105 protein-coding genes and 1 other annotated feature (1 of these 106 running past the window's edge) are annotated in these 115343 nt (G+C 58.5%); of the genes, 49 read left to right on the top strand and 56 right to left on the bottom strand.

Translation table 11 applies throughout. The features are described 5' to 3' along the window. Together ACB034_RS06770 and rplY are read left to right on the top strand one after the other, a co-directional pair. Positions 1–665: the 3' portion of a hypothetical protein gene (locus ACB034_RS06770; protein ID WP_371172429.1), read on the top strand. The gene continues 184 nt to the left of window position 1, outside the view; the window shows 665 of its 849 coding nt (coding positions 185–849); its start codon lies beyond the left edge, outside the window; its stop codon occupies positions 663–665. 117 nt (positions 666–782) lie between these two features. Continuing rightward, entirely contained in the window at positions 783–1070 is a 288-nt protein-coding gene (gene rplY, locus ACB034_RS06765) for a 50S ribosomal protein L25 (protein WP_024945378.1), read from the top strand. Between the two features lie 106 nt (positions 1071–1176). Here rplY and ACB034_RS06760 read toward each other — a convergent pair whose 3' ends face one another. After that, positions 1177–1572 (bottom strand): MerR family DNA-binding transcriptional regulator, encoded by a 396-nt coding sequence (locus tag ACB034_RS06760; RefSeq protein WP_371172428.1) that lies wholly within the window; start codon positions 1570–1572, stop codon positions 1177–1179. Positions 1573–1692: 120 nt separating this feature from the next. On the opposite strand from ACB034_RS06760, the gene ACB034_RS06755 reads away from it, so the two are divergent. After that, positions 1693–2856: an acetyl-CoA C-acyltransferase gene (locus ACB034_RS06755; protein ID WP_371172427.1), complete on the top strand. Its 1164-nt coding sequence runs from the start codon at positions 1693–1695 to the stop codon at positions 2854–2856. Here ACB034_RS06755 and ACB034_RS06750 read toward each other — a convergent pair. The 11 genes from ACB034_RS06750 to ACB034_RS06700 all read right to left on the bottom strand — a co-directional run bounded on the left by ACB034_RS06750 (position 2853) and on the right by ACB034_RS06700 (position 15086). Beyond that, a complete protein-coding gene (locus ACB034_RS06750; protein WP_061477598.1) occupies positions 2853–4076 on the bottom strand; it encodes an EAL and HDOD domain-containing protein in 1224 nt (407 codons plus the stop codon). The genes ACB034_RS06755 and ACB034_RS06750 overlap by 4 nt on opposite strands. 117 nt (positions 4077–4193) lie before the next feature. Continuing rightward, positions 4194–5480, bottom strand: coding sequence for an outer membrane protein transport protein (locus tag ACB034_RS06745; RefSeq protein ID WP_371172426.1), 1287 nt, complete (start codon positions 5478–5480; stop codon positions 4194–4196). Between the two features lie 253 nt (positions 5481–5733). Further along, positions 5734–6999, bottom strand: a complete 1266-nt coding sequence (locus ACB034_RS06740) for an outer membrane protein transport protein (RefSeq protein WP_371172425.1) — start codon at positions 6997–6999, stop codon at positions 5734–5736. A 392-nt stretch (positions 7000–7391) separates the two neighbouring features. Beyond that, entirely contained in the window at positions 7392–8168 is a 777-nt protein-coding gene (locus tag ACB034_RS06735) for a DUF3379 domain-containing protein (RefSeq protein ID WP_216992286.1), read from the bottom strand. Beyond that, positions 8161–8760 (bottom strand): sigma-70 family RNA polymerase sigma factor, encoded by a 600-nt coding sequence (locus tag ACB034_RS06730; RefSeq protein WP_061477594.1) that lies wholly within the window; start codon positions 8758–8760, stop codon positions 8161–8163. The genes ACB034_RS06735 and ACB034_RS06730 overlap by 8 nt, the downstream gene beginning before the upstream one ends. 13 nt (positions 8761–8773) lie before the next feature. After that, positions 8774–10300 (bottom strand): hypothetical protein, encoded by a 1527-nt coding sequence (locus ACB034_RS06725; RefSeq protein WP_371172424.1) that lies wholly within the window; start codon positions 10298–10300, stop codon positions 8774–8776. Next, a complete protein-coding gene (locus ACB034_RS06720; protein WP_371172423.1) occupies positions 10297–11745 on the bottom strand; it encodes a VWA domain-containing protein in 1449 nt (482 codons plus the stop codon). Before ACB034_RS06720 ends, ACB034_RS06725 begins: the two co-directional genes overlap by 4 nt. Then, positions 11736–12728 carry a VWA domain-containing protein gene (locus tag ACB034_RS06715; protein WP_371172422.1) on the bottom strand — a complete coding sequence of 331 codons (993 nt, stop codon included), beginning with the start codon at positions 12726–12728 and terminating at the stop codon, positions 11736–11738. The genes ACB034_RS06720 and ACB034_RS06715 overlap by 10 nt, the downstream gene beginning before the upstream one ends. After that, on the bottom strand, positions 12725–13264 hold the full coding sequence (locus tag ACB034_RS06710) for a DUF4381 domain-containing protein (protein WP_342012264.1): 540 nt from the start codon (positions 13262–13264) through the stop codon (positions 12725–12727). The genes ACB034_RS06715 and ACB034_RS06710 overlap by 4 nt, the downstream gene beginning before the upstream one ends. Then, positions 13249–14145: a DUF58 domain-containing protein gene (locus tag ACB034_RS06705; protein ID WP_342009821.1), complete on the bottom strand. Its 897-nt coding sequence runs from the start codon at positions 14143–14145 to the stop codon at positions 13249–13251. Before ACB034_RS06705 ends, ACB034_RS06710 begins: the two co-directional genes overlap by 16 nt. After that, on the bottom strand, positions 14136–15086 hold the full coding sequence (locus ACB034_RS06700; RefSeq protein ID WP_371172421.1) for an AAA family ATPase: 951 nt from the start codon (positions 15084–15086) through the stop codon (positions 14136–14138). The genes ACB034_RS06705 and ACB034_RS06700 overlap by 10 nt, the downstream gene beginning before the upstream one ends. 182 nt (positions 15087–15268) lie before the next feature. On the opposite strand from ACB034_RS06700, the gene fadI reads away from it, so the two are divergent. Together fadI and fadJ are read left to right on the top strand one after the other, a co-directional pair. Continuing rightward, positions 15269–16579, top strand: coding sequence for an acetyl-CoA C-acyltransferase FadI (gene fadI, locus ACB034_RS06695; RefSeq protein WP_371172420.1), 1311 nt, complete (start codon positions 15269–15271; stop codon positions 16577–16579). Then, a complete protein-coding gene (fadJ, locus tag ACB034_RS06690; RefSeq protein ID WP_371172587.1) occupies positions 16579–18702 on the top strand; it encodes a fatty acid oxidation complex subunit alpha FadJ in 2124 nt (707 codons plus the stop codon). Before fadI ends, fadJ begins: the two co-directional genes overlap by 1 nt. 154 nt (positions 18703–18856) lie before the next feature. Here fadJ and ACB034_RS06685 read toward each other — a convergent pair whose 3' ends face one another. From ACB034_RS06685 to ACB034_RS06670, 4 genes are all read right to left on the bottom strand, one after another. Continuing rightward, a complete protein-coding gene (locus tag ACB034_RS06685; RefSeq protein WP_201977539.1) occupies positions 18857–20377 on the bottom strand; it encodes a SpoVR family protein in 1521 nt (506 codons plus the stop codon). A 9-nt stretch (positions 20378–20386) separates the two neighbouring features. Further along, entirely contained in the window at positions 20387–21658 is a 1272-nt protein-coding gene (locus tag ACB034_RS06680; RefSeq protein ID WP_371144093.1) for a YeaH/YhbH family protein, read from the bottom strand. Between the two features lie 24 nt (positions 21659–21682). Beyond that, complete coding sequence (locus tag ACB034_RS06675) at positions 21683–23605, bottom strand: PrkA family serine protein kinase (protein WP_026457556.1); 1923 nt, start codon at positions 23603–23605, stop codon at positions 21683–21685. A gap of 582 nt (positions 23606–24187) precedes the next feature. Next, positions 24188–26101: an ATP-dependent DNA helicase RecQ gene (locus ACB034_RS06670; RefSeq protein ID WP_371172419.1), complete on the bottom strand. Its 1914-nt coding sequence runs from the start codon at positions 26099–26101 to the stop codon at positions 24188–24190. A gap of 342 nt (positions 26102–26443) precedes the next feature. On the opposite strand from ACB034_RS06670, the gene sstT reads away from it, so the two are divergent. Then, positions 26444–27694 (top strand): serine/threonine transporter SstT, encoded by a 1251-nt coding sequence (gene sstT, locus ACB034_RS06665; protein WP_042026295.1) that lies wholly within the window; start codon positions 26444–26446, stop codon positions 27692–27694. A 595-nt stretch (positions 27695–28289) separates the two neighbouring features. On the opposite strand, the gene ACB034_RS06660 is transcribed toward sstT, so the two are convergent. The 3 genes from ACB034_RS06660 to pabB form a co-directional block, all read right to left on the bottom strand. Beyond that, positions 28290–29591, bottom strand: coding sequence for a serine/threonine transporter (locus tag ACB034_RS06660; protein WP_026458036.1), 1302 nt, complete (start codon positions 29589–29591; stop codon positions 28290–28292). Positions 29592–29808: 217 nt separating this feature from the next. Next, a complete protein-coding gene (locus ACB034_RS06655; RefSeq protein ID WP_371172418.1) occupies positions 29809–30375 on the bottom strand; it encodes a CoA pyrophosphatase in 567 nt (188 codons plus the stop codon). 72 nt (positions 30376–30447) lie between these two features. Next, the gene (gene pabB / locus ACB034_RS06650) at positions 30448–31731 is read right to left on the bottom strand and encodes an aminodeoxychorismate synthase component I (protein ID WP_371172586.1); all 1284 of its coding nucleotides are present in this window, start codon (positions 31729–31731) and stop codon (positions 30448–30450) included. 294 nt (positions 31732–32025) lie between these two features. Here pabB and ACB034_RS06645 point away from each other — a divergent pair, with 294 nt between their 5' ends. Together ACB034_RS06645 and ACB034_RS06640 are read left to right on the top strand one after the other, a co-directional pair. Beyond that, the gene (locus ACB034_RS06645; RefSeq protein WP_042026294.1) at positions 32026–33552 is read left to right on the top strand and encodes a fumarate hydratase; all 1527 of its coding nucleotides are present in this window, start codon (positions 32026–32028) and stop codon (positions 33550–33552) included. Positions 33553–33766: 214 nt separating this feature from the next. Continuing rightward, positions 33767–35260 carry a P-loop NTPase fold protein gene (locus tag ACB034_RS06640; protein ID WP_371172417.1) on the top strand — a complete coding sequence of 498 codons (1494 nt, stop codon included), beginning with the start codon at positions 33767–33769 and terminating at the stop codon, positions 35258–35260. Between the two features lie 39 nt (positions 35261–35299). On the opposite strand, the gene hisIE is transcribed toward ACB034_RS06640, so the two are convergent. Genes hisIE through hisG form a run of 8 tightly spaced genes read right to left on the bottom strand, consistent with a single transcriptional unit; the run spans position 35300 to position 42553 of the window. Then, positions 35300–35935 (bottom strand): bifunctional phosphoribosyl-AMP cyclohydrolase/phosphoribosyl-ATP diphosphatase HisIE, encoded by a 636-nt coding sequence (gene hisIE / locus ACB034_RS06635; protein WP_371172416.1) that lies wholly within the window; start codon positions 35933–35935, stop codon positions 35300–35302. Beyond that, on the bottom strand, positions 35928–36701 hold the full coding sequence (gene hisF, locus ACB034_RS06630) for an imidazole glycerol phosphate synthase subunit HisF (protein ID WP_338612333.1): 774 nt from the start codon (positions 36699–36701) through the stop codon (positions 35928–35930). The genes hisIE and hisF overlap by 8 nt, the downstream gene beginning before the upstream one ends. Continuing rightward, a complete protein-coding gene (gene hisA / locus ACB034_RS06625; protein WP_371172415.1) occupies positions 36701–37471 on the bottom strand; it encodes a 1-(5-phosphoribosyl)-5-[(5-phosphoribosylamino)methylideneamino]imidazole-4-carboxamide isomerase in 771 nt (256 codons plus the stop codon). Before hisA ends, hisF begins: the two co-directional genes overlap by 1 nt. Before the next feature lie 5 nt (positions 37472–37476). Then, the gene (gene hisH, locus ACB034_RS06620; protein WP_371172414.1) at positions 37477–38106 is read right to left on the bottom strand and encodes an imidazole glycerol phosphate synthase subunit HisH; all 630 of its coding nucleotides are present in this window, start codon (positions 38104–38106) and stop codon (positions 37477–37479) included. Beyond that, positions 38106–39236 (bottom strand): bifunctional histidinol-phosphatase/imidazoleglycerol-phosphate dehydratase HisB, encoded by a 1131-nt coding sequence (gene hisB, locus ACB034_RS06615; protein ID WP_371172413.1) that lies wholly within the window; start codon positions 39234–39236, stop codon positions 38106–38108. Before hisB ends, hisH begins: the two co-directional genes overlap by 1 nt. A 15-nt stretch (positions 39237–39251) precedes the next feature. Beyond that, the gene (gene hisC / locus ACB034_RS06610) at positions 39252–40322 is read right to left on the bottom strand and encodes a histidinol-phosphate transaminase (RefSeq protein WP_371172412.1); all 1071 of its coding nucleotides are present in this window, start codon (positions 40320–40322) and stop codon (positions 39252–39254) included. Beyond that, entirely contained in the window at positions 40319–41644 is a 1326-nt protein-coding gene (gene hisD, locus ACB034_RS06605; RefSeq protein ID WP_371172411.1) for a histidinol dehydrogenase, read from the bottom strand. Before hisD ends, hisC begins: the two co-directional genes overlap by 4 nt. Before the next feature lie 12 nt (positions 41645–41656). Further along, positions 41657–42553, bottom strand: a complete 897-nt coding sequence (hisG, locus tag ACB034_RS06600; protein ID WP_124240648.1) for an ATP phosphoribosyltransferase — start codon at positions 42551–42553, stop codon at positions 41657–41659. A gap of 29 nt (positions 42554–42582) precedes the next feature. Further along, positions 42583–42707, bottom strand: a sequence feature (His leader region). 187 nt (positions 42708–42894) lie between these two features. Between hisG and ACB034_RS06595 the strand changes: the two genes are divergently transcribed. The 7 genes from ACB034_RS06595 to rnd all read left to right on the top strand — a co-directional run bounded on the left by ACB034_RS06595 (position 42895) and on the right by rnd (position 50586). Further along, a complete protein-coding gene (locus ACB034_RS06595) occupies positions 42895–43137 on the top strand; it encodes a hypothetical protein (RefSeq protein ID WP_371172410.1) in 243 nt (80 codons plus the stop codon). A 67-nt stretch (positions 43138–43204) separates the two neighbouring features. Further along, positions 43205–45115: an ATP-dependent DNA helicase gene (locus tag ACB034_RS06590; protein ID WP_371172409.1), complete on the top strand. Its 1911-nt coding sequence runs from the start codon at positions 43205–43207 to the stop codon at positions 45113–45115. A gap of 191 nt (positions 45116–45306) precedes the next feature. After that, a complete protein-coding gene (gene tsaB, locus ACB034_RS06585; protein WP_371144104.1) occupies positions 45307–46008 on the top strand; it encodes a tRNA (adenosine(37)-N6)-threonylcarbamoyltransferase complex dimerization subunit type 1 TsaB in 702 nt (233 codons plus the stop codon). 119 nt (positions 46009–46127) lie between these two features. Continuing rightward, positions 46128–46640: a Slp family lipoprotein gene (locus tag ACB034_RS06580; protein WP_223377616.1), complete on the top strand. Its 513-nt coding sequence runs from the start codon at positions 46128–46130 to the stop codon at positions 46638–46640. Between the two features lie 8 nt (positions 46641–46648). Next, entirely contained in the window at positions 46649–47500 is an 852-nt protein-coding gene (locus ACB034_RS06575) for an alpha/beta fold hydrolase (RefSeq protein WP_371172408.1), read from the top strand. 198 nt (positions 47501–47698) lie between these two features. Beyond that, positions 47699–49375, top strand: a complete 1677-nt coding sequence (gene fadD / locus ACB034_RS06570; protein WP_124240666.1) for a long-chain-fatty-acid--CoA ligase FadD — start codon at positions 47699–47701, stop codon at positions 49373–49375. A 98-nt stretch (positions 49376–49473) separates the two neighbouring features. Next, positions 49474–50586 (top strand): ribonuclease D, encoded by a 1113-nt coding sequence (gene rnd / locus ACB034_RS06565; protein WP_371172407.1) that lies wholly within the window; start codon positions 49474–49476, stop codon positions 50584–50586. A gap of 245 nt (positions 50587–50831) precedes the next feature. On the opposite strand, the gene ACB034_RS06560 is transcribed toward rnd, so the two are convergent. From ACB034_RS06560 to selD, 3 genes are read right to left on the bottom strand one after another with little or no spacing between them, the layout of a single operon-like run. After that, the gene (locus ACB034_RS06560) at positions 50832–51476 is read right to left on the bottom strand and encodes an MBL fold metallo-hydrolase (RefSeq protein ID WP_371172406.1); all 645 of its coding nucleotides are present in this window, start codon (positions 51474–51476) and stop codon (positions 50832–50834) included. A 38-nt stretch (positions 51477–51514) separates the two neighbouring features. Then, positions 51515–52627: a tRNA 2-selenouridine(34) synthase MnmH gene (gene mnmH, locus ACB034_RS06555; RefSeq protein ID WP_371172405.1), complete on the bottom strand. Its 1113-nt coding sequence runs from the start codon at positions 52625–52627 to the stop codon at positions 51515–51517. Next, complete coding sequence (gene selD, locus ACB034_RS06550) at positions 52624–53661, bottom strand: selenide, water dikinase SelD (RefSeq protein ID WP_371172404.1); 1038 nt, start codon at positions 53659–53661, stop codon at positions 52624–52626. The genes mnmH and selD overlap by 4 nt, the downstream gene beginning before the upstream one ends. Before the next feature lie 318 nt (positions 53662–53979). Here selD and ACB034_RS06545 point away from each other — a divergent pair, with 318 nt between their 5' ends. After that, positions 53980–54393: a GNAT family N-acetyltransferase gene (locus ACB034_RS06545; RefSeq protein WP_371172403.1), complete on the top strand. Its 414-nt coding sequence runs from the start codon at positions 53980–53982 to the stop codon at positions 54391–54393. Positions 54394–54420: 27 nt separating this feature from the next. Here ACB034_RS06545 and ACB034_RS06540 read toward each other — a convergent pair whose 3' ends face one another. The 3 genes from ACB034_RS06540 to ACB034_RS06530 all read right to left on the bottom strand — a co-directional run bounded on the left by ACB034_RS06540 (position 54421) and on the right by ACB034_RS06530 (position 58661). Next, a complete protein-coding gene (locus ACB034_RS06540) occupies positions 54421–55605 on the bottom strand; it encodes an acyltransferase family protein (RefSeq protein ID WP_371172402.1) in 1185 nt (394 codons plus the stop codon). A gap of 317 nt (positions 55606–55922) precedes the next feature. Beyond that, positions 55923–57116, bottom strand: coding sequence for a class I SAM-dependent methyltransferase (locus ACB034_RS06535; protein WP_201977583.1), 1194 nt, complete (start codon positions 57114–57116; stop codon positions 55923–55925). 114 nt (positions 57117–57230) lie between these two features. Continuing rightward, positions 57231–58661, bottom strand: a complete 1431-nt coding sequence (locus tag ACB034_RS06530) for a methyl-accepting chemotaxis protein (RefSeq protein WP_371172401.1) — start codon at positions 58659–58661, stop codon at positions 57231–57233. Between the two features lie 83 nt (positions 58662–58744). Between ACB034_RS06530 and yccX the strand changes: the two genes are divergently transcribed. Next, positions 58745–59017 carry an acylphosphatase gene (gene yccX / locus ACB034_RS06525; protein ID WP_026457925.1) on the top strand — a complete coding sequence of 91 codons (273 nt, stop codon included), beginning with the start codon at positions 58745–58747 and terminating at the stop codon, positions 59015–59017. Positions 59018–59066: 49 nt separating this feature from the next. On the opposite strand, the gene ACB034_RS06520 is transcribed toward yccX, so the two are convergent. Next, entirely contained in the window at positions 59067–59702 is a 636-nt protein-coding gene (locus tag ACB034_RS06520) for a glutathione S-transferase family protein (protein ID WP_342016498.1), read from the bottom strand. A 191-nt stretch (positions 59703–59893) separates the two neighbouring features. After that, on the bottom strand, positions 59894–61927 hold the full coding sequence (gene metG, locus ACB034_RS06515; RefSeq protein ID WP_371172400.1) for a methionine--tRNA ligase: 2034 nt from the start codon (positions 61925–61927) through the stop codon (positions 59894–59896). Between the two features lie 186 nt (positions 61928–62113). On the opposite strand from metG, the gene apbC reads away from it, so the two are divergent. From apbC to ACB034_RS06495, 4 genes are all read left to right on the top strand, one after another. Beyond that, positions 62114–63196 carry an iron-sulfur cluster carrier protein ApbC gene (apbC, locus tag ACB034_RS06510; protein ID WP_042026256.1) on the top strand — a complete coding sequence of 361 codons (1083 nt, stop codon included), beginning with the start codon at positions 62114–62116 and terminating at the stop codon, positions 63194–63196. A gap of 110 nt (positions 63197–63306) precedes the next feature. Next, entirely contained in the window at positions 63307–63951 is a 645-nt protein-coding gene (gene udk / locus ACB034_RS06505) for a uridine kinase (RefSeq protein ID WP_026457952.1), read from the top strand. A 63-nt stretch (positions 63952–64014) separates the two neighbouring features. Further along, positions 64015–64596 carry a dCTP deaminase gene (dcd, locus tag ACB034_RS06500; protein ID WP_041207718.1) on the top strand — a complete coding sequence of 194 codons (582 nt, stop codon included), beginning with the start codon at positions 64015–64017 and terminating at the stop codon, positions 64594–64596. A gap of 387 nt (positions 64597–64983) precedes the next feature. Next, a complete protein-coding gene (locus ACB034_RS06495) occupies positions 64984–66453 on the top strand; it encodes an inorganic phosphate transporter (RefSeq protein WP_371172399.1) in 1470 nt (489 codons plus the stop codon). 867 nt (positions 66454–67320) lie between these two features. Here the strand turns inward: ACB034_RS06495 and rne are convergent. Continuing rightward, complete coding sequence (gene rne / locus ACB034_RS06490) at positions 67321–70362, bottom strand: ribonuclease E (protein ID WP_371172398.1); 3042 nt, start codon at positions 70360–70362, stop codon at positions 67321–67323. 412 nt (positions 70363–70774) lie between these two features. On the opposite strand from rne, the gene rluC reads away from it, so the two are divergent. Next, positions 70775–71719, top strand: coding sequence for a 23S rRNA pseudouridine(955/2504/2580) synthase RluC (gene rluC / locus ACB034_RS06485; RefSeq protein ID WP_371172397.1), 945 nt, complete (start codon positions 70775–70777; stop codon positions 71717–71719). A gap of 99 nt (positions 71720–71818) precedes the next feature. Here rluC and ACB034_RS06480 read toward each other — a convergent pair whose 3' ends face one another. Next, the gene (locus ACB034_RS06480) at positions 71819–72400 is read right to left on the bottom strand and encodes a nucleoside triphosphate pyrophosphatase (protein WP_371172396.1); all 582 of its coding nucleotides are present in this window, start codon (positions 72398–72400) and stop codon (positions 71819–71821) included. Between the two features lie 118 nt (positions 72401–72518). On the opposite strand from ACB034_RS06480, the gene yceD reads away from it, so the two are divergent. The 15 genes from yceD (at position 72519) to ACB034_RS06405 (ending at position 84674) form a co-directional block, all read left to right on the top strand. Continuing rightward, on the top strand, positions 72519–73040 hold the full coding sequence (yceD, locus tag ACB034_RS06475; protein ID WP_042070015.1) for a 23S rRNA accumulation protein YceD: 522 nt from the start codon (positions 72519–72521) through the stop codon (positions 73038–73040). A 19-nt stretch (positions 73041–73059) separates the two neighbouring features. Beyond that, the gene (gene rpmF / locus ACB034_RS06470; protein WP_026458762.1) at positions 73060–73227 is read left to right on the top strand and encodes a 50S ribosomal protein L32; all 168 of its coding nucleotides are present in this window, start codon (positions 73060–73062) and stop codon (positions 73225–73227) included. Between the two features lie 9 nt (positions 73228–73236). Continuing rightward, positions 73237–74256 carry a phosphate acyltransferase PlsX gene (gene plsX / locus ACB034_RS06465; RefSeq protein WP_371172395.1) on the top strand — a complete coding sequence of 340 codons (1020 nt, stop codon included), beginning with the start codon at positions 73237–73239 and terminating at the stop codon, positions 74254–74256. A gap of 7 nt (positions 74257–74263) precedes the next feature. Then, positions 74264–75223, top strand: a complete 960-nt coding sequence (locus ACB034_RS06460; RefSeq protein ID WP_124239327.1) for a beta-ketoacyl-ACP synthase III — start codon at positions 74264–74266, stop codon at positions 75221–75223. 71 nt (positions 75224–75294) lie between these two features. Then, positions 75295–76230, top strand: coding sequence for an ACP S-malonyltransferase (fabD, locus tag ACB034_RS06455; RefSeq protein WP_371172585.1), 936 nt, complete (start codon positions 75295–75297; stop codon positions 76228–76230). 13 nt (positions 76231–76243) lie between these two features. After that, positions 76244–76978 carry a 3-oxoacyl-ACP reductase FabG gene (fabG, locus tag ACB034_RS06450; protein WP_026457725.1) on the top strand — a complete coding sequence of 245 codons (735 nt, stop codon included), beginning with the start codon at positions 76244–76246 and terminating at the stop codon, positions 76976–76978. A gap of 157 nt (positions 76979–77135) precedes the next feature. After that, the gene (gene acpP, locus ACB034_RS06445; RefSeq protein WP_005300909.1) at positions 77136–77372 is read left to right on the top strand and encodes an acyl carrier protein; all 237 of its coding nucleotides are present in this window, start codon (positions 77136–77138) and stop codon (positions 77370–77372) included. Between the two features lie 82 nt (positions 77373–77454). Next, positions 77455–78696 carry a beta-ketoacyl-ACP synthase II gene (fabF, locus tag ACB034_RS06440; RefSeq protein ID WP_371172394.1) on the top strand — a complete coding sequence of 414 codons (1242 nt, stop codon included), beginning with the start codon at positions 77455–77457 and terminating at the stop codon, positions 78694–78696. Between the two features lie 66 nt (positions 78697–78762). Beyond that, positions 78763–79569: an aminodeoxychorismate lyase gene (gene pabC / locus ACB034_RS06435; protein WP_371172393.1), complete on the top strand. Its 807-nt coding sequence runs from the start codon at positions 78763–78765 to the stop codon at positions 79567–79569. After that, positions 79559–80560 carry an endolytic transglycosylase MltG gene (gene mltG, locus ACB034_RS06430; protein ID WP_026458414.1) on the top strand — a complete coding sequence of 334 codons (1002 nt, stop codon included), beginning with the start codon at positions 79559–79561 and terminating at the stop codon, positions 80558–80560. The genes pabC and mltG overlap by 11 nt, the downstream gene beginning before the upstream one ends. Continuing rightward, complete coding sequence (gene tmk / locus ACB034_RS06425; protein ID WP_371172392.1) at positions 80560–81186, top strand: dTMP kinase; 627 nt, start codon at positions 80560–80562, stop codon at positions 81184–81186. Before mltG ends, tmk begins: the two co-directional genes overlap by 1 nt. After that, on the top strand, positions 81171–82118 hold the full coding sequence (holB, locus tag ACB034_RS06420; protein WP_371172391.1) for a DNA polymerase III subunit delta': 948 nt from the start codon (positions 81171–81173) through the stop codon (positions 82116–82118). The genes tmk and holB overlap by 16 nt, the downstream gene beginning before the upstream one ends. 21 nt (positions 82119–82139) lie before the next feature. Then, positions 82140–82919 (top strand): TatD family hydrolase, encoded by a 780-nt coding sequence (locus ACB034_RS06415; protein ID WP_371172390.1) that lies wholly within the window; start codon positions 82140–82142, stop codon positions 82917–82919. Positions 82920–83204: 285 nt separating this feature from the next. Continuing rightward, positions 83205–84233, top strand: coding sequence for a site-specific integrase (locus ACB034_RS06410; RefSeq protein WP_156130438.1), 1029 nt, complete (start codon positions 83205–83207; stop codon positions 84231–84233). A gap of 180 nt (positions 84234–84413) precedes the next feature. After that, entirely contained in the window at positions 84414–84674 is a 261-nt protein-coding gene (locus tag ACB034_RS06405) for a RepB family protein (protein WP_216992323.1), read from the top strand. 221 nt (positions 84675–84895) lie between these two features. Here the strand turns inward: ACB034_RS06405 and rsmF are convergent, their stop codons facing one another. The 4 genes from rsmF to ACB034_RS06385 all read right to left on the bottom strand — a co-directional run bounded on the left by rsmF (position 84896) and on the right by ACB034_RS06385 (position 90289). Then, positions 84896–86326 (bottom strand): 16S rRNA (cytosine(1407)-C(5))-methyltransferase RsmF, encoded by a 1431-nt coding sequence (gene rsmF, locus ACB034_RS06400; RefSeq protein WP_371172389.1) that lies wholly within the window; start codon positions 86324–86326, stop codon positions 84896–84898. 142 nt (positions 86327–86468) lie between these two features. Beyond that, a complete protein-coding gene (locus ACB034_RS06395; RefSeq protein WP_371172388.1) occupies positions 86469–89021 on the bottom strand; it encodes an MlaD family protein in 2553 nt (850 codons plus the stop codon). 55 nt (positions 89022–89076) lie between these two features. Continuing rightward, the gene (locus ACB034_RS06390) at positions 89077–89679 is read right to left on the bottom strand and encodes a paraquat-inducible protein A (protein WP_371172387.1); all 603 of its coding nucleotides are present in this window, start codon (positions 89677–89679) and stop codon (positions 89077–89079) included. Next, positions 89663–90289 carry a paraquat-inducible protein A gene (locus ACB034_RS06385; protein WP_342012297.1) on the bottom strand — a complete coding sequence of 209 codons (627 nt, stop codon included), beginning with the start codon at positions 90287–90289 and terminating at the stop codon, positions 89663–89665. The genes ACB034_RS06390 and ACB034_RS06385 overlap by 17 nt, the downstream gene beginning before the upstream one ends. 147 nt (positions 90290–90436) lie before the next feature. Between ACB034_RS06385 and prpB the strand changes: the two genes are divergently transcribed. The 3 genes from prpB to ACB034_RS06370 are packed head-to-tail and all read left to right on the top strand — an operon-like array spanning position 90437 to position 93920. Then, entirely contained in the window at positions 90437–91324 is an 888-nt protein-coding gene (prpB, locus tag ACB034_RS06380) for a methylisocitrate lyase (protein ID WP_371172386.1), read from the top strand. A gap of 12 nt (positions 91325–91336) precedes the next feature. After that, positions 91337–92464 (top strand): 2-methylcitrate synthase, encoded by a 1128-nt coding sequence (prpC, locus tag ACB034_RS06375; protein WP_371172385.1) that lies wholly within the window; start codon positions 91337–91339, stop codon positions 92462–92464. Positions 92465–92474: 10 nt separating this feature from the next. After that, positions 92475–93920: a bifunctional 2-methylcitrate dehydratase/aconitate hydratase gene (locus ACB034_RS06370; protein WP_371172383.1), complete on the top strand. Its 1446-nt coding sequence runs from the start codon at positions 92475–92477 to the stop codon at positions 93918–93920. Between the two features lie 123 nt (positions 93921–94043). Here the strand turns inward: ACB034_RS06370 and ACB034_RS06365 are convergent, their stop codons facing one another. Next, positions 94044–94760: a hypothetical protein gene (locus ACB034_RS06365; RefSeq protein WP_371172382.1), complete on the bottom strand. Its 717-nt coding sequence runs from the start codon at positions 94758–94760 to the stop codon at positions 94044–94046. Between the two features lie 184 nt (positions 94761–94944). Between ACB034_RS06365 and ACB034_RS06360 the strand changes: the two genes are divergently transcribed. Next, positions 94945–95322, top strand: coding sequence for a polyhydroxyalkanoic acid system family protein (locus ACB034_RS06360; RefSeq protein ID WP_185378040.1), 378 nt, complete (start codon positions 94945–94947; stop codon positions 95320–95322). Positions 95323–95580: 258 nt separating this feature from the next. Then, positions 95581–97008 (top strand): wax ester/triacylglycerol synthase family O-acyltransferase, encoded by a 1428-nt coding sequence (locus ACB034_RS06355; RefSeq protein ID WP_371172381.1) that lies wholly within the window; start codon positions 95581–95583, stop codon positions 97006–97008. An 82-nt stretch (positions 97009–97090) separates the two neighbouring features. On the opposite strand, the gene ACB034_RS06350 is transcribed toward ACB034_RS06355, so the two are convergent. The 4 genes from ACB034_RS06350 to ACB034_RS06335 form a co-directional block, all read right to left on the bottom strand. Beyond that, the gene (locus ACB034_RS06350; RefSeq protein WP_371172380.1) at positions 97091–97891 is read right to left on the bottom strand and encodes a hypothetical protein; all 801 of its coding nucleotides are present in this window, start codon (positions 97889–97891) and stop codon (positions 97091–97093) included. Positions 97892–97916: 25 nt separating this feature from the next. Beyond that, positions 97917–98558, bottom strand: a complete 642-nt coding sequence (locus ACB034_RS06345) for a TetR/AcrR family transcriptional regulator (RefSeq protein WP_371172379.1) — start codon at positions 98556–98558, stop codon at positions 97917–97919. 1 nt (position 98559) lies between these two features. Continuing rightward, complete coding sequence (locus tag ACB034_RS06340; RefSeq protein ID WP_371172378.1) at positions 98560–99747, bottom strand: patatin-like phospholipase family protein; 1188 nt, start codon at positions 99745–99747, stop codon at positions 98560–98562. A gap of 103 nt (positions 99748–99850) precedes the next feature. After that, positions 99851–100423 carry a phasin family protein gene (locus ACB034_RS06335; RefSeq protein ID WP_371172377.1) on the bottom strand — a complete coding sequence of 191 codons (573 nt, stop codon included), beginning with the start codon at positions 100421–100423 and terminating at the stop codon, positions 99851–99853. 248 nt (positions 100424–100671) lie between these two features. Between ACB034_RS06335 and ACB034_RS06330 the strand changes: the two genes are divergently transcribed. Further along, the gene (locus tag ACB034_RS06330) at positions 100672–102645 is read left to right on the top strand and encodes an SDR family oxidoreductase (RefSeq protein ID WP_371172376.1); all 1974 of its coding nucleotides are present in this window, start codon (positions 100672–100674) and stop codon (positions 102643–102645) included. Positions 102646–102700: 55 nt separating this feature from the next. Here ACB034_RS06330 and ACB034_RS06325 read toward each other — a convergent pair whose 3' ends face one another. Beyond that, the gene (locus tag ACB034_RS06325) at positions 102701–103576 is read right to left on the bottom strand and encodes an esterase/lipase family protein (RefSeq protein ID WP_371172375.1); all 876 of its coding nucleotides are present in this window, start codon (positions 103574–103576) and stop codon (positions 102701–102703) included. A gap of 159 nt (positions 103577–103735) precedes the next feature. Between ACB034_RS06325 and ACB034_RS06320 the strand changes: the two genes are divergently transcribed. Both ACB034_RS06320 and ACB034_RS06315 read left to right on the top strand, forming a co-directional pair. Continuing rightward, the gene (locus tag ACB034_RS06320) at positions 103736–104041 is read left to right on the top strand and encodes a YebG family protein (protein WP_224209623.1); all 306 of its coding nucleotides are present in this window, start codon (positions 103736–103738) and stop codon (positions 104039–104041) included. A 361-nt stretch (positions 104042–104402) separates the two neighbouring features. Beyond that, complete coding sequence (locus tag ACB034_RS06315) at positions 104403–105650, top strand: site-specific integrase (RefSeq protein ID WP_197064484.1); 1248 nt, start codon at positions 104403–104405, stop codon at positions 105648–105650. Positions 105651–106522: 872 nt separating this feature from the next. On the opposite strand, the gene ACB034_RS06310 is transcribed toward ACB034_RS06315, so the two are convergent. Next, complete coding sequence (locus tag ACB034_RS06310) at positions 106523–106732, bottom strand: hypothetical protein (RefSeq protein ID WP_156140834.1); 210 nt, start codon at positions 106730–106732, stop codon at positions 106523–106525. A 171-nt stretch (positions 106733–106903) separates the two neighbouring features. Here ACB034_RS06310 and ACB034_RS06305 point away from each other — a divergent pair, with 171 nt between their 5' ends. The 3 genes from ACB034_RS06305 (at position 106904) to ACB034_RS06295 (ending at position 108561) form a co-directional block, all read left to right on the top strand. Beyond that, positions 106904–107254, top strand: coding sequence for a DUF3653 domain-containing protein (locus ACB034_RS06305; RefSeq protein WP_371172374.1), 351 nt, complete (start codon positions 106904–106906; stop codon positions 107252–107254). Positions 107255–107420: 166 nt separating this feature from the next. Beyond that, entirely contained in the window at positions 107421–107822 is a 402-nt protein-coding gene (locus tag ACB034_RS06300) for a hypothetical protein (RefSeq protein ID WP_371172373.1), read from the top strand. A 91-nt stretch (positions 107823–107913) separates the two neighbouring features. Then, the gene (locus ACB034_RS06295) at positions 107914–108561 is read left to right on the top strand and encodes a hypothetical protein (RefSeq protein ID WP_371172372.1); all 648 of its coding nucleotides are present in this window, start codon (positions 107914–107916) and stop codon (positions 108559–108561) included. A 236-nt stretch (positions 108562–108797) separates the two neighbouring features. On the opposite strand, the gene ACB034_RS06290 is transcribed toward ACB034_RS06295, so the two are convergent. The 8 genes from ACB034_RS06290 to ACB034_RS06255 form a co-directional block, all read right to left on the bottom strand. Then, complete coding sequence (locus ACB034_RS06290; protein WP_371172371.1) at positions 108798–109025, bottom strand: hypothetical protein; 228 nt, start codon at positions 109023–109025, stop codon at positions 108798–108800. Between the two features lie 15 nt (positions 109026–109040). Then, entirely contained in the window at positions 109041–110243 is a 1203-nt protein-coding gene (locus tag ACB034_RS06285; RefSeq protein WP_371172370.1) for a zonular occludens toxin family protein, read from the bottom strand. Continuing rightward, on the bottom strand, positions 110244–110558 hold the full coding sequence (locus ACB034_RS06280; protein ID WP_342009862.1) for a DUF2523 family protein: 315 nt from the start codon (positions 110556–110558) through the stop codon (positions 110244–110246). A gap of 3 nt (positions 110559–110561) precedes the next feature. Further along, on the bottom strand, positions 110562–111803 hold the full coding sequence (locus ACB034_RS06275) for a hypothetical protein (RefSeq protein WP_371172369.1): 1242 nt from the start codon (positions 111801–111803) through the stop codon (positions 110562–110564). 112 nt (positions 111804–111915) lie between these two features. Beyond that, positions 111916–112140, bottom strand: a complete 225-nt coding sequence (locus ACB034_RS06270; protein WP_371172368.1) for a Flexible pilin — start codon at positions 112138–112140, stop codon at positions 111916–111918. A 300-nt stretch (positions 112141–112440) separates the two neighbouring features. After that, complete coding sequence (locus tag ACB034_RS06265) at positions 112441–112761, bottom strand: hypothetical protein (RefSeq protein WP_342009865.1); 321 nt, start codon at positions 112759–112761, stop codon at positions 112441–112443. A gap of 26 nt (positions 112762–112787) precedes the next feature. Further along, the gene (locus tag ACB034_RS06260; protein ID WP_371172367.1) at positions 112788–114347 is read right to left on the bottom strand and encodes a replication initiation factor domain-containing protein; all 1560 of its coding nucleotides are present in this window, start codon (positions 114345–114347) and stop codon (positions 112788–112790) included. A gap of 174 nt (positions 114348–114521) precedes the next feature. Continuing rightward, positions 114522–114773, bottom strand: coding sequence for a hypothetical protein (locus tag ACB034_RS06255; protein ID WP_371172366.1), 252 nt, complete (start codon positions 114771–114773; stop codon positions 114522–114524). Positions 114774–114897: 124 nt separating this feature from the next. On the opposite strand from ACB034_RS06255, the gene ACB034_RS06250 reads away from it, so the two are divergent. Beyond that, positions 114898–115251, top strand: a complete 354-nt coding sequence (locus ACB034_RS06250; RefSeq protein WP_371172365.1) for a helix-turn-helix domain-containing protein — start codon at positions 114898–114900, stop codon at positions 115249–115251. Positions 115252–115343: the final 92 nt, after the last annotated feature.

Below are 115343 nucleotides of genomic sequence, written 5' to 3'. Positions count from 1 at the left end.
GGCAGATCCTCTTTCCTGCCAGGCTGGTGCCGCCGTTCGATCTGTTCGAAGGGGAGGCTGAACTCTCCAAAGCCTATCTGGCGAGGCTCAGGCGCATCGACGAAATGGCCTACGGGGTTGCCCCCAATCAGGGCGTGACCACGGCGCCTGCCGCCACTCTGGTGGCTGCGTCACCGCGTGAGGATGATGCCCTGATTCCCTTTATCGCCGAGTTCCGCATGCCGGAGCTGGCGCGCAATGAACGAGCGCTGCGCGGGTGGGACGAGGGGGCTGAGCCTCTGCTGGCACAACTGGGGATGAACGTCCGGACGATGGCAGGAGCCGGCATGGTGTTGGCCGAAGGGATGTCACCGCCTTCCTATCAATATGATGAGCTGACGGAACTCGAACCGGCGGCTGGGGAGGGGCGGGCTCTGTGCCACAGGGTGGCTGCTGGTGAGACCCTGTGGCGTATCGCCAATCAGCTCGCCAATCGCATCGGGGCGGACACTTACAGCTACCTGTTGGCGCTGGCGGCGGACAATCGCTCCCGACTGAGCAACGGCATTCGGGTCAAGACCGGGGATGCGCTCTATTGCCCCCGCGCCGAGACGTTGGCGCAGTTTGATGCCCTGAGCCCGGGCCAGCGTCAACAGCAGTTTGCCAGGCTGGAAGAGGGCAATTAAATAAAGAAGTGCGCGCCTTGTATCCGATATTGGCCCGTGGTAGTATTCGCGCTCGTTTTGCGAGGTGCTGACCGGTCGCAGTCAACACCATACATTCATCTAAAAGAGATACTTACTATGTCTTTCGTATTCCAAGCTGAAGTCCGTTCTGACCTGGGGAAAGGTGCGAGCCGCCGCCTGCGTCATGCTGACCAAGTTCCTGCCATCGTTTACGGCGCAGGTAAAGAAGCTCAGTCCATCACTGTTGACCACAAGAAATTCATCCTGGCTCAAGAAAAGCCGGAATTCTATGAGTCCGTACTGACTCTGGTGATCAACGGCGAAGAAGTTAACGTAAAAGTGAAAGCTATCCAGCGTCACCCGGTACGTTACAAGCTGGTTCACCTGGACTTCGTTCGCGTTTAATCGCTAACTGTCCGGTTGAAGAAAAAGCCACTTTCAGGAGTGGCTTTTTGCTTTCCGAGGTTCCCCGGTTGGCACTTGCCAGTGCGTGTTCAGGAGAACGCTCTTGTTATTTCATCTGGTTCAGCGCCTGTTTGCAGCGTTGCTCAGCGGCCTCCAGCTCCAGCAGCACGACCCGAATGTCTTCCATCTGCTGCTGCAAGGTTTCCCTTCTCTCCGCCACCAGTTCGAGCATGGTCTGTAACTGGGTCCGGCTGCTCTTGTCGGCATCATAGAGATCAAACAGTTCGCGGATCTCAGCCAGGCTGAACCCCAGCCGTTTACCGCGTAGAGTGAGTTTGAGGCGCACCCTGTCCTGTTTGCTGTAGATACGGGTCTGCCCCTCTCTGGCGGGGTTAAGCAAGCCCTGATCTTCATAGAAGCGGATACTGCGAGTCGTTACATCAAATTCCCGGGCCAGCTCACTGATGCTGTAACGCCGGCTCTCATCCTTGGTTTTATTCATATGGCTATCTTGGCAAACGATCCTGAGGGCACCTTACCTAAACGTAAACTGCACTGCAACTCTTGTTCCATAGCGCCAGAGCACATATGTTAGGACCATCCAACAAGGAGAGAGCAGCAAATGGATATTGCAATCGTAGCGGCAAAACGAACGCCCATGGGAGCCTTTCAAGGGGCATTGGCAGAGGTGTCAGCCTCGGAGCTGGGGGCTTGTGCCATTCAGGCGGCCCTCGTGCAGAGTGGCTTGTCCCCGGAGCAGGTCGATGAGGTGTATCTTGGCAATGTGCTCGGGGCCGGTGTCGGCCAGGCGCCGGCGAGGCAGGCGACGCTCAAGGCTGGTCTGCCTCTTGCGGTCCCCGCCACGACCATCAACAAGGTGTGTGGCTCCGGCATGAAGGCGGTGATGCTGGCCGCAGACAGCATCCGGCTCGGGGATAACCGGGTCGTGGTGGCCGGCGGCATGGAGAGCATGAGTCGTGCCCCCTATCTGCTGGACAAAGCGCGCAGCGGCTTTCGCATGGGACATCAAACCGTGCTCGATCACCTGTTCCTCGACGGGCTGCAGGATGCCTATGATGGCCAGTTGATGGGGATCCACGCCCAGCACAGCGCCGATCAGGCGGGGCTGACCCGGGTGGCCATGGATGAATTTGCCCTTGCCTCGCTGCAACGGGCGCGTCAGGCCCAGCAGGAAGGACTCTTTGCCGCCGAGCTGGCCCCCGTCTATCGGGGCGAGCAGTTGTTGCTTGCCGAAGACGAGCAGCCGGGTAAAGGGCGACCTGACAAGATCCCCACCCTCAAGCCGGCCTTCGGCAAGGAGGGAACCATCACGGCGGCCAACGCCAGTTCCATTTCCGATGGGGCCGCCGCCTTGATCCTGATGGCGCCCGAGCTGGCGCGAACGCGCCAGATCCCGGTGCTGGCCCGGATCGTGGGTTATCAGAGCCATGCCGCGTTGCCGGCGGAGTTTACTTCGGCGCCTATCGGCGCCATCTCTCGTCTGCTGGCCAAACTCGACTGGTCGGTGGAGGAGGTCGACCTGTTCGAGATCAACGAAGCCTTCGCCATGGTCACCATGCTGGCGATGGCCGGATGCAATATTCCCCATCACAAGGTCAATGTGCACGGTGGCGCCTGCGCCCTGGGCCACCCGCTGGGAGCGAGCGGCGCCCGTGTGCTGGTGACCCTGAGCGCGGCGCTTCGTCAACGGGGTTTGCGACGCGGGGTGGCTGCGCTCTGTATCGGGGGCGGGGAGGCGACCGCGATGGCGGTCGAGATCGACTAGTCGGTTGCCGTCATCGCCTGGAACTGTTCGTTGACCCAGGTGGTGGCGGCCAGATAGAGGTGGCTGATTTTGTCTTCGCTCAGCCCCAGTCTGGCCGTTCTGGCTGAGACTTGTGTCCAGTTGGCGCTTTCGTACTCTTCACAAAATGCGAGGTAGAAACCCAGGTTGCCCTTGCGCTCCAGCAGGGCCAACCGGATTTCTTCGGCGAGCGGAATGGTACCCAGCAGCTTGTCCATCGGTTGTTCCATCAACACATCCAGCAGCGAGAAGAGCCCGGTGATGAAGGCCTGTGGCTCCTGCTGGGCGGGAGCATGGACATGGGCAAGCAATTCGCAGAAACGGGCCCGGATCAGGGACATCTGATAGAGCTCGGCACTCTTGCCTTTACCTGCGCTGGTGGCAGCGACCAGGGAGACAAAGCGCTTTAGCTGGGTGTTGCCAAGATAGATGGCCGCCTGGCGAAAGGAAGAGATGGGATTGGTACGCCCCTTGAGATGATTGACATAACGCAGCAACTTGAGGGAGAGGGCCACGTCCTGACTCAGCAGCTGTTCAATCCGGTTGATGTCGGGCTCTGCCTGATTGACCACGTTGAGCAGCTGCATGACCACTACCTGAGTTGGCTCCATGGTCGCCTGCTTGACCAGTTCGGGGCGGCTGAAGAAAAACCCCTGAAACAGCTGGATGCCCAGTTTCTTCATCCGTTCGAATTCGGCCTTGTCCTCCACCTTTTCCGCCAGATAGGTGAGGTTGAGGCTTTTGTGACGTTGAATGAACACCTTGATCTGGAACAGGGAGGTGGCCCTGAGATCAAATTTGATGATGTGGATAAAGGGAAGGAAGCGCTCCCACTCCGGCGACAGGGTGAAGTCATCCAGTGCCAGCTGGTAGCCCTGTGTATGCAGCTGTTTGACCTTCTCCAGCAGAGCATCATCCGGCGCCGCATCTTCCAGAATTTCAATCACCACCTTGTCGGGAGGGAGGCATTCCGCCAGACCATCCAGCAACAGGGAGTGAGGGAAGTTGATAAAGCAGGGCCGGCCCCCCAGTAATTGATCGATGTTTTGCTGCAAAAATTGCTCCACCACCAAGCGTGATGTGGCCTGCTGGGAGGAGATGCTGGGGAAGACATTGTTCAGGCTATCGCGAAAGAGCAATTCATAGGCATGGGTATTGAGATCCTTGTCGAGGATCGGCTGTCTAGCTACGTAGGAATACATGCCTGGCTCCGATATGGGTACTGGCTTGATTCTATGGTGTAGCGCGGCACTATGCCAGTATTGACCCGGCTCGCTGAGTCAATGACTGGCATAGTGTTTGTTTGCAAGAAGAACGAGTTAGAAGAGATAGCTCAGCTGGGCACCGGCCAGCCAGGCATCCCCTTCCGAAGTGCCGTCAAAATTGGACTGGTAGTGGGCCGGGATGCCGTTGGGCAGGCGAACCGGTTGCGTGAAGGATTCATGTACCCCCACTTTTTTGCCATCGATCAGGGTGACGCCCACATCGACCGAGAGCGCTTTGCTGTACTGATATCCCACTCCCAGGCTGTACCAGATGCGATCCGAGTCGGGGATGGAAATGGTGCGGTTGGCCGCAGGGACCGGACTCTCATCGTAGGCAATGCCTGAGCGCAGTTGCCACTTGGGCGCCACTTGATAGGTCATGCCGAGCGCATAGCGCCAGCTGTCCTGCCAGTTTTCATCTTTGATGTGCATCGGCCCCTGATGATCAAGCTCGGCATCCAGACCGACAAACTTGCTCCAGTTAGTCCAGTTGACGCTGCCATGGAGCGCGAGCTTGTCTGTGAGCTGCTGGAAGAGGGCAAGTTCGGCGGTGGCAGGCAGTGGCAGTACCAGATTGCCAGTATCTTTGAACGTCTGTCCCTGGCCATCGACCCCGACGGCATCCCCCTTGAGCTTGAGATCGACCCCGTTGCGATAGGTGAGACCGATACGGGTCCGCTCGCTTGGGGTGAGCAGCACTCCGATATTCCAGCCAAGCTCGTTCCCAGTGCCTTCGAGATGCTTGGCGATCTTGTCCTGGTGGGGGAAAGTGCCACCTACTTCCCCCTCGCCACGAATAAGGGAAAGTCCCATGCCTGCGGAGAAGAAGGGGGTGAACTGATAGGCCAGGGCCGTGCCGAGCTCGACTGTCTTGATATCGGACACATTGCCAAAGTGGCCGGCGCTGTACCCTTTTGGCATCTCGATCCCGAGCCCGTATTGGGAGGAGAGGGAGAGCCCCAGGCTGAGCCGTTCATTCAGGGGGGTGACGACATAGAGGTTGGGCACCCAGGCATCGCCCGCCACGTCGCTGGCGTCGGCGGACTTGTTGCCGGTGGGCAGGCTACCCACTGGGGTCACGAACTTATCGCTCACACGCCCTTCGATATCGACCTGGGGGCGAATATAGATGAAGCCGCCGGAGAAGGCGGTCTGTTTGAAGCGAGTAATGGCACCCGGGTTGCGGCCCAATACGGAGGCGTTGTCGGCAATGGCGGCTTCACCGGCAAATGCGCGGCCGAGGCCGGTGGCAGATTGCTCGGCCAGCTGGAATCCGGCGGCATGGGTTTGACCCGCGATCACCAACAGGGCGATAGCGGACGGTTTGATGATGGATTGCATGACAAAATCCTTGGGTATGAACCGAATGTTCAGTAGGCCATATGAATGGAGGCAGGATTTTATATGGTATGACCAGTAAGGCAACCACAGAGGTGCACAGAGGATGAAAACGGGATTAAATACTGGGAGAGAGCGCTCTAATAGTTTGATTAAAAAAGAAAAGTGAACATGTGTGTGCTACAGCTGTACGCCGAGAAGAGGATGTCGCATAAAAAAAGAGCGCCTTGCGGCGCTCTTTCATGTTGCTCAACAATCAGAACTTCATGTTGAACTGGGCAGATGCCAGGAAGGCGTTGCCGTGGGAGGTGCCCTTCCAGCGCAGTGCGTCAGAGTGGTTGCGCAGACCTTCGCTCACGTCCACCTCTTTGCCATCCAGATAGGCCATGCCGAAGTCGACGCTCATGTCCGGGTTGATGTGGTAGGTAGCACCGGCACTGTACCAGACACGGTCAGAGTCAGGGATGCTCAGGCTGCGGTATTCAGGCTCGATCGGGCTGTTGTCGTAGGCGAAGCCCAGACGCGCTTCCCAAGCCGGGTTGATATACCAGGTACCGCCGATGGAGTAGCGAGTAGAGTCCTTGAACTTTTCGTCTTTTTGCAGGCAGACACCGCCAGCACACTGGTTGCTGGTGGCTTTCAGCTCCTGGAATGCGCTCCAGTCGGTCCAGTTAACAGAGTAGTGAACGGCAAACTGCTGGTTCAGGCGGTGGTAACCGGCGAACTCGGCCTGGGCCGGCAGATCCAGCTTCAGGTTGCCATCCACGGTGCGGTTACCGGAAGTCAGCCCCTGGAAGTCGCCGTCAAAGCTCATGTCGACCTGGGAGCGGTAGGTCAGGGCGAAGCGGTGATCCTTGTTGATTTCATACAGGGTACCCACGTTCCAGCCAAAGCCCCAGGTGTCACCCTTGAGGTGCGCAATACGGGTGTCGGACTTCTGGCCCAGAGCCGGACCGAGCAGGCCGGCATAGCGGTTCAGTTCGGCAGCGCCATACACGGCGTTGATACCGGCACCGATGCTGAACTGCTCGTTGATGCGATAGGCGATATTCGGGTTGATATTGAGGGTCAGCAGCTCGGTATCACCGGCACCGGCACCCGCAGCGAAGGTTTTGGAGTATTCGGTAGAGAGACCGTAGTTGGAGAAGAGGCCGATACCCCATGCCCACTGATCATTGAGCGGCTGGATAAAATAGGATGCCGGTACGAAGGCGGACGGCGCAATGCCTGACTCGCTGGCAGATACCTTGCCCAGCGGTGTGGCGATGCTGCCATCTACATCCACATCCGGCTTGATATAGGTGCCGGAGACGGAAACGGCCATCTTTTCGAAGGTTGTCATTGCTGCCGGGTTGCGGGCCAGCACGGCGGCGTTGTCGGCAATGGCCGCTTCACCGGCATAGGCACGGCCCAGACCGGAGGCGGAGTGCTCGTTCAGCTGGAACGCAGCAGCATGAACCTGGCTGGTGGCCAGGGCAATAGTGGCTGCAATCAGGCTCTTCTTGAAAACTGTTGTGGTCATGGTGTTCTCTCTTGTAGGCAGATTTTTTTGCCGATACTTGGCTGCATGTTCACTGCAGACCTCGACAAAATCCGTTGTTATTTCAGCTTCTTCCCAATCAATGCTGGCGTGATTCTATGGATCTGGTAGGAGGTAAGAAATCAGACCAGTGACAGCAGAATACATAAAAGTGACCAGGGTGTTAATCATTTGTTTTATTTGGCTGTTTAATTCATCAATTTCGGGGGTGGAAGGCCATTTTTAGAGCAAATTAACCGATCTGGCTCACAAAAATATTTTTTTGAAAAATTGGATAACGTGCGACATCTGGCGGAAAAAGAGGGGGGAACTTGAGTTGAACAGGCAGCTGGGCGAGCCAGACTGCCTGTGAATATGGGTATCGACCGGTTTTGTTAAATGGACCAGTGCAGACGTGACTCCAGTGTGTCGGCAACTGGCGCAAGGGGTTCTTGCATGTCACCAATCAGCACCATGTTGGCACCCCGCAGCGGCACTATTTCACCCTTGAGGGTGCCATCCTCAAAGTTGGGTTGCAGGGTCAAGGGCACGTGTTTGGGTACCAGAAACAGGGTGACCGGTCCCATCTTGCCCTGGATCACCATGTGCAGCGCGGGCCCCTGATAAAAAGAGCAATGGTTGACATAGGTCACCTTGAGCCCGTCCATCCCGCTTAAGGTGGCGCCATATTTCTCCATCTTGGCGTTGATGTTTTGCAGGTTGACCCGCTCGTCGACTCCCTTGATAAAAGGTGCTTCCCCATAGACATGGGCCATCGCCACCTGGGCGAGGGACTGGGTCGTGGCCGGAGCCTGGGGCAGGGTTATCCAGCGTGTGCTGAGTCCAAGCAGGAAGGCGACGGAGGCGGCCATGGCCAGCTGGCGCCAATTGGTCCTGGCAGTACCTGATGTTGCCGTGGGCAGGTTCCCCACGGGATGAGCCGGTTGCCGGGCCTCATCTTCTTCTCGCAGCAAGGCCTGTTTTAGCAGGATCCGCTGGGCGAGTCCGGCCGGGACGTCGACCTCCATGGCCTGATGGAGCGAACGATCGAGCCGCTTCATCTCGTCCAGATATTGGCGATTGGCCGGATTGGCATTGGCCGCCTCGAGAAAATCCGGCTGCTGATCATGGGGCTGGATCATGGCGTTGCGGCGAAATTCGAGTTCATCCATGTCCGTGTCCTCTTGCTGGTTTCTTCTGTTCCATCGCCTCTTTGATCTGGTTGCGGGCTCGAAACAATCTGGTCATGACGGTGTTTTTGTTGAGGCCGAGCATCTCGGCAATTTCGTCACCACTGAATCCCCCCACCACTTGCAGCAGCAGGGGTTCCTGGTACTCCTCGGGCAGGCGGCCGATATGGCGGCGCAGCCACTCGTGTTCCATCTCCTGTTCGCTGTGCAGGGCATCCGGGTGACTTTGGGGATGTTCATCCAGATCCACCAGATCGAACTGTTTACGCTCGAAACGGCGGGCGTTCTCTCGCCTCAGTATGGTGATCAGCCAGCTCTTGGCTGCCTTGTCATCGAGCAAGGTGTCGATGGCCTTCCAGGCGCGCAGGAAGGTCTCTTGCACCAAGTCTTCCGCCACCGCCGGATCCCGGGTCAGCCAGTAGGCGTAACGGTAGAGATCCCCGTGCAGGGCATGGACCAGTGCTTCAAATTTGGTTTGTTTGTCAGCCATATGGTCATAGACCGGCGTACTGGCCGGATCATTTCCTCCAATATGGTGCTGAGCGTGTTTTTTTCTGAAAAACAGCAATGCCATTAAGCACTCCTTGTCAGGGGGCCGATGCGCGGGAGCGAGCACTCAGGTGCGCCAGCAGACAGATGAGGTGTGCGATCCCGATGGTTTCATGGGGCCTTAGCGTGTCGGCGAGCTGTTGCCAGCGGGGGAGCGGATCAGTTGGCTGGCTGGAAAAGCAGACTCGCTCGAGATCTTCTAGATGCGCGCCGACATGATTATGCCGAGCTCGCTGCAACTGGCCTAATTCATAATAGGTGCCCTGCCAGCGCAGGGAGGCCCAATGGATGAGCGCTTTTCGGCTGGCATCGGGCCGGTGCAGGCAGAGTGCCCGCTGCAGGTAATAGAAAGCCCGCCAGCGTGGCCAACGACGCCAGACCATGCGCAGCCCCAACGCCAGCAACACCCACCAGAGGCTGTCTGCGGCGACTTCCCGTGATGCGCTCTGCTCTGCTTCATGGCCCGTCGTGGGCTGGAAGCTGAGGCGGGTGGCTGGCAGGGATAGTTGCTCAATTTTGCCCGTTTGAGTGTTGAACCAGCTCAACTCGATGGGCGGCAGCAGGTAGGTACCGGCCTCTTGGGTTGACAGAGTTTGCCGCCACTCTCGCTCGATGTGCAGGGCATTGTCGCGGTAGCGTTCATCTTGCCGCTCCCCGTCAGGATGGGCCTGTAAACCGTCAGGGAGGCGACTTGCCATGAGAGGAGCCAGCTGTACCTGACTGCTGTCGCCATTTTCCAGCGTCAGGGTCAGGATGCGGATCAGCGGTTCTCCCAGAGGCCCTTCGCTGGCGGGCTCGATGCGCTGGCGCAAGGTCAGGGCGCTGGCCACGGGCGTGGCGGGAGCCTTGTCCACCCGAACCTGAAGCGGCGCCGCTCTGGCGGAGAGCCGATCCGGCCCGTCCTCTTGCCGGGGCAACTGGCCCTGCAAGCGGGGAGACTCCAATTGCCACTGTCCCGGCTCCCTGGCCTGGATCAGCCAGCTGCGGGTGAGCCTGCCGGGCAATCCCCCCTGTGCGGGGGCTATCCACTCGTCATCGCCAAGGCGGCGAATGATGAAATGGGGAGAGGTCAGCTCGCTCAACCCCGGGTGTTGCAGATTGGCGGGGAGCCAGAGGGTGAGTTGGTAAATGACCGGCTGACCGGGATAGAGGGGTCCTTGATGCAGCAGGCGGGCCTGCATTTCCATCGGCGCGGGTGCTGGAGGTGGTGCGATTTTTGCCACCTGCTGCGGGCGAAAATGGAGGGGTTGGGTCATCTCATCACCCAGCTTGAGGGAGGGAATGATGAGGTCAGCTGTTCCATCGTGCCCCTGGCCGAGGTGCAGGGGGATCTGCCAGCGGGTCAGCTGCTGCACCGGCGTCGTGACCCGGCTCATGGTGACCCTGCCCACTGCAAACTGGCGCAGCAGCGGGGCTATCTCCAGCTCGCGGCTGTCGCGCTCGCCATCTGCCTCAATGATCAATAGCCAGTCCGCCGCAGTGGCGCCCGGCAACAACTCGGCCCGAGGTGGCAAGGCCCAGCCAGGGGAGGCCAACAGCAACAGGGCCAGTATGAGGTATCTCACCAGGGAGCCTCCACCTTGATAAGCTCCCGTCTGAGCGCCTCCTTGCGAAGCCGCTGCTCAAGCAGTACCACCGGCGGGGCGGGAGGTAAGGGGGCCGGTTCGCTTTGGGGAGAAGAGGGCGACGGGAGAGGCGCCGTGTCGGTCTTCTCAGATGCGGATGCCGCCTGGCCCTGCAGCAAGGAGAGGTTATAGAGGGCATCTTCATGGCCAGGTTCTTGCGCAAGAGCAGCCAGATAGGCCTCTTTGGCGCTGTCCAGTTCCCCGAGCAGTACCAGCGCATTGCCCCGATTGTAGTGGGCGGTGACGCTGTCATCTTCCTGATAGGCCGCGATTGCCTGACGGAACTTGCCTGCCCGATACCAGGCGTTGCCGCGCCAGATGGGGTTATCGAAGGCCAGGGCCGCGTCCTCAAAATCTCCTCGCTGATAGGCGGCAAGAGCTTGTTGTTCGGTGAGCTCGTTCGCCTGCGCCGGCGGTGACTGCAACAGTGGCCAGCCAAGCAGCAGCGGCACCATCAGATAGGCCCCCACTCTGGCGAGCAAGGCGAGCAGTAGCAGCGGGATCAACAGCCAGGGACCGAGATCGAGGGGGGCTGGCGTCAGGGCCGAGCTGGTGACCGGCAGCGGCGCAAAACGGGGAGGGGCGCCGTCAAGCCACTGCAGTGAACCGCCAAGGCGGCTCGTCAGGGCCTCGATGGCGTGGCCGTCCGGTGCCGGCAAACGGGGGGGCTGGCGCGCAAAACCAAGTTCACCGGCCGGGATGGGAGGCATATCTGCCGCTTGGCCGCTGCTGGCGAGCAGGATATCGAGCCTCGCTGGGGCATTGTCGTGGCAAAACAGGGTCTGCTGGCAGGGCCACAGCTTGCCAATCTGCGCTATCTGTTTGGCGCTTAGACCATCGGTGATGAGCAGCAGCCGGGCCTGCTCACCGGGAGCAATCTGTTTCATGGCCAGGGCGACGGCCCGTGCCGGGTTGCTGCCCTGCAGCGGCATGATGGCGGGGCGCAAGTCGGGCAGCAGCAGGGAGAGCGCCTGATGATCCCGGGTCGGCGGCATGGCGAGGTAGGCATCCCCGGCATAGAGGATGAGGGCGATGCGCGCCCCTTGGGCGCTGGCGAGCAACTGCTGTAACTGCCACCTGACCCGGGTGGCCCGATCAGGTTTGAGATCGGTTGCCTCCATGGAGCGGGAGAGATCGAGCAGCCAGATATCGAGGGGGGCGGCGGGTTGCTGTTGCAGCTCACCGCGCAGAGCCGGCCCGCTCAGTGCCAGGATAACGGGCAAGGTTGCCAGCCAGCGCCAGGGGCGACATGGCCGGGTGGCAGGCAGCAGATAGGCCTGCATGGCTGGCGCCAGCAGGGGGGGCTGGCGATGGCGTCGCCACCCTTGCCAGAGCCAGGGGATCAGGGCAAGCAGCCACCATGGTCGCAGCAGGATCAGCTCCATCGGCGAACCCTTCTTGCCAGCAGAGCGCGCCAGCTACCAGGAAGCGCGCCTTTGCCGTTGGTGGGGAGCAGCAAGAGGGCGCATACCAGCGCCAGTGGCCAGGGATAAAGTTCGGTGATTGGTTGATGGTGCGCAATTGGCCGGGCGGTGGGCTCCAGTTGATTGAGGGCGTCGTTGATAGCCTCAAGATCGGCCTGGGTGCGTGCCCGAAAGTAGCGCCCGTGGCCCACCTCGGCTAGCGCCTTGAGCAGGGGCTCATCCAGCTCACTGCTGGGATCGGCCTGGCCGGTGCCCAGCTGATCGTAAGGCAGGACGAAGGTATCCGGATCGGCGCCAACCCCCAGGGTGTAGATCCGCATGCCACTCGCAGCGGTGAGGCGGGCCTCCTGCAGAGGATCGGCGCTGCCTGCGGTATTGCGCCCATCGGTCACCAGCAGCAGGGCGCCGGGGTGGGCTGGGTCGGCGTGCTGGCGAGCCAGCAGGATGGCTTCACCGAGCGCCGTGGTGCGCCCCACCAGATCAAAGTCGAGCTCGTCACTCAAGGTCAGCAGGGCGGGGATCTCCCGGGTCAGGGGAGAGAGCAGGTAGGCGTGATCCGCAAAGACGATAAGCCCGAGCCTGTCTCCGGCACGGGCGGCGATCAGCTGCTTGATCTGCTGGCGCACCGCCGTCAGACGCGCCAGCTGTTCGCCGCGATCGAGCATGTCGGGGGTGCGCATGCTGTCGGAGAGATCCACCGCCAGCAGCAGATCGCGGCTCTCCTGATAACGCACGATAGGCTCTCCCCACCATTGGGGGCGGCAGAGGGCGAGGATCAGGGCGCACCAGATAAAGAGGGCGCGCCATAAGGGCAAGCCACCGTGGGGACGCAGCAGGGGAAAGCCAGGATGGTGCAGATGACCCCTCTTCAGGGAAGGCAGGCCAAAGCGCACCAGCAGGGGCAGCACCAGTGCTAGGGCAAACCAGGGCCAGGCGAGGATCATGACTGCCTCCGGCGAGCGCGTCTTGTTGCCAGCAGTGGTTGGCGCAAAAAAACGGTGCGCCCCCAGCGGCGATAGGCTTGCTCAAGCTGGGCACGCTGCTCGCGGGTGGGTGACTGGTTGCCATAGAGCCAGCCGCTCCATTGATCGGCAAACTGGCAAAAATCGCTCCCGCCATGGCGATCGACAAAGGCGAGCCACGCCTCGCCATGCAGCTGGCAAGCCTCGGGCCAGCGCTGCAGCACCTCATGGCGCAGGGCCTCCTGAAGTCGGGGCACCAGTTGCTGGGGATCCCCATCAAACTGGCGACACCAGCGCCGGTATCCCAACACCATCAGAGTGAAACGGATGATCAGCCAGAGCAATGTTGCACCGATCAGTAGCCACAATAGCCCTTGAAGCCTGGGATCCAGGCTCTGCTCGGCGATCTCGGGGCCCGGGTGTATGTCCCTCATCAGCGAGCTTAGCGGCGGCGTGATGGCTTCCGAAGCGGGGCTGGCCAACTCCAGCTTTGCTGTCGCATTTATCCCTGATGACATAACCCCTCCTGCCACTGTTGCTGCAGCGTCTGGCCGTTGTCGAGCAGATAAAGGCGCTGCACCAGCGGTAACAGTTGCTGCTTGCCATGGGCAAGCTGTTGCTGGGCCGCCAGTTGGTAGCGCCTGGCAAAGCCGGCATGCTGGCCATCCAGCCAGCCCTGATAGTGCCGGGGCGGGCGCTCGATGGCGACAGGCAGTTGACCGTGAGCGGGCAGGTCAGCCTCCAGAGGGTCGCGGATCTGCCAGTAGTGGATATCGTGGCGACGGGACAAGAGCTGCAACTGCTGGCACAGGGCGCCATCGCAGGGTCTGTGATCCGTGATCAGGGTCAGTCTGGCGCCGTGGGGCAGGGTCAGTCTTGCCAGGGTCTGGGCGAGGGAGGACGCCGGGTCGCGGCGCATCAGGCCGAGACGGTAGTGATGACAGAGGGATTCGAGCAAGGGGATGACGCTGCCACGCTGGCTCAGGCGATGGGGTTCGGCGCCGTGGCAGATCAAGGTGTTGTGTTGCTGTTCCCCTTGCCAGATCAGGGCGGCGGCCAGCTCGCATCCCAAACGTGCCTTGAGTTGCAATGTGGAGCCGAAATACATGGCAGGTGAGAGATCGAGCAGCAGCCAGTGGGCCTGATCCTGTTCTTCACTATAGAGGCGGGTATAGGGTCGCCCGAGCCGGGCGGTGACCCGCCAGTCGATGTGGCGCACCTCGTCACCGGCCTGATAGGCGCGTAGCTCCCTGAAAGTGAGGCCCGGGGAGCGGCCCGGCTTGCCTCGCTCGGCACTGCTTCTTCCCGCTTTGCTGCGGGCTTTTGCCCATAGCCGGATATTGATCAGGCGAGGCAGCTCCAGCGCGATATCGGGATGCTGGCAAGGATCTAGGGGCATGGCACCAGATCCAGCAGGCGGTCGATCAGGGTGTCGTTGTCCAGGTTGTCCGCCAGGGCTTGATAGCTGGGAATGAGGCGATGGCGCAGTACAGGATAGGTCTGCAGCTGGATATCTTCCGGCACTACATAGTCTCGTCCTGCGAGCCATGCTCGGGCACGGGCCGAGCGGGCTAGGGCCAGTGAGGCTCTGGGGCTCGCACCGACGGCGATGAGGGGCTCGAGAGTGGGGCACAGGCCGCAGCCCGGGCGAGTGGCACACACCAGTGCCACCAGATAGTGGGCGAGCCGCTCTTGCATCGTCACGGCCAGCACCTCGCTGCGGGCACTCTGCAAGGTGGCCTGACTCAGGGTCACGGGGGCGGCGGCCAGCTGCTCGCCTTTGGCGTTGAGCTGCAAAATGGCGAGCTCCATGGCGGGGCTCGGGTAATCAACCATCAGCTTGAGCAGGAAACGATCGAGCTGGGCCTCCGGCAGAGGGTAGGTGCCCTCCTGCTCGATGGGGTTTTGGGTTGCTGCCACCATAAAGAGGGGCGGCAGGCGCCAGCTCTTCTTGCCCACCGTGATCTGGTGTTCGGCCATCGCCTCCAGCAACGCGGACTGCACCTTGGCCGGGGCCCGGTTGATCTCGTCGGCGAGAATAAGGTGGTTGAAGAGGGGGCCGGGTTGGAACACGAAGCTGGCATCCTGGGGATGAAACACCTCGCTACCGGTGAGATCGGCCGGCAGCAGATCCGGGGTGAACTGGATGCGAGCGAAGCGCCCCTCGACGGCGCCGGCCAGCGCCTTGACCGCCCGGGTCTTGGCAAGGCCGGGTGCCCCTTCGATTAACACATGTCCTTCACATAGCAGGGCGATCAGCAAGCCTTCAATCAGCTCATCCTGTCCCAGGATCTGGCTGCTCAAATAGTTCCTCAATTGTCTGAATTCGGCCACAGTCATGCGATAAACCCGTTGTTTTTATGGAAGTTGATCTGTTTATACTCCAGTTGACCCGCGAGGGCGAGCCAGGGGGCCGAGTTGCGCTCAATTTAGTTTCAATCAGCTGTATGAAACTTGTGATTGGATTGTTAAGATGTGGCGCAATGAGGTCAGACCTCTGCCTTATAACCCAAGGAGCCAGGATGAAACAGCCATTGAAACTGACGACTCGCCAGGGCGAACGGATTGCCGTCGTGGCGGGTCTGCGAACCCCTTTTGCCAAGCAGGCGACTGCCTATCACGGCGTGCCTGCGGTGGATCTCGGCAAACTGGTGGTGAGCGAGATGCTCGCCCGTACCGATCTCGATCCCAAGCTTATCGATCAGCTGGTGTTCGGCCAGGTGGTGCAGATGCCGGAAGCCCCCAACATCGCTCGCGAGATCGTGCTTGGTACCGGCATGAGCGTGACCACGGATGCCTATAGCGTCTCCCGTGCCTGCGCCACCAGTTTCCAGGCGGTGGCCAATGTCACCGAGTCCATCATGGCGGGCATGGCCGATATCGCCATTGCCGGCGGCGCTGACTCCTCCTCCGTGCTGCCCATCGGGGTGAGCAAGAAGCTGGCTCGCGCCCTGGTGGATCTCAACAAGGCGCGCAATCTGCAGCAGCGCTTCAACATTCTGCGCCAGTTGCGGGTCAAGGATCTGCTGCCGGTGCCCCCCGCGGTGGCCGAATACTCCACCGGCCTCTCCATGGGGCAGACCGCCGAGCAGATGGCCAAGACCCACGGCATCAGCCGCGAGGCGCAGGATGCGCTGGCCCATCGCTCCCATACTCTGGCCGCGCAGGCCTGGGCCGACGGCAAGCTCAGTGGCGAGGTGTTTACCGCCCACGTTCCGCCCTACAAGTCACCGCTGGAGCGGGACAACAACATCCGCGAGGCGTCTGATCTGGCAAGCTATGCCAAGCTCAAACCGGTGTTTGATCGAGTGCACGGCTCCGTCACTGCCGCCAACGCCACCCCGCTCACCGACGGCGCCGCCGCCGTGCTGTTGATGCGCGAAGGGCGGGCCAAGGAGCTCGGCCTGGAGCCGCTTGGGTTTATTCGCAGTTTCGCGTTTTCTGCTATCGACGTCTGGCAGGACATGCTGATGGGGCCCTCCTATGCCACGCCGCTGGCGCTGGACCGCGCCGGCATCACTTTGGCCGATCTGACCCTCATCGACATGCATGAAGCGTTCGCCGCCCAGACTCTTGCCAACCTCAAGATGTTTGCAAGCAAAGAGTTTGCCCGTGACAAGCTGGGCCGCGATCAGGCCATTGGTGAGGTGGACATGGACAAGTTCAACGTGCTTGGCGGCTCCCTGGCCTACGGTCACCCCTTTGCCGCGACCGGTGCGCGGATGATCACCCAGACGCTGCACGAGTTGCGTCGTCGGGGTGGGGGATTGGGGCTCAACACCGCCTGCGCGGCAGGCGGATTGGGTGCGGCCATGGTGCTGGAGGTTGAATGATGAGCGCGAAGACTTTTTCACTGGACGTACGCAAAGATGGCATCGGCATCCTCACCATGGATGTGCCGGGCGAGAGCATGAATACCCTGAAGGCCTCTTTTGCAGAGGAGATCAGCAACCTGCTGGCCGAGGTGAAAGGCAACCGGGATTTGATCGGCCTGGTGATCACCTCAGGCAAGAAGGACTCCTTCATCGCCGGGGCCGACATCAGCATGCTGGCGGCCTGTGCCAGCGCCCAAGATGCCGAGACGCTGTCTCGCGAGGGGCAGATCATCTTCGCCGAGATCGAGTCCCTGACCATTCCGGTGATCGCCGCCATCCACGGCCCTTGCCTTGGCGGTGGGCTGGAGTTGGCGCTGGCCTGTCATGGCCGGGTGGTAACTGATCACGGTAAAACCGTACTGGGTCTGCCCGAAGTGCAACTGGGCTTGCTGCCGGGCTCTGGCGGAACCCAGCGTCTGCCTCGCCTCATCGGGGTGGCCAAGGCGCTGGATCTGATGCTGACCGGCAAGCAGGTGCGGGCCAAACAGGCTAAAAAGCTGGGACTGGTGGACGATGTGGTGCCGCCTTCCATTCTGCTTGAGGCCGCCATCAAGCTTGCCAAGAAGGGCAAGCCGCGCCACCAGCTGAAACGGGATCTGCAGGGCAAGCTGCTGGAAACCAATGCGCTCGGTCGCAAGGTACTGTTCGATCAGGCGCGCAAAGGGGTGAAGGCCAAGACCCGTGGCAACTATCCGGCCCCCGAGCGGATCATCGAGGTGGTACGCATCGGCGTGGAGGAGGGGATGCAGGCAGGGCTCGCAGCCGAGTCCCGCCACTTCGGCGAGCTGGTGATGACCCGCGAATCTGCCGCTCTGCGCTCTATCTTCTTCGCCACTACCGAGATGAAGAAAGAGGTCACCTATCAGGGGGCCGAGCCGCGCAAGGTGGGCCATACCGCCGTGCTGGGCGGTGGCTTGATGGGGGGCGGCATCGCCTTTGTCACCGCCACCAAGGCGGGTGTACCGGTGCGGATCAAGGACGTGGCCAACGCCGGTATCGGTAATGCCATGCGCTACAGCTACGACATCCTGGCCAAGAAGCTAAAGCGTCGCCAACTCCTGCGCAGCGAGCTGGAAAAACAGATGAGCCTGCTGACCGGCACCTTGGACTACTCCGGTTTCCACCGGGTCGACATGGTGGTGGAGGCGGTGTTTGAAGATCTCTCCCTCAAACACCAGATGGTGAAAGATGTGGAGCGCGAGTGTGGCGAGCATACCGTGTTTGCCTCCAATACCTCGTCGCTTCCCATCAACCAGATTGCGGCCGCCGCCGCGCACCCTGAGCGGGTGGTGGGGCTGCACTACTTCAGCCCGGTGGACAAGATGCCGCTGGCCGAGATCATTCCCCATGCCACGACCAGCCCCGAGACGGTGGCCACCACTCTGGCCTTCGCCCGTGCCCAGGGCAAGACCCCGATCGTGGTAAAAGACGAGGCGGGATTCTACGTCAACCGCATCCTGGCCCCCTACATGAACGAGGCGGCTCGTCTGGTGCTGGAAGGGGAACCGGTGGAGGTACTGGACGGCGCTCTGCTCGACTTTGGCTTCCCAGTGGGCCCCATCACCTTGCTTGATGAGGTGGGGATTGATGTGGGGGCCAAGATCTCGCCCATCCTTGAAAAAGAGCTGGGGGGCGAGCAGTTCCAGGCGCCCAAGGCCTTTGACAAGTTGCTGGAGAATGATCGCAAGGGTCGCAAGAACGGCAAGGGCTTCTACCTCTACGGCAAGGCTGCCAAGGGCAAGAAGAAGGTGGATGAGAGCGTCTATGGAGTGTTGGGGATCAAGCCGGTGGCCAAATTGGCCAAACAGGAGATCGCCGAGCGCTGCGTGCTGCTGATGCTCAATGAGGCAGCCATGGCACTCGATGGCGGCGTGGTGGCCTCGGCCCGTGATGGCGACATTGGCGCTATCTTCGGCATCGGTTTCCCGCCTTTCCTGGGTGGCCCGTTCCGTTATATGGATATGCTTGGCATCGACCATCTGGTCGGCAGGCTGGAGTATTATCAGAAGCGCCACGGCGATCGCTTCGCCCCCTGTGAGCGCCTCAAAGCGATGGCCACGGAGCAGCAGACCTTCTACTGATAGCGCCCCGCGATAACCTGACAAGAGGCCCGCACCCGAAGGTGCGGGCCTCTTTTTATGCCGGTGCTGATGGTATGCAGGGGCGGGTACGACGCGGAGAAAAAGGGGCAAAAGAATGGCCCATCAGAGTGGGCCATTGGGAAGGGGCGATGAGTCAGATCCCGGGTTTGCGCTCCGGGCAGCGTCCTATGATGTCTGGCGGCATGTCGCCATTGTCCTGCTCCAGCACCACATCGAATCCCCACAGCTGGTGGAGATGCTTGAGCACCTCGTGGCGGGAATCGCCAAGGGGGATGCGGTTGTGGGGCACATAGCGCAGGGTGAGGGAGCGATCCCCTTTTACTGCCACGTTGTAGACCTGAATGTTGGGTTCCAGGTTGCTCAGGTTGTACTGAGCCGACAGGGTGTTGCGCACCTGACGGTAGCCTTCGTCATTGTGGATGGCGGAGATCTTGAGGTAGTTCTTCAGATCGTCGTCATCGATGGCAAAGAGCTTCATGTCCCGCATCACCTTGGGACTCAGGAACTGGCTGATGAAGCTTTCGTCCTTGAAGTTTTGCATGGCGAAATGCAGGGTCTCGACCCAGTTGCTGCCGGCGTAGTCCGGGAACCAGTACCTGTCCTCCTCGGTCGGGTGCTCGCAGATGCGGCGCAGATCCGTGAACATGGCAAACCCCAGTGCATAGGGATTGATGCCCGAGTAGTAGCGGCTGTTGTAGGCCGGTTGATAGACCACGTTGGTGTGGCTGTGCAGCACCTCCATCATGAAGCGATCGCTGATCTTGCCCTCGTCATAGAGGTGATTGAGGATGGTGTAGTGCCAGAAGGTGGCCCACCCCTCGTTCATCACCTGGGTCTGCTTCTGGGGATAGAAGTATTGGCTTATCTTGCGCACGATGCGCACGATTTCGCGCTGCCAGGGCTCGAGCAGGGGGGCATTTTTCTCGATGAAGTAGAGAATGTTCTCCTGGGGCTCGGCGGGGTAGCGTTTGTCCTCGACCCCGGCACTCTTGTGTTGCTTGGGCAGGGTGCGCCACAGCTCGTTGACCTGGGTCTGCAGATAATCTTCCCGTGCCTTCTGGCGCCGTTTCTCCTCCGCCATCGAGATCTTCTGGGGGCGTTTGTAGCGATCCACCCCGAAGTTCATCAGGGCATGGCAGGAGTCGAGCAGCTGCTCCACCGCATCGATACCGTGCTTCTCCTCGCACTGGGTGATGTAGTTCTTGGCAAACAGCAGGTAGTCGATGATGGAGGAGGCATCGGTCCACGCCTTGAACAGGTAGTTGTTCTTGAAAAAAGAGTTGTGGCCGTAGCAGGCGTGGGCCATCACCAATGCCTGCATCGGCATGGTGTTCTCCTCCATCAGGTAGGCGATGCAAGGGTCTGAATTGATGACGATCTCGTAGGCCAGTCCCATTTGGCCACGCTTGTAGTTGCGCTCGGTGTGAATGAAGCGTTTGCCGAATGACCAGTGCTGGTAGCCGATGGGCATGCCGACACTGGAGTAGGCATCCATCATCTGCTCGGCGGTGATCACCTCGATCTGGTTGGGGTAGGTGTCCAGCTTGTAGAACCTGGCGACTCGGGCGATCTCCTGGTGGTAGGTCTCCAGCAGATCAAAGTTCCAGTCCGGCCCGTCATCCAGTGGCGTCACTCGTTTTTCGGTTTCGATCATGTGACCTCCTTACGCCGCTTGCTTCTTGAACAGCTCCCGGAATACGGGATAGATATCCTCGACCTTGCGAATATGCTCCATCGCAAAGTGGGGGAACTGGCTGGCCACCGATTCATACTCGTGCCACAGAGTCTGGTGGGCACGGGTGGTTATCTCGATGTAGGAGTAGTAGCGCACCCGCGGCATGATGTCCCGCACCAGGATCTCACGGCACTGGGGGGAATCGTCGGCCCAGTTGTCGCCATCTGACGCTTGCGCCGCATAGATGTTCCACTGGTTGGCTGGATAGCGATCGTTGATGATGTCGTTCATCATCTTGAGCGCGCTGGAGACGATGGTGCCCCCCGTCTCCTGGGAGTAGAAAAACTCGTGTTCGTCCACCTCCTTGGCCTGGGTGTGGTGGCGGATATAGACCACCTCGACATTCTTGTAAGTCCGGCTCAGGAACAGATAGAGCAGGATGTAGAAGCGCTTGGCCATCTCCTTGGTAGCCTGATCCATGGAACCCGAGACGTCCATCAAGCAGAACATCACCGCCTGACTGGAAGGCACCGGTCGCTTGACGAAGTTGTTGAACTTGAGATCGAAGGTGTCGATGAAGGGCACCGCATCGATCCGCCGTTTCAGCTCGCGGATCTCCTTTTCGAGCTGGGACATCTCGGCAAAGTGCTCGTTGGGATCGGCGGCCAGCAGGGCGAGGCGATCCTCCAGCTCGTGCAGCTGGCGTTTCTTGCCCGCCTGCAGCGCCATGCGCCGTGCCAGCGAGTTTTGCAGAGATCGCACCACGTTGATGTTGGCGGGCACCCCGTTGGAGGTGTAGCCCGCCCGGTAGGTTTTCATCTCCATCAGCTGGTTGAGTTGGGTCTTTTGCAGGCGGGGCAGCTCGAGATCCTCGAACAGCAGATCCAGATATTCATCCTTGGAGATCTGGAACACGAAGTCATCCGAGCCTTCCCCCTGATTGGAGGCCTGCCCCTCACCGGCACCCTGTCCACCACCCCCTCCCTTGGGGCGTTCAATTTTGTCGCCGGTGACAAACTGATCGTTGCCAGGATGCACCATCTCCCGTTTGCCCCCCTGTCCCTGATGGAAATGGGGTTCGCCGATATCCTTGGTCGGGATGCTGATGCTCTCGCCCTTGTCTACGTCCTGAATGCTGCGCTTGGAGACAGCATCCGAGACCGCTTGTTTGATCTGCTTCTTGTAGCGGCGGATGAAGCGCTGCCGATTGACAGCGCTTTTGTTTTTGCCGTTGAGCCTGCGGTCGATAAAATGCGCCATAACTCCCCCTTGAACAGGTCAGGGTCAGGATGACTTGCGGACCCTGAGATACCATTCGGAGAGCAGTCGCACCTGTTTGCGGGTGTAGCCTTTCTCCATCATCCGTTCGACAAAGTTATCGTGCTTCTTCTGCTCCTCGGCCGAGGTTTTGCTGTTGAAGGAGATAACCGGCAGCAGCTCTTCCGTGTTGGAGAACATCTTCTTCTCGATCACGGTGCGCAGCTTCTCGTAACTGGTCCAGTTGGGGTTACGGCCTGCATTGTTGGCCCGGGCGCGCAACACGAAGTTGACGATTTCGTTACGGAAATCCTTCGGGTTGCTGATCCCGGCAGGTTTTTCGATCTTCTCCAGCTCGCTGTTGAGCGAGGCGCGGTCAAACAGCTGGCCGGTCTCGGGATCACGGTACTCCTGATCCTGGATCCAGAAGTCGGCGTAGGTGACGTAGCGGTCGAAGATGTTCTGGCCGTACTCGGAGTAGGACTCGAGGTAGGCGGTCTGGATCTCTTTCCCGATGAACTCTACGTAGCGCGGGGTCAGGTAGCCCTTGATGAACTCCAGATAGCGGTCGTGCAGCTCTTGCGGGAACTGTTCCCGTTCGATCTGCTGCTCCAGCACATAGAAGAGGTGCACCGGGTTGGCCGCCACTTCCGCGTGGTCGAAGTTGAAGACGCGGGAGAGGATCTTGAACGCAAAGCGGGTAGAGAGACCATTCATCCCCTCATCCACACCGGCGTAGTCGCGGTACTCCTGATAGCTCTTGGCCTTGGGATCCGTGTCTTTGAGGCTCTCGCCGTCATAAACCCGCATCTTGGAGTAGATGCTGGAGTTTTCCGGCTCCTTGAGGCGCGACAGCACGGAAAACTGGCCCAGCAGCTCGAGGGTGCCCGGGGCGCATTTGGCCTCGGTCAGCTCGCTGTTGACCAGCAGTTTTTCGTAGATCTTCACCTCTTCCGAGACGCGCAGGCAGTAGGGCACCTTGACGATGTAAACCCGGTCGAGGAAGGCTTCGTTGTTCTTGTTGTTGCGGAACTGCTGCCACTCGGATTCGTTGGAGTGGGCCAGCAGGATGCCGTCAAAGGGGAGGGCGGAGAGCCCCTCGGTGCCGTTGTAGTTCCCCTCCTGCGTCGCGGTCAGCAGCGGGTGCAACACCTTGATGGGGGCCTTGAACATCTCGACGAACTCCATGATCCCCTGGTTCGCCTTGCACAGGGCACCCGAGTAAGAGTAAGCGTCGGCGTCATCTTGGGCAAAGTGCTCCAGCATGCGGATGTCCACCTTGCCGACCAGGGAGGAGATGTCCTGGTTGTTGTCATCGCCAGGCTCGGTCTTGGCAATGGCGATCTGGTCGAGGATGGAGGGATTGACCTTCTCCACCTTGAACTTGGTGATGTCGCCCCCGAACTCGTGCAGTCGCTTGGCAACCCAGGGGGACATGATGGGACGCAGGTAACGGCGCGGAATGCCGTACTCCTTCTCCAGCAGCTCGCCATCTTCCTCGATGTCGAACAGGCAGAAGGGGTGATCGTTGACCGGTGAGCCCTTGATGCGATAAATAGGCACCTTTTGCATCAGGGATTTGAGTTTCTCCGCGAGAGAGGATTTACCGCCCCCGACCGGACCCAGCAGATAGAGGATCTGTTTCTTCTCTTCCAGCCCCTGGGCAGAGTGCTTGAGGTAGGAGACGATCTGTTCGATGGCCTCTTCCATCCCGTAGAAGTCCTTGAAGGCGGGATAGCGGGCCACGACCCGGTTGGAGAAGAGCCGGCTCAGTCTGGGATTGGCGGAGGTATCGACCATCTCCGGCTCGCCAATGGCGGTCAGCAGGCGTTCGGCGGCAGAGGCGTAGCAGGATTTGTCCTGCTTACACATGTCCAGAAACTCCTGGATGCTGTATTCCTCTTCCCTGGCTTTCTCATATCGCTGTTGGTAATGCTCGAAGATGCCCATAACTTTGCCCTCGTTATAGTCGCTTACCCTGAAAATGAGCGGATCACTATTTGTTTGGTCTTGCATTTAAAGCCTAGTCAACAGGCCCCAGTAATCCATCCCTATTTGATTGATGACACAGTGACGAAACCGGCCGGCTTACCGAGTGGGCCGGTCAGCCAGCAACACAGCTATGTTACTGACTGTTAAATTATTTTTGCCATGATAGTGAGGTAAATGTCAAAGACATAAAAAATAAATGTTTCTTGGCTTGCGGGCAGGTCCGGGCGAGTCGATGCAGGTGAAACGGGAAGCCAAGCGTGGCGCCTGTTGGCGGGAATATCAATAAAATTGTCATTACGCTAACGTCAACGTAATGCAATTTGTTTGAAGTTATAACTCTAATTTTTACATTGACGCTACAATTTCGCTCATCTAGATTGGCCATGTGCAGTTGACAAGCCGCTTTAGCAAGAGAGCGGTTTGTTGTGGCACTAAGCTCTGTTTAAGCACGTTTCCGTTGGCTTGACCCTCGCAAAGGCGAGGGTCTTCTTTTTTTTTGTCTGCTGAAAATATTGTAGTGGTGTGCAGCCTGCTTTGTATTCAGGAGTAGGCCTGCTTTAAGGCCTGCAACACGTTGGCAAAGGGATGGGCCGCCAGTTGGCCAAACCCGGCCAGGGATCTGGCCTTGACTCGGGTGGTGAGCGGTGTGGCGATGCCGCACAGAAAACGGGCCAGGACCCGCTCATCCTGTGTGCCTGTCTTGGCGATGAGGGGATCGCACCAGGCGCGGATGCCCGCCTCGTTTGGCATGATCAGTCGGGGCAAGGGTGGGAGCACGGCAACCTGGCCGCGACAGACGGAACAGTGGCCGCACCGGGCGGGGGCGGCCTCATCGGCAAAATAGCGGGCCAGGCGGTGGCTCAGGCAGTCGCCGGCGGTGAAAAAGTCCAGCATGGCCTGCAGTCTGGCAAGCTCGCTCTGCTCTTTTTGCAAGAAAAGACCGTGTAGCCGCAGCGCCTCTTCTTCTTTGTTCCACCCCTGTTGATTGACCCGGTAGACCTCGGTCATCTGCTTGCTCTCGAGCTCTATCCATCCTTGTTGTTGCAGGTAGTCGAGGGCCGCAACCGCCCGCTGGCGTTCTCCCTGATAACCCTGCCAGAGTGCTTCGAAATCCATGGTGCACCAGCTGCGTGCCAAGGGCGCGCAGGCAAACAATTGTTCCAGAAACTGGCGTCGATCCGGGTTGAAGCGGGCGAGGATGTCGCTTTTATCCAGCACGAACTTGAAGCGGTAATCGGCAAAATAGCTGTAGGCCGGCGTGATGATTCCCGCCATTTCCAGATAAACCAGCAGAGTCTTGAGGGGCAGCTGGCGGATATTTATTTCGCTTGAGAGGCGCAGCAGGGTGAATTCCCACTGCGGGCCGCTGCCTGCAATGATGTCAAGCAACTGGCGGATGGCCGCCAGATCCGGGGTATCGCCATAGACGAAATTTTCCAGCACCGGCAGCTGGCTCTGGTTGGCCAGTACGGTGCAGTGCGACAAGTGGCCATCGCGACCGGCCCGGCCAATCTCCTGGCTGTAGTTCTCGATGGATTTGGGCAGATCGTAATGAATCACTCGGCGGATATCCGCCTTGTCGACCCCCATGCCAAAGGCGATGGTGGCGACGATGCAATCCACCCGAGCGGTCATGAAATCCCGCTGGATCTGGCTGCGCACCTCAGCATCAAGCCCGGCGTGATAGGCACGTACACTGAGCCCCTGCTGCTGCAACATCCCGGCGCACTGCTCGGCGGTGTGTTGCAGGGTGACATAGATGATGGTGGGTAGGCCGGGGTCTGCGCGCAAGGTTTGGGCGAGCCAGCTATCGCGCTCCTCGGGGCGAAGCGGCACCACGGCGAGATCGAGATTGGGGCGATAGAAGCCGGTCACGATCACGTTATCGGGCTCGGTGGCAAATTTCGCCTGCATATCCTCGATAACCGCCCGGGTGGCGGTGGCGGTCAGCAGCAATACCTGGGGGATCTTCAGCTCCTCGCGATAGTGCGGCAGCTTGAGGTAGTCGGGGCGAAAGTTGTGACCCCACTCCGAGATGCAGTGAGCCTCATCCACCACCAGCAGCGACAGCGGCACCTGCTGGATAAAGCGGCGAAAGCGCTCGTTCTTGAGACGCTCCACCGAGATCATCAGGATCTTCAGCTGGCCATCCAGGGCTTGCTGCATCACCTGACGGCTCTTTTCCGCACTCTGGCTGGAATCGAGGGTCGCGGCGCTGATCCCCTTGTTTTTGAGAAAGGCGAGCTGATCGTGCATCAAGGCCAGCAGGGGCGAGATCACCAGGGTGAGATGGGGCAGGGCGAGGGCGGGCAACTGATAACAAAGGGATTTGCCTGAGCCGGTGGGGAAGATGGCGGCCGCGCTTTGGCCTGCCAGCACCCGGTTGATCACCGCCTCCTGGCCGGATCTGAGTCCGGAAAAACCAAAGTGTCGGGTCAGCAGGGTCGGGATCATGGCAGGGCTCCAGCGCAAATTGGCGATGATAACACAGCGACCCCTTGATAACGGGAGTGAGTAAGTCGGTAAAGACTGGTTGAAATGCGTACAAAAACGGGTGGTTGCCTTCCGGTTAAGAGTTTGTTGCGGGATTTTGTGATAAAAGCCGGATATTTTTTGGTGATTCTCTGGAAAAAAAAGGTGGCGAGTGGGATATTCCATCAAGCAATCCTGATAACCGCCGGATCGGCCCGACAGAAGGCTGGCCGCGGTTATCTCATATGAGGGGCAGGCGCTTCTCAATGCGGGATTGCAGACAGGACTCATGAATCATGCACTACGGTGCCTAGGGACTTTTTGATGACACAACAACACCCTCTTATCCGGCTGGTCAATAGCACCAGTCTTGTCAGCCAGATCCTGGTTGGTCTGGTATTCGGTATCCTGCTGGCCATGTTTGCCCCCGAGTGGGCCAGGGCAGCCGGCCTGCTCGGCAGCCTGTTTGTCGGCGCATTGAAGGCGGTCGCACCACTGCTGGTCTTTGTGCTGGTAATGGCGGCCATCATAGGCCACAAGCAGGGGCAGAAAACCAACATCCGCCCCTTGCTGGTACTCTATCTGTTTGGCACTTTCGCGGCGGCCGTCGTCGCCGTCATGGCCAGCTTCCTGTTCCCCTCCAACCTGCATCTGGTAGCCAACACCGCCGAGATCACTCCGCCGGGCGGCATCACAGAAGTGCTGCAAACCCTGCTGTTCAACATCGTGACCAACCCGGTCAAGGCGTTGATGGATGCCAACTACATCGGGATCCTGGCTTGGGCCATCGGCCTTGGCATCGCCATGCGTCATGCCAATGAGAGCACCAAGGCGCTGATCTCCGATCTCTCCCACGGTGTCTCCACCATCGTCAAGGCGGTGATCCGTTGTGCCCCGCTCGGTATTCTGGGCCTGGTCGCCTCCACCCTGGCCGAGACCGGCTTCGATGCCCTGTTCGGCTATGCCCAGCTGCTGGTGGTGCTGATCGGCTGCATGCTGTTCATCGCTTTCGTGGTCAACCCGCTGATCGTGTTCTGGAAGATCAAGCGCAACCCCTATCCGCTGGTGCTGACCTGCCTCAAAGAGAGCGGCGTGACCGCCTTCTTTACCCGCAGCTCCGCTGCCAACATCCCGGTCAACATGGCCCTGTGTGAAAAACTGCGTCTGCCGGAAGATACCTATGCGGTCTCCATTCCGCTGGGCGCCACCATCAACATGGCCGGCGCCGCCATCACCATTACCGTGCTGGCCATGGCGGCAGTGCATACCCTGGGAGTGGAAGTGGATCTGGCCACGGCTCTGCTGCTCTCCGTGGTTGCCACCGTCAGTGCTTGCGGCGCCTCCGGTGTGGCCGGTGGTTCCCTGCTGCTGATCCCGCTGGCATGCAGCCTGTTCGGGATCAGCAACGACATCGCCATGCAGGTGGTGGCCGTTGGCTTCATCATCGGGGTACTGCAGGATTCCGCCGAAACGGCCCTCAACAGCTCCACCGACGTGCTGTTTACCGCCGCGGCCTGCATGGCCGAAGACGAGAGCCTGATGGACGCCGAGGCGATCCCAAGCCGCGAAGCTTGATCTCGTTACCCACCTTCTCTGTTATTTGGCGCCCTCTTCGGAGGGCGCTTTTTTATGCCTGCAAATAAGGTTTTTACGGGGCATTGGCATCGCATCAGGTTGAGCCAGTCGCTTGCTGGCCTGTCATGCCTGAACGCCATGTCTGGTTCAGAGCACGAGTGAGGGGCTGGATACAAAGATGAGAAACTCATGGCGGGAAGGGCAAGCTACGACTGCACTACACCTTATTGCAACGTCCGGGGCTCTACCGTGGATTGGCAACGCCATGGCGGCCAGGATGGCATCTTTAGCCATGGCTTTAGTCAACTGTTGGCGAGCTGCGTGAAAGGTGTGACGGCGCGTATTTCCGCACAGCACAAATAGGCGGCAGTGGGCTGGCGCAAGCAACAGTGTGGCCGAGTGTACCGTGCCCGATCCCTTCTTCACGGGATGGGAGAGGCCGGTTATTCGGGAAACAGGACAGGGTTAACGAAACTCAGGGAAACGGGGGATGTTCGGGAGTCTATGTCGATAAGAGAGGAGGGACTGGCGCAGCTCGCCCATAAAAAATGCCAGCCGGATAACGGCTGGCATTTTGGTTCGGCAGCGGGAGGGATTAACCAACCAGCTGATAGAAGATGGCGGAGATGGCAATCAGACCCATGGTGGCAACGAACACGTTGCTGATCTGGCCCTGGTACTTCGCCATGGCCGGTACACGCTTGATGGCGTACATCGGCATCAGGAACAGGATGGTGGCGATGATGGGGCCGCCCAGCGATTCAATCATGCCCAGGATGGAGGGGTTGGCCACGGCGGTGCCCCACAGGGTCAGGATGAAGAAACCGATGATGAACAGCTCAACCTTCTTTTGATCCGGCTCTTTGCCAGCCTTGGTCATGTTCTGGACGATCATCCCTTTCAGACCTTCACGGGCACCCAGATAGTGGCCGAAGAAGGAGGAGACGATGGCGACGAACGCAACCAGCGGACCGAAGTAGGAGATGATCGGGCTCGCATGCTGGTTGGCCAGGTAGGAGAGCACGGCGATGTTCTGGGCCTTGGCTTCGGCCAGCTGGGCCGGAGTCAGGCTCATCACGCAGGAGAAGACGAAGAACATCACGAAGCCCAGCAGCACCATGGCGGTACGCTTGAGGATGGCATCGGATTTCTCGACGGCGCGATCACCGTAGTCACGACGCTGGGCCAGGGCGAAGCTGGAGATGGCCGGGCTGTGGTTGAAGGCGAACACCAGCACAGGGATGGTCAGCCACAGGGTGGTGGCGAAATCCTTGGCAGACGGCACCTGCGCCAGAGCGGCACCGGTCCAGTCCGGGATCAGGTAGAGGGAGATACCAGCCAGGATGGCGATGAGCGGGTAGACCAGGAACTCGGTCACTTTCAGCATCAGCTTCTCACCGGCCAGCATCACGGACATCATGCCCATGATCAGCACGATGGAGAGGATCCAGCGCGGCGGGGCAGCCATCTGCAGCTGGTTGACCATGAAGCTTTCAACCGTGTTGGTGATGCCCACGCCGTAGATCAGCACGATGGGGTAGATGGCGAAGAAGTAGAGCAGGGTGATGAGCTTGCCTGCGCCGACGCCGAAGTGCTCTTCCACCACCTTGGTGATGTCTGCATCTTTCTGCTTGGAGGAGAGGACGAAACGGGCCAGGCCGCGGTGCGCCAGGTAAGTCATGGGGCCGACCAGCAGCGCCATCACGACCAGCGGCCAGAAGCCGCCCATGCCGGCGTTGATCGGCAGGAACAGAATGCCGGCGCCGACAGCGGTACCGAACAGACTGATCACCCAGGTGGTGTCTTGTTTCGCCCAACCCTTGGTGGTCTGGACGGAGCTGAATCCTTGCTCCTGTGCGGTCGCAACATCCTGTGCGCCAATGACAGTTTTAGACATCTATCTCACCCCGAATGTGTGGTTTTTTATTGAGTCGGCGCAAGGATACTTTTTTTTCGATTAAAAATGTTGATCAAATTCACCTTACTAACGTGAAAAACCGCACTTTCTTATAGAAACGTGATCAAAATACTAAAAAATCAATTTTTGTTTATCATTTGCCACGTTAGTTTAATGTTAAAGCGCAAATTCTGTACGCCAAAATGTATCCAGATTGTTATTTTGCGGTGTGCCGTGAGAGTTGGCGGATCATGCTGGCGGTGGCACCCCAGATGAAATGATCTTGCCAGGGTATCCAGTAGACGGTGTGCCACTGTTGCTTGCGGGGAAAAGTGAGGGCGATGTGGTTGGCGGGATTGAGCAGGTGGGCAAGGGGCACTTCGAATGCCTGAGCCACCTCATCCTGGCTGAGGGTGAGCTGGTAATCCCCCTCGACCAGCCCGAGCACTGGCAGCACATCGTACTGGGAGACGGTATTGAGCGGGCTCAGGGTACCGATGACGCGGATCTGGCGGGGGCTGATGCCGAGCTCCTCCTCGGTTTCGCGCAGGGCGGTCTGGATCAGATCCCTGTCTTGCGGATCCTGACGTCCCCCGGGAAAGCTTATCTGGCCCGCATGGTGGCGCAGATGGGGGCTGCGACGGGTCAGCAGCAGCTGCAACCCCTGCTCGCGTTCTACCACCGGCAGCAGCACGGCCGCCGGTTTGAGTCCGGCGATGGCCAGCCGATGGGCTGGCGCCGGCAGTTGAAGTTGAAAGCGGGTCAGCAGTTCATTGCTATCCATGTCGTGGCTATCCATGTTCATCGTTAGCCACTGTGCCGTGGCTCCATGCCGGGTTAAAGAAAAAGATTTTTATCACAAGGCCGAGAGGTGGGGGAGGATCCGGGCCACCTTGTCGTAGGTCTCCTGATATTCGCTGTCGGCATCGGAGTCGGCGATGATGCCGCCACCGGCCCAACAAGAGAGATGGCCGTTCTCGGCGATCAGAGTGCGAATGCAGATGCTGGTGTCCATCCGTCCGTGCTGGCTCACATAGCCGATGCTGCCGCAATAGGCATTGCGTCGCTGCGGCTCCAGCTCCTCGATGATCTCCATGGCGCGGATCTTGGGGGCGCCCGTGATGGAGCCGCCCGGGAAGCAGGCGCGCAGCAGATCGACCCCCTGCCAGCGCTCGTCGAGCTCACCGTGAATGGTGGAAACCAGGTGATGCACGGCGGGGAAGGATTCCACCGCAAACAGATGAGGCACGCTGACCGAGCCGGGTCGGCTCACCCGACCGATGTCGTTGCGCAGCAGATCCACGATCATCAAATTTTCCGATCTGTCCTTGTCCGCCTGGGCCAGCTCCTGGGCTATCTGGCGATCCATCTCTGGATCAGAGTGGCGGGCCCGGGTGCCCTTGATGGGTTTGGTCTCGATATGGCGGCCATCAAGCAGCAGGAAGCGCTCGGGGGAGAGACTCAAAATGGCGCTGTGCGGCAATCGGACAAAGGCGGAGAAGGGGGCCTTGTTGGCGACGGCGAGGGCACAGTAGGCGTGCCACTCGTCCCCCTGATAGGGGGCCTGGAAACGCTGGGTCAGGTTGATTTGGTAGCAATCTCCGGCGGCGAGATAGGCCTGGATGCGGGCAAACTTCTCGCCATACTCGGCGCGGCTCATATTGCTCTGCCATTCACCTTGCAAGGAGAAGGCCGGCGCCGGTTTGCACTGTTGCTGCTCAAGCCAGGCCAGACGCTTCGCCAGCCCCGCCTCGTCGCCCCAGTGCACCAGTTGCCACTGGCCGCTGGCCACATCGCGCAGCAGCGCCCAGTCGTAGATCCCCACCACCATGTCCGGCACGCCGATATCGGCGGCGGCCTGCACCGGCAATCGCTCGAAGCGGCGACCCAGATCATAGCCAAAGAGCCCCAGTGCCCCACCGATAAACGGGAGCCTGGTTGGCTGCTCTGAAAGTTCCCCCAGCAGCGTGCGCTGGGTGCGGGCCAGCAGGGCGAGGGGATCGTCATGGTACTCGCTCTGTTGATCACCCTGGCGCAGGGTGGTGAGGGGCCCCCGGGTCTCCAGGGTGGCCAACGGATCGGCGGTGATGATGTCAAAACCGTTGTCGGCGCCGAGTGGTCCGGCTGACTCCAGCAGCATGGCCCAGGGCAGGTGTTGCAACAGGGCGAACTGATCGTGCAGGCGCGGGTGATGATCGAAGTGATAAATATGAAGTGTTGGCGTCATTTTTTGTTACACAGGCAACAGTTTAGTTTGTGGCCCCTAGTCGGTGCGGGACGGCAAGCGTATCATAGGTGTCGGTGACTAAAGAAAAAACTGCTGTGCCGTTCGTTTTTTGCTGGCTGATAGTTTTTGGTCAGCACGACCGCATAGCCAATCATATGGAAGCCCTTGTTTTGCCCTGCGGCATGGACAAGGACCAGTGAGGAAGATATGAGCATTATAAAAAAACAGGACTTTATCGATTCCATCGCCGACGCCCTTCAGTACATCTCCTATTACCACCCCCTCGATTTCGTTCAGGCTGCCAAGGCTGCCTATGATCGGGAAGCCAACCCGGCGGCCAAAGACGCCCTGGCCCAGATCCTGATCAACTCCCGCATGTCCGCCGAGGGCCACCGTCCGCTTTGCCAGGACACCGGCATCGTCACCTGTTTCGTGAAGATCGGCATGCAGGTGCAGTGGGACAGCGACATGACGGTGCAGGAGATGGTGGACGAGGGCACCCGCCGCGCTTACACCAACCCGGACAACCCGCTGCGCGCCTCCGTGCTGGCCGATCCGGCCGGCAGCCGCAAGAACACCAAAGACAATGCGCCGGCCGTGGTGCACATCGACATGATCCCGGGCAACAAGGTCGAGGTGAGCATCGCCGCCAAGGGCGGTGGCTCCGAGAACAAATCCAAGATGGTGATGCTCAACCCCTCCGACGACATCGTCGAGTGGGTCGTTAAAACCGTGCCCACCATGGGGGCTGGCTGGTGCCCGCCGGGCATGCTCGGCATCGGCATTGGCGGTACCGCCGAGAAGGCGGCCGTGCTGGCCAAAGAGGCCCTGATGGAACATATCGACATTCAGGAGCTGATCGCCCGCGGCCCCGAAACCACTGAAGAGAAGCTGCGCGTCGAGCTCTATGACAAGGTCAACAAGCTCGGCATCGGTGCCCAGGGCCTTGGCGGCCTCACTACCGTGCTGGATGTGAAGGTCAAATCCGCTCCGACCCACGCCGCCTCCAAGCCGGTGGTGATGATCCCCAACTGCGCGGCCACCCGTCACGTACACTTCGAGCTCGATGGTTCCGGCCCGGCCGAACTGACCCCGCCGAAACTGGAAGATTGGCCCGAGATCACCCGCGAGGCGGGCGGCAACGTACGCCGCGTCAACGTCGATGGCATCACCAAGGCCGAGCTCGCCAGCTGGAAGAGCGGCGATACCGTGTTGCTGTCGGGCAAGATCCTCACCGGTCGTGACGCCGCCCACAAGCGCATCGCCGACATGCTGGCGCGTGGTGAAGGGCTGCCGGAAGGGGTCGATTTCACCAACCGCTTCATCTATTACGTCGGCCCGGTCGATGCGGTGCGTGACGAAGTGGTCGGCCCCGCCGGCCCCACCACCTCTACCCGGATGGACAAGTTCACCGACATGATGCTGGGTGAAACCGGCCTTATCGGCATGATCGGCAAGTCCGAGCGCGGCCCGAAAACCGTCGAGAGCATCAAGCAACACCAGGCCGTCTATCTGATGGCCGTCGGCGGCGCCGCCTATCTGGTGGCCAAGGCCATCAAGAAGGCTCGCGTGGTCGCCTTTGCCGATCTCGGCATGGAGGCCATCTACGAGTTTGAAGTGGAAGATATGCCGGTGACTGTGGCAGTCGACTCCCAGGGTAACAATATCCACGAGACAGGCCCGGCCTACTGGTCGGCCAAGATTGCCGAGCTGGACGGCAAGCTGGCCTCTTAAGGGTTGGTTGTCACCACGAAGTGGTGAGTCTCTATAGTAAGGCGTATCTGCGGATACGCCTTTTTTATGCTTATTGCTGCCCGATCATCCTTTCTGTTCCCTTGCCTGTCGGGCATGCAGACGCGTAAAAGGGTCACAAACAGCGCCTTTATCAAGTTATTTATCCGAGGTCCTTGATATCATTCCCGGCAATATCTATCGGGAGATCAGTAAGATGACATCGGCGGGGTTTGATTGGAGTGATTCGGTAATCTGGGAGGGGCCGGGAGCCATCGCGAGCAGTGAAGAGCGCTTGAGTGCCGATCGGCTGGATCGTGCACGTTATGCCGAATTTCTGACCAACTACCTTGCCGCCGAAGGCAAGCAGCGCAACTATGTGCTTAACCTCAATGCCGAATGGGGGGCGGGTAAAACCTGGTTTATCAAGCGCTGGTATATGGAGCTGAAAGCGCACTATCCCACCGTCTATATCGATGCCTGGCAGCAGGACTTCTCCGATGATCCTTTATTGACGGTTATTTCGTCGATTATTGATCAATTGAGAGATGCAACAGGAAATAAGGTTGCAATACCTGATGGCATCAAGTCCAAGCTATTGGGGTTGCTCAAGGTGGGCGGAAAATTGGTTATCAAGTCAGCCATTAAAAAAGCTGGACTTGAAGATGGTGACTTTTCTGTGGAAGGCGAAGACGCAGATAAGCTGGTTGATACGCTTTGTAGTAATCATAAAGAGCGTTATGAATCTATCCAGTATCTTAAACAAGAGATCAGGCAATGGGTTGAAGGTGCTGTTGCTTTAGGTAACGGAGAGTTAGATTATCCTGCTTTTATTTTGATTGATGAGCTGGATCGTTGTCGTCCCTCTTATGCAGTAGAAATGCTGGAGACTATCAAGCATATATTCGATATTCCCAGAGTTGTCTTTGTGTTGGCTACAGATACAGAACAACTACAACATGCTGTAAAAGTAATTTATGGTTCAGAGTTTGATGCATATACATATCTAAGTCGATTTTTTAATAGGCGATTCAGTATGCTTAGCTGTTCAAGGCATGATTTTGTTGAAAGCTACTTATCTAATGCAAGTTACCTCGATAGCAAAATTTTTGAAACTATATGGCCTAGAGGCCTGAATGTAGGTTCTTTTAGCGATATAATTTCAGCTATAGCTGATGCTTGTCAGCTGTCATTAAGAAGCACTGAGAAACTTATTGATAGGCTGCAATTAGTACTGGTGAATATTAAAGATGATTCAGTTAATACAGCATTTCTGGTGTATCTCATAGCTTTGCATGAGAGTATGCCTTCTGACTATGAAGCTATAATCTCATTAGTGAAAAAATATTTGCCTTCAGCGAGCAGTAAGGTGAAAGAACATAAGTTACATGGTATAAATAATGTAGTCGGTACGGTGAGTATTAAAATGGAAAGCTGTTGTAATGGTGCCTTTTCACAAGGAATATATACTGTGCCAATATCAAACCTAATTGGAAACCATTTGCGGGGCTACTTGGGTGAATATGAAAATATATCATATCAACTTGAAAAAGAGGTGAAAGAGCTTAATGCAGCGTATCCATCAATAACAGAAAAAAACCTTTCTGAGAGGTTGAAATATTATGTTCTTAATTCAAAGTTACATGATAAATCACTTGTGGATATGTCTACATACAGGGATTGGGTTGAGTTAGCTATATCATTTGAATGAGATTAACGGGCCAAATAGCCCGTTAATCAATATGATACATTATTTATTATGCCGCTCATAAAGCCGCTGCACCACATCCTTTAATGCCAGCCCCTCGTTTTGCAGTAGCACGGTCAGGTGGTAGAGCAGATCGGCGGATTCGTTAATCAGCTCCTCCCGATCCTTGGCCATGGCGGCCAGGGCTACTTCCACGCCTTCTTCACCTACCTTCTGGGCGATGCGCTTGGTGCCCTTGCCATAGAGGCTGGCGGTGTAGCTGGTGGCAGGATCCGCGCCTTTGCGGGCCGCCAGGATTTGCTCAAGCTCGGCCAAAAAGCCCAGTGGCGGTACCGGGTGGCCGTCAAAGCAAGAGGTTGTCCCTTTGTGGCAGGTGGGGCCCACGGGATCGGCGGCGACCAGCAGGGAGTCCTGATCGCAGTCGGTGCTGATGGCGACGAGTTTCAGCAAATGGCCCGAGCTCTCCCCCTTGGTCCACAGGCGCTGCTTGCTGCGACTAAAGAAGGTGACCTGGCCGGTCGCCAGGGTTTTGTCCAGGGCTTCCTTCGTCATAAAGCCCTGCATCAGCACTTCGCCACTGGCAGCATGCTGGACGATGGCGGGGATCATGCCGTCGCACTTGGCCCAGTCCAGGCGCTCGATCAGCGACACATCGTTATTTACAGCTTGATTATTCACGGATGGCGACTCCTTCGGTTTTCAGCCAGCGTTTCAATTCGGGAATGGGGATAAGCCCCTTGTGGAACACGGAGGCGGCCAGGGCCCCGTCCACATCGGCGAGGGTGAAGGCATCGCGAAAGTGTTCCATGGCGCCGGCGCCGCCGGAGGCAATCAGCGGCACCTTGCAGACGGCCCGCACCAGCTTGAGCTGCTCAAGATCATAACCCTGGCGCATGCCATCCTGGTTCATCACGTTCAGCACAATTTCGCCCGCGCCGCGTTTTTGTACCTCCTGCACCCAGTCAAGGGTGTGCCAGGCGGTGGTGCGGGTGCGGCTCTCGTCGCCGGTAAACTGCTTGACCTGATAGTGGCCGGTTTGGGCATCAAAATAGGAGTCGATGCCCACTACCACGCACTGCACGCCAAATCGCTCGGCCAGCCGGGTGATAAGGCGGGGATCCGCCAGGGCCGGGGAGTTGATGGATACCTTGTCGGCACCAAACTCCAGGATCTGGCGGGCATCCTCGACGCTTTTGATGCCGCCGGCGACGCAGAAGGGGATATCGATCACCTCTGCCACCCGGCTCACCCAGCTCTTGTCCACCACCCGGGCATCGCTTGAGGCGGTGATGTCATAAAACACCAGCTCGTCGGCACCTTCCTCGGCGTAGCGGCGGGCCAGCTCGACAATGCCGCCCATCACTTCGTGGTTGCGAAACTGCACGCCCTTGACCACCACGCCATCCTTGACGTCGAGGCAGGGGATAATTCGTCTTGCCAGCATCAGTTGCCTCCTGTTTCTGTCGGGGTAGATGCAGCGGGCGCCGCCCAGCAAGCGATGGCATCGCCTACCGAGAACTTGCCTTCCAGCAGGGCGCGACCGAGGATGATCCCCTTGACCCCGGAGCCCTTGAGCGCCTCGATATCCTCGATGCCGCCAATGCCGCCGGAGGCCTGGAAACCGACGCTCGGGTAGCGGGCGCAAAGATCCCGGTAGAGCTCGACGTTGGTGCCGGCCAGGGTACCGTCACGGCTGATGTCGGTGCAGAGCACGTGCTTGAGGCCGGCGGGGAGGAAGCGCTCGATCAACGCCTCTATGGTTACTCCGCTGTTCTCCTGCCAGCCGGCTACCGCGATGTGACGGTTGCCCTGGGAGTCGATATTGACGTCCAGCGCCAGCACGATGCGCTCGGGGCCGTATTTCTCCATCCAGCTGGCCACCAGATCCGGCGATTTGACGGCGGTGGAGCCGATCACCACCCGGCTGGCGCCGGCGGCCAGCAGGTCCGCCACATCCTGCTCGCTGCGCACGCCACCCCCTACCTGCACCGGCGCCTCGGTGGCCGACAGCAGCTGGGCGATGAGGGGGAGCTGGCGCGCTCTGGCATCCTTGGCACCGTCCAGATCCACCAGGTGCAGCTGCACCGCCCCCTGGGAGACATATTCATCGAAACGGGCCTGCGGGCTGTCGCTGTAGGCGGTCTTCTGGCCGTAGTCGCCCTGATAGAGCCTCACGACTTGGCCGTTAATCAAATCAATGGCTGGGATAATCATCCTTGTTAAAGCTCCAGAAAGTTTTGCAGTAGGCGGGCACCGGCCGCGCCGGAGCGCTCCGGGTGGAATTGGGCACCGAAGAAGTTGTCGCGGCCCACGATGGCGGTAAACGGCTGGCCGTAGTTGCAGGTGGCGATGGTGGCGCCGGTCACTTCCAGGGCGTAGGAGTGGACGAAATAGAAGTAGCTGCCGCTTGAAATGCCCTTGAGCAAAGGGTGGCTCTCGTCGTGCTCCACCTGATTCCAGCCCATGTGAGGCAGGCGCAGCTTGCCTACTTCCATCAGCCGGATCTTGCCCGGGACTATGCCGAGGCAGTCGATAAGCCCGCCCTTGCTCTCGTCCTTACTCATGATCTCTTCGGAGGCCTCCGCCAGCATCTGCATGCCGAGACAAAAGCCCAGCAGCGGTTGTCTGGCGGCGCGAATAAGCGGCACAAGATTGCGCTCGTTTAGGTTCTTCATGGCGGCCACGGCGGTGCCGACCCCGGGCAGGATCAGCTTGTCAGCCGCTTCGATATCGGCCGCCTCGCGGGAGACTCGAGGCGCCGCGCCGAGGCGCTCGAACGCCATCCTGACCGAGGCGAGGTTGGCACACCCCGTATCGATGATGACCAGCTTCTGTTTGTTCACTTCCATCACAGCACCCCCTTGCTGGAGGGGAGTTCGCTCCCTTCCACCCGAATGGCCTGGCGCAGGGCGCGGCCAAAGCCCTTGAACAGCGCCTCCACCTGGTGGTGGGTGTTGCCGCTGCCCACCTTCATCTGCAATGTGATGGCCATGGCGTCCGAGAGGGAGCGAAAGAAGTGGGGCACCATCTCGGTGGCCATCTCACCCACGCTGTCGCGGCCAAAACCGCTCGGGCAGTCGAATACGAAGTAGGGGCGACCGCTTAAATCCAGCGCGGTGGCGACCTCCTGCTCGGTGAGCGGGGTCTCTTCATCCGCACGAGGGCGGCCATCGATGACCGCCTGTACCTCGTCCATCGCCAGCACGAAGCCGAAGCGGCCGATGCCGCGCTTGTTGCCAAGGGCCTGGCGCAGGGCCTGACCGAGGGCGAGGCCGACATCTTCTACCGTGTGGTGATCGTCGATGTGCAGATCGCCGCTCACCTTGAGCTTGAGCCTGAAGCCGGCGTGGGTAGCGATCTGATCGAGCATGTGATCAAAAAAGCCAATGCCGGTATCGATCTGGTTGCCGCCGCTCTTGTCTAAATCCACAGCCACCTGAATGCGAGTCTCCTTGGTGTAGCGCTCTACCTCGGCAACTCGTCCTTTGGAGAGCAGCTGATCACGGATGGCGAGCCAGTCGTGATCTTGTGGGTGGTAGCGAATCCCGCTGATGCCCATGTTCTCGGCAAGCTGCAGATCGGTCTGGCGATCGCCAATCACGAAGGAGTTGGCAAAGTCGATGCGACCGGAGGCGAGATACTCCTTCACCAGGCCGAGGTGGGGCTTGCGGCAGCTGCAGCCGTCGGTGGGGAAGTGGGGGCAGATCAGCACCTGCTCCCAGCTCACTCCTTGCGATTCAAAGAGGTGCATCATCAGGTCGTGAGGCGGCTGGAAGTTCTCCAGCGGCAGGCTGGCGGTGCCCAGCCCATCCTGGTTGGTCACCATCACCAGCACGTAACCGGCGGCCTGCAGCTCGCGCAGCACCGGGATCACCATGGGCTCGAAGCGCAGCTTGGCGAGGCTGTCCACCTGCTTGTCGGTCACCGGCTCTTCAATCAGGGTGCCGTCGCGGTCGATAAACAAAAACGGGGTCTTCATCGCTACATCCTTGTCTTACAAAGTGGGAGAGGGCAGATCACGCAGCACGGCCAGCACGGCGTCCATCTCGCCCTGATAGCCGATGGTGATGCGAATGCTGTTATCAAGGCCGGGTTTGGTCGAGAAATCCCGCAGTATGATGCCGGCGGCCCTCATGGCGGCAAACACGCTGGCGCCATCCACAAAGCGCACCAGCACGAAGTTGCCCTTGTCCTCGAACACCTCTTTTACGCATGACAAAGTGGCAAGCTCGGTTTTGAGCTGTGCCTTTTGCTTGTTGAGCTCCAATACCCGCTCCGACATCAGTGTCAGCCCCATGGGGGAGAGAGCCTGAACCGCAATCTGGGCGATGGGCTCCGGGATGGGATAGGGGGCGATCACCTTGGCCAGCATGGCGATCACCTCGGGGCTTGCCAGCGTAAAGCCGCAGCGGATCCCCGCCAGGGCAAAGGCCTTGGAGAGGGTGCGGGTCACCACCAGGTTGGGGAAACGGGCCAGCAGATCTACCACGGAAGCCTCGGGGCAGAACTCGATATAGGCCTCGTCCACCACCACGATGGCGCGATCCCGGGCCTTCTCCAGCAGGGTGATAAGCCCATCGCGGCCTACCAGATCCCCGGTGGGGTTGTTGGGGGAGCAGAGGAACACCAGGTTCACGTCACCGAGACGATCGGCGATGGCGGGCCAGTCCGGCTGGCGCGCAGGCGTCAAGGGCTGCTCGACAATCCCCACGCCACAGGTTTCGGCGCTGATGGCGTACATGCCGTAGGTGGGCGGGCAGATGAGGATCTGATCTTCACCCGCTTCGCAGAAGGTGCGGATCAAGAGCTCGATGGCTTCGTCGGCGCCGCGGCTCACCAGCACCTGATCCGGATTGACTCCCGCATAGGCGGCGTAGCCGTTGACCACTTCGGTTGGTTGGGGTTCGGGATAGCGGTTGAGACGGCTCCCCTCGACGGTAAAGGGGTAGGCCTGCGGGGCCTCGTTGGCGTTGAGCCAGACATGACCCTTGCCACCGATGCGACGGGCAGATTGGTAAGGGGTGAGGGCGCGCACCACGCGGCGCGCCAGATTGGCAATGCTCATGACAAATCCTTTTGCTGTGAACCGGTTTGGACGGCACCCGCGAGGGCCTGCAATCTCAGGGTGACGGCATTTTTGTGGCCATCGAGCCCCTCGGCCTGGGCGATGCGCTCGACGATGGGACCAAGGCTGCGGATGCCGCTCTCGCTTAGCTCCTGCACCGTATAGCGGCGCTGATAATCCGCCAGTCCCAGACTGGAGCAGGTGCGGGCATAGCCGTAGGTGGGCAGGGTGTGGTTGGTGCCGCTGGCGTAATCGCCGACGGATTCGGGAGTCCATGCCCCAAGGAAGATGGAGCCGGCATTCTCGAGTCGGTCCAGCAGCTCGCGGGGTGCGCGGGTCTGCACGATCAGGTGCTCCGGCGCATAGGCATTGGAGATGGCACACGCTTCGGCCAGATCGTCACAAAGGATCACCAGACTGCTGCCCAGCGCCTTGGCAGCGATGTCGCGGCGAGTGAGCTTGGCCAGCTGGCCTTTGATCTCGGCGCCGATGGCATCGGCCAGCAGGGGCGAGGTGGTCACCAGCACCACCTGGCTGTCAGGGCCGTGCTCGGCCTGGGAGAGCAGATCTGCCGCCACGAAGGCCGGGTTGGCGCTCTCGTCGGCGATCACCAGCACCTCGGAGGGGCCGGCGGGCATGTCGATGGCGGCGCCGCGCCAGTCGCGCGACACCTGGCCCTTGGCTTCGGTCACATAGGCGTTGCCCGGGCCGAAGATCTTGTCCACCTTGGGGATGCTCTGTGTGCCGTAGGCCATGGCTGCGATGGCCTGGGCGCCGCCGATGGCGAATACCTTCTCGACACCGCAGGCGCGGGCGGCAAACAGGATCTCGTCGCTGGCGGGGGACGGGGTACAGAGCACCACTTCGCGACAACCAGCCAGGCGGGCCGGAATGGCCAGCATCATCACGGTGGAGGGGAGCGGCGCGCTGCCCCCTGGCACATAGAGGCCGACCCGGCCGATGGGCTGGGTGCGCAGCTCGCACACCACGCCGGGCTGGGTCTCTACTCGCACCACGGGTTGTTGTTGGGCGGCGTGGAAGGCGCGAATGTTGGCGATGGCCGCCTCGATGGCGCCCTTGATGTCGTCATCGAGGCGCTCGCAGGCGGCCTCGATTTCGGCATTGCTTACCTGCAGCTGCTGGCGGGGGGCACGCTCGAAGCGCTGGCTCAACTCGCGCAGGGCCTCATCCCCCCGGCTGCGTACCGCGCTGATGATATCCCGCACCACGGCGCCGATATCGGCCTCGTCACTCAAGGCGGGCCGGGTCAGCACGTCGGCCTGCTGGGCAGGGGAGAGGGTCTTCCAGATCAGGGTCTGCATGATGTCCCTTCCTTATTCCATCATTTTTTCGATGGGCAGCACCAGGATGGAGCTGGCGCCAAGGGCCTTGAGCTGCTCCATGGTCTCCCAGAACAGGGTTTCGCTGGAGACGACGTGCAGCGCCACCTGATTGGTCTCGCCCGCCAGCTGCATGATGGTGGGGCGCTCGGCCCCCGGCAGCAGACTGGTGATGGCATCGAGCTTCTCTTTGGGGGCGTGCAGCATGATGTACTTGCTCTCGCGGGCCTGCTGCATCCCCTGAATGCGGGGCAGCAGCTTGTCGATAAGCTTCTGCTTGGCATCAGACAGGGGGTTGGGGGCCTGTACCAGTACCGCCTTGGAGCGGTAGATCACCTCCACCTCTTTCAGGCCGTTAGCCTCCAGGGTCGCGCCGGTGGAGACCAGATCGCAGATGGCGTCGGCCAGGCCCGCGCGCGGCGCCACTTCCACCGAGCCGCCCAGCATCACGCTCTTGAAGGGAATATCTCGTTCGGCGAAGAAGCGACCGAGCAGCCCCGGGTAGGAGGTGGCGATGCGCTTGCCAGCGAGACTCTGTGGTCCGGTGTAGTTGACGTCGTCCGGTACGGCCAGGGAGAGGCGGCAGCCGCCGAAGTCGAGCTGCTTGAGGGTCTTGACCGCAAAGGGCTGTCCCTGGGAGGCGCGGATGAGCTGCACCTCTTCCAGCACGTTCTCGCCGATGATGCCAAGGTCGACCACCCCTTCCATCACCAGCCCCGGAATGTCGTCATCGCGCACCCGCAGGATGTCGATGGGCATGTTCTCGACATGGGCGATAAGGCGCTGTTCGCGCAGGTTGATCTTGAGGCCGCAGCTCTTGAACAGTGCCTGGGAGTCCTGGCTCAGACGACCGGACTTTTGCATGGCGATACGTAGACGTTGTGTTTCCATTTGCTCGATTTCCTTCTAGTCAAAAACGAAAAAACCCTCGGAAGTGGGTGCTTCCGAGGGTTTATGAATCTTGCGGTCCTTTTGGAAGTCACCAGTTAAGTGTCTTCCAGCAGTCAACCTCCTGAAAGACTATTCGGGATGATGATGGTGGTGATGAGTCTTCACGGTGGTGAACTGCATGTAATCAATCCTTTACAAATAAGATGTCGTAATTGACGCCTGATTTAAACTACCTGCCTTGACAGAAAAAGCAACCCGAAATTGTGATTTGATCGATTAAAATTGAGAAAACGGTTTTCTGGTCGATAACTAGACAATAACCCCTAGCAGGAGTCGACATCATGCCCAGCCAGGACCTCTTGTTCCCCATCTTGCCCCGGGCGCCCGCCACGCCAGGCAGCGAAGAGATCAAGCGGGAAGTGACCCAGATCAGCCAAAAGCATCGGCTGCGCAAGACCGGCACTGATAACAGCGACTCCCAGCAGCGCCAGCAGCCGTACCCCTCGGCCAAGCATGATCAGCCAACGTCGGAGGAGGACGATCACAAGCCCGATCCCGAGCATCAGATCGATCTCTTCGTCTGAGCGCAGAATCAGTCCCGCTTTCGCCGCGCTTTTGGCATAATGCCCCCTTTTGCTGCGGGACTCCCTTTTGACCATCCAGACCCTGTTCAAGCCAGACGGCCCTCTGGCCAGCCATATCGACGGTTTCAAAGCCCGCGCTCCGCAACTGGAGATGGCCGAGGCGGTGGCCCGTGCCATCAAGAGTGGCGGCCGTCTGCTGGTGGAGGCGGGGACAGGCACCGGCAAGACCTACGCCTATCTGGTACCGGCGCTGGAATCCGGCAAGCGGGTGGTGATCAGTACGGGCTCCAAAAACCTGCAGGAGCAGCTCTTCTATCGAGACTTGCCTACCATCACTGAGGCGCTCTCTTACACCCCGCCGGTGGCACTGCTCAAAGGGCGCAGCAACTACCTGTGTATCGAGCGGATGAACCGGCTCTTGAGCGAATCCCATCTGCAAAAGCCTGAGATCCTCAATGATCTGGTCAAGGTGAAGTCCTGGTCCACTGCCACCGACAACGGCGATGTGGGAGATATTCCGGGACTGCAGGAAAACGCCGAGATCCTCGCCCACGTCACCAGCACCAACGACAACTGTCTGGGGCGTGACTGCCCCTATTACGACGATTGCCACCTGGTCATCGCCCGGCGCCGCGCCATGGACGCCCAGGTGGTGGTGATCAACCATCACCTCTTCTTCGCCGATCTGGCGGTGAAAGACACGGGATTTGGCGAGCTGGTGCCGCAGGCGCAGGTCTATGTGTTTGACGAGGCGCACCAGTTGCCCGAGATCGCCACCAACTACTTCGGCAAGTCGGTGGGCAGCCGCACCATCCAGGATCTGGCGCAGGATATCCAGCTTGCCTATCGGGCCGAAGCCCACGATATGGCCCAGCTTGGCAAGGCGGCGGATCGGCTCGCCATCGCGAGCCAGGACTTGCGCCTCGCCTTCGGGGTGGATGGCGGGCGCGGCAATACCCGCGACATGCTGCGCCAGCCCCTCTGGGGACAGGCGCTGGCTCGCCTCAACGATGCCATCGGGCTCTGTTACGAGGTGTTGAAACTGGCGCTGGGGCGGGGCGAGCAGCTGGATCACGCCTTCGAGCGGATCTGCGAGCTGCGCACTCGCCTTGGCGAGGTGCTGGCGGTGAACCAGACCGGTTTTTCCTACTGGTATGACTGCTCGCGGCTCCATTTTTCCCTCAACCTGACCCCGCTCTCGGTGGCCGAGCGTTTCGGGGCCGAGGTGCAAAGGCCCGAGGTGGCCTGGGTGTTCACCTCCGCCACCCTGACGGTTGATCAGCGCTTCGATCACTTCGTGGCCGAGCTGGGCCTGGCCGGCAGCGCCGAGCTGATTCTGGACAGCCCGTTCGATTACGGTGAGCAGGCGCGCCTGTGCGTGCCCCGCTATCTGCCGGAGCCCAACGCCTTTGGTCGGGGCGAACAGTTGGCCAACCTGATGATCCCCCTTATCAACAAGACCCCGGGGGGCTGTTTCTTTCTTTGCACCAGTCATCAGGTGATGCATCAGGTGGCCGAGGTGCTGCGCCGGGAGATCGGCCGCACCGTGCTGTTGCAGGGGGAGGACAACAAGCAGCGGCTGCTCAAGGAGTTCGTGGAAAATGGCCGCGCCGTGCTGGTGGCTACCAGCAGCTTCTGGGAGGGGATCGACGTGCGAGGGGCTGCGCTCTCCTGTGTTATCATCGACAAGCTGCCGTTTGCCAGCCCCGATGATCCGCTGCTCAAGGCGCGGGTCGATGATTGCAAGCTCAAGGGGGGCGATCCCTTTGCCGAACTCCAGCTGCCCAAGGCGGTGATTGCCCTGAAACAGGGGGTGGGGCGGCTTATTCGTGATCGCAGTGATCATGGGGTACTGGTGATCTGTGATCCGCGCATGGTCAACAAGCCCTACGGCGCCACTTTTATCAAGAGTCTGCCCACCATTCCCCGTACTCGGGAGTTGGCCATGCTGGGGGATTTCTTTGGCGCCAAGGTATGACGCAGCCGGGACGAACTCTTTGTGCTGAGTTGGGCTGAGGCCTCGCGCTCGGGGTATATCCCTTGGGCGCTTGCTGGCAGCGCGTCGGGTCTGCGGGCCCTGTTAGCGTGATTGAACCTGTTTGAACAACAGATCGGCACTGTTTGCCGGTCGGTAATGACATTGACTGAATGTAATCGAGATTGGAACGCATGAACGAGTTGAAGATCCTGGCCGTTGATACCGCCACCGAAGCCTGCTCTGCCGCCTTGCTGGTGGGCGACAAGGTGTTTTCCCGTTGGGAAGAGGCGCCGCGGGATCACACCCGCAAGATTTTGCCCATGGTTCAGGCTCTGTTGGAGGAAGCCGGGATAAGTTTGAGCGAGCTGGATGCCATCGCTTTCGGCCGTGGCCCGGGCTCCTTTACCGGTGTGCGGATCGGCATCGGGGTCGCCCAGGGGCTGGCCTTTGGCGCCGGTGTGCCGCTTATCGGCATCTCCACCCTGGCGGCCATGGCGCAGGGGGCTCATCGTCTGGACGGGGCCGAGCATGTGCTGACCGCCATCGATGCGCGGATGAACGAGGTTTACTTCGGTCACTATGAATGGCGCGATAGTCGCATGCAGTTGGTAGGTGAGGAAGTGGTGAGCGATCCCGCCGCCCTGGTGGCAAGTCGTGGCAAGCTGGCAGACCAGGTGACTTGCGTCGGCACCGGCTTTGAAACCTATGGTGACACCCTCGCAGGGCTTGCCGACGAGCGGATGGGGAGCAAGGTGCGCTTCCCGGCAGCAGAAGACATGCTGCCCCTGGCACGCACCGCCTGGCTGGCGGGCGAGGCGGTGGCTGTGGAGAAGGCGACCCCGGTTTACTTGCGCGACAAGGTGACCTGGAAGAAGCTGCCGGGTCGCGAGTAAGGGCAGGGTAGGCAATGGCCGTGGTGCCACCCTTGCTACCAATCGATGAACATCCCCTGCCGGCCGGTGCAGTTGGCACTGGTCGGCGCGGGAACTGACGATCTGAAAAGGAGAGTGACATGTTCAAGCGTGCGATGGTGATGGGGGCGGCCGTGTTGCTGCTCGGAGCCTGCAGCTCTGTGCCCAAAGAGCTGGCCTATGAGCCTGAAAACCAGCTGGTGGCCTATCAGCCCGCGCTGGCACTGGAGGGCAAGCCTGCCCGCTGGAGCGGGGTGATTGCCGCGGTGCACAACAAGGCGGATCAGAGCGTTATCGAAGTGGTCTATCTACCGCTTAAATCCAACGGGGTACCGGAGCAGACCGAGCAGAGTCCGGGACGTTTTTTGGCAGTCATGAAGGGCTTTGTCGACCCGACCCTCTATGCCAAGGGGCGCAGCCTGACGGTGCTGGGGACCACGGACAAGCCGGTGGATGGCCAGATTGGCGAGCACAAGTATCGCTTCCCGGTGCTCAAGGTGACGGGCAGCAAGCTGTGGCCGCCGGTCAAGGAGGTGGAGATCCGCTATATGGACCCTTACTTCTACGACCCCTTCTATGATCCCTTCTGGCCGAGACGGCCGCTGCGCCGCTAGGGGTGAACATGATTGACATCCTGCAGGAGCGTTTTCTCACCCTGGCGGACGGTCGCCGGGTGGCCCTGCTCGACAATGGCCAGCAGGGCAAGCCGTTGCTGCTGGCCTTGCATGGCTGGCTCGACAACAGTGCCAGCTTTCTGCCTCTCGCCTCTCATCTTGATGCCTTTCACCTCATCTGCGTCGATCTGCCGGGACATGGTCACTCGGATCACAAGCAGACCCCCTATGTCTTCGTCGATTGGCTGGACGATCTCTACCAGATCACCCAGGCTGCGGGCTGGACCAGGTTCACCTTGCTTGGTCATTCCCTCGGGGCGCTGATCGCCTCGGCCTATGCCGGGGTGTTTCCTGAACAGGTGGCGCGGCTCATCATGCTGGAGGGATTGGGGCCGCTGAGTCAGCCTGATGAAGAGGTGCCAGCTCAGCTCAAACGCGCCATTGTCAACCGCAGCCGTACCCGCGAGCGTGCCACCGGCGGGTTTGTCTCTATCGACGATGCGGTGGCCGCCCGCTGCAAGGTGGCGGATATCTCTTCGGCCGCGGCGCGCCTTATCTGCGAGCGCCAGCTGGTTGAGCAAGATGGCCGCTGGTACTGGCGCAGCGACCCCAGATTACGGGATCTCTCACCCCTTCGCATGAGCGAGGGGCAGGCCAGGGCGCTGATGGGGGCAATCCGCGCGCCCGTGCTCTTCATTCAGGGGGAGCAGGGCTTTGCCAGCCTGCGGGCACAATGGCAGTCGCGTCAGGATGCTTTCAGAGAGATAGAGCGGGTCCTGCTGGCGGGAAATCACCATTTTCATATGGAAAATTGTGCCAAGACCGCTGTTTGTATCGAAAATTTCTGCAAAATTCGGTAGAATCAGCGGCTTTCAATAATTCCAGGTTTGTTTTCCCCCTCACACTTTTTCATTGTTAATGTGCTGTTAATTGATGTTGCCCTATGTAAATATGGGCGGCGTTAGAGTATGAGCTTAAAACAGCTGATTGAAATTGCAGTGAACAGGGACGGAGGCAACACAGTGAGCGCACAGGTGCTAGTTATGCAGGAGAAGTTCGTGGAAAAAGTCTGGCTGAAGCGTTATCCGGAAGGGGTTCCGGCCGAGATCAATCCAGACCAATACAGCTCCCTGGTCGATATGTTTGAAGAGTCGGTAAACCAGTTCGCCGACCAGCCCGCCTTCGTCAACATGGGGCAGACCATTACCTACCGCCGACTGGAAGAGCAGTCCCGCGCCTTTGCCGCCTACCTGCAAAACGAGCTCAAGCTGAGCCGTGGCGATCGGGTGGCGGTGATGATGCCCAACCTGCTGCAGTACCCCATCGCCGTGTTCGGCATCCTGCGTGCCGGCATGATAGTGGTCAACGTCAACCCGCTCTACACCCCGCGGGAGCTGGAGCACCAGCTCAATGACTCGGGCGCCAAGGCCATCGTCATCGTCTCCAACTTCGCCCATACCCTGGAAAAAGTGGTCTATGACACCCCAATCAAGCACGTCATCCTGACCCGGATGGGGGACAACCTGGGGCTGGCCAAGGGGACCCTGGTCAACTTCGTGGTGAAATACGTCAAGAAGCTGGTGCCCAAATACAATCTGCCCCACGCCAGCACCATGCGCCAGGCCCTCTCCAAGGGGCGTTACCTGCAGTACATCAAACCCGAGATCAGCAACGACGACCTTGCCTTCCTGCAGTACACCGGCGGCACCACAGGCCTCTCCAAGGGGGCCATGCTGACCCACCGCAACATGATTGCCAACGTCGAGCAGTGCCTCGGCGTCTATGGCCCCATGCTGGAGCGGGGCAAGGAGTTCGTGGTCACCGCGCTGCCGCTCTACCACGTCTTCGCGCTCACCGTGAACTGCCTGCTGTTTATGCGTCTGGGTGGTTACAACCTGCTGATCAGCAACCCGCGCGACATCCCGGGCTTCGTCAAAGAGATCAAGAAGTACCCCTTCACCTGCATCACCGGGGTGAACACCCTGTTCAATGCGCTGGTCAACAACGACGAGTTCCAGGGCATGGACTTTACCAAGCTCAAGCTGACCATCGGCGGCGGCATGGCGGTGCAGCGGGCGGTGGCCGAGAAGTGGAAGACGCTGACCGATACTCCGTTGCTGGAAGGTTATGGCCTGACCGAGTGTTCGCCGTTGGTGAGCGTCTGCCCGTATGATCTGAGCGATTACAACGGCTCTATCGGTCTGCCGGTCTGCTCCACCGATATCCGTCTGGTGGATGACAACGGGCAGGTGATCACCGAATTTGGCACCCCGGGCGAGATGCAGGTGCGCGGCCCGCAGGTGATGAGCGGTTACTGGCAGCGTCCCGAGGCCACCGCCGAGGTGATGCAGGATGGCTGGCTCTGTACCGGCGACATCGCCGTGTGCGACGAGCAGGGCTTCTTCAAGATTGTCGATCGCAAGAAGGACATGATCCTGGTCTCCGGTTTCAACGTCTACCCGAATGAAATTGAAGACGTGGTGGCGCTCCATCCCAAGGTGCTGGAAGTGGCGGCCGTCGGCGTGCCGCACAAGGTCTCCGGCGAGCTGGTGAAGATCTTCGTGGTCAGGAAAGATGCAAAACTGCAGGAAGACGAGATTATTGCCCACTGCCGCAAACATCTGACTGCCTATAAGGTACCGAAACTGGTAGAATTTCGCGACGAACTTCCCAAGACCAATGTGGGCAAGATCCTGCGCCGCGTGCTGCGCGACGAAGAGATTGCCAAGCAGTAACCGGCGTCGCCAGGCCTCTTGGCCAGGCAGCGCAGTGATGCAAAACCGTGGGACATCCCACGGTTTTTTCTTTTGGCCCTGAAAACTTGCAGGCAAAGATGCACTATCAATTCATTTCACAGCAAGCCGAACTGGAGCAGTATCTCGCTTCTCTGGCCGACGTTCCCCTGGCCATCGATACTGAATTCGTTCGCACCCGCACCTATTACCCTCAACTGGGCCTGTTTCAAATCTACGACGGCAAGCAGCTGGCGCTGCTCGATCCGCTCACCCTGGATCTCGCCCCGCTCTGGCGACGGCTTGGTCGGGAAGGGCAGATCGCCATCCTGCACGCTTCCGGCGAGGATCTCGAGCTTATCCAGCATCAGGCTGGCCATCTGCCAAACCAGATGCACGACACCCAGCTGGCGGCAGCCTTCCTGGGCCATGGTGTTTCGGTGGGCTTTGGCGCCCTGGTCAACGAGTTTCTCGGGGTCGAGCTCGAGAAGGATCAGGCCCGCACCGACTGGCTTGCTCGCCCGCTCACAGACCGCCAGCTCGAATACGCGGCGGCCGATGTGTTCTACCTGATGCCCCTCTACGACAAGGTGATGAGCAAGCTGCGTGAAAGTGGCAAATTTCCCTGGTTCGAGCAGGAGTGCCAGAACCACTCCGCCCGCAAGACCCAGGGCAACGATCCTCGTCAGGCCTATCTCGATATCGTCAACGCCTGGCAACTGGGTCGCCGCGAGCTGGCGATCCTGCGCGAGCTGGCCGCCTGGCGTCAGCAGGAGGCGGTACGCCGGGATCTCGCCCTCAACTTCGTGGTCAAAGAGCTGCACCTGTTCAAGGTGGCGGAGCGTCGGCCCGCGTCCCTTCGTGATCTCAACGAACTGGGGCTCTCGCCCATCGAGATCAAGATCCACGGCAAGCGGATGCTGGATATCGTCGCCAAGGCCCAGCAGAGCGATCCCGACAGCTGGCCCGAGCCCATTCGCCGTCTGGTGGACTTCCCCAAGTACAAGGCGGAGCTCAAGCGCATCAAGGCCCTGGTGGACGAGAAGGCCAAAGCCAGCAATATTCCGCCCGAGCTGATCGCCAGCAAGAAGATCATCCACCAGTATTTCACCTGGAGCTGGCGAATGAGCGACGAAGAGCGGGCCCGCGCCGACAAGCCCATGCTGCTGCAAGGGTGGCGTCATGAGCTGGTAGGTCATCTGCTGGAGCAGTAAGCCAACGCTTGGCGGCCTGAAAAATCCTCACCCCCGGGTGGGGATTTTTGTTTTCTGCTCTTGAAGGCAGAGTTGAGCTCGTGGTTGACCCGCCCGGATAGCGGCCTCACTTGGCGGCAATCGGTGGTGGCAATGGGCAAAAAGCAGGATGCAGCGGCGGAAAAGGTGCCAGTTAACTGCAAAATGACAGCGAAGAAGCAAAGAGAAAAGGAAGAGAGGCAGCGGCCCATGCCGCTGCCTTTTTATTACCAGATAGGCTGGGTCAGGTAGGGGTTGCTCACCTTCTCGCGGCCGAAGGTGGAGCTGGGGCCGTGGCCCGGAATGAAGACGATCTCGTCACCCAGCGGCACCAGGGTCTTGGTGATCGACTTGATCAAGGTAGCGTGATCCCCGCGCGGGAAGTCGGTACGGCCAATGCTGCCGGCAAAGAGCACGTCACCGACCCAGGCGAGCCGCTCGGATTGGCTGAGCAGCACGATATGGCCCGGGGTGTGGCCGGGGCAGAAGTAGACGTCCAGCTCGCACTTGCCCACCTGCACCTTGTCACCCTGTTCGAGCCAGCGGTCGGGGGCGAAGGCGGGAGTATGGGCAAATCCGAACATCTGGCTCTGCTGGGGCAGCATGTCGAGCCAGAAGGCATCTTCCTGGTGGGGGCCGGTGATAGTGACGCCGGTTCTCTCCCGCAACTCTGCGGCGGCGCCCACGTGATCCAGATGACCGTGGGTCAGCAGGATGTGAGTCAGGGTCAGCCCCCGCTTGGCGATGGCGGCCAACAGTTTATCCGCTTCGCCACCTGGATCGACAAGGGCCGCCTCATGGGTCTCGTCACACCAGATGAGGGAGCAGTTCTGGGCGAACTGGGTGACCGGGATCACCTCGAATTTCAACATGGGAATTCCTCTTGCAGCTCTTGCTGATAAGGGCCGGATCAGATCGCCTGGTTGGCGTGCTGCTCGGCAAAATAGTCGAGACAGGCCTGCTTGTCGCCCCGAAACACGATGCGCTCCTGCTTGTTGCCAAGCTGGTAGAGATACATGGGATCGTAGTAGCGGGTCAGCAGCAGGGTGATCCAGGCCAGATGCAGCTCGGTATCACCGCTGCGGCTTTGCTCTTCAAGGGCCGTTTGCATCAGCTGATCCAGCTCGCGGTGGGCCTGATCCCCCAGGCGGCGCTTGAGGCGGGCCAGGGCGTCGGTCAGGTAGGCGGCAAACAGGGGCCAGCCCTCTTCATTGCCATACATGGCCTGATAACGCAGCCAGAGATCATGCACATAATCCTCGCGGATCTGCTCGGCGCGCTCGTGTTGCGGCACATCCACCACCACCAGCGGTGCCTGACACATGGTCTCGTAGAGGGAGAGCGGCAGGCAGCAGCGACCGATGAGGCGGCTCTCGTCTTCCACCACGAACGCCTGCTCGCCGTGGTGACGGCGCTTGAGCAGCTCGATGGCCAGGTTGTTTTCAAAGTTGATGTTGCTGGGCTGGCCCCCCGGCAGCTGGCCAAACGACGAGCCTCTGTGGTGGGCATGTCCCTCCAGATCCACCGCCTGGGTCACCTGATCCAGCATATGGGTCTTGCCGGAGCCGGTCATGCCGGTCAGCACGCTCCAGTGACACTCGGCGGAGGCCCTGTCCTGGGTATCGATCAGGAAGCGGCGCAGCTCCTTGTAGCCACCGGCGATGCGCGGACGGGTCACCCCGGCCTCATGGAGCCACTGTTGTACGGTTTGCGAGCGCAGGCCGCCGCGAAAGCAGTAGAGCAGGGCATCTGGCTGCTGGCGCAATTGCGCCAGCCAGCCTTCGATGCGCTCGGCGCGTACCGCTCCCCCCACCAGCTTGTGACCAAGCTCGATGGCGGCGGCCTGACCCTGCTTCTTGTAGCAGGTCCCCACCTGGGCACGCTCATCGTCCGTCATCAGGGGCAGGTTGGTGGCACAGGGGAAGGCCCCTTCCTTGAACTCGATGGGAGCGCGCAGGTCAATCAGGGGGACGTCGTTCAGGAAGACCCGGGCGTAGTCAGTGATCAGCGGCAATCCGCTCATTGGATAACCTCGATAAAGCGCTTGCCTTCCAGGGTCTTGATCTCGCCGATGGGCGAGAGGGAGAGGCCGGCGTCACGGGCGATGGCGAGCAGGGCTTCCTCGCTCTCCTTGCCCACCGCCACCAGCAGGCCGCCACTGGTCTGTGGATCGCACAGGATGTTGCGGGTGCGATCGTCCATGGCATCGAGCTTGTGGCCATAGGAGTCGAAGTTGCGCAGGGTGCCGCCCGGCACGCAACCCTCACTCAGGTAGTAATCTACTTCGTCCAGCAGCGGCAGCGCCTTGAAGTCGAGGCGGGCGCTGACCCTTGAGCCTTCGCACATCTCCAGCAGATGGCCGGCCAGACCAAAACCGGTCACGTCAGTCATGGCGTGGACCCCCGGCAGCGCGGCGAATTGCTGGCCAATCTTGTTGAGGGTGCACATGGCGTTGGGGGCCAGCTGCTCGTGCTCGGGCTTGAGCTTGCTCTTCTTCTGGGCAGTGGTGAGAATGCCGATGCCAAGGGGCTTGGTCAGATAGAGGGTGTCACCCACCTTGGCGGTGTCGTTCTGCTTGATGGCATCGAGCGGCACGATACCGGTCACCGCCAGGCCGAAGATGGGCTCCGGGGCGTCGATGCTGTGGCCGCCGGCCAGTGAAATCCCTGCCTCGTGACACACCTGACGACCGCCGTCGATCACCTGTTGGGCCACTTCGGCGGGCAGGGTGTTGATGGGCCAGCCGAGGATGGCGATGGCGACGATGGGCTTGCCGCCCATGGCGTAGATGTCACTGATGGCGTTGGTCGCGGCGATGCGGCCAAAGGTGAAGGGATCATCGACGATGGGCATGAAGAAGTCGGTGGTGGAGACAATGCCCTGACCGTTGCCGATATCGACCACGGCCGCGTCATCCTTGCTGCTGTTGCCGACGATAAGGGTCGGATCGTTGAACCCCGGGATCTGGCTCTTGAGAATGGTATCGAGCACCTTGGGAGAGATTTTGCAGCCACAGCCAGCACCGTGGCTGTATTGGGTCAGACGAATGGAAGACATACTTACCCCCTTGCTTGTGCAGGCGCTCCGGTGGGGCGCCTTGATAAACGGGCGGAATGAACCGCAAAAAACGGGTGGCCTTGGCTGCCATCAAAGGCGGCGCCGCAGGCAGTCACGCAGGACTGCCAAGCCGGACGGGGAAAGGGGGCGACCAGATGCGCCAGCGTAGCCCCGTCAAGGGCCACAGGACGGGGTATTATGCCACAATCGGCCCCGCAGGTTCGAACAGGAATTCATGGCCAAAACGACCAATTGCTGGACAATTGGCCCCGTTATCGGGAGAAATGGGTCATAAACGGCACATTACAAGGAGTTCAGGTGAACACGACACTGCGGGTCAACCATCCCATCACGCCAGAAGCCTTCGTCCAATTGCTGGCGAATACCACATTGGGGGCCAGGCGCCCCACGGAGAATTTGTCGACCATTCAGGGCATGCTGGATAACGCCGGTTTGCTGGTAACCGCCTGGCAGGGAGAGGAACTGGTAGGGGTGGCCCGCTCGGTGACCGATTTCTGTTACTGTTGCTATCTCTCTGATCTGGCGGTGGCCGAGGCGGTGCAAGGGCAGGGGATTGGTAAGGCATTGATCCGCCAGACCTTCCTGCAGCTGCAACCGGGCTGCAAGTTGATCCTGCTGGCCGCTCCCCAGGCGGTGGATTACTACCCCCGCCTCGGGTTTGGCCAGCATCCCAGTGCCTGGGTCATGAACAGTCTGGACGAGCTAAGCTAACCGGCCTGGCTCTTTTGGAGCAGGTCATCATCCTGCCCGTTCCAATGCCGGCTGGCGCGCCTGACCAACGCGGCGCAGGCGCCGCTGCAGCGGCCGCTCAAAGAGGTGATAGCTCACCGCCGAGAGCGCGATCAACACCCCCAGCATCAACAGGGTCGCCACCACTCCCAGCAGTGGATTGGTCTGGGCATACCACCATGCGGTGAGTTCGGGCGCCAGGTAGTGGATAAGCTCACAACCGGTCAGCAGCACCAGAGCATGGAGCAGGTAGATGGAGTAGGAGAGATCCCCCAGCCAGTTGGTGAGGCGGTTGTCGAGCAGGCGCAGCAGCGGGCTTTGGCGCGCACCTTGCGATGCGGCAATCCAGATAAGCAGCACGTAGGCGCAGATCAGCAGCAGGGTCAGTTGCGGCGTCATGGTGAACTGCAGCAGCACGAAGGGCAGCAGGAAGGCGATAAGCAGTGGCAGATCTTGTTGCATCATGGGCAAACTCCGCGCCGCCTTGACCCTGGGCAGCAACCAGAGGCCGAGCACGAATTCACTCACCCCACGACCGACCGCCAGTGCCCCGCTGGTGACATCCAGCGTTTCACGGCTGTGCACGATAAAGGCCAGCACCGTCAGTGCCAGCAGGGGGGCGAGGTGACTCCAGCGGCTGCGGGTGACCGCGAGCGGAATGAGCAGCGGGAACAACAGATAGCTTATCCACTCCACGCTCAGGGACCAGGCGGCGAAGTTCCAGGTCAGCCCCTGATCCGTCACTACCTGCAGCAGCAAGAGTGCACTTGGCAGCGCCTCGGCCGGGGTAAAGGGGGAACCAAACGGAGGCATTCCTTCCCACTCCCACATCTTGAACAGGGGGCCGCCGTAAAAGCCCACTCCGTGCCGCGCCTTGTAAAGCTCCCAGCCTACCAGCAGCACCAGGGTCACAACATAGAGGGGGTAGACCCGGGTCAGTCGCAGCCAGAGAAAGCGGCCATAGCTGACGGTGCGGCGGGGGGCGGTGAAGGCCTCACCGTAGACATGGGCCAACACCAGCCCGCTCAGGATAAAGAAGAGATCGACCCAGAGATAGCCATTCTCGATGAGTTGGGTGACCCCAGCTATCGACTCCATCCACTGGGGAAAGAGCAACAGACGGGCGTGGAACAGCACCACCATCAGGGCAGCGATGCCCCGTAGCGGCGTCAACAGCGGCAATGATTGATTCATGACGTTATCCCTTGTGATGTTCAGCCTGGCCTGACATCGATTTTTGTTGTTGTGCCGACCCTTCAATCCTGATGGGGCGGCGTCCCGGGCGCAGGATAGCCTCAGGCGGAATCACGTTACGCAAAAGAGAACCATACGAGTGTGATTGGAATCATAAATGTGCACTTTTTGTGCAAAAACAGGCAGCAAAGGGTGCTGGGTGTTAAATGGGTCTATCTGGGCAAGGGAGAGGTGGGCTAGCCACAGCACAGACAACAAGGGCGCGGAAAAAAATCAGGCCCGCAATGGGGCCTGATTGATCAAAGGGAGAGTGCCGATCAGCGGGCGCGCACCACCAGCCCCTTGAGGTAGAAGCCTTCCGGATAGGCGGTACCGATGGGGTGATCGGAGGCCTGGGAGAGCAGCTCCAGGATCTGGGCATCGCGACCGGCATCGAGGGCCGCATCGGCGACGATCTTCTGGAACAGGCTTTGCTCCATCAGGCCGGAGCAGGAGTAGGTGAGCAGCACGCCGCCCGGTGCCAGCAGCTGGAAGGCCAGCATGTTGATGTCCTTGTAGCCGCGGCAGGCACCCAGCAGCTGGGCCTTGCTCTCGGCAAACTTGGGGGGATCCAGCACGATGACGTCGAACTTCTCGCCCTTCTCGCGGTATTCGCGCAACAGCTTGAACACGTCGTGACGCACGAACCGGGTATTGCTGGTGTCCAGGCCGTTCAGCTCGGCATTCTGGCGGGCGATGTCCAGTGCGTTCTGGGAGAGATCCACGTTGACCACCTCCTTGGCGCCGCCTTTGAGGGCATAGACGCCAAAGCCGCCGGTGTAGCAGAAGCAGTTCAGCACCCGCTTGCCTTCGGTGTACTTGGCGGCCGCCTGACGGTTGTCACGCTGATCCAGATAGAAACCGGTCTTGTGGCCGTTGCGGATGTCCACCAGGATCTTGACGCCGCCGTTTTCCTCGATCATCACGGGTTCGTTCGGAGTCTCGCCGTAAATCACGCCGGTGCGCTCTTTCAGACCTTCCTTCTTGCGTACCGCCACATCGGAGCGCTCATAGATGCTGCACTCTGGGTAGAGGGTGCGCAGGGCCTGGGTGATGAGGTCGCGCTGGAACTCGGCACCGGCGGAGAGGATCTGGCACACCAGAAAATCGGCGTAACGATCGATGGTCAGACCCGGCAAACCGTCGGACTCGGCGGCGCACAGGCGATAGCCGGTGAGACCCTGGCGCTTGATCAGCGGATCGCGGGACTCCTGGGCATAGGAGAGGCGGCGGATAAAGAAGTCGAGATCGATGGTCTCGTCCTTGTCGAAGGTCCAGACCCGGGCGCGGATCTGGGAGCTGCCGGACCAGGCGCCACGGGCGAGCCACTTGCCATCGTTTGAGTAGATCTCGACGGTGTCGCCGTCGATGGGGTTGCCCTGAACCCGCTCGATCCCCTTGGAAAAGATCCAGGGATGGCGACGCAGCAGGGATTTTTCGCGGCCTTTGACGAGATAGATGGAAGCGCTCATGGGTAGTTGCCGATGGTAGAAAGAAAAAGGGGCCACATTCTATGTGGCCCGCAGGTAAAACTCAAACGACCCGGCGCATTTACGTCCTCCGGCATGATCTGGCGAATTACGCGATTAGATCTTGATCCCCTTGAGGGCCTGGGCCAGTTCGCTGGCGGTGGCTTTCAGTCCCTGGGTGCCGGCCACCGAGGCGCTGGCGGACTCCTCTACCTGCGCCGCCTCGTGGCGCACCTGATCCAGGTTGTGGGTGATCTCGGCGGCCACCGAGCTCTGCTCTTCGCTGGAGGTGGCGATCTGGGTGCTCATCTCCAGCACTGCATCGCTGTGGTTGCTCAATTTTTCGATATCCAGCCCCACTTCGCTGATCAGCTGCTGGCTGCTGGCGGCGCGACCGACGGTCTTCTCCATGATGTCGTTCAGCGCCCCGGTGCCGGCCTGCAGCTCTTCAATCATCTGCTGGATCTCCACAGTCGCCTGCTGGGTGCGGCTGGCGAGGGTGCGTACCTCGTCGGCGACTACCGCAAAACCGCGCCCCTGCTCGCCGGCGCGGGCGGCCTCGATGGCGGCATTGAGCGCCAGCAGGTTGGTCTGCTGGGAGATGGCGTTGATGACGTTGACCACTTCGTTGATGCGATTGGCGTTGTGAGTCAGTCGCTCCACCGCGCCGGAGGCGTTGCCTATCTCGTCGGCCAGGGTGCGAATAGCCTCTATGGTACGGGCTACCCGCTCGGCACCGTTGGCCGCCTCTTCGCTGGACTGGCGAGTCTGCTGCAGGGTGTCGTTGGCGTTGCGGGCCACTTCCCGGATGGCGGCGGACATCTGCTCCATGGCGGTGGCGAGGGAATCCATGTGCAGGCGCTGGGCGCGGGCCATGGCTTCCCCTTCGCCGGCGTGCTCGCGAAACTCGTCGGCGGCCAGGGTGAGCGCCTCGGCGGACTCTTCCACCAGTTTGACTATCTTGTGCTGACGGTCGGTGAAGCGGTCTATGCTGCCCGCCAGCACCGAGAATTCGTCCCGCACCGGGAAGAAGTTGAGACGAAAGGTGAGGTCCCCGTCGGCGACGGTCTGCAACGCCTTGTCGGTGGAGTAGAGGGCGCCGGAAACAAAGGTCATCATATAGTGGATGACCAGGGCCATCAGGACTGCGAGGACGGCGATGAGGATCAGAGTTGAGCCCTGATCATCCCACATGGATAGATTGCTGACATCGAGCTGGCCGGTGACGTAGCCCGCCTGGCCCGCTGCGGCGCTGAACCGGTAGTGCTCCCCCTGTTGCTGCAGGCCGGCGCTGCCTTGTGTCTCCAGACGCAGATCGGCGGGCAGGGCGAGGCCGGGTTGCTGGCTTACCAGCTGGGCCACCGTTTCGACACGTTCCTGCAGTTGTTGAACCCTGAGCTGGATCTCCTGCTCATGACTGCTGGCCAGCATGTACCAGCTGAGAAAGGCGATGATCAGCAGAGGGAGCCAGAACGAGACGTAGAATTTTTCACCAATGGTCAGGTGAATGAGATAGCGGTCAACCCAACGGAATTTAACTTCTTTCATAATGGAGCGGCATCCTGCAGAAGAGAGTGTGTCGCGCACATTATCGTCTTGGCAGCCAATTCCTTAAGCAGAAGGTGTGAGAAATGGGAGAGCAATCGTTTGTCATTCGGGTGTGGGGACAGGTTCAGGGCGTCGGGTTTCGCTATTTCACTCGCGAGCGCGCCCTGCAACTGGGCTTGCGAGGGCATGCCTACAACCTGGAAGATGGCTCGGTGGAGATCCTGATCTGCGGTCCAACGCAGGGGGTACAGATGATGCTGGGCTGGCTGGAGCATGGCCCGCGTACCGCCAGGGTGACCCGGATGGAGTATGAAGAGGCGCCGCCGCCCAAGGGACAGGGCTTTCATACCAATTGAGATCGACGAAAGGAAGCGGGAGCCTCGTGGGCTCCCGCTTTTGTTTGCATTATTTGGCCTGTGCGGCGTCGGCGATGGCCTGAGTCTTGGCGAGCACCGCCTGCAGGGCCGGGCGCTTGGCCAGGCGATCCCGATAGGCCGCGAGTTTTGGTGGTATGCTCTGCTCGAAGCGGGTCGCCCACATCAGGGTATGGGCCAGCAGCAGATCCGCGATGGTGATCTGCTCCCCCAGCAGGTAGCCCTGCTCAGGCACCCAGGATTCGGCAATGGCAGCTGCCTTGTCAAATTCCCACTTGGCGGTGGGGAAGATGGCCGGCAGGCGCTGGGCCTCGGGTAGGGCGAAGCGATGCTTGCCGATGGTCCACAGCGGCTGCTCCAGCTCGCAGGTGATGAAACTGACCCACTGGGCGTGCAGCGCCGAGGCCTGCGTCCCTCTCTCTGGCAGCCACTCTGGCCCGTAGACCTCGGCCAGGTACTGCATGATGGCGGCAGATTCGGTCAAAACGAACTCCCCATCCTTGATCACCGGCATCTTGCCGCTCGGGTTGAGGGTCAAAAACCAGTCGCTGCGGTTTTCCCCCTTGGCAAAGTCGAGAAACTGGAACTGCCACTCGATACCCAGCTCTTCCAGCAACCAGGAGACGCGCAGTGCCCGGCTGACAGGGGTTCCATATAAGGTGATCATGCTTACTCCTTGCCGTGATGAATGACGGATCGACGACCCGACGAGAACCGCCAGTCTAGGCAAATTGCACGATGGCGACAACCATCCGCGAGGGAGGAGGGCAAGTCTTCTTGTTAGCCCTTGGCGCAGCGGCGCTGGCATGAAAAAAGAGAGGCCACGGGCCTCTCTTTGAATGGGATGTGAAATCGCGTTTACTTGACGCGCATGCCGGGCTGGGCGCCTTCCTGGGGCTCCAGGATCCAGAGATCCTTGCCGCCGGGGCCGGCAGCCAGCACCATGCCTTCGGACATGCCAAAGCGCATCTTGCGCGGGGCCAGGTTGGCCACCATCACGGTCAGCTTGCCTTCCAGATCTTCGGGGTTGTAGGCGGACTTGATGCCGGCGAACACCTGGCGGGTCTCGCCGCCGATGTCGAGCTGCAGTTTCAGCAGCTTGTCCGCTTCCGGCACCGCTTCGGCCTTCTTGATCAGCGCCACGCGCAGGTCAATTTTGGCAAAGTCGTCGTAGGCGATGGTCTCGCTGATAGGATCGTCGACCAGGGGACCGGTTACTTTCGGCGCCTGCTCCTTGGCCAGATCCTCCTTGGAGGCGTCGATCATGGCTTCAATCTTGGCCGGTTCGATGCGGGAGAACAGCGCCTTGAACGGGGCGACGGTGTGGTCGACTAGCGGGGCGGCGATGCCGTCCCAGGTCAGGGTCTCACCCAGGAAAGCCTCGGCGCGCTCGGCCAGCTGCGGCATGACGGGCTTCAAGTAAGCCATCAGCACGCGGAACAGGTTGATACCGACGGAGCAGACCGCTTGCAGCTCGGCATCTGCCCCTTCCTGCTTGGCGATGACCCAGGGGGCCTTGTCGTCCACATAGCGGTTGGCCTTGTCGGCCAGGGCCATGATCTCGCGGATGGCGCGGCTGAATTCGCGGCTCTCGTAGGCTTCACTGATGGCGGTGCGGGCGTTGGCGAACTCGGCATAGAGCTCGGGCTCGGCACAGGTGGCGGCCAGCTTGCCGTCGAAGCGCTTGGCGATAAAGCCGGCGTTACGGGAGGCGAGGTTGACCAGCTTGTTGACCACGTCGGCGTTGACGCGCTGCACGAAGTCTTCAAGGTTCAAGTCCAGATCGTCGATGCGGCTGTTGAGCTTGGCTGCGTAGTAGTAGCGCAGGCACTCCGGATCCAGGTGGTTCAGGTAGGTGGAAGCCTTGATGAAGGTGCCCTTGGACTTGGACATCTTGGCGCCGTTGACGGTCACATAGCCGTGTACGTTGACCTTGGTCGGCTTGCGGAAACCCGCCCCTTCCAGCATGGACGGCCAGAACAGGCAGTGGAAGTAGGCGATGTCCTTGCCGATGAAGTGGTAGAGCTCGGCGTCGGAATCTGCTTTCCAGTAACTGTCAAAATCGATGTCGCCGCGCTTGTTGCACAGATTCTTGAACGACGCCATATAGCCGATGGGGGCATCCAGCCAGACGTAGAAGTATTTGCCAGGGGCACCCGGGATCTCGAAGCCGAAGTAGGGGGCGTCGCGGGTGATGTCCCACTGCTGCAGGCCGCTTTCGAACCACTCTTGCATCTTGTTGGCCATCTCTTCCTGGATGGCGCCGGAGCCGCGTACCCAGCCGGCCAGCCATGTTTCAAACTGGGGCAGGTCGAAGAAGAAGTGTTCGGAGTCCTTCATCACCGGGGTCGCGCCGGAGACGGCGGATTTCGGGTCAATCAGTTCGGTCGGGCTGTAGGTGGCACCGCAGCTATCGCAGTTGTCACCGTACTGATCCGGAGACTTGCACTTGGGGCAGGTACCTTTGACGAAGCGATCCGGCAGGAACATGGCCTTTTCCGGATCGAACAGCTGGGAGATGGTGCGGCTGCTGATCTTGCCGGCCTCTTTGAGGCGGGTGTAGATGAGGCTCGCCAGCTCGCGGTTCTCTTCGCTGTGGGTGGAGTGGTAGTTGTCGAAGCTGATGTTGAAGCCGGCGAAATCGGCCTGGTGCTCCTGGGAAACTGCCGCAATCATCTCTTCCGGGGTGATCCCCATCTGCTGCGCCTTGAGCATGATCGGGGTGCCGTGGGCATCATCGGCACAGATGAAGTGGACCTGATGACCGCGCATTCGCTGATAACGAACCCAGATATCGGCCTGGATGTGTTCCAGCATGTGGCCGAGGTGGATGGAGCCATTGGCATAAGGAAGGGCGCAGGTTACCAGCATTGTACGAGGATCAGTTGCCATAATACGTTCTTGATGTGCTTGTTGGGATGATACAGTGCCGTGCATGTTACCCGAATTGGGGGTAGCCTGCCTAGGGTTGTGGCGCTGCCCCGCCCGGTGGACGCCGTGTTGAGCGCGGCAGGCAAGCCACTGATTTGTGTGCGGTAACCGTTCACCTCAAGATAATGACGAGATAATGAGGAGTTAATGGTGATTGATTCAGTAAAACAGATCCTCGCCGAATTTAAGCCAGCCGGCTGGCACAAGGATCTGGTCGATGCCGGCTTCGTGCGCGAGATCATCCATGAAGATCAGGGGCTCACCATTCGGCTGGTGCTGCCCTTTGCCGGTCTCTCGCTGCTCGAGCAGCTCAAGGAGGACTTCGACGCCAGGCTACGCACGGCGACCGGGGTCTCCCGCATCGACTGGCAACTTGAGATAGACGTCGCCAGCATGCCGCGGGCCCAGGGTCTGGCGGCGGTGCAGGGCATTCGCAACATCATCGTTGTCGCCTCCGGCAAGGGGGGGGTGGGCAAGTCCACCACCGCCGTCAACCTGGCGCTGGCACTGCAAAAGGAGGGGGCGCGGGTCGCCATTCTGGATGCGGATATCTATGGCCCCTCCATCCCCACCATGATGGGTACCCTCAAGGAGCGACCCGTCAGCCATGACGGCAAGATGATGGAGCCGGTCATGGCGTGCGGCCTCAAGAGCAACAGCATCGGCTATCTGGTTGCCGAGCAGGACGCCACCATCTGGCGCGGTCCTATGGCGAGCAAGGCGCTGGCGCAGATCCTGGGTGAAACGCGCTGGGGCGAAGTGGATTATCTGGTAGTGGACATGCCGCCAGGCACCGGCGACATCCAGCTCACCATGGCCCAGCAGGTTCCCACCTCGGGGGCGGTGATCGTCACCACGCCGCAGGATGTGGCGCTGGCCGATGCGCGCAAGGGGGTGGCCATGTTCAACAAAGTCGATGTACCCGTGCTCGGCATCATAGAGAACATGAGCTACCACGTCTGCAGCGCTTGCGGTCATCACGAACCGCTGTTTGGCACCGGCGGTGGCCAGAAGATGGCGGAGCAGTATCATGTGGCGCTGCTTGGCCAGATGCCGCTGCACATCGACATTCGCCAGCACATGGATGATGGCTGTCCGACCGTGTTCGGTGCGCCGGAAGGCACCCTGGCTCAGGCCTATCTGAAGCTGGCCCGCAGGGTAGGGGCTGAACTCTTTTTCAGCGCAAAACCGATTGCGACCCCCCTCTACACCCGGGCGCTGGGTGATTAATCGGCTGTCGATAGCTTGAAAAGGAATTGAGGGTGGGCATGGCCCACCCTTTTTCATATAATGGATCGGTTTAAATCATCCCCACAGCTCTTCTCTTTTAGGTATTTGTCATGTCTGATACTCAACATTCGTGTGTGATCATCGGTATTGCGGGCGCGTCTGCGTCCGGTAAAAGTCTTATCGCCCAGACCATTTATGAAGAGCTGGTGGCTGAGCTGGGGGCTGGGGAAATCGGTGTCATCTCCGAGGATTGCTACTACAAGGATCAATCCCACCTGACCATGGAAGAGCGGGTCAAAACCAACTATGACCATCCCAGCTCCATGGATCACAGCCTGCTGGTAGAGCACCTGGGTTCTCTGCTCAAGGGGGAGGGAGTCGAGATCCCGCAATACTCCTACTCCGAGCACACACGGATGAGTGAAGTGACCCGCTTTGCGCCGCGCAAGGTGATCATTCTGGAAGGGATCCTGCTGCTGACCGACAGCCGTCTGCGCGATTTGATGGATGCCTCCATCTTCATGGATACCCCGCTGGATATCTGCCTGCTGCGTCGTCTGGTGCGCGACGTACAGGAGCGTGGCCGCACCATGGATTCCGTACTCAAGCAGTACCAGAAAACCGTGCGCCCCATGTTCCTGCAGTTTATCGAGCCTTCCAAGCAGTATGCCGATGTGATCGTGCCCCGTGGCGGCAAGAACCGTATCGCGATCGACATGCTCAAGGCGCGTATCCGCCACATGTTGATTGGTTAAGATGAAACAAGCCGGGTGATGCCCGGCTTTTTTAAATGAATAATTTGTCAGGAGAGTCGCCCAATGCGTCTTTGTGATACCGATATCGAACGTCATCTGGATGAAGGCAAGATCGTCATCGAACCCAGACCCGGTGTGGAGCGGATCAGTGGCGTCAGCGTCGATGTGCTGCTCGGCAACGAGTTTCGGGTATTTCGCGATCACACAGCCCCCTATATCGATTTGAGCGGCCCGAGCAGTGAAATGGCCGACGCCATCGATCGGGTGATGAGCGACGAGATCCACATTCCGGATGGCGAAGCCTTCTATCTGCACCCGGGTCAGCTGGCGCTGGCTGTGACTTATGAATCCGTTACCCTGCCTGCGGATATCGTCGGCTGGCTGGATGGTCGCTCTTCGCTGGCGCGCCTTGGTCTCATGGTGCACGTTACCGCACACCGTATCGATCCGGGCTGGTCCGGCCGCATCGTGCTGGAGTTCTACAACGGCGGCAAGCTGCCGCTGGCGCTGCGTCCCAAGATGAAGATCGGCGCGCTGAACTTCGAGATGCTCTCGGGGACTGCGGCACGTCCCTACAACAAACGGGAAAATGCCAAGTACAAGAGCCAGCAGGGCGCCGTTGCGAGCCGTATCAACCAGGATTGAGGTGGCGGCAGATAACATGAAAAGGAGCACTCAGTGCTCCTTTTTTGTATCCGGCTGTCGACAACCATGGGAATGAGGGGTCATCAAAGGAGACACGGCCAGCAACAAAAGATGTTTTGCTGTGCGTTTTATGACCTTGATTAGGTCGTTTTGGGATTTATAAATAGTAAAAAAAAGCGTTTTTTAATTAGAAAACACATGAAATAACGCGTTTTAAGCAATGATTGGTTGATTTAATTAATCCTCGACAGGCCGCATGGAACCTGTACCTAAGCTGTACTGATGAAAAATGCTCTTTTTTTTTATGGCTGAAATATTTCACGGGTGGCTATGGCGTTGGCCGCCATCTGGCATAATCCGCCGCAACTCATAAACAGGCTTTTTTTTATGTTTGAAATGTTCAGTGGTTTGGGTTTGTGGTGGTCAATCGGTTTGGTATTGGCCGTTTTTTTTGTGCTGGCCTATGAATTCATCAACGGCTTTCACGATACCGCCAATGCGGTAGCAACGGTGATCTATACCAAGGCAATGCCCGCTCATCTGGCGGTTGTTGCCTCCGGGATCTTCAACTTCTTTGGTGTCATGTTTGGTGGCCTGGGGGTGGCTTACGCCATCGTTCACTTGCTGCCCATCGATCTGCTGCTCGGGATGGATTCCACCCAGGGATTGATCATGGTGTTTTCCTTGCTGTTTTCCGCCATCGTGTGGAACCTGGGCACCTGGTTCTTCGGGATCCCGGCATCCAGCTCCCACACCTTGATTGGTTCCATTCTCGGGGTTGGCGGTGCCTATGCCTGGATCAGCCATAAACCGGTGACCCAGGGGATCAACGTGGGCAAGGCCATCGACATCATGCTCTCCCTCATCATCTCTCCTACCATCGGTTTTATCGTCGCGGCCCTGTTGCTGCTGGCAATGAAGCGTATCTGGACCAGCAACAAAATCCATAAAACGCCGGAAGAGCGTCAATTGGTCGATGGCAAAAAGCACCCGCCATTCTGGGCTCGTCTCACCCTGGTTGCGTCGGCCATGGGGGTGAGCTTTGTACATGGTTCCAACGATGGTCAGAAAGGGATCGGTCTGGTGATGCTGGTGCTCATCTGCATGGCGCCGGCCTACTTCGCGCTGGACATGAACAGCCGCGCCTACGATCTGGATCGGACCCAGGATGCCAATCATCGCATCATGGAGATCTATGAGCGCAATCAGGCGGCTTTGGGCGAGGTGATCAACTTCTCGGCGCCGGCAGCCAGCAAGGAAGAGCTGTTGACTCACTGCTCTGCCGACAGTGCCTTGCAGGCGATGGCGACGCTGGATACCCGACTTGACGCCGTGCGTACTTACGATCAATTGAGCCCGAGTGATCGTCGTGAAGTGCGCCGTCTGCTGCTTTGTATCGACGATACTGCTCGTAAGGTCTCCAAACTGCCGCTGCCGGCCAAGGAGCTGACCGATCTGGCCAAGTGGCGCAAGGATCTGACCGCGACCGCCGAATACGCACCGACTTGGGTCATCGTCTCCATCGCGCTGGCGCTGGGGTGCGGCACCATGGTGGGCTGGCGCCGCATCGTTCACACCGTGGGAGAGAAGATTGGTTCCTCCGGTATGACCTACAGCCAGGGCATTGCGGCCCAGATCACCGCAGCCAGCTCCATCGGGGTCGCCAGCTTGACCGGCATGCCGGTATCCACTACGCATATCCTTTCTTCTGCGGTTGCGGGCACCATGGTGGCGAACAAGTCCGGCCTGCAGAGCCAGACCATCAAGACCATCCTGATGGCCTGGGTGCTGACCCTACCGCTGACTATGTTGCTCTCCGGTGGTCTGTTCATTATCAGCAATCATTTGTTTGGTTGAACAGCAACGTAATTTTATAAAAGGGCCTGCGGGCCCTTTTTCTTGTCCACAGCTTGAGAGCAGTCGATGCCTTGACCCTCTCAAAAGCGCAGACAGCTTTTAATTGACTTGGTTGTCAGATTGCTTTTACTTGGCGACAAGAGGGGACTCCTAATTTCCAGGTCTTTCACGATGGTGATAAGGCAAGGGGAAGGAAATCATAGGATAAGACTTGAATGGCCACAGGGGTGTTGTGAGGAGAGAGTAGAGGTGAGTTGGTTAGCGGCGAAAATAGATTGCCTTGTCGGCAGAGGCTGAACGTGCGGCACAGTTCGTTCTGTATGTGTGACGGCCGTATGTAGCGAAGAGTCGAAACTGAAGGGCTAGATGATGTTCCTGCCGAGCCATTTCCGTGTTTGTTATTTCATATCAATGGCCCAAATTCATCGATAGGAGATGCACTGGACTACTCATTGAAACTCGCCACTGGTTATCATCCATCATCAGCCATGTTGTTGATTTGGAAGGGGGGCCGAGAACAGAGATGTGTCGAAAGGAATCCTAATATATGCCAACAAACTAAATGTTGATGACAATATTTTAAACCAAGACCTGAAACCTCAATGCTCTCTAACAAGGCCAAACAGTAAAGAGTCGGGAGCGATTGGCAAGATGATGAGAGTTAATAGTGAAGACCTGAGGGATGGGAAAGGGGAGCCTGATCCGAGGCACCGGCGCAGTAGTACTTGGATGATCAAATCAAAGCAGGTGGCAGGTACCGTATCCAACAGGACAAAACTGATATTTGGCCAAAGTTAACTGTGCGACAAATAAAAAGAGCCACTCCGGGGAGTGGCTCTTTGCAAATCAGACTTGCTGATTTAATGATTACGGACGACCAGCCGGGCAGGATGCCACGTTGACGGCAGCGGTGCTGCCACCATGGCGACCTGAGCTGCTGACCTCACTGCGGACCAGCGGCGGGTAATCAACTGGCTCGCGGGCAGGTAGGGCAGGGGCTTCGGCCGGAGTAGCCATCGGCGCAGATGCCTTGCGGGCGCGCGCCAGCAAACCAGCACCGTGCATAACCTGCTTGGTGATGGTCGTAGCAGGTTCCGCTTCTTCCACAGCAACCTCTTCGGTTGTGGTGACAACGGGTGCGGAAACTTCTTCTACCACAACAGGAGTCACAGGCGCAGCTGCGATAACCGGCTCTTCAACCTCTGCGGTTTCTACAGCCTCAACCACGCTTACGCTCTCGACCTCGGAGGAGGCGGCAACGGCTTCAGGAGCTGCATCTACAACAACTTCGGCAGTTTCTGCTTGAGTGTCAGCAACAGTGGCTTCCACCTTGTCGGCAGCTTCTTCCGCGATGGTTTCAGCGACCACATGCTCGGTCAGCGCGGCAGAGGCCTGGAGGGCTGCGGCAACAGCTTCGGCGCTCGGAATGGTGATCACCGGTACTGCAGGCTCTTCCACTTTGACCTGGGCTGCATCGGATTGGGCCGCAGCAGTCATTGTCACTTCGGCCTGCGGCTCTTCATCACGCTGGCTGCGAGCCTCTTCGTTAATGCGCTTGCGACGCTGGCCTTCAATGCGCTGGTTGCGCGGAGTGCGGCGGGAACGGCGCTGGCCTTCGGCCTGCTCATCCTGCTCGTGGGCAACATTTGTTTCCACGGCGGCAGCCTGAACGTCCTCAACCGGCAGGGCAGGGGTGTCAGCGGCAGCAACATCGACACGGATCTGCTTGCGCAGTTGACGACGTTCGCGGCGCTCGGCCACTTTCTGCTCTTTTTCCTGACGCGGTTCAGCGGCAACGGCAGCGGTCTCTACGGCGTCAACCATCACTTCCGCGCGGGGTTCGCGCGGGGCACGAGGCTGGCGCGGGGCACGAGGTTCACGCTGTTCGCGTTCCTGACGCGGCTCGCGAGGTTCACGTTCCATACGCTGTTCAGTGCGTACTTCACGATCCTGACGCGGTTCACGCTCCTTGCGAGGACGACGGTTGCGGTTTTCGCTTCCTTCGCGATTATCACGGCCGGCGTTGTCACGCTTCTCGGACGCATCGGCATTGTTGCGGTTACCGCGATTGTCATCACGACGACCACGTTGACCACGGCCACGGCCCTCTTCACGCTGGTGACGATGACCCTCTTCCTTGTTGCGCGTCTCACGACCTGCGGCCGCTTTCTCGGCAGGCGCTTTCACATCAGCAGATGCTGGTTCGCTACCAAACAGACCAGCGATCCCTTTGAACAGCTTGCTGAAGAAGCCACTGCTCTGTGCCGGAGTCGCCACGGTCGCGGCCGCTTGCGGCTGGGCGACAGGTGCTGGCGGAGTCGGCTGGGCAAAGCCTTGCAGCAGCGGCTGCTCGCGTTCGATCACCTGAGCCTGTTTGGGCTGATAGACCGGCTTGGCAATTTCGGTTTTCAGCTCGTAGCTGGCCCCTTCCGGGATCTCGCTCTGGCGGATGCGCGTCACTTCATAGTGCGGCGTTTCCAGATGCTGATTCGGAATGATGTAGACGCGAACATCGTTACGTTGTTCCAGGCTGGCGATGGAGGAACGCTTTTCGTTCAGCAGATAGGCAGCCACATCGACCGGTACCTGAGCATGCACCTGTTCGGTGTTGTCCTTCATCGCCTCTTCTTCGATGAGACGCAGGATGGACAGAGCCAGTGACTCGTTGTCGCGGATCACGCCTTGGCCCTGGCAACGGGGGCAGATGTGGCTGCTGGACTCGTTGAGGGAGGGACGCAAACGCTGGCGAGACATCTCCAGCAGACCGAAACGGGAGATACGGCCCAGCTGGATGCGGGCACGGTCCTGATGTACGGCTTCACGCAGACGATTCTCCACTTCGCGCTGATGGCGAACCGGAGTCATGTCGATGAAGTCGATGACGATGAGGCCACCCAGGTCGCGCAGGCGCAGCTGGCGAGCGATCTCGTCGGCCGCTTCCAGGTTGGTCTGCAGAGCGGTCTCTTCGATATCGCCACCCTTGGTGGCGCGGGAGGAGTTGATATCGATGGAGGTCAGAGCTTCAGTCGGATCGATGACGATGCTGCCGCCGGAGGGCAAGCGCACTTCACGCTGGAAGGCAGACTCGATTTGGCTCTCGATCTGGAAGTGGTTGAACAGGGCAACTTCGCCCTTGTACAGCTTCACACGATTGAGAAAATCGGGGCGAACCAGCTCGATGTGAGCCTTGGCACGCTCGAAAATCACCGGGTTGTCGATCAGGATCTCGCCTACATCACGACGCAGGTAGTCACGAATGGCGCGCACAATCACATTGCTTTCCTGGTGGATCAGCACGGGAGCGGCACGCTGTTGCGAGGCCTTGTGAATGGAGTCCCAGTGGTTGAGCAGAACATTCAGATCCCACTCCAGCTCTTCCGGAGACTTGCCCACACCGGCGGTGCGCACGATGAGGCCCATGCCGTCCGGCACGGTCAGTCCGCTCAGGGCTTCTTTCAGCTCGGTCCGCTCGTCACCCTCGATGCGGCGGGAGATACCACCGGCGCGGGGGTTGTTCGGCATCAGTACCAGGTAGCTACCGGCCAGGCTGATGAAAGTAGTGAGGGCTGCACCCTTGGTGCCGCGCTCTTCCTTGTCGATCTGGACGATAACTTCCTGACCTTCACGGACCACTTCTTTGATGTTGGGACGACCCTGATAGGAGTAACCGGAGGGGAAGTAATTGCGGGCGATTTCCTTGAGAGGCAGGAAACCGTGGCGCTCGGCGCCGTAGTCGACAAAAGCAGCTTCGAGACTGGGTTCTACGCGGGTGATCTTGCCCTTGTAAATGTTCGCTTTCTTCTGCTCGTGTCCCGGACTTTCAATATCCAAATCGTAGAGCTGTTGTCCGTCAACCAGCGCTACGCGCAACTCCTCTTCTTGAGTTGCGTTGATCAGCATTCTTTTCATTGAGTTCTCATTATTGTGTCATTTTGATTTCCTCCACCTGGGTCCTGCCGGCGCCGGCCTCGGGTCTTCAGCATACTGGGGCAACCTCCCGGTTGGGGTATGCATGAGGCGCAAACTGAGGGCGCTCTGGTCATCACTTCTCGAGAAGGGACGTTACGGATGCCGCAGTGGAGACAAATTAAAGGTGATGTTTGTGTTCTCCATGCGTTGTACCTCGCACCCGGGAACCGACATGTTCTTGTATACACGGTGTTTCGGGATTGGGTGGCATACTTTTTGGCCACTTAGTACAAGGCTTGAACACAATGACAAAACCTTGTTTATTATCCCATTTAAACCTCTTTTATAGCAAGGCGCCATTTTTCAACAAACCATGCAGCCAAGGGGCTCAGGCAGTGTTAAAATCCGCGCCATGACACAGATACATCAACAAGTGCAGCTGCTCACCATCGAAGCTGAGCATGACGGGCAGCGCATCGATAATTTTCTCAAGACTCAGCTAAAGGGCGTCCCCAAGAGCCTGATCTATCGCATCCTTCGCAAAGGCGAAGTGCGGGTAAACAAAAAGCGCATCAAACCGGAGTACAAACTCTGCGCGGGCGACGAAGTGCGGGTGCCCCCCGTGCGTGTGGCCGAAAAAAATGAGCTGCCCTCGGCCAACCTTGGGGTTATCCAGCGCCTCGAGAGTCAGATCCTGTTTGAAGACGATGCCATGATCGTACTGAACAAGCCTTCCGGTATGGCGGTGCATGGCGGCAGTGGCCTCAGTTTCGGCGTGATTGAAGGGCTGCGCGCGCTGCGCCCTGAAGCCCGTTTCCTCGAGCTGGTGCATCGTCTCGATCGCGATACCTCAGGTGTGCTCCTGGTCGCCAAGAAGCGCAGTGCCCTGCGCAGTCTGCACGAACAGCTGCGGGTCAAGACCATGCGCAAACAGTATCTGGCGCTGGTACGTGGCCAGTGGCAGTCACATGTCAGGGTGGTGAATGCGCCGCTGCGCAAAAATGAGTTGCAATCTGGCGAGCGGGTGGTGCGGGTCAGTGCCGATGGCAAGCCGTCGGAAACCCGTTTTCGGATCGTGCGTCAATTCGCCGAGGCGACCCTGGTCGAGTGTAGTCCGATCACCGGTCGTACCCACCAGATCCGTGTCCATACCCTGCATGCCGGTCACCCGATCGCCTGTGATGATAAGTATGGAGAAGCCGCGTTTGACGAGAAAATGCGCAACCAAGGGCTGAAACGTCTCTTTTTGCATGCCTGGAAGCTGACTTTTACCCATCCAGCCGATGGCCGCGAGATGCAGGTCGAGGCGCCGCTTTCCCCCGAGCTCGACACCTTCCTGAACGGATTGCCTCGCTGATGCCAATATCCGGCTCGCTCTTTTCGAGTCGTCACTGATCAAAAAACGGGAGCCTGGGCTCCCGTTTTATTTTGTGGCATTTTATGCCGAGTCATGAGATCAGGGGAGGGCAAGACCGTGGCGCTCTAGCAGCTCGATCAGGCCGATCAGCGGCAGGCCGATCAGCGCATTGGGATCGCGTCCCTCCAGCCCTTTGAACAGCACTATTCCCATTCCTTCGCACTTGAAGCTGCCGGCACAGTCGAGTGGCATCTCGGCCTCCACATAACGCCGGATGGCATCCTCGCCCAGAGTACGAAAATGGACGGTAAAGGGCTCTACCAATTGTTCGGCGCGGCCGGAAACGGCATCCAGTACGCAGAGTCCGGTGTAGAAGGTAACACTGCGTCCCTGCGCCGCCATCAGCTGGGCAACAGCGCTGTCAACTGTGCCCGGTTTGCCGAGGATACGACCATCGCATACACACACCTGATCAGAACCGATAATCAAGCCATGATCAACCCGATTGGCAATAGCCGCAGCCTTGGCGTAGGCAAGGCGAGCCACCAGCGCTTCGGCGGTTTCACCGGGCAGGGGGGATTCATCTACCTCGGGAGCTGCGCATTCAAAGGGGAGACCGAGCTTCTCCAGCAAGGCTTTGCGATAACGAGAAGTTGAGGCGAGGATCAGATTCTGTGGCATAATCAGGTACCGATGAGAACGAGTACCGGCATTCTAGGGACTTGTGAGGTTAAAATCATCGGCGGTAAGGACTTTTTCCTTTGACTATCAGTTGTTAGACCTATATTATTCGCGCCCTATGCAAAAGGTGAAGTTGCCCGTTAAGGTTGATCCAGTCCGTAGTGCCTCGAAGCTGCTCGATTATGTCGGGATAGTGGAAAAGTCGCAGATGCCCAGGCTGGAGGAATCAACCGCTGGCTTGCAGAGTGATATCGAGGTATCACTGCACTTTGGCAAAGATGTCCAGAAGTTGACCGTTATGAAAGGCACTGCCCATGCCAAGGTTGACCTGGTTTGCCAACGTTGCGGGGAGATTTTCGAACATCTCTGTGAAGCTGAATTTATCTACACTCCGCTGTTCGAAAGAACAAACGAGGAAGAACTGCCGGAAGCTTATGAGCCCATTGAGTTGGACGAAAACGGCGAGATAGATCTTCATCAAATCCTGGAGGATGAACTCATCCTCTCGTTGCCTCAAGTGGCCATGCATTCTCTGGATGCGTGCCCGCGAGGCAACATGGAGATGACCTGGGGTGAAATCGAACCTGCTGATGAGCGGCCGAATCCCTTTGCAGTTCTTGAAGAGCTTAAACGTAAGTGAATTTAGGAGTTAGCCTACAATGGCCGTACAACAGAACCGTAAAACCCGTGCCAAGCGTGGCATGCGTCGTTCCCACGATGCGCTGACCACCGCTGCCCTGACTGTTGATCAGACCAGTGGCGAAACCCATCGTCGTCACCACGTGACTGCCGATGGTTTCTACCGCGGTAAAAAGGTAATCGCTTAAGGATTGCCTTTGTCTACGCAAACTGTCGCGCTAGACATCATGGGGGGAGATATTGGCCCCTCGGAAACAGTGCCTGCCGCCGTGCAGGCACTGTCTCTTTTACCCCAGCTAAAGCTTATTCTGGTCGGTGAGCAACACCAGACCTCCTCACTGCTGCAGCAACATGGCTTGCTCAATCACCCTCGCGTTCGTTTCGTGCATGCCTCCCAGGTCGTGGGAATGGGCGACAAGCCGATCGTGGCGCTGCGTACCCTGAAAGACTCCTCCATGCGGGTCGTGCTCAACTTGGTGAAATCCGGCGAAGCCGATGCCTGCGTCAGCGCCGGCAACACTGGCGCCCTGATGGCCATGGCCAAATGTGTGCTCAAATCCCTGCCCGGCGTCGACCGTCCAGCTCTTATCAAGGCGCTGCCCACCTTGAGTGGCAAACGTACCGTGATGCTGGATCTGGGGGCCAACGTCAGTTGCGATGCCGATACCTTGCTGCAATTCGCGGTGATGGGGTCTGTGGTGGCTGAGAAGGTCGAGGGCATTGCTGCCCCCCGGGTTGCCTTGCTCAATATTGGCGAGGAGGAGATCAAGGGCAATGATCTGGTGCGCCACAGCGCCGAGTTGCTTCGTCAGTGCTCCGCCCTCAACTATGTTGGCTTTGTCGAGGGAGATCGCATCTTCAGCGGCGATAGCGACGTCATTGTATGCGACGGGTTTGTCGGCAATGTTGCCCTCAAAACGGCGGAAGGGGTAGTGAGGATGATGGCCGAACTGGCCGGATATCCCCGCAAGAAGCGTACTTTTCTTGGCCGGATCGCAGGATTTCTGTTCAAACGGCGTTTTTATTACCTGAACCCCGACCAGTATAACGGCGCAAGTCTGTTAGGATTGCGCGGCATTGTGGTAAAAAGTCATGGGCGGGCCGAACGACGCGCCCTGTGTAATGCGATCCTGCTGGCCGCACAAGAGGCCAAACATCAACTCCCACTGCAAATAGCAGATCGCCTTGAAGCTGTCTTCTCCGACAGGGACCTATAAGAACTCTATGCATAGCAAAATTCTGGGTACTGGCAGCTATCTGCCGAGTTCTGTGCGCACCAACGCCGATCTCGAGCAGATGGTTGAGACCAGTGATGAGTGGATCGTGGAACGCACCGGGATCCGTGAGCGCCGCATCGCCGGTGCCGACGAAACGGTTGCGACTCTCTCCTACCAGGCCGCCTTGCGCGCCCTGGACGCGGCAGGTTTGACCGCCGCCGATCTCGACATGATAGTGCTGGCAACCACCAGTGCCGAAAACGCCTTTCCCGCGGCAGCGTGCGAGCTGCAGGGCCTGCTCGGCGTGCCGGGCATTCCCGCATTCGATGTAGCGGCCGCCTGCGCCGGTTTCACCTACGCGCTTTCCATTGCCGATCAATTCGTCAAATCCGGTGCCGCTCGCCATGTACTGGTGGTTGGGGCCGATGTGCTGTCCCGCATGTGCGATCCCGAAGATCGTGGCACCATCATCCTGTTTGGTGATGGGGCAGGGGCCGTGGTGATTGGTGCCAGCGAAACCCCCGGCATCCTCTCCACCCATCTGCATGCCGATGGCCGCTATGGCGACCTGCTCAAATTGCCCCACCCCCGTCGTGGCATGCCGGGCGCCGAGCTTGAAGCCTACATGTATATGAAAGGCAACGATGTGTTCAAGGTCGCGGTCACCCGTCTGAGCGAGATCGTGACCGAGACGCTGGCTGCCGCTGGCGTTGAGCCGAGCGAGCTGGACTGGCTGGTTCCCCATCAGGCCAACTTCCGTATCATCAGCGCCACCGCCAAGAAGCTTGGCATGAGCCTCGACAAGGTGGTACTGACCCTCGACAAGCACGGCAACACCTCTGCCGCCTCCGTTCCTATCGCCTTCGATGAAGGGGTTAGGGACGGTCGCATCAAGCCGGGCCAACTGGTCTTGCTGGAAGCCTTCGGCGGTGGTTTTGCCTGGGGTTCGGCGCTGGTTCGCCTCTGATCTTCTGCGGGATGCCCTTGGCGACATCCCGTAACCGATTTCATTTTTGTCTTAGCTAAAAGGAATCAATGATGACCCAATTTGCCATTGCCTTCCCGGGACAGGGTTCCCAGTCTGTTGGCATGCTGGCCGAACTGGCCGAACAACACGCCGTGATCAAGGAAACCTTCGCCGAGGCGAGCCAGGTGCTGGGTTACGATCTGTTTACCTTGGTGATGGAAGGTCCGGCCGAAGAGCTGAACAAAACCTGGCGTACCCAGCCAGCCCTGCTGACCGCATCCGTCGCCCTGTGGCGTCTGTGGCAACAACAGGGTGGGGCAGCTCCCGCCGTGATGGCCGGTCACAGCCTGGGCGAATATTCCGCCCTGGTGTGTAGTGGCGCGCTGGCCTTTACCGACGCGGTCAAGCTGGTCGAGCTGCGTGGTCTGGCCATGCAGGAAGCCGTGCCGGAAGGCACCGGTGCCATGGCCGCCATCATCGGCCTGGACAACGACGCCATCGCCGCCAACTGCGAAAAAGCGGCAGAGGGGCAGGTGGTTTCTCCGGTCAACTTCAACTCTCCGGGTCAGGTGGTGATCGCCGGCCACAAGGAGGCCGTCGAGCGTGCCAACGTGCTGATGAAAGAGTCTGGTGCCAAACGTGCACTGCCGCTGCCAGTCTCCGTGCCATCCCACTGCGCCCTGATGAAACCGGCCGCCGAAAAACTGGCCGCTGCGCTGGACGGGATCGAGATCAAGGTTCCGAGCATCGCGGTCATCAATAATGTCGACGTATCCTGCGAACAGGATCCGGTCGCCATCAAACAAGCCCTGGTGCGTCAGCTGTTCAGCCCGGTACGTTGGACCGAGACTGTGGAGCGGATGGCCAATGAGGGGATCACCCTCGAGATCGAGATGGGTCCGGGCAAGGTATTGACCGGGCTCGCCAAGCGCATCGACAAGCGGGTGGAAGGTATCCACGCCAACGATACCGCCTCTTTCGAGCAGGCGCTGGCCCAGTCCAAGTAAACAGGAGCAAGTAATGAGCTTTACCGATAAGGTTGTGTTGGTCACCGGTGCCAGTCGTGGTATCGGTCGTGCGATTGCTGAAACTTTTGCCGCCCGTGGTGCAAAAGTAGTCGGTACGGCGACCAGCGAGAGCGGCGCCGAGGCGATCAGCGCCTATCTGGGTGAGCAGGGTTGCGGCATGGCACTGAACGTGACCAGCCAGGAATCCATCGAAGGCGTCTTCGCGGCTATCAAGGAACGCTTTGGCGACATCGATATCCTGATCAACAACGCGGGGATCACTCGTGACAACCTGTTGATGCGGATGAAGGATGACGAGTGGAACGAGATCATCGACACCAATCTCACCTCCCTGTACCGTCTGAGCAAGCCGGTATTGCGTGCCATGATGAAAAAGCGCCATGGTCGCATCATCAGCATCGGTTCCGTTGTGGGAACCATGGGTAATGCCGGTCAGGTCAACTATGCCGCCGCCAAGGCTGGCCTGGTGGGCTTCACCAAATCACTGGCGCGGGAAGTGGCATCCCGTGGCATCACAGTGAACGCGGTTGCGCCCGGTTTCATCGAAACCGACATGACCCGTGCCCTGAATGAGGAGCAACGTGCAGGCATCATGAATCAGGTACCTGCCGCCCGTTTGGGTGATCCAAAAGAAATTGCCGCCGCTGTGGTATTCTTGGCATCTGATGATGCCGCCTATATCACTGGAGAAACCCTGCATGTTAATGGCGGGATGTACATGGTGTAATCAATTTGTCGTGAGATCTGTTCAAATTTGCGATAGTACGCCGAAGTTTGGCACATTTCGTGGTTTGACCAGCGGCAAGCTACTTGCAAACTCACGGCAATTGAATAAACTACCCCAACCAGACGCAATAGCGTATTTTTAAAGGAAAATTCAGGTCATGAGCAACATCGAAGAACGCGTAAAGAAAATCATCATCGAACAACTGGGTGTTAAAGAGGAAGACGTTAAGAACGCTGCCTCCTTCGTCGACGACCTGGGCGCTGACTCTTTGGATACCGTTGAACTGGTAATGGCGCTGGAAGAAGAATTCGATACCGAAATTCCTGATGAAGAAGCCGAGAAGATCACCACTGTTCAAGCGGCTATCGACTACATCACCGCTAATCAGGAATAATTTCCTGTTCTGAAGGAAGCGGCCCAAGGGCCGCTTCTTTTATATTTGTTCCCTTTCAAAACACCTCTCGGAGACTACCTCAGTGTCAAAACGCAGAGTCGTGGTGACCGGCTTGGGGATGCTTTCCCCGGTGGGCAACACTGCTGAATCCAGCTGGCAAGCCCTGCTCAACGGGCAGAGCGGCATTTCCCCCATCGAACACTTTGATGCCAGCGAGTTTGCAACCCGTTTCGCCGGCCAGGTCAAAGATTTTGATCCCGAGCAGTACGGTATCAACCGTAAAGAAGCTCGCAAGATGGATCTCTTCATTCAATACGGCGTGGCCGCCGGTATCCAGGCACTGGATGATTCTGGCCTTGTTATCAACGAAGAGAATGCCGAGCGTGTCGGCGTGGCCATCGGCTCCGGCATCGGTGGCCTGGGTCTGATCGAACAGAACCACAGCAGCCTGGTCAACGGTGGCCCCCGCAAGCTGAGCCCCTTCTTCGTGCCGTCTACCATCATCAATATGGTGTCCGGTCATCTCTCTATCATGAAAGGCATGCAGGGCCCCAACATCGCCGTGACCACCGCCTGTACCACGGGCACTCATGCCATCGGCATGGCCGGCCGGATGATCGCCTATGGCGATGCGGACGTGATGGTCGCCGGTGGGGCCGAGAAGGCTTCCACCCCGATGGGGATGGGCGGCTTTGCCGCAGCCAAGGCGCTCTCCAACCGCAACGACGAGCCGCAGAAGGCGAGTCGTCCGTGGGACAAGGATCGCGATGGTTTCGTGCTGGGTGACGGTGCCGGTGTACTGGTGCTGGAAGAGTACGAACATGCCAAGGCCCGTGGCGCCAAGATCTATGGCGAGCTGGTTGGCTTTGGCATGAGTGGCGATGCCTATCACATGACAGCGCCTCCCGCTGATGGCAATGGTGGTACTCGCGCCATGAAGAACGCCATCAAGGATGCCGGGATCGCCCCCGAGCAGATCGGTTACATCAACGCGCACGGTACCTCCACTCCACTGGGCGATGTTGCAGAACTGCGTGGCATGAAAGAGGTATTCGGCGAGCATGCCAAGTCATTGATGATCAGCTCCACCAAATCCATGACCGGTCACCTGCTGGGGGCTGCGGGCGCCATTGAGGCCATCATTACCGTGCTGGCACTGCGTGATCAGATCGCGCCGCCGACCATCAACCTGGATAACCCGGATGAGGAGTGTGATCTGGATCTGGTTCCTCACGTGGCCAAGCCGGGGAACTTCGAGTACGCCCTCTCCAACTCCTTCGGTTTTGGCGGTACTAATGGTTCACTGATCTTCAAACGCGTATAATTTGCCGAAGGGCAATGACAGGGGCCCGATACTGACGGTATCGGGCCTTTTTTATCGGAGGATCCCTTGCTTATCAATGGAATGAATGTCGATGCCATCTCGGCCAAGGATCGCGGTCTTGCCTATGGAGATGGCCATTTCACTACCATGGCGGTCAGGAATGGTCGAGTGCTGGAATGGCCTGCCCATCTGGCCAGGCTACAGCAGGCTAACCTCCGTCTGGGGATCACAGACCCGGATTGGGAGCTGCTGGCAGAGGAACTCGATTCGCTCGTGGCCGAACAAGCAGAGTGTGTAGCCAAAGTTGTCCTGACACGTGGCGAAGGTGGGCGTGGTTATGATGGCAGTGACTGCCGGCATCCCACCCGGATCCTCTCCCTTGCGCCTTTTCCGCAACACTATCGCGAATGGCAACAAAGCGGGATCGAGATGCTGGTATGCCGGCAACGGATCGGCGATGCGCCCATGCTGGCAGGTCTCAAGACCCTGAATAGACTGGAACAGGTGTTGCTTAAAAGCGAACTAGTCAGTCGCGGTGCAGTCGAAGGAGTAGTGCTGAACAGCAGGGATTGTCTGGTGGAAGGGGTCAGTGCCAATCTGTTTTGGCGTCGGGGCAAGACGGTGTTCACGCCCGATCTGGCCCGTGGCGGTGTCGATGGCATCATGCGGCGCAAGATCATGATGATGTTGAAACAGATGAGTATTGAGTTGCGTGTGGTAGAGGCTCCGCTGGAGTCGCTGCAACAAGCGGAAGAAGTGTGGCTCACCAACACCCTGATGGGAGTGGTGCCGGTCAACGGCATTGAAGAGTTTCACTATCCCGCAGCAGTATTGAGTCGTCGTTTACAGGAGCGTTTGGTCATTGAAGTTTAATCGGCTTTACACCCTGCTCGCGGGGGCGGCCCTGACAGTGGCCGCCGCCGGGGGTTATGTGCACTACAAGTGGCAACAAGTGGAGACCCTCACCAACAAGGGGCCGACCCGGCTCTTTACGGTGGAGAAAGGGGCCCATGCCGCTCGTCTGATCGCCGAATTGGGGGAGGGGGAAACCAGTCCCTGGGCGGTGCGGCTCTGGTTGCGGGGTCATCCCGAACTGGTCGCAATCAAATCAGGTACCTATGAGATCAAGGAGGGAGCCCCGCTCAAGGAGACGCTCTCCCTGTTTGCCTCGGGCAAAGAGTTTCATTTCAGTCTGACCTTTGTCGAAGGCTCCCGTTTCGAGGACTGGCAAAAGCAGCTCTCTAGCGCCCCTTATCTGGAGCGCCTGACGGTGGAGCAATCCGAGGATGAACTGGCCCGCGAGCTTGGCATTGAAAATGGCAAGCTGGAAGGGTGGTTCCTGCCGGAAACCTATGCCTATACCACCCATGCCAGCGATCTCTCCATCTTGCGGCGGGCACATCAGGATATGGAAGCCTTCCTGCAGCAGAGCTGGGAAAAACGTCAGGCCAACCTGCCTTACAAAACCCCTTATGAAGCGCTGATCATGGCCTCCATCATCGAGAAGGAGACCGGCAAACCAGAGGAGCGGGCACAAATTGCCTCTGTCTTCGTCAACCGGTTGCGTCTTGGCATGAAGCTGCAGACCGATCCCACTGTGATCTACGGGGTGAAGGATCGCTACGATGGCAATATCCGCCGCAGCGATCTGACCGACAAGAACCCGTACAACACCTATGTGATCGACGGCTTGCCGCCCACCCCCATCGCCATGCCTGGCAAGGCCTCCATTGAGGCAGCCCTTAATCCCAAGTCGACCGATTATCTCTATTTTGTCGCCAAGGGGGGCGGTGCCCACCATTTTTCCAAGACCCTCGATGAACACAATCGGGCGGTTCGTGAATACATATTGAAGAAGTCCTAATGTCTAAATTTATCGTGATCGAAGGATTGGAAGGGGCAGGGAAGAGCTCCGCAGTGCGTTATGTCACCGATTATCTGCATAACCACGGTATCGACCGCATCGAGTGCACCCGCGAACCGGGTGGCACGCCGCTGGCCGAGCGGATGCGCAGCATCGTCAAGGAGGTGCACGACGAGCGGTTGACCATCGAGGCCGAGCTGCTGCTGATGTATGCCTCCCGGGTACAACTGGTGGAAACCCGCATCAAGCCGGCGCTGGCCGAGGGGATCTGGGTAGTGGGAGATCGCCACGATCTCTCCTCCCAGGCCTATCAGGGGGGCGGCCGCGGTATTGACGCCCACTTGATTGGTGCCATCAAGCAAGCGGTGCTCGGTGAATTCAAACCGGATCTGACTCTCTATCTCGATATCGATCCTGCCGTTGGTTTACAGCGGGCCCGTCATCGCGGCGAGCTGGATCGCATCGAGCTCGAACAGCTCTGCTTTTTTGAGCGTACCCGCCACCGTTACCTTGAGCTCGCGGCCAAAGATGATTCCATTGTGGTGATCGATGCAGAGCAGACTCCGGATCAGGTAAAAGCCGCCATCGAAAGCGCGCTGGACACGCATTTATGTATCCCTGGTTGATCCCCGACTGGCAGGCCCTGAGCCAGACAGCCGCCAGTGGGCGGCTGGGTCATGCCTGGTTGTTGCTGGGCGATCCCGGTCTTGGCAAGGAGCAGCTGGCGGAACGCCTGGCCCGCCTTCACCTCTGTCAGCAACCGGATCGGGGAGAGCCCTGCGGTCATTGTCACTCCTGCCAGCTGTTTGACAAGGGCAATCACCCGGATCTGGGTCAGGTATCCCGTGAGGGGAAAACCATCGGGGTCGAGGCCATTCGCGATATTTGCAACCGGCTGCAGGGGTCTGCCCAGCTGGGACGTGGCAAGGTGGTGATCATTCCCGATGCGGAGCGAATGACGGAATCGGCGGCCAATGCTTTGCTGAAGACGCTGGAAGAGCCGGCTGGCGACAGCTTGCTGCTACTCATCGCTTCCCAGGTTTCCCGATTGTTGCCCACCATATTGAGTCGTTGTCACAAGCATGTCTGTCAATTACCCGCTGAAGGAGAGACGGTGCGCTGGCTGGCGGAGCAGGGGCATCAGGCGACCCTGGCCCAGGTGCGGATCTGTCAGGGGGCACCGTTGCGGGTACTCGACTATATCGAGAAGCAACAGGATGGCGCCCGTCGCGAATTGTTGGAGCACTTCGTGGCCCTCGGCAAGGCGCCGAGCAAGGCAACCGTACTCTGCTCACAACTGGGTCAGGAGACACAGGTCCGCTTGCACTGGTTGCAACTCTTTTTATGTGATGCTCTAAAAATCCAGGCTGGCTGTGGCCATCATCAATTGGCGATGCCGGATCTGGCGGCGCTCAGTGGACAGCTGGCCGAGCAACACTCCAGCGAAAAACTGCTCGACGCGGAGCAGCAGCTGGTCGCCCTCAAGGCTGTTTGTCAGCAGGGACAGCTTTCCAATCCCACCATCCATCTGATGAACTGGCTCAGCCGCTGGTTATAGATCTGAAAAGAAAGGTTGTTTATGTTACTCGTTGATTCCCACTGTCATCTTGACCGCCTCAGCTATGGCAGCAAGCAAACCGATATGGCAGATGTCCTGGCCAAGGCGGCGAAGCTGGATGTGGGATATTTTTTGTGTGTGAGCGTCACCCAGGCACAGTTTCCAACCATGATGGCAGCGATTGCGCCTTATCCCCAGGTGTTTGCGTCCTGTGGGGTGCATCCGCTTAATCAGGAGCCGGGTGTCGATGCCGATCTCCTGCTGCGCCAGGCCGCCGATCCCCGTGTCGTTGCCATCGGTGAAACCGGGCTCGATTATTTTTATTCGCCGGAAAACAAGGCGGTGCAGCAAGCTTCGTTCCGTGAACATATCCGGGTAGCGCGCGCCCTGAACAAGCCACTCATCATCCATACCCGTGATGCCCAGGAAGATACGCTGCAGATCATGCGTGAAGAGGGGGCAGATCAGGTGGGCGGCGTGTTGCACTGTTTCACCGAATCCCTGGAAATGGCCGAGGCCGCCATGGCGATGGGTTTTTATATCTCCATATCGGGTATTGCGACCTTCAAGAATGCATTTGCCTTGCAAGCCGTGGTCAAAGCGCTGCCTCTGGAGCGACTGCTGGTCGAAACGGACTCACCCTATCTTGCCCCCGTGCCCTATCGGGGGAGGGAGAACGAACCCGCGTTTGTACGAGATGTTGCCCAGTTTATTGCAGATTTGCGTCAGATCCCCCTGGCCGAATTGGCAGAAGCCACTAGCCGGAATTTCTTCGAGTTGTTCAAACTGGCCAAACCTTAGTCACAAAATGCCCCGCAAAAGTGGGGCATTTTCTTTAAACATCAGACTCCATGGCATTCACATTTTTCATGTGCTCCATACGTTATCTCTCACAAAAGATATTTCTTCATGCCAATGTTGCTGCTAAACGAGTTAACGTGTGCCTTAAAAAATAAAGGATTGCCCTCGGTGTTTACTTTATTAAATGAAGCCACTTAAGTATCGATAATATTCATTATCGATACTTGAAGGATCTTGAAGATCCTGTAAGATCTTTCGAAACTTCACATAGAATCATAGTGTTACGTGGCTTACCCTACTTTTTCAAACCCCGCACATCAGTCACTGCAAACCGTCTTTGATGCCCAGCTAAATAGCCGGGCCAGGCGATTTCTACGCAGTGCCAAGGCTGATTCCACACTCAATGCCTATCAGGCGGATACCCGCATCTTCGTATTCTGGTGCCAGTTGCATGGGCTTGATCCACTGCAAACAACCCATCACGACATCATGAACTTTCTGGCGGATCAGGCCGATGGGGTATTAGCCGACTGGGTATGGCTGGATAAGGAAGAGGGCAAGGGGGAGCTACGTAATGGCGAGCCGCGCAAGCCGGCTACTCTGGTGAGACGACTGGCTGGGATCCGCTACGCCTTCAAGCAAAAAGGCATTCACCCCATGCCAACCGAACATCCCGAAATCAAGGAGATGATGCGCGGCATAGTGCGGCTCGGTGACAACCGAAAGCGCAAAACTGGTGCCCTGACACTACAACCTCTGGCCAGAGTGCTGAGCGGGATCGATACCTCAACCTTGGCGGGCCTTCGTGACCATACCTTGTTGCTGCTGATGTTCAGTGGCGCATTGCGCCGATCGGAAGCGGCACGAATTGAAGTCTGCGACCTGGATTTTGTGGGGCAGGGGATAAGGCTTCGTCTCAAACCCAGCAAACATCAGCTGCACGAAACCGAAATAGCTTTGGTGCCTGGCAAGCAATATTGTCCGGTTCAGGGACTACAGCGCTGGTTGGAAAAAAGCCGTATCAAGGAGGGGGCACTGTTTCGCCGGATGAACCGTTGGGGGCAACTCACGGAGGAACCGCTCGGTCCGCAAGGCATCAACCTGATGATCAAGCGTCGTACTGGCCAGGCCATTGATGATCTCTATGTCAGTGGTCACAGTTTGCGCCGAGGCTTTATTACCTCGGCGGTGACCGCAGGCAAACCCATGAACAAGATCATCGAAGTGACTCGCCACAAAGACATGCGTACCTTGCAGGAGTACTTCGACGATGCAAACAAGTTCTCCGACCATGCGCTTGATGGATTGCTGTAATCATTACCGCGTCACTAACAATTTTATGTTAAATGATATCTCTTTGATCTGGTGGTATATTTATCGCGCTTATACAAGGCCCCCATTTCGAGCGGGGGAGCGGGGAGTTTCTCTTGTCCATACCTTGTCGGTATTGAAGGTGAGAGATAACAAGGTTGGTAATTAAAGTTTGTAGCACTTATGAGTCAGGAAACGAAAGAGAATTCGGCCCTCGATAATGCAGAGCGCCAGCGCCAACATGTGAAGCGCAAACAGGAAAGCCATACCCGGCTGCAGTGCTGGATCAGCAATCGCCACGCCGCACGTTTGCATGAATTGGGCATTCATCTTGAAGACAGTCAGGCTTCCCTGATAGAGCAGGCGATCGATCTGCTCTATCAGCATGAGATCTTGTCATCGCCATCCCCGGTCGAGGAACCCTTGCTCGAACCTGTCGAGTAGCTGGGAAGGGGAAACATCAGATATAAAAAAAGCCAGGTACCAATTCCTTGTACCTGGCATAGGGGAATTGGCTCCTTGCAGAGCCGTGCGCTAACTGGTGTTCGGATTGCCTTAAGCTTAGACAATGAACCCGGCTTTTCAAGATCCGACGAAAAGTTCAACCGAAGTGTGGGTTTTCCAGACTCGAACAGAGGCGGAGCCCAACCCTTTCTAACCTGTGGTCATTCGGCAAACAGATTGGTATCTCGCACCAGTTCGCGGGGCAGGGCATTCTTGACTCGGCTGCCGACCCATTTCCCCATCCCCAGGGTATGTCCCTGGTAACGTACGATCACCTCGCCGACGCCAGCCTCCTGCTCAGGCCAGACATCCCGTCCCATCATGAACTCCCGTGCATTGGTACTGTCGAGCTCGACAAATCCCCGGGTTGCCAGGTCACCATGGGCCAGGGCCCATTCGTGGGTGAGGCGATAACCTTTCTTGAAAGTCTCTGCCAATTTGAAGCCGATGCGATCGAAGCGCAGCTTGCCCTGAACCTGTTCGAACAGCGCGGGGAAACACCAGATCTCGTCATTGCGGCCAAATAACTGTCCCTGCAGCGCCACACCAAACGTGGCTGCGATGTCGCGCGCCATAGGATCTGCCTCCTTGGCCGGCAGCGGCGAGAAGGGGAATTTGCCGAGTTTGCCCGGTTTGAACATGGTGTTGGGCACTGAGTGGTGCTTGCGCAATCTGGCGACGAAAAAACCTTCACTATCGAAGATTTGGGGCCAAACGTGCAGGTATCCTTCCGCTGTGCATGCCTGCTCGGCCCCGGGGAAGAGGCTCGCCAGCGAGTCAAAGCTCAAGGCATCGCCAAACTTGTCCAGCAGGGATTGGCAGATGGCCTGGTTCTCCTGCTGGCTCAATGTGCAGGTGGAGTAGACCAGTACACCGCCGGGCTTGAGGGCATGGAAGGCGCTCTCCAGCAAGCCGGCTTGCATCGCCGCGATCTCCTCGATGCTCTCCAGGCTCCAGTTGCGCAGGGCATCCTCGTCTTTGCGCACCGTCCCTTCGCCGGAGCAGGGGGCATCGAGCAAAATGGCGTCGAAGGTCTCCGGCAACCACTGGCCAAATACCTTGGCATCAAAATGGGTCATGCCCACATTGGTGACGCCGCAGCGCTGGATATTGGCACTCAATACTTTGAGTCGACTGCTGGAGTACTCATTGGCAACCAGCATCCCCTGGTTGTTCATCAGCGCGGCGATCTGGGTGGTCTTCGAGCCGGGGGCGGCGGCAGCATCGAGCAGCATGCCGTCGGTTTTGATCTTGTCGCTGGCAAAAAGCGCCGTCACCGGCAGCATGGAGCTCGCTTCCTGGATATAGAAGAGGCCGCTCAGATGTTCCGCCGTGTTGCCAAGAGGGACGGTTTCATCGGCCCGGGTCAGCCAAAAACCGGTGTCACACCAGGGCACGGCATCGAGCTGCCAGCCAAGGGGGGCCATTTTGGCCACAAAGTCAGACACGGAGATCTTCAGGGTATTGACCCGGATACTGCGCCGCAGTGGCCGCCGACAGCTGGCTACGAACTCCTCCATGGCGAGGTGAGCCGGCATGATGGCCGCGATATGACGTAAAAAATGATCGGGAAGGTAGGTTTTGTCGTGCACGGCGCCGTCTCGTCAGACCTGAAAAAGGGGCGCATTTTACCACAAGCCCCGTAAAATCCTGAACGTTGGTGCCGGGAAAAATAACAAGCCCGGCGCAGAGCCGGGCTTGTGGTCAAGGTTTTTGGTTAAAAAGAGGAGGTGATCAGGGCTGGATGCGCGGGCTCCACTCCAGCCACTCTTTTTCCGCCTTGGCATAGAGCGGATAGCGGTGGCCCGCCTTGACGGTCGGCCCCATGTCCCGCTCCGGGGTGTTGAAGGCTATGCCACCGGCCAGCAGGCTCTGCACCGTTTCCACCTCTATGGTGCCGCCGGTCAGACCGATGTCGGCCTTGACGCCGGAGACATTCCAGAAGCGGGAGTGGGCTCGTACCAGATGGGCATACTCCTTGTTGACGTTCACATCGATCAGCACCTCGCTGCCATCACGGGCCAGAGCGACCCTGGTCACGCTGCCGACCACCATCTTGCGAAACAGCAGGGGACTCCCGACGCTCAAGCCATTGACTGACGGGCTTTTGAGGGTCAAGGCCAGCCCCACGGGATCAGTCTGACTCAGTGGGAAACGTTCTTTACCTGCCCCTTTGCCGGGCAAGGCCTCCACGAAGGCACCCTTGATCAGGGTATCGAGATGATTCACCCCACCCAGACCCAGCTTGGCCTGTACCAGAGTGAAACGAGCCCCGGATTGCAGGAAGCGTTCGGCATACTGACCATCCAGCTGCGCCTTGAAGATCACCTGACCCAGCGCAGGTTCCAGTTCGATCTGTTCAATCTTGCCGATCTCGACACCGCGATAGCGGATCGGGCTGCCCACCCCAAGGCCAGGATTGCTCTCGGCAACCAGGGTGAGTGGCCGCACCCTGGCGGTGGCCTGCTCCTTGCTGTCAAACAACTGATGGCTGCTGCGACCTGTGCCCAGCAGATCGAACTCGATGGCACCGCGCAGCAGGGTCGCGAGATTGCCGACCTTCACCTTGACGCCATCGACCCCGACCCTGGCATCGACCGCTGCCTTTTTCCAAAATTGCGGCTGCTTCGCCAGCAGGGGCGCATAGACACCGTCGATCTCGAGCGCTATTTCGACTCCTTCGTTGATGGCCCGCAACTGTGTGACCTTGCCTGCTTCCAGCCCCAGATAGTGCACGGGCGTGCCGATGCCGATGCCATCTGCCTGGGCGGCCTTGAGCAACCAGCGCTGCGGCTTGGCATCCTGGCTGCCGAGCAGCGCCAGCTCCTGGCTGGGATAGAGGCGGTTGATCCGCTCGCCACTGGCAGCCTGCACCAGCTTGATGCCGCCGCTGAGCCAGGCACTGGCCGGACTGGTTTCGACCTTGATGCCACTCAAGTCAGCAGCGATCTGCAACGGCGCCGCCCGGTAGAAGCGGGCGCGAGCCAGCAGGTGCTGGTACTCGGGCTGGATCATCAGCTCGACGCTGGCATTGCCTTGCTTGTCGAGGATGAGCTGGTTGATGCGGCCCACCTGCAATCCCTTGTACCAGATAGGCGCATCCTGATTGAGCCCGGCCAGCTCCTCGGCCTGCAGGCTGATGCGGGTCCCCGTCTGGGGGGCTCGGTCGGTGAGCGTCATCTGCTCGACCTGGTTGCCCGCTACATAGTCCAGACGAATCGCCGGGCCAGCCAGCAGGCGATCCGCATGCTTGACCCCGGTGGGGGAGAGCGCCGCACTTTCCCAGACCAACTGGCTCTTGTCGGTGATCCGCCAGGCCTGCTCCGGGTTGATCAGCGCCGTCACGTCCCGCCCCTTGTCGGTCAGGATAATCGGGTCGATGCGGCCAATCTCGATCCCTTCGAAGAGAATGGGCATCCCCTCCTTGACTGGCAGGTCCCCCGCATTGATGGCGATGCGTGTCCCCCGGGCTGCTTCATTCAGTCCCTTGAAGAGGGTGAAGATTTGTCCCGCTTCAGCCTCAGGTGAGGTTTTTGGTGAATCAAAAGCGATACCGCCGCTCAGGATGGAAGTCAGGCTGCCAGCCTCGACGTTGACGCCGGCCAGGCTGAAGGAGCCCTTGATGCCGCTGATGTTCCAAAAGCGGGTATCGGCCTTGATGAGGTGCTCAAAACGGGGCTCGATCACCAGATCCAGCAGCACATTCTGGTTGTCCTGGCCGAGGCGGGTGTTGATGACGCTGCCCACCTCAATACCACGAAAATAGAGCTTGGAGCCAATGCCTACCGAGCCGAGAGAATCCGCGGTCAGGTGCAGCATGCGTCCCTGCGCCTGATACCCCGGGGGAGGGCCTTCCAGAGCATCGAAGGTATCTTCAAACGGGTTGCTCTCACGCCCCGGTTGCAAGTTGATGTAGTTGCCGGAGACCAGGGTATCGAGGCCCGAGATCTCGGTAAGGGACGCCTTCGGGCTCACCAGCCAGAAATCGGAGCCCTTGCGGATTAGCGAGCGGGCGCTGCTCTCTATCTTGGCCATGACTGCAATCTTGCGACCATCTTCGGCCAGCTCCAGCTCCTGCACCACGCCGACGGCAACCCCCTGATAGCGGATCTGGGTCTTGCCGGGCAGGATGCCGTTGCCCTGGGCAAAGTTGATTTGGATAAGCTGGCCCCGGCTCGCTATCTGCTGATAGAGAAAACCGCCCGCCAGCAGCAGGGCAATGAGGGGCAGCAACCAGACCGGCGATAACCAGCGACGTTTTTCAATGACGGGTTCAGCCCCGATCATAGTGACTCCTTATTGGCTGCCTTCGACAGCGCATCGACTAAATACAGAGAATGATTCAACGGGCCGCTTTGTCCCACAGCAGGCGGGTATCGAGCATGCGGGCCGACATCATGGTCAGCACCACCACTCCGGCAAAGGCCGTGGCGCCGGGGCCGGCCCGCACGCTAAGCATGACGCCGCGATCCACCAGAGCGACCATCAAAGAGATGACGAACAGATCCAGCATCGACCAGCGGCCGATGAAATCGATCACCCGGTACATCAACAGCTGACGCTTGCGACGCACCGGCTTGCTGCGTTGCAACTGCCAGCAGATCCAGCCCAGCCCCAGGATCTTGCCCACCGGCACCAGGATACTGGCGGTCAGCACTATGGTGGCAATGCCCCCCATCTTGCTGCGATAGAGGGCCATGATGCCGCTGAAGATGGTGTCGGACTGCAGCAACCCCTTGTTGTAAAAATGGGTGATGGGCAAGAGGTTGGCGGGCAGCAACATGAAGGTGGCGAGCGCCAGAAAGCCCCATGACCAGGCCAGGGAACGGGGGATCCGCACCTGCAATTTGCTGGCGCAACGTGGGCAAACGCTACCGACCTGATAGCGCACCAGCAGGCCGCAGGTGTGGCAGCGGCACAGTCCCAGTTCACGGGCGTTGGTCACGTTGCGACTCCTTGAGAGGAATACGTTCCCAGTAGGGGGCGGGATCAAACAGGATAAGCAGGGTCATGTTGAGCAGCATCAAAATGCCAAGGCTCAGCAAACCGCCGCCGAGGCGCACATCGGCGATATCGACCAGTTTGAACAGGGCCACCAGGAGGCTGACGATGTAGACCTCCAGCATGGCCCAGTGACGAAACACCTCCACTGCCTTCAAGGTTGGCGCCAGGAGATGCCAGCGCTTGGCGAGCCCGGAGGCGAGGGCAAAGATCCCCCCAAGCAACCCCACCGGCGCCAGCACGGCGCACCAGAGCACCAGACTGGCAACCCAGAGCTCTCCTTCTTCAAACAACACCATGATCCCCCGCAGCAGGTTGGCGTCCGAATTGACACCGGCGAGGCGCAGGTAGAGCAGGGGTTCAAAAAAAGCGGAGGGAAGCAGCATGAACCCCGTGATGGTGAGCGCCATCAGTTGCGAGGGGCGAAAGGCGTAACGGCCGTAGAGATGCTGGTGACAGCGCGGGCAGTGGGCATGGCGACGCAGCGGCAATGCCTTGCGCTGAATGAGCAAGTCACACGCCGGGCAAACGATCACGGAACCGGGCTCCATCATTCGATTCAACCTGTTGAAGGAATTGGTGAAATTTACCTTAAAAGCCGTCATCTGTCTTGCCTGGCGCGGGTCTGCCACGAAAGTATGATTGACGTTAACGTAAACGTGATATTAGATGAGTTAACCAGACAGATGAAAGGAGTCATGATGTCCAGTTTGCCCCCCTCGGCGGGCCTGCGTTTTCGCACCGCCCTCGCCAATGAACGCCCCCTGCAGATCGTCGGAACCATCAATGCCTACATGGCGCTGATGGCCGAGCGTAGCGGTTTTCAGGCCCTCTATCTCTCCGGTGCCGGGGTGGCCAATGCCTCCTACGGCCTGCCGGATCTTGGCATGACCAGCCTGAACGACGTCTTGATCGATGCTGAAAGGATCACGGCGGCGACCCGAGTTCCACTGCTGGTGGACATCGACACCGGCTGGGGCGGCGCCTTCAACATCGCCCGCACGGTGCGGGCCTTCGAGCGGGCAGGGGTGGCTGCCGTCCATATGGAAGATCAGGTCGCTCAGAAGCGCTGTGGTCACAGACCCAACAAGGCAGTGGTCTCGCTGGAAGAGATGTGCGATCGCATCAAGGCGGCTGTGGATGCCCGCGAGGATGAACACTTCGTCATCATGGCGCGCACCGATGCACTGGCAGTGGAGGGGATTGGCTCGGCGCTGGAGCGCGCCGCCGCCTACGTGGCCGCCGGGGCAGACATGATCTTTGCCGAGGCGGTGACCGAGCTTGGCCAGTACGATCTCTTCAAGCAGGCGGCCGGGGTACCGATCCTGGCCAACATGACTGAGTTCGGCAAAACAGAGCTGTTTGATAAAGTGCAGCTCGCCGCCCACGGGGTCGACATGGTGCTCTACCCCTTGAGTGCCAATCGCGCCGCCAATCAGGCGGCTCTCAACGTCTATCAACACATTCGCCAGGATGGCCACCAACGCGCCGTCGTGGAGACCATGCAGACCCGGGAGTCGCTCTACGACTTCCTCGGTTATCACCATTACGAACAGACACTGGATCGTCTGTTCACATCCAGGGACTAGGAGGAAGAGGCAATGGGACAGCAAAAACCGTTGGGTGGCGCCGGCCTGCGCGGACAGAGTGCGGGGGAGACCAGCATCTGCACCGTGGGCAAGAGCGGCACCGGGCTCACCTATCGCGGCTACGACATCAAGGAGCTGGCCGACAACGCCCAGTTCGAGGAGGTCGCCTACCTGCTGCTCAAGGGCGAGCTGCCGAGCAAGCAGCAACTGCAGGAATACAAACGCGAACTGCGCCGCCTGCGCACCCTGCCGGCCGCACTGCTGGAGGTGCTCGAGCGCATTCCCGCCGATGCCCATCCCATGGACGTGCTGCGCACCGGTTGCTCCATGCTGGGAGATCTGGAACCGGAAGATGGCTTCGAGCATGAACACGAGGTGGCCGATCGCCTGCTGGCGGCCTTTCCGGGCATTCTCATCTACTGGTACAAGTTCAGCCACGAAGGCGTGCGCACCCCACTGGATACCGACGAAGAGTGCATCGGCGGCCACTTCCTGGCGCTGTTGCACCAGAAAGCCCCAAGCGAGCTGGAGCGGCGCGTCATGCACGTCTCCCTCATCCTCTATGCCGAGCACGAATTCAACGCCTCTACTTTCGCGGCCCGGGTCTGCGCCTCGACCCTCTCCGACATGTTCTCCTGCATCACTGCCGCTATCGGTACCCTGCGTGGGCCCCTGCACGGTGGCGCCAACGAGGCGGCCATGGCGATGATCGAGGATTGGCAGGACGAGGGCCAGGCCAGACGCGAGCTGCTGGCCAAACTCGCAGCCAAGGAGAAGATCATGGGCTTTGGCCATGCGGTCTATCGCACCTCGGATCCGCGCAACGTCATCATCAAGGGGTGGGCTGAACAGCTGGCTCAAGCCTTCGGCGATGATCGTCTCTACCGCGTCTCCTGCGAGGCGGAGAAGGTGATGTGGGAAGAAAAAGAGCTCTTTCCCAACGCCGACTTCTTCCATGCCAGCGCCTATCACTACATGGGGATCCCGACCAAGCTGTTCACCCCCATCTTCGTCTGTTCGCGGGTCACCGGCTGGTGCGCCCACGTGATGGAGCAGCGCGAGCACAACCGGATCATCCGTCCGAGCGCCGACTACGTCGGTCCGGCCCCCCGTCATTTTGTCTCTCTACAACAACGATAAGGAAATCACGATGTCCGCCAACGTCGACGTCAACCACAGACCCGCACCTGACCAGGTACTGGTCGATATTGCCGATTATGTCTGCAGCCACCCCATTACCAGCCAGGCGGCCCTCGACACCGCCCGCCACTGCCTGATGGATACCCTGGGCTGTGGCCTGCTGGCCCTGCGCTTTCCCGAGTGTACCAAGCACCTGGGCCCCATCGTGCCCGGTACTGTCGTCCCCTTTGGTGCCCGGGTGCCCGGCACCCAGCTTTGCCTCGATCCGGTCAAGGCGGCCTGGGATATCGGCGCCATCATCCGCTGGCTCGACTACAACGACACCTGGCTCGCTGCCGAGTGGGGACACCCCTCTGACAATCTGGGGGGGATCCTGGCCACCGCCGACTGGCTCTCCCGTACTCGCGTGGCCGAGGGCAAAGCGCCGCTGACCATGGCCGATGTGCTGGTGGCCATGGTGAAGGCCCATGAAATCCAAGGTGTGCTGGCGCTTGAGAACTCCTTCAACCGGGTGGGCCTGGATCACGTGGTGCTGGTCAAGGTAGCCAGCACCGCCGTGGTGACCCACATGCTGGGGGGGACGCGCGATCAGGTGATCGACGCCGTCTCCCAGGCCTGGGTCGATGGCCAGAGCCTGCGCACCTATCGCCACGCGCCGAACGCAGGTTCGCGCAAGAGCTGGGCGGCGGGGGATGCGACGTCCCGTGCGGTGCGCCTGGCCCTCATCACCATGAGCGGCGAGATGGGTTATCCCGGCGTGCTGAGCGCCCCCAAGTGGGGGTTCTACGACGTCCTGTTCAAGGGCAACCAGTTCGCCCTTCATCAGGGGTATGGCAGCTATGTCATGGAGAACGTGCTGTTCAAGATCTCCTATCCGGCCGAATTCCATGCCCAGACTGCGGTGGAGTGCGCCATGAAGCTCCATGGCGAGGTGAAGGGGCGCCTCGATGAGATCGACCGCATCGAGCTCACCACCCATGAGTCGGCCATTCGCATCATCAGCAAGGTGGGCGCCCTCAACAACCCGGCGGATCGGGATCACTGCCTGCAGTACATGGTGGCGGTGCCGCTCATCTTCGGTCGCCTCATCGCCGAGGATTACGAGGACGATATCGCCGCCGATCCCCGCATCGATGCCCTGAGAGACAAGATGGTGGTACAGGAGGACAAACGTTATAGCCGCGAATATCTTGAAGCGGACAAGCGCTCCATTGCCAACGCCATCCAGGTGTTCTTCAAGGATGGTACCCACACCGCCAAGGTGGAGGTGGAGTATCCGGTCGGACACCGCCGCCGTCGTGAGGAGGGGATCCCGCTGTTGGTGGAGAAATTCCGCCACAATCTGGCGACCCGTTTCCCGGCCAAGCGGGTAGGGGAGATCCTCGCCCTCTGCCAGGATGGCAAACAGCTGGCCAGCACCCCGGTCCACACCTTCATGGATCTGCTGGTGATCTGATCTGCCGCCATACTGGCCATCTAAAAAACCCAACTACGACAGCGGGCCCATCTGGCCCGCTTTTTCTTGCCCTGGCTATCGGAAAAGAGACGCAGCGCGCTGACTGCCCGCCATTCCCTCCGTTTAGGTCAATACATCGGCATTCCCGGCAAACAGGGCGTCCATGATCGCCGTCTCGCGGTTGGCAATGGTGGCCAGAAACTCATCGGCTCGCCCCATCTGGTGGCAGACCCGATAGCCGCGCTCGACGAAGGAGAAAAGCTCGCCCAGCCCCGCCAGATGGGCAGGTCCGGAGACCAGCTTGAGAGTGGTACCGAGCAGGGGCTTTCGGGCCAGTCGGTCCAGGGTCGCGCCAAGCTCACCCACCAGCGCTATCTGCTGCTCCCGCCGCGTCCTTTCTCCCACGGCGCGATAGGCGATGGCGTAATGGGTCGCGCTGATGGGGTCGATGCCATCGATGCGGCGCAGCGCCACTACCATCAGATAGTCGAGCTCCTCCGAGAGGGCATCAAGCTCGATCGCTTGGGCCAGCACCTTGAGGCCGGACTCGGGCAAGAAACGCTCGGCGGTCGGCATCACCCGCATCACGTCAGCATCCCGGCGGGCACAATCCCCGGGGCCATAGAGATCGGTCAGGAAGAACTCGGCGGCCGGGCCATAACGATCGCTTTGCAGCAGATCCTGATGGGTGCGCCCCAGCCGGTCAGCCTGCCACTGGCGCAGCCTGTCCCGGTCCGCCCTGTCTTGCGGGTGGGTGCGGATCTGCTCGCGCAGGGAGGCAACCCGGTTGAGCTGGCTATAGAGCCGCTCCTGGATACTCGCGTCATCCTGATGGGTCATGTCGTGCTCTCTGGCCTGGGGATAAACAAAGGGTCGAAAAATCAGTGGCTTTGCCATAGCGTCAGAGAAAGTGTAACGCGCCGGCGGCCGGGAATAAATGGCAAGCCCGGGTGCCCAGTAGCAGACCACCGACTCTGTTAAGTGAGTCCCATTTATCGGCACACCTCTTTCACTTGTCGTGAACATGTGTTTAATATCAATAAACATTTCCCAGCAGGTATTCGCCATGTTCCTCTATGACTCGCGCAGCGGCAGCAACCCACTTTCCACCATTCAGGTCAGCCGCCGGCATGAACTGGGCCTGGCGGCAGCGCGACTGGCCGCCGAAGCCATCGCCCAGGATATGGGGGAAAGCTACCAGCTTGACTGCGAATGGGCGAACGAGGAGGAGACGGAACTGCGCTTTCGCGGCTCCGGGGTACAGGGGCTGCTCACTCTCGACGAAGACTCCCTGCATCTTGAAGTGCATCTGGGATTGATGCTGTTGCCGGTACGCAGCGTGCTGGAGCAGGAGATCCTCGATTATGTGAAACATCGGCTCCCTTGCCCGAAATCTGTTTAAAACTCTTTCAAGGCGCCTCGCGGATAATAAATTTTAGCAGGACGCCTTGTTTGAATATCTATTTTTGAAACGAGCCGATTATTTAACCGGGGAATAAATAATCTGCCTCAGGCTGCTTGAATACCACACAACTCTTTTTGTTTTGTTTAATTGAAAGCCGTCTCTTTTTATTGTCATTTCACCGTGCACATGCCCCATGCCAATATGCCGTTCGGCATGACTGATGAGCTCGAAAATGCATTTTGTAGGGAAACAAAGATGCCATTGAGTGAATTTATCTCCTGCGTCGATACCGCCTGGCTGCGCATGGACAGACCCAACAACCTGATGCAGATCATCGGGGTATTGATGTTTGACGGACAGCTCGACGAAGCGCGCCTGAGACAAGGTCTTCGTCACACCATTTCCCTGCAACCACGTTTTCACCAGCGTGCTGTGCTGGAAGGGGGGAGCTACTACTGGCGCCACGATCCCGACTTCGATCTCGATCAGCATCTCAAACGGGTGATCCTGCCGGGCGAGGCTGGCAAGCTGGAGCTCGAAAAGCTGGTGGCCGATCTTGCCTCCACCCCCCTCAACCCGCAGCGTCCCCTGTGGGACATGCACCTGACCGACACCTCGCTTGGCGGTCAGGCGCTGGTGGTACGCATCCATCACGCCATGGGGGACGGTTTTTCCCTGGTTAAAGCCATGCTCACCATGATGGACAACACCCCCAAACCGGCCGCCATTCCCTTGTCCGAACCCCGCATAGATGAGGATGACGAGGAAGAGGAGGAGTCGCATCAAGGCAGCCGCCTGGTGCGGGCCGGGCTCAAGCTCACCGGCACCCTCTGGTCCAAATACGTGGAGGTGCTCACTCACCCGACCAAGGCGATGGATTATCTCAAGACCGGCCGTGACGTGGCGGGCGAGCTGTGCAACATCGCCACCCTGGCGGACGATTCCCCCTCCCGCCTCAAAGGCAAGACCGGCAGCACCAAGCGGGTAGCCTGGTCGCAGCAGATCCCCTTGCCGGACATCAAGGCGGTGGGCAAGGTGCTCGGCTGCTCGGTCAACGATCTGCTGATCGCGGCCACCGCCGGCGCGTTTCGCCACTACCTGCAGGCCCACGGGGAGGACGCTGACAAGATTGAGATCCGCGCCCTGGTGCCGGTCAATATGCGAGCACCCGACGATGATGGCACCCTTGGCAACCGCTTCGGGCTGGTGGCCCTGGATCTACCCCTTGATATCGAGCACCCGCTGCAGCGGCTCTTCACGGTGCGCGATCGCATGCAGGCTCTGCGCAGCTCGCTACAACCCGTGGTGGTGCTCAATTTGCTGGAGGTGCTGGGCATGGCCCCGAAGACGGTGCAGCAACAGGCGGTCGATCTGCTCTCGGCCAAGGCCAGCGCCGTCATCACCAATGTGCCGGGCCCCCAGCAGACCCTCTATCTGGCGGGAGCCCGTCTGCGCCAGCCGCTGTTCTGGGTACCCCAGGCCGGCGATATCGGGGTCGGGGTATCGATCCTCTCCTACGACAACAAGGTGCAGCTCGGCCTTATCACCGACAAGCTGAGAGTGCCGGATCCCGACAGCGTAGTGGAACGCTTCGCGGTGGAGTTTGAGCAACTGTTGCTGCTGGTGTTGATGGATCCCGAGCTGTTGTTTGACCCGGACGGGTTGGATGCGCTGCTGGGCTGAGCCGCCACCCCGCATGCCCTTTGCTTAAAAAAACAGAGGCCAACCCGACGGTTGGCCTCCTTGTTTGCGCTAAAGGTAATCGTTACTCCTCTTCCAGTTCCTCACGAGCCGCTTCCACATCGAGCCGCTCCATGGCATCGGCCGGCTCGCAGCTGGCCGCTTCGGCATAGAGGGCCTCGGCCGCCTTCAAACGGCTCTTGCCATAGAGCATCACCTGAGCATTGGCGTACTCCATACGGGCGATGGCGGAGTCCGGAATAAGGGCCAGCGCCGCCTGGAAGTGGCGCTCTGACTCCTCCTTTTTAGCCCCGTAGGTGAGGCCGCCTATCATGGCACCGAGCTTGTCGACGATCTCCGCATGCCAGGCCCCGAAGGCGATATGCGCCTCAGCGTGCTCGGGGGCTAGCGCCAGGGCCTTCTCCAGGCTGCTCTTTATCTTGTCGCCGATCCCTTGGGAAAGGGCCTTGGAAATGGAGATCACCTGGCTGTAACGCCCCAGCGCCAGGGCGTGGAAATACCAGGCGTTGGCATTGTCAGGCTGCCGCTTTTGCAGCTTCTCGGCGTTGCTGGCGGCGAGTTCAAAGGCGGCCCGCTTGGCGTACTTGTCCTCCAGCAGGTAGCTGGCGTGGATCACCAGCGCCTTGTTCACCACATTGAGCCCAGCCTCTCCGGCGTCGTTGCCAAGGGCCACCGCCAGGGCAAAATCCCCGGTGTGGTAGGCGCGCCAGGCATCCTGCACCTTGGGATCTTCGGGCCAAGGTTCGGCATCCCCCTGATGCAGCCTGGCCCACTGTTCGGCCAGCTCGTCGCCCGGGTACTCATAGGCCCCGCCTGGAAAGGGGAAAGGGATGAAATCGGAGAGTTGGGACTGTGAGGTTGTCATGCATGTTCTCCCTGTTGCATGTGGTTCACACCTTGCTGGTGTAGTGGTGGGCGAGGGCGTCCAGATGAACACGGGCATCCTCGCGCAAATAGGGGGCCACCAGCTGCATCACCTGAAACACGCCACGGGCGATATCGGCGTCCTCGCCAGGGTGCAGGGCCCGTTGATAGGAAATCCAGAATGTCCCCACCAGCGCGATATTGACGGCGAGCGACTGCATCTGCTGCAAGGTGCCCGACATCAGCCCCACCGTTTGCAGATGGTGACAAATGGCCGCGGCGGTCTGCTCCTTGCGCCGCAGCAAGGCGGAAAAGTGCCGCTCGACCCGGTGATAGCTGTTCATCAGAGCCGAGATGTCGTAGTAGAAAAAGCGGTATTTCCAGATGGTCTCGAACATCAGGTGCAGGAAGAGCCAGATATCCTCCGGCTCGTCGGAGGGGGCGCTGACCGCATCGAGCAGACGGGTCATCTCCTGCTCGAATTCGCCGAACAGGGCGTTGACTATCTCCTCCTTGTTATGGAAGTGGTAATAGAGGTTGCCCTGGCTTATCTCCACCTCGGCCGCGATGGCGGTGGTGGTGACGGCACTCTCACCCTGCTGGTTGAAGCAGGCAAGGGCGGTGGTCAGGATCCTCTCACGGGTACGCCGCTTGGGTTTGCGCTCCATGCTACTCCTTCGACACGGGGCGCCGCGCCCCCTGGCCATAGCGGCGGGTGAGCCAGTGCTGCAACTGCTCGAGCGAGCGGTCGAGAGCCGCCACCGCATCCGTGCTGGGGGTGAGCAGGGAGCGCTGTTTATCCGCCAGCGCCGCCAGATTGAGCTCAAGGCCATGCCGGGCCAGCACAGGGGCCAGGGTATCGCGCCGCGCCCAGAGATCCCGGCGGGTGTGCTGATAGGCGTGCTCGCACAGACGGCGGCGATCCCGGTAACTGAACACATTGGTAAAGAACATCTCGCCATCGGCGGGGGAGGGTTCAAACAACAGGACGTCGGCATCGGGGTACTGATGCTGGTAACGGTCCATCCCCACATGCATGCGCGAGTGAATGATGGCGCGAAACGTCTGGGCCAGCACCACCGGCAGGCCGCTATCCACCAGATTGGTGGGCTCGCAGGTCGCCATGTCTGCATCGAAGGGCACCAGCGGATTGATGCAGAGGACCAGATCCGCCCCCTCCTGTAGCGCCACCGAGGCGTGCAGCGTCTTGATCAGCGCCCCGTCCACATAGTGACGACCGTTGATAAGCGAAGGGGGAAAGAGGCCGGGCAGGGCGGCCGAGGCCTGTACCGCGGCCGAAATGGGCACATCGTCGTACCCCGGGCTGCCGAAAGCCACCGGGTGACCGGTATCGAGCTCGGTCGCCACCACAAAGAGGCGACTGTTGAGCTCGCGAAAATCGTTGCTGCGACCGGGGCGGGAGAAGAACTGGGTCAGGATGCGATCCACCCCACGGTTGTCAAACAGGCCGGTCGGGATCGCCTTGGCGAGCCCCTGCAGGGATTCGAACAGACTGTGTTTCCAGGGGGCGGCCAGATAGTGGGTCAGGCTCTGCCACGCCAGCGGCGGTATGGTGCCAAGGCGCGCGACATATTCACGAAAGGCAGGGCGCAGCAGGGTGGCGGGGTCGAAGATCTCGCTGGCATCGTCACTGAGCAGGATCCGCACCAGTTTCTCCGGCGAAATGCCGTTGGCCAAGGCCGAGGCGACCACTGCGCCTGAGCTGACCCCCACATAGATATCCGCATGCTCGAGGCGCAGCCCACGGATGCTGTCGGAGAGCGCCGCACAGGCACCGACCTCATAGATGCCACCAAGCGGGCCCCCGCCGGCAAGGGCCATCGCGATCGTACTCATAGTCGCCTCCCTCTCCATGACACTCTTCATGACACTTTTCATGACGATACCGGCCCAGCGCAGGGCATGGGCCGGTATCGATTAGCAGTGCACCGTCAGGGGATCAGGGGAGGACGCTTTCCGCCTTGGCCTTGACCTCTTTTACCGCCTCTTCGGCGGCGGAGAGCAGATCCGCAGCCTCTTCAGCGGCCGCCTCCTTGGCCTTGGCGACCGGCGCTTTCTTTACCGGAGCCTTGCGAGGGGCCGGCTTTTTGGCCGGGGCAGGTTTGGCTTCGGCGGCAGGGGCCTCGCCCTCCTGGGCATCCAGCAGCTGTTGCACCACCTCGGTCAGCTCGGCCATGCGCTTGGATAGCTTGTCGATGTCCTTGCGGGTCGGGATCCCGAGGCTGGCCACCGCACGGGCGACGCGCTCCTCGAACACTTGCTCCAGACGGCCCCAGGTACCGGCGGTCTTGTCGGCCACGGCGGCGATCTTCTCATCGGCGCTCTGGCGGGTCTTGGCCTGCAGAGCTTCCCCTTCCTGCACCAGGGCGTCAAAGATCTTGCCACCCTCTTCCTGGGCTTTGGAATAGGCACCGAGCCCTGCCAACCAGATCTGCTGGGTCGACTCCTTGATGGTGGAGGCGAGTTGGTTGTCGGTGACCGAACCGGCCAGCGCTTTGAGTTTTTTAGCCATGATATTGCTCCTTGAATAACGGCAGATACATGTAATGGCGACAACGACAACGGCAATCCGGTTGAGGCATTACTGATTTTTCATCTTCAGTTTATGGACAAAAAATAGAGGGTTCTACCTAATAACGAAATAGTCGATTAACTGAATTTAGGGATGGCTCACGAACCGGTAATTGTATTGAAGATTCCCATATGAATCGTGATATACCTAACATCAACTAACAGTAAAATCAGTAGCGGAACCATAACATGAACTATTTCATCACAGGCGGAAGTGGTTTTATCGGGCGCAGGTTGATTAAGAAATTGCTGGCACAATCCCCTGACAATCACGTTTATTTTCTGATGCGCGCCGCCAATCAGGATAAATTACCCGAGCTTTACGACTACTGGCAGGTGGATGAAGGACGAGCTACTCCGGTATTCGGGGATATGACGCTGCCGCTGCTGGGAGTGACAGAGGCGCTGCAAGGGGAGCTTCGCGATCGGATCGATCACTTCTTTCACCTGGCCGCCATCTATGATCTCAACGCCAAGGCGGGCGTCCAGCAGCAGGTCAACGTCGACGGCACCCGTCAGGCGGTACAGCTGGCGGCCCAGCTGGGCGCCCGCCAGTTTCATCACTGCAGCTCCATCGCGGCAGCCGGCCTGTTCGACGGCCTGTTTCGGGAAGACATGTTCGAGGAGGCCGAGCAGCTCGATCTGCCCTATTTCCAGACCAAGCACGAGGCCGAGGGGATCGTGCGCAAGGAGTGCATGGTGCCCTGGCGCATCTACCGGCCCGGGATCGTGGTAGGGGATGCCAACACCGGCGAGATGGACAAGATTGACGGCCCCTATTACTTCTTCAAGACCATCCAGAAGCTGCGTCGCCTGCTCCCCCCCTGGATGCCCGCCATCGGGGTGGAAGGAGGACGCATCAACGTGGTGCCGGTCAACTTCGTGGTCGATGCCATGGCCCACATCTCTCATCAGGCGGGGGAGGAGAACAAGACCTTCCACCTGACGGATCCCAACCCGATGCGGGTCGGCGATATGCTCAGCACCTTCTCCCGCGCCGCCCACGCCCCGGAACCCGCCATCCGCATCAATGCCTCCCTGTTCAGCTTTATCCCGCGCCACCTGATGGCGATGCTGATGACCATGACGCCGGTGCGCCGCATCCGCGATGCCGCCATCGCCGATCTGGGGCTGCCCAAGGATGTATTTCGCCTCATCAACTATCCGACCCGCTTCGACAGCCGGGAGACCCAGCGCGTACTGAAAGGAACCGACATCGAAGTGCCTCCGCTGCACAGTTACGCCTGGCGTCTGTGGGACTACTGGGAGCGCCACCTCGATCCCGAGCTCTTCATCGACCGCACCCTGCGCGGCCGGGTCGAGGGCAAGGTGGTACTGGTCACCGGCGCCACTTCCGGCATTGGTCGGGCCACGGCCCGCAAACTGGCAGGGGCGGGGGCTATCGTCGTGACCATCGCCCGCGATGAGCAGAAGATTGCCGAGACCCGGGCCGAATTTGCCGAACTCGGCCTGTCACTGCAGGTCTATCAGGGTGACTTGGCCGATCTGGCACAGGGGGAAGCCATCACCCAACAAATCGTGGCGGATCATGGCGGGGTCGATATCCTCATCAACAATGCCGGTCGCTCCATCCGCCGCTCCATCGAGGACTCCTTCGATCGCTTCCACGATCTTGAGCGCACCATGCAGCTCAACTACTTCGGAGCGCTCAAGGTGATCATGGGAGTACTGCCAGGGATGATCGAGAAGAAGAAGGGGCACATCATCAACATCTCCTCCATCGGGGTGCTGACCAATGCGCCGCGCTTCTCGGCCTATGTTGCCTCCAAATCGGCCCTCGACGCCTGGGTGCGCACCGCGGCCTCCGAGTTTGCCGACAAGGGGGTGAACTTCTCCATCATCAATATGCCGCTGGTGAAGACCCCCATGGTGGCGCCGACCAAGGTCTATGACCAGGTGCCCATGATGACGCCGGAAGAGGCGGCCGATCTGGTGTGCGACACCATCATCAACAAGCACGTACGGCTGGCGACCCGCCTCGGGGTCTTCGGTCAGGTGGTCCATGCTCTGGCCCCGCGAGTGGCCCAGGTGATCATGAACACGAGTTTTCGCACCTTTGCCGACCCCAAAGATGGCGATCAATCCAAGGCAACCGCCGATCAGGTCGCGGTCTCGACCCTGATCAAGGGGATCCACTTCTAGCAACACGAAAGAAGTCATAAACACAACGGGCCTGAGTGATCAGGCCCGTTTTTTTTCAGAAGCGTTTCAAGAGCCCCTGCAGCAGATCCGTGGTGCGACGGGAGTAGAGCAGCGAGAGGTGGCCGAGAGCGGGCAGTTCGATATCTTCCATCCCGTCCAGCCGCTGACGCTCCTGGGGCATCACCACGTTGTCGTGGCTGGTGCGCACCGACACCCCAGGCACGCACAGGGGCACGCAGGCAAAGCGTTGCAACCAGCCGGAGCCCGGCTCCATCTCGCGGGCATTGGCACCCACCCCCAGCATCGCCAGCTGGCTGCCCTGATGAGGGGTCGCCAGGGTGATCAGCGCGGCCACCTTGTCACCGCCTGCGACCGCCAGATAGTCGCGGCATACCAGCCCCCCCATGCTGTGACCGATCAGCACCAGCTGGCTGGCACCGGTTTGGGCCAGCACATGGTCAATCCGCCGGGCAAGCAGGGGCACCATCTCGTCGATATGACCAAAGGGCGGAGAGAGGGTGATGGTCGCCACCACATGGCCAGCTTCCTCAAGTCTGGCTCGCTGGGTGCGCCAGATCCCGCGGCTGCAACCATAACCATGTACCAGCAACACGGGACGCCGGCAGGGTGGCAACCGATCGGGGGCCATCAGCAGCGGCTCGAAGGGGAGCAGCCAGGTGAAGGTGTAGAGGTAGGCAAGCATCTCGCCAGCCATCATCTTGACCCTGGCCCAGAGGCTGATAGCCGGGGAGGGGTAAAAGCGGGTGAACAGCCAGCTGCCCAGCACCACCAGGCAGCGCAACATCAGCAGAGTCAGCGCCACCCACAGCAGGGTCAACAGCCAGGGGAGATCCATCACCAGGCGGCCAATGCCCCCGAGCAACAGCACCTCCACCATCAGCAGGATAAACAGGTGTTGTACGATCGTCATCAATCCATGCTCCGACCAGTCAGACCTAGAAGCCAAATGACACTTTACTATCTAACGACGTCAATAGCTGCTTCCTCCATCGCACTTTTCCCTTCCCCTGTTTGCAATACTGTATATCCATACATATACTCTACTGACCAACACCAAGAGGAGGCCATCATGGCTGTCGAAATCAAATATGTCGTGGTTCGTGGGGGAGTGGAGAAGATGACCTTTGCCAGTAAGAAAGAGGCAGATGCCTATGACAAGCTGCTGGATACGGCGGACGAGCTCATGCTGCTGCTGGAAGAGGCCCCCATCGAGCTGGCCCCGCAGCAGCAAGAGAGCCTGGCATTCTACCTGGCCGAACAGCGTGATCGACTGCAAACCCTGCTGCGTGGCGGCAAACTGCAGACGACGAGCAACAAGGAAGATGAACAGGCGCCGACCAAACGCAAAGAGAAGCCGCTCAAGCAGGTGGCCTAAGGCCCCCTGGTACGCCGCGCTTGGGGTAAATATCTACCGCATTCACAAAATCAGCATTTACAGTCATTTAAGTCGATATTTACCCCGAGAATTTTTTAACAACGCCGCATATTTATTGCATAAATTAGAGCCGTATTCAGAGTGCGGTCGCCAGCATCGTATCAGCTTGATGCCGGGTCTAACAGCATCGACTTATCGATAGTCGTGCCCCGCAGGTCAGGGAGCCTGATTAGCTGACAACCGAGCGGGTCTTGTATCCACACCCTGAACTTACCCTTGAATCAATGCACTCTTGCCAAGCCATAGCATCATCATTACAAGCTACACCATGACTCATCCAACTTGTTCTTTGCCCCCCGCCATGCCGCTTTTTGACGGTCTGGCCTACCTGGAAGCCGGTAATACCCAGGTCAATCTCTATCTAGCCAACCTCAGTCTGAACGATGTCCCCGACGCCGGGCTGGTCTACGAACTGGCGGTCGACTGGCTGCTGGAACAGCGCCATAACGAAAACAACTACAAGACCTACCGCAGCGAGCTGACCACCTTTTTCCACTGGTGCTTTCGCGAGGCCGCCATCAGCCCCAAAGATCTGACTCGCCGCATCATGATGCGCTATCTGGACTACTGCCAGTCCCCACCACAGGAGCTGATTGCCTATCGCAATGTGGCGCAGTTCGTGCTGGACAAAGAGTGGGGGGAGCGCCTGCCTAATCCCCATTGGCGACCTTTTCTCGGCAAAAAGGATCTCGGGCGGGCCCTACCATATCGGCTGAGCGAGCAGGCGATGAAGACCAAGCTCGCCATCCTGTCAGCCTTTTTCCAGTACCTTATCCAGGAAGAGTACATGGACAGAAACCCGGTGCTGTTGTTGCAGCGGATGAAACACCCGGTGGAGAAGGAACCGGATGATCAGGTGCAATCTTTCAGCGAGCTGCAATGGTCCTATGTCATGCAGGCCGCCGAGTGGCTGGCCAGCGACAATCCCGAGCAGCACGAACGCAGCCGATTTCTTACCATACTGATGTACGCCTGTTATCTGCGGATCTCGGAAGTGGCCGCCAGACCGGGCTTTACCCCCGTCATGGGGCAATTTCGCCGGGATCGCAAAACCGGCGTCTGGGGCTATTACATTCCCCAGAGCAAGGGTGGCAAACGGCGAACCGTGGCCGTGTCGCAGGCGCTGCTAGAGGCTCTTGGCCGCTACCGCCGTTTTCTGGGCTTGACGCCGTTGCCGGCGCCGGACGAACAGACACCGCTCTTTATCCGGCACAAGGCGGCAGGTCATGGTCGCGAACAGGGGCAACTCAACGCCAATCTGGGGATCCGTCAATTGCGGGATCTCATCATGATGGTGATCGCCAAGGGAGCCGATCATGCCGAGCAGGATGGCTTTGCTCAGGATGCGGCCGAGATGCGCCAACTGTCGCCCCATGCCATCCGCCACACCGGCATCACTCACGATATCAATCTCAACGGCCGACCGCTCTCTCACGTCCAGGCCGATGCCGGCCACGACAGCATAGATACCACCTCGAAATATCTGCATATCAGCAATAGCGAGCGACATGAGAGTGCCCAGAAAAAGCCACTGGATCGACTTGGCTAAAAAGTGAGAGATAACAAATCAGAAAACAATATATTCACCACACTCAACTCTCAGCTTCTTTTATGACGTTAGGTTGATTGACAGGGGCAGGGGAGGGACCCCATGCATGGGGCCTTGGCCAGGGACGGCCATGTGATTTGTTTCCCGCAGACGTCAACATCTTCCCTTCTTATCGCCCACTTCCCGTCTTGCCAAATATCGTGGCTTCACGATGCCGGATCAGGGGGAGGGGGATCTATTGTTATTGCCATAACACCTCACACCAGGAACAGGCTATTCGATTATCCAGCTGAGCGCGAAATCATGGTGAGCGAGGAGGCCTGGGTGGATCTGACGGTCGGGGGATCTTCTATTTCCAAATAGCCAGGAAGCTCATTGAAGTTGGGTTGGAAGAGGCGTCTCGGGTTGTTAAACAAATTGGTCGGTTAACATTTCGCTATCGCCTGATTAAAGGGCATGCTCATATCGAAGAAACGGATAAATTCGGCCAATTGAAATTCTCAAATAATGCCGATAACCCCATTTATCGGCATTGGCATTATGGAGCAAGGTGATGGGGTTATACACACCCACAAATACCTCAACGAAAGCAACAAGAGCCTCCTGGATAAAAATGATGGGCAACTGGGATGAATCTGTTCGATCAACGCGTCATCCAGATCCCATATTGGTTCCGTCATTGCTAAACGCGTGCTCTGCGGTGTCACACAATGCGTATGTGTTACAGGCGATCTGCAGGGAACCAGACCGGTAGTGTGTTGTGCAAAAGAATCTCCGCAGGCCTAGCTAACTTGTTAATGGCGGACGGCACTTGCAGAAATCGATCATATATCTCATGGCTGACAGAGCTATTCAGCTTGGTAAGCCATATTTCATTTCGCCAGATCCGTTTTCATCGCTTTGAGGAGACCATCGAACGCGTCATTTCTTTCTGACCGAGGCCCGTCATTGGTATCAATAATTCTCTGCGTATATCGCGAAACCTCTTCGGAACCAAACAGATTGCAACGCGTCTGCCACAAAGCGAACTCCTTCGATGCAGCATCCGATGGATGAATGCCTGAAATCAATGTGTAATCCATGAGAAATCCCACTTGCATGTTGCATGATTTTCAATGTTACCACGGGTCTCCAACTCAACGCTTCCCACCCAACGACACTGCGCATAATGTCGCGTTAAGTTAAATGCCCATCCGAAACCCGCCGATAAGCCATCCCACGCAATTTTGCTGGTTTATCAGGTATTTAGTTGGATGGAACGAGAGTTGACCAAAAACTTCATTTTTCGTTGGTTTGAGTGCGGTTTATCGATTGAAGAGACGGCCAATCTTTGTTTTGTTTCTGTGAGGCAGGTCACAAACTGGGATAAAGGCAAAGAGATCCCTCCTGTCTGTAAACGGCTAATGCGCATGGCATCGGGCAGGGAGCTGCCCACGATTTTCAAAGCCTGGGAAGGATGGCGAATGGCGAACGACTGCCTGATTTCGCCCACCGGAGTGAGATTTGATAGACGAAGGATAGAGGCCCTGGCAATCATCCAGGTCGAGCGCTCAGAGAAACAGAAGGAAGCGTTCCATTGGAGGAAGAAGCTAGGAGTAATGTGACACTTGGGGGCTACGGCCCCCATTTTATCATCTCCAAAGCAGGCCTTAACCTGTTGACATAATTGAACAAAATGATTTTTTTTGCATGTCAACACGTATCTATAGATTTATCAGTCTGGTACGATCTTTCTGGTTGGCCATAAGGCCCAACCCGAAGGAGAGCTTAATGACATTTGCCCATGGTATGAAAGTAAAGCACGTTGACAGTGAAACCACGCTGTATGTCGAGTTTGTAGACGGCATGAAAGTTACCTGCAGTGAGCTCGGTAATGTTGGGGTGTATCAGACCATCACTGTTGCCGCAAACAACCTACAACAAATTGTCAACATAGATATGAAGTCGTGTAAGGTTGCCGCCCAATTCGATCCAGGCCAACAAGTGGCACATATCATGGCTCCTGGTTGCCCGATGAGAGTTGAGTATCAATATCAACACGCCAATGCTCAGCACTCAGTAATTGTCTGCTCCACTCTTCGTGAAAAGCACTTAGTGACGTTTGAGTTTGACCAACGTTCACTCATCGAATACGAAGAGGCTCATCAGTACGGCTACCCTAAGATCGTGTGAGAAAGGTGGAAGGGCACAAGAGGGTAGGGGACTAGAGTAGAATTCCCCCCGTATTACTATACGGGGGGCCAAGTTGATACAAGGATGAAAAATGAACGACGTAAGCAATAAACAAAAATACAACATTTTGATCTCGTTTTATGCTACACCCAAAAATAATAAAAGCAGACGATTCGCTTTCAAAAAACAGAATGAAATCATTCAAGGTGAGCCATTTGAATGGGGCTTAATCATAAAAAATATTGGTTCAGCACCAACCCCAACGGCAAAAATAATTGAAGGAGCAATTTCTTGTCCAACAAGCAATATAGAACAAACAATGGATCAAGAAGAAGTTCTTGTAAAGCCATTAAATCCAGATGAAGAAACGAAAATTAAAATTGACGATTGCAAATCTGATATGCACGGTATTCTTCTTGTGAAAATTAAAATAACACCAGAAAAAGAAGATGACAGTGGTCTATTTATAACATATCAACTGGATGCTAATCACAATAAAAAAATGTTATATTCGAAAGGCGAAGACACATATAACCGCTGGCTCGATTCCATTTACATTCAAAATAAAATGGAGTTTTTACAATCACGAACAAACTCCCACATTTTAGCATTAACAATAATAACAGCATGGGAGTCTATATTTGGCATAAAAGCAACAATAAAAAACATTTTATTATTGCTCGGATTTGCCTTTGAAAAATTACATTATTTTATATTGCTTTGTATTGGTATGTTTTAATCCTCTAGATACTAAGTGCCTGCTAGTGCATAACTCCCTCAGCGCAGGAAAGCCTCAAAAGCCGGTTTAGCAGGGAAGGGGGTGATCCAGTCACAGGGCTAGATGGGCGTGTTCCGCCGCGAGGCTTTCGAGGGACAAATAGGCATCAAGGGGCGGCTTGTAGGGGCTACCGCCCCTGCTCTTTGTAGTCTTAAGCCTGGCTATTTAACATAAACAACGCAGTCACGTTATTGCAGTTATGATGTCCGGCCACGCTTGGCCAGTGCGCGACGCCTGGCACGGCAGCACATTCTCCACCGATAACTGAACTCCGCCAACATTACCAGCAGGACACCGCCCCAGAGAGGGGAGAGCAAGATAGCAATCACCGTATAGACCAGATAAAGCGTATCCCCCTCAAGCCCGCCACCCATTACAAGCGCAAACAGAATAAACAGCTCAATACCGACAATCACAAACACCATATCCGCAGCCCTTTATTATGTCCGGTCATCTTCTGGAGCATCACTGCCACGGTTGCCAGGGTAGAGCGCGGCATTGTACTTGCGCCGCAAAGCGTCCCCCTCGGGGTCGCAATACACATCAACAGGCTCGCCCTGGTACTTCACCACCGCATGACAGGCACTGATGGGCTCAACCCTGGCCAGTTGATCCGGCCAGTCATCGCTTGATATAGGCTGCACGTCATCGCCTTTGCGAAGGCCAAAGCAATATTCGACCCGATATTCCCCGCGATCATCCTTGATCAGGATATGGCAACTGATAATCAGGCGATGGCCAGCGAACGGCCCTACAGAAAGAACCCCGCCAGGAGACGCAGCAGGAGCGCTGCTAGGACGTACCCCAGCAGAGGGCGCAGCACCCACCGCCCCAGGAGTCGAAACAGCGGCAGGAGAGGGCGCAGGGGCCTTAGCAGACTTATCAATATATTCCGGCTTAATGAAACCGAAGAATACACAAAGCCCCCACAGCGCCAGAATAAAAAGAATTTTAGGATCTCGGAATATCGAGCTACCCGCGATTGTATCCGTGACTTGACCGGTTGTAGTTGAGTCATAAAGTTTGAAAACATAATCAGGCACCTTGTTGAATGGCTTGGCTTGCAATACATCGGACACGGACGACCCGCTATTATCTGCCAGGTGCAGCACCGTTTTATAACGCCTGCCAAAGCCCAGAATTTTCATATTGGTGTGACGAATAGCAGTTTCAGAGGCCGCCCTAATAACGCCGTGCACCTTTTTGATGTTCGGGGTTGTAAATACAAAGTCCCAGTTATGATGGCGGTGCATATCAAATGCCACGTCGATGGTTTCCGGCCGCCCATCTGCTTTGGCCACATCCGGCCCACCTGGATAATCCAGGCGATCCAAATCACTTTGCCGCCAGGCTGGCGGAAATATCCGCTGTACCTCATCGACCAGGAAGAAAACCCCTTTGGGAGCCCAATGATAGAAGCGGGCGAGACGGTCGCGGCCCTCCTGGGATTCGGTCTCGATATAAGTCACCTGGAATTCGTCAGGCACTGCCTTGCCGAGCACCTCCTTACACCGTTCTGCAGTGAACCCGCGCACGTTGGTGATGATGTGACGGCCAGCCTTGATGGCGGGCAGCACGTCGGTATGAATAGCCCCCGAGGACTTGTAGGAGCCAGGGGCACCGTGATGGATCTTGATGGACATTTACCACCCCATGATGTTGAGCATAAAGCGGGTGACAAACGCCTGGGACAATATCGCCAGCCCCTTGTCAAAGTGCAGATATAACAGCATCCCCCGTACACTCCCTGGTAACTGATCAAATGCCAGGGAAAGCATTTCGCTAAATTTGATATTCAGTAATATTTCCCTGGCCACATCCCAGGTAAATGTCAACATGAATATCTTGAACTCAACCCACTGGACAGCCAACCGCACCGCCAACCAGGCGCTAAACTGCACCGCCAAGTTATAAATATCATTGAAGAATCCCGAGAAGAAATCACCCATCCATTCCATAACTCACCTCTTGAAAATAACCATGAGCGCGATGAAGTAGAAAATAAACATCATCATGGCCGCCAATGTCTGCCAGTAGTCCTGGGAGGGCGGACATACTTCAAAGCTCTTTCCCTGGTAACTGAATAAGTCCAAACACTTCAATGGTTCCGCAGGGCCAGATAAATTAAATGAAAACACCTCCTTGGTTTCCCTGGCAATATCATCATATTTATCTGATAGCGCTTTGCGGGTTTCCTCTAATTTCCTCTCCATGCCTGGTACGTCAAAATAGCAATTGTCGCCATTGCATGACGACTTATAAGCAGAACCCGCAACCGACATAGGGTTATTCTCAGAACCAGGCATTTTGGAATAATCTATTCCATCTCCGCCTGCTCCAGGCTCAGAGCCTCCACCCTCACCATCAGAACCACCGCCCAAACCATCCTTAATGGCATTGGTGTTTCTGGAAATGTTATCCAACATACCCGTCATTTCACCAAACATCCGCATTTGACTACCCATCATTGATTGCATGGTGTCAGTATTACTTTGAATATTTGAAAGGTTATTTGACTGACCATAAGAGTTTTTAACCAAATGATCCCGCAACAAACTTTCTATCGTATCGTTATTAGTCCCGCCACCAGAGCCGCTAGAACCACCAGAGCTACCAGAATCACCAAAAAGTTTATCCTGTAACATCTGTTCTATATGACTAAGGGATTGCATCTGCATCCTGTTGTTAATATCCGAGTTCTGCTCCAATGATAAACTTTGAGCGGCAAAGTCCTTTAACGTTGCAACATCTTCCTTCATATTACCGACATAACTAATAAAGCCACCCGAAATGGCGCGAGCTTGATAATAACCGGCACTTTGGATAGTAAGGCCGAGATTATTAAATAAATTGGAAATGTCAGCGGTATTATCTTTGCCTACATAAGTTGGGCCACTATGGAAAGTCTGAATAGTGCCAGGAGTACCACCAATGCCACCATTGCCACCGCTACCATCCTCACTACCACCGCCACCAATAGAGCACTCTACGCCAGTGGTTTGAATAGGCCCCTTGCTACCAGAGGCAAACTCTATGCAAACTCCCGTGCAATCTACAAAACACCCACCCTTAGAGGAATTTTCAAATTTAACGCAATAAGGCAGCGCGGTAGAAATAGGAACGTTAGAAACCTGAACACCTGTAGGGCACGAAGCATATAATTTAAATGGCAATGCCAAAATAAATAAGAAAATAAAGCGCACGATGCCACCTAATGTAAAAAAGGCGACCGGAGTCGCCTTAAATAGAGAAGGATGATCTAAACCCCTCGACAAAGAATAAAAACCAGAGCGTCCCTATAAGTAAGGACATGGTTTAAGCTTTGCGGATAAGGCCGATCATGATGCCAACAGCTACCACGGAAGCCACAACCATCAAAACCTTCGGAGAGGTTTGGGTCACATCCGATTGAGCCGCATCCAGTGCCGCCTGAGCAGCAGCAGCAATGGAAGCGCCTCCCTCAGCATTTGCCGCAGCAGCAGAGACGGAACCTACCAACGCAATGCAACCATTGCGAAACATGCCTGACATTTTAGCCATTATTTTTTATCCTCGTTTTGCACCTACAATTACCCGGGCGACTGCACCGAGTTTCAAACCAACGACCCACATGGTTAAACCAAACCCGAAGGCCATTGATACGGTGGACACATCAAATTGAAACCAATTGGATATATCCGTTAATTTGGCGTGCTCCTGGACTGTCAGGAGCACATATTGACAAGAGTCCCCCTCAGATAATCTGGCATATCCTTCGGAGGTGATATTTAAACAAAGCATTATCGCGCCCTCGTCGTCGCTCGCTGCGCGCTCTCGCTCCTCCTCCTCGTTGCGCGGCGGTTATACCGGCTTTTTAGTGGCTTGATAACCAACCACCACGTTTCGGGTCGGATTCTGGGGATCCGCTTCCAGAATAAGATCTATAGCGACCAACTTCGGACAATCGGCCACTTCTTTAATGGTGGCCGCATCGTTACGCAATGCCAGCTGACGGACTTCATAGCCCCAGGAAGTGATATTGCACTCGGGTTTATTGACGTTATTGGCAGGGGCCAAATATTCCACCTGGGCAAAGTCATAAGGCACAGGGGAGCCGGACTTGCGGGAAACACCAAAGCCATGAGTTACGCGAGTAACCAGAATAGAAGTCAGCAGAGACATAGTATTTATCCTTTGAAGAACCATTATCAGGTCGAAATTAAATGATGCTCACCCGATAAAATTTCAGGTGGAAGCGGCATTCTTAACCGCGCCGGAATATCCAACGGTTCCAGGTGCGCTGTTAATTGGTTAACAATCTTCTCAGGGGCTAGCCCTTCAATGTTTGCTAACCAATTGACAAGGCGGCCCGCCATCCGAGACATATTAAATACGGCATTGTCCCTGGAGGTTTTGAACTTGTTTTTAAAGGTGGTCACTCGCACCGGAGTTACATCCGATTGCTTGACCGCATCCAGCCATTTTGAAAATTGCGGATACATCCCCGCAAAATAAGGGTCTGGATTAATCAGCACATCGAGCGGTATCTCCCTGTCCTTATTGTGTAACTCGCCTTCGGCGCGTACCCAATGCGGATATTCTGCCGACTGCATTTGTTTGCCTTTCTCATATACCCGAGCGCACTTGCCATTTATCCTGCTGCCCACGTAGAAAGAGCAGCCCTTGGTCGGCACCATGCCAAAGCGCTTGGCAATCCCTTTGCACACCTCGGTGATCACGAACTCACCCGATTCAATCTTCATCCAGGAGGGAGCGCGGCCCCGCTGCGGGTGAAACGCTCCCGCTTCGGCGCCAGCAATGGCCCCCTGGTAATTGATGTGCTCACCGCTGTAGTCATCCAGGGCGAGATCCACCCGAGTGATACGCACCGTGGGAATGTGAGAGATAACAGAGTGCAAAGCCGGCATATCCAGGGCGGCACAACCCACGCCGGAGAAACTGACCATGCAGCCATGGTTAGCCGCACCCCAACCAATCAGGCCACAGGGGAGGCCATCACACAGCAGGTCGGCCGAGTTGGCGTAACCGTGCAGACCGGAGCGGCGAGGGCGCATAGTAAAGCGCGGCTCGGGGATGGGGACGCCAATCCTGGTGTTGAGTTCCTCTAACCACAACTCGATCTCGTTGCAGCAGAGGGCATCCAGGAACTGGACGCCGTAGCTGTCGATCAAGTCGTTGTACGCTTCCCAATACTTGGCACCCTCGACCACCTCGAACTCGGAGAACTTCAGCAGGTCAGCACAGACCGCCTTGAGCTCCTTGCGCATATCGGCGCGGGACTTGTACCCAGAGTGCAGGGCATGTTCCATCATTTCCGTCATGGACGGGGTACACACAGGGGAGGGGGCCTTGGCCACACCCTTGAGGCTCAACCGCTCGGTGGCCTTGTCGTACACCCGTACCGGAGCGGTATCGGGGGAGCGACGCTCGGCCTTGTCATAAAGACGCTCGGTCACCTTGTCGAAGCGGGCGAGGGGAGCGAAGCCAACCGGACGCTTCCACAGGTAGCGCAGGCCCTCGACGGCAGGCGCTGAAAACGCCGCCTGGATGGCCTTGTTCTCGGTCTTGAAGCGCGGGATAGCCTTCAACAGCGCGCCTTGCTTGGCAAGTTCGGTCATCTGGCGCAGCTCGGTCGGTGCCCAGGTAAAGGAGAGATAGTCGATCAGGGTTTTGGGTTCGGCCTTAGCCTGGGCCGCGTTGATGCCGATAACGCTATTTATCGGCATTACGGATTCATGACCAGTCATCAGAAGAAATCCTCCGGTGCGTCACAACCTCCGTGGAACTGCTCGTTATCACACTGAGGGCAGATAAGAAGGACTACGCCAGGGTTAGCCTCTGAGGTCAGGCGGCTAAGGGTGTCGGACTCACAACCGCAGAAGTGGCAGACCCCAGCCAATGGCATATCCGGAGTAACAGGGTTATGACCAGTCATCGAAGAACACTCCCTGGTCATAGAAGCCTTGCCAAGTCTCTTCCGTGACCTCGACCAGCTCAAAAACGGTATCGGGATAGGTCATCGACAGATAGATCCGCATCTCGTGCAGGTCGCGGAACATCTCAACCTGACCCGCCACACAGGCGGAGAGATCGCCTGTCGGCTCAGCCTGCCAATAGACCTTGCGCTCGATAAGAGCAGGCGAATCAAGGTTTTGTGGGCTAAAGTGGGTCATGGTTCATGCAATCAAATGGTTAGTTGAATGCATTGAATCATTTAAATAGTTAAATGGAAACGAGGCTATTTTGGCCTTTTTGGGTATGATGGGCCCAATAGTGGTACGACTCAGGAGCAGTTTTATGGACTCAAAAGCACTAATCCAGGCTTACATGAGAGCCAAAAAGTACACTCAGTTTCAGGAAGCAGCCGCAGACCTGGGATTTACCAGCTCTTACATCTCTGCTGTGAACAAAGGAAAGTCGCAACTTACTGATGAGACTGCAAAAAAACTTGCCGAGGCAATCGGCCTGGACGTGAAAGAAGTCCTAATCAACCTGCACGCAGTCAGAGCCACCGATCCAGAGCTGAAACGCGCCTGGTACGACATCCTGGCCCAGTACACAAAAGCATCTAGCACGGCTGTAGCCCTTGCTATGGCTGTGCTGCTGACCCCAGACCACGGGCAGTTCTTACCGCGCATAATGTCGCGTTAAGTTAAATGCCCATCCGAAACCCGCCGATAAGCCATCCCACGCAATTTTGCTGGTTTATCAGGTATTTAGTTGGATGGAACGAGAGTTGACCA

The organism is Aeromonas sp. S18(2024), from assembly GCF_041402525.1.
Classification (GTDB): Bacteria; Pseudomonadota; Gammaproteobacteria; order Enterobacterales; family Aeromonadaceae; genus Aeromonas; species Aeromonas enteropelogenes.
Note: the sequence above shows the minus strand (reverse complement) of the source record. Positions and strands in the feature narration are given on the sequence as shown.

Bases quoted from the DNA above. Each gene is read 5' to 3' on its own strand.
- rplY (WP_024945378.1), top strand. From the start codon at position 783: ATGTCTTTCGTATTCCAAGCTGAAGTCCGTTCTGACCTGGGGAAAGGT.
- ACB034_RS06760 (WP_371172428.1), bottom strand. From the start codon at position 1,572: ATGAATAAAACCAAGGATGAGAGCCGGCGTTACAGCATCAGTGAGCTG.
- ACB034_RS06755 (WP_371172427.1), top strand. From the start codon at position 1,693: ATGGATATTGCAATCGTAGCGGCAAAACGAACGCCCATGGGAGCCTTT.
- ACB034_RS06750 (WP_061477598.1), bottom strand. From the start codon at position 4,076: ATGTATTCCTACGTAGCTAGACAGCCGATCCTCGACAAGGATCTCAAT.
- ACB034_RS06745 (WP_371172426.1), bottom strand. From the start codon at position 5,480: ATGCAATCCATCATCAAACCGTCCGCTATCGCCCTGTTGGTGATCGCG.
- ACB034_RS06740 (WP_371172425.1), bottom strand. From the start codon at position 6,999: ATGACCACAACAGTTTTCAAGAAGAGCCTGATTGCAGCCACTATTGCC.
- ACB034_RS06735 (WP_216992286.1), bottom strand. From the start codon at position 8,168: ATGGATGAACTCGAATTTCGCCGCAACGCCATGATCCAGCCCCATGAT.
- ACB034_RS06730 (WP_061477594.1), bottom strand. From the start codon at position 8,760: ATGGCATTGCTGTTTTTCAGAAAAAAACACGCTCAGCACCATATTGGA.
- ACB034_RS06720 (WP_371172423.1), bottom strand. From the start codon at position 11,745: ATGGAGCTGATCCTGCTGCGACCATGGTGGCTGCTTGCCCTGATCCCC.
- ACB034_RS06715 (WP_371172422.1), bottom strand. From the start codon at position 12,728: ATGATCCTCGCCTGGCCCTGGTTTGCCCTAGCACTGGTGCTGCCCCTG.
- ACB034_RS06710 (WP_342012264.1), bottom strand. From the start codon at position 13,264: ATGTCATCAGGGATAAATGCGACAGCAAAGCTGGAGTTGGCCAGCCCC.
- ACB034_RS06705 (WP_342009821.1), bottom strand. From the start codon at position 14,145: ATGCCCCTAGATCCTTGCCAGCATCCCGATATCGCGCTGGAGCTGCCT.
- ACB034_RS06700 (WP_371172421.1), bottom strand. From the start codon at position 15,086: ATGACTGTGGCCGAATTCAGACAATTGAGGAACTATTTGAGCAGCCAG.
- fadI (WP_371172420.1), top strand. From the start codon at position 15,269: ATGAAACAGCCATTGAAACTGACGACTCGCCAGGGCGAACGGATTGCC.
- fadJ (WP_371172587.1), top strand. From the start codon at position 16,579: ATGAGCGCGAAGACTTTTTCACTGGACGTACGCAAAGATGGCATCGGC.
- ACB034_RS06685 (WP_201977539.1), bottom strand. From the start codon at position 20,377: ATGATCGAAACCGAAAAACGAGTGACGCCACTGGATGACGGGCCGGAC.
- ACB034_RS06680 (WP_371144093.1), bottom strand. From the start codon at position 21,658: ATGGCGCATTTTATCGACCGCAGGCTCAACGGCAAAAACAAAAGCGCT.
- ACB034_RS06675 (WP_026457556.1), bottom strand. From the start codon at position 23,605: ATGGGCATCTTCGAGCATTACCAACAGCGATATGAGAAAGCCAGGGAA.
- ACB034_RS06670 (WP_371172419.1), bottom strand. From the start codon at position 26,101: ATGATCCCGACCCTGCTGACCCGACACTTTGGTTTTTCCGGACTCAGA.
- sstT (WP_042026295.1), top strand. From the start codon at position 26,444: ATGACACAACAACACCCTCTTATCCGGCTGGTCAATAGCACCAGTCTT.
- ACB034_RS06660 (WP_026458036.1), bottom strand. From the start codon at position 29,591: ATGTCTAAAACTGTCATTGGCGCACAGGATGTTGCGACCGCACAGGAG.
- ACB034_RS06655 (WP_371172418.1), bottom strand. From the start codon at position 30,375: ATGGATAGCAATGAACTGCTGACCCGCTTTCAACTTCAACTGCCGGCG.
- pabB (WP_371172586.1), bottom strand. From the start codon at position 31,731: ATGCTGCTGGAGTCAGCCGGACCACTCGGCGCCGACAACGGTTTTGAC.
- ACB034_RS06645 (WP_042026294.1), top strand. From the start codon at position 32,026: ATGAGCATTATAAAAAAACAGGACTTTATCGATTCCATCGCCGACGCC.
- ACB034_RS06640 (WP_371172417.1), top strand. From the start codon at position 33,767: ATGACATCGGCGGGGTTTGATTGGAGTGATTCGGTAATCTGGGAGGGG.
- hisF (WP_338612333.1), bottom strand. From the start codon at position 36,701: ATGCTGGCAAGACGAATTATCCCCTGCCTCGACGTCAAGGATGGCGTG.
- hisA (WP_371172415.1), bottom strand. From the start codon at position 37,471: ATGATTATCCCAGCCATTGATTTGATTAACGGCCAAGTCGTGAGGCTC.
- hisH (WP_371172414.1), bottom strand. From the start codon at position 38,106: ATGGAAGTGAACAAACAGAAGCTGGTCATCATCGATACGGGGTGTGCC.
- hisB (WP_371172413.1), bottom strand. From the start codon at position 39,236: ATGAAGACCCCGTTTTTGTTTATCGACCGCGACGGCACCCTGATTGAA.
- hisC (WP_371172412.1), bottom strand. From the start codon at position 40,322: ATGAGCATTGCCAATCTGGCGCGCCGCGTGGTGCGCGCCCTCACCCCT.
- hisD (WP_371172411.1), bottom strand. From the start codon at position 41,644: ATGCAGACCCTGATCTGGAAGACCCTCTCCCCTGCCCAGCAGGCCGAC.
- hisG (WP_124240648.1), bottom strand. From the start codon at position 42,553: ATGGAAACACAACGTCTACGTATCGCCATGCAAAAGTCCGGTCGTCTG.
- ACB034_RS06595 (WP_371172410.1), top strand. From the start codon at position 42,895: ATGCCCAGCCAGGACCTCTTGTTCCCCATCTTGCCCCGGGCGCCCGCC.
- tsaB (WP_371144104.1), top strand. From the start codon at position 45,307: ATGAACGAGTTGAAGATCCTGGCCGTTGATACCGCCACCGAAGCCTGC.
- ACB034_RS06580 (WP_223377616.1), top strand. From the start codon at position 46,128: ATGTTCAAGCGTGCGATGGTGATGGGGGCGGCCGTGTTGCTGCTCGGA.
- ACB034_RS06575 (WP_371172408.1), top strand. From the start codon at position 46,649: ATGATTGACATCCTGCAGGAGCGTTTTCTCACCCTGGCGGACGGTCGC.
- rnd (WP_371172407.1), top strand. From the start codon at position 49,474: ATGCACTATCAATTCATTTCACAGCAAGCCGAACTGGAGCAGTATCTC.
- ACB034_RS06560 (WP_371172406.1), bottom strand. From the start codon at position 51,476: ATGTTGAAATTCGAGGTGATCCCGGTCACCCAGTTCGCCCAGAACTGC.
- mnmH (WP_371172405.1), bottom strand. From the start codon at position 52,627: ATGAGCGGATTGCCGCTGATCACTGACTACGCCCGGGTCTTCCTGAAC.
- selD (WP_371172404.1), bottom strand. From the start codon at position 53,661: ATGTCTTCCATTCGTCTGACCCAATACAGCCACGGTGCTGGCTGTGGC.
- ACB034_RS06540 (WP_371172402.1), bottom strand. From the start codon at position 55,605: ATGAATCAATCATTGCCGCTGTTGACGCCGCTACGGGGCATCGCTGCC.
- ACB034_RS06535 (WP_201977583.1), bottom strand. From the start codon at position 57,116: ATGAGCGCTTCCATCTATCTCGTCAAAGGCCGCGAAAAATCCCTGCTG.
- ACB034_RS06530 (WP_371172401.1), bottom strand. From the start codon at position 58,661: ATGAAAGAAGTTAAATTCCGTTGGGTTGACCGCTATCTCATTCACCTG.
- yccX (WP_026457925.1), top strand. From the start codon at position 58,745: ATGGGAGAGCAATCGTTTGTCATTCGGGTGTGGGGACAGGTTCAGGGC.
- ACB034_RS06520 (WP_342016498.1), bottom strand. From the start codon at position 59,702: ATGATCACCTTATATGGAACCCCTGTCAGCCGGGCACTGCGCGTCTCC.
- metG (WP_371172400.1), bottom strand. From the start codon at position 61,927: ATGGCAACTGATCCTCGTACAATGCTGGTAACCTGCGCCCTTCCTTAT.
- apbC (WP_042026256.1), top strand. From the start codon at position 62,114: ATGGTGATTGATTCAGTAAAACAGATCCTCGCCGAATTTAAGCCAGCC.
- udk (WP_026457952.1), top strand. From the start codon at position 63,307: ATGTCTGATACTCAACATTCGTGTGTGATCATCGGTATTGCGGGCGCG.
- dcd (WP_041207718.1), top strand. From the start codon at position 64,015: ATGCGTCTTTGTGATACCGATATCGAACGTCATCTGGATGAAGGCAAG.
- ACB034_RS06495 (WP_371172399.1), top strand. From the start codon at position 64,984: ATGTTTGAAATGTTCAGTGGTTTGGGTTTGTGGTGGTCAATCGGTTTG.
- rne (WP_371172398.1), bottom strand. From the start codon at position 70,362: ATGAAAAGAATGCTGATCAACGCAACTCAAGAAGAGGAGTTGCGCGTA.
- rluC (WP_371172397.1), top strand. From the start codon at position 70,775: ATGACACAGATACATCAACAAGTGCAGCTGCTCACCATCGAAGCTGAG.
- ACB034_RS06480 (WP_371172396.1), bottom strand. From the start codon at position 72,400: ATGCCACAGAATCTGATCCTCGCCTCAACTTCTCGTTATCGCAAAGCC.
- yceD (WP_042070015.1), top strand. From the start codon at position 72,519: ATGCAAAAGGTGAAGTTGCCCGTTAAGGTTGATCCAGTCCGTAGTGCC.
- rpmF (WP_026458762.1), top strand. From the start codon at position 73,060: ATGGCCGTACAACAGAACCGTAAAACCCGTGCCAAGCGTGGCATGCGT.
- ACB034_RS06460 (WP_124239327.1), top strand. From the start codon at position 74,264: ATGCATAGCAAAATTCTGGGTACTGGCAGCTATCTGCCGAGTTCTGTG.
- fabD (WP_371172585.1), top strand. From the start codon at position 75,295: ATGACCCAATTTGCCATTGCCTTCCCGGGACAGGGTTCCCAGTCTGTT.
- fabG (WP_026457725.1), top strand. From the start codon at position 76,244: ATGAGCTTTACCGATAAGGTTGTGTTGGTCACCGGTGCCAGTCGTGGT.
- acpP (WP_005300909.1), top strand. From the start codon at position 77,136: ATGAGCAACATCGAAGAACGCGTAAAGAAAATCATCATCGAACAACTG.
- tmk (WP_371172392.1), top strand. From the start codon at position 80,560: ATGTCTAAATTTATCGTGATCGAAGGATTGGAAGGGGCAGGGAAGAGC.
- holB (WP_371172391.1), top strand. From the start codon at position 81,171: ATGTATCCCTGGTTGATCCCCGACTGGCAGGCCCTGAGCCAGACAGCC.
- ACB034_RS06415 (WP_371172390.1), top strand. From the start codon at position 82,140: ATGTTACTCGTTGATTCCCACTGTCATCTTGACCGCCTCAGCTATGGC.
- ACB034_RS06405 (WP_216992323.1), top strand. From the start codon at position 84,414: ATGAGTCAGGAAACGAAAGAGAATTCGGCCCTCGATAATGCAGAGCGC.
- ACB034_RS06395 (WP_371172388.1), bottom strand. From the start codon at position 89,021: ATGATCGGGGCTGAACCCGTCATTGAAAAACGTCGCTGGTTATCGCCG.
- ACB034_RS06385 (WP_342012297.1), bottom strand. From the start codon at position 90,289: ATGATGGAGCCCGGTTCCGTGATCGTTTGCCCGGCGTGTGACTTGCTC.
- prpB (WP_371172386.1), top strand. From the start codon at position 90,437: ATGTCCAGTTTGCCCCCCTCGGCGGGCCTGCGTTTTCGCACCGCCCTC.
- prpC (WP_371172385.1), top strand. From the start codon at position 91,337: ATGGGACAGCAAAAACCGTTGGGTGGCGCCGGCCTGCGCGGACAGAGT.
- ACB034_RS06370 (WP_371172383.1), top strand. From the start codon at position 92,475: ATGTCCGCCAACGTCGACGTCAACCACAGACCCGCACCTGACCAGGTA.
- ACB034_RS06365 (WP_371172382.1), bottom strand. From the start codon at position 94,760: ATGACCCATCAGGATGACGCGAGTATCCAGGAGCGGCTCTATAGCCAG.
- ACB034_RS06360 (WP_185378040.1), top strand. From the start codon at position 94,945: ATGTGTTTAATATCAATAAACATTTCCCAGCAGGTATTCGCCATGTTC.
- ACB034_RS06355 (WP_371172381.1), top strand. From the start codon at position 95,581: ATGCCATTGAGTGAATTTATCTCCTGCGTCGATACCGCCTGGCTGCGC.
- ACB034_RS06350 (WP_371172380.1), bottom strand. From the start codon at position 97,891: ATGACAACCTCACAGTCCCAACTCTCCGATTTCATCCCTTTCCCCTTT.
- ACB034_RS06345 (WP_371172379.1), bottom strand. From the start codon at position 98,558: ATGGAGCGCAAACCCAAGCGGCGTACCCGTGAGAGGATCCTGACCACC.
- ACB034_RS06340 (WP_371172378.1), bottom strand. From the start codon at position 99,747: ATGAGTACGATCGCGATGGCCCTTGCCGGCGGGGGCCCGCTTGGTGGC.
- ACB034_RS06335 (WP_371172377.1), bottom strand. From the start codon at position 100,423: ATGGCTAAAAAACTCAAAGCGCTGGCCGGTTCGGTCACCGACAACCAA.
- ACB034_RS06330 (WP_371172376.1), top strand. From the start codon at position 100,672: ATGAACTATTTCATCACAGGCGGAAGTGGTTTTATCGGGCGCAGGTTG.
- ACB034_RS06325 (WP_371172375.1), bottom strand. From the start codon at position 103,576: ATGACGATCGTACAACACCTGTTTATCCTGCTGATGGTGGAGGTGCTG.
- ACB034_RS06320 (WP_224209623.1), top strand. From the start codon at position 103,736: ATGGCTGTCGAAATCAAATATGTCGTGGTTCGTGGGGGAGTGGAGAAG.
- ACB034_RS06315 (WP_197064484.1), top strand. From the start codon at position 104,403: ATGCCGCTTTTTGACGGTCTGGCCTACCTGGAAGCCGGTAATACCCAG.
- ACB034_RS06310 (WP_156140834.1), bottom strand. From the start codon at position 106,732: ATGGATTACACATTGATTTCAGGCATTCATCCATCGGATGCTGCATCG.
- ACB034_RS06305 (WP_371172374.1), top strand. From the start codon at position 106,904: ATGGAACGAGAGTTGACCAAAAACTTCATTTTTCGTTGGTTTGAGTGC.
- ACB034_RS06300 (WP_371172373.1), top strand. From the start codon at position 107,421: ATGACATTTGCCCATGGTATGAAAGTAAAGCACGTTGACAGTGAAACC.
- ACB034_RS06295 (WP_371172372.1), top strand. From the start codon at position 107,914: ATGAACGACGTAAGCAATAAACAAAAATACAACATTTTGATCTCGTTT.
- ACB034_RS06290 (WP_371172371.1), bottom strand. From the start codon at position 109,025: ATGGTGTTTGTGATTGTCGGTATTGAGCTGTTTATTCTGTTTGCGCTT.
- ACB034_RS06285 (WP_371172370.1), bottom strand. From the start codon at position 110,243: ATGTCCATCAAGATCCATCACGGTGCCCCTGGCTCCTACAAGTCCTCG.
- ACB034_RS06280 (WP_342009862.1), bottom strand. From the start codon at position 110,558: ATGGAATGGATGGGTGATTTCTTCTCGGGATTCTTCAATGATATTTAT.
- ACB034_RS06270 (WP_371172368.1), bottom strand. From the start codon at position 112,140: ATGGCTAAAATGTCAGGCATGTTTCGCAATGGTTGCATTGCGTTGGTA.
- ACB034_RS06265 (WP_342009865.1), bottom strand. From the start codon at position 112,761: ATGTCTCTGCTGACTTCTATTCTGGTTACTCGCGTAACTCATGGCTTT.
- ACB034_RS06260 (WP_371172367.1), bottom strand. From the start codon at position 114,347: ATGACTGGTCATGAATCCGTAATGCCGATAAATAGCGTTATCGGCATC.
- ACB034_RS06255 (WP_371172366.1), bottom strand. From the start codon at position 114,773: ATGACCCACTTTAGCCCACAAAACCTTGATTCGCCTGCTCTTATCGAG.
- ACB034_RS06250 (WP_371172365.1), top strand. From the start codon at position 114,898: ATGGACTCAAAAGCACTAATCCAGGCTTACATGAGAGCCAAAAAGTAC.